The organism is Pseudomonas sp. S3_A03 (assembly GCF_054668275.1).
The window spans coordinates 3,617,243-3,727,745 of the sequence record NZ_CP162753.1 but is presented as its reverse complement, the minus strand read 5'-3'; the positions used below and the strand labels follow the sequence as shown (position 1 = coordinate 3,727,745).

Here is a 110,503-nt window from a genome sequence, read left to right as displayed (position 1 = left end):
CGGCGGCTGATGCGGATCACGGATATTGGTCAGGGCCGCAAATCGCCCTTCGGCATTGACCCCCAACCAGGTGCCGCCCGCTTCCAGATCGCGGCCGGCATAGACATGGGGCGCGTCCTCCCACTGGGCCAAGGGCAGGCTGGGGCGTGCATAAAACTCATCACGGTTGGCCGCGACGATCAGCGGTTGGGCGTGGCCCGGTCGCCAGGCGAAAACAATCAGGCACATCAGGCGATTTCCCTTTGTGTTTTTTTGCCACTCTACCCACTCAACCGCAGGCGTTCCATCGTATCCAGTTGGGTAGCACGCCTTCCATCCGTTAACATGCCGGACTTGATTCGGGGGCTCCCATGGAATTTCTGCTGTATTTGCTGCTGGGCGCCTGCGCGGGCGTGCTCGCGGGGCTGTTCGGCGTGGGCGGTGGGATTATCATTGTGCCGGTGCTGGTGTTCAGCTTCACCGCGCAGGGCTTCGACCCGCAGGTGCTGACCCATCTGGCCGTGGGCACGTCCCTGGCGACGATCATTTTTACTTCGGTCAATGCCGTGCGTGAGCACCACCGACGTGGCGCGGTGCGTTGGCCGATCTTCCTGTGGATGACGGTAGGCATTTTGATCGGCGCAGGCTTCGGCGCGCTGACGGCCGAGGCGATTTCCGGCCCGCACTTGCAGAAGATCATTGGCGTGTTCGCGCTGATCGTGGCCCTGCAATTGGGCCTGGATTTCAAACCCAAGGCCAGCCGCACGGTGCCGGGCAAGGTCGGGCTGACCCTGGCCGGTACGGTGATCGGCTGGGCCTCGGCGATTTTCGGCATCGGTGGCGGCTCGCTGACCGTACCGTTCCTGACCTGGCGCAGCGTGCCCATGCAACAGGCGGTGGCCACCTCGTCGGCCTGCGGCCTGCCGATCGCCCTGGCGAGTGCATTAAGTTTCATGATTCTGGGCTGGCACGACCCGCTGTTGCCCGCTCATAGTCTGGGGTTCGTGTATTTGCCGGCGCTGCTGGGCATTGCCTTGACCAGCATGGTGTTTGCGCGCTTTGGCGCACGCCTGGCGCACCGGTTGTCGCCACGCCTGTTGAAGCGGCTGTTCGCCGGCCTGCTGTTCTGCGTCGGTATAAACTTTCTGATTTAACGGCAATAGCTGTAACGCACGCTTAATCGCGCCCGGGCATGGTCCGGTCGCTATCACGAATGAGTTAACGAGGAGTCGCAATGCTGCCTTACCCGCAGATCGACCCGGTGGCCCTGGCCATCGGTCCGCTGAAAATCCACTGGTACGGGTTGATGTACCTGATCGGCATCGGCGGTGCCTGGCTGTTGGCGTCTCGGCGCCTGAACCGTTTCGACCCGACCTGGACCAAGGAGAAACTCTCCGACATGGTGTTCTGGCTGTCGATGGGGGTGATTGTCGGCGGGCGTCTGGGGTATGTGTTGTTCTACGATCTTCCGGCGTATATCGCCAACCCGATGCTGATCTTCGAAGTGTGGAAGGGCGGCATGGCGTTCCACGGTGGCTTCATCGGTGTGATGATCGCCGCCTGGTGGTTTGGCCGGCGCAACGGCAAATCGTTCTTCGAACTGATGGATTTCGTCGCGCCATTGGTGCCGATCGGCCTGGGCGCCGGGCGTATCGGTAACTTCATCAATGCCGAGCTGTGGGGCAAGCCGACCGACGTGCCGTGGGCCATGGTCTTCCCGCCGTTCAGCGACCCGGCGCAACTGCCGCGCCATCCGTCGCAGTTGTACCAGTTCGCCCTGGAAGGTGTGGCGCTGTTCCTGATCCTTTATCTGTTCTCGCGCAAGCCACGCCCGACCATGGCGGTGTCCGGTATGTTCGCGTTGTTCTACGGGATCTTCCGCTTTATCGTCGAGTTCGTGCGTGTGCCGGACGCACAGCTGGGCTACCTGGCGTGGGGCTGGTTGACCATGGGGCAGGTGCTCAGCATGCCGATGATTCTCGTGGGCCTGGGCCTGCTGTGGTGGGCGTACAATCGCCCGCAACCGTTGAAGAACACCGCGCTTTGAATTCGAACGCCGGGGCCTGCGAGGTCTCGGCTTCAACGATACAGGTAATGATATGAAGCAATATCTCGAGCTGCTGAACGACGTCGTGACCAATGGCCTGACCAAGGGCGATCGCACCGGCACCGGCACCAAGGCTGTGTTCGCCCGTCAGTATCGGCATAACCTGGCCGACGGTTTCCCGCTGCTGACCACCAAGAAGCTTCACTTCAAAAGCATCGCCAACGAGCTGATCTGGATGTTGAGCGGCAATACCAATATCAAGTGGCTAAACGAAAACGGCGTGCGCATCTGGGACGAATGGGCCACCGAAGACGGCGACCTGGGCCCGGTATACGGCGAACAGTGGACCGCCTGGCCGACCAAGGACGGCGGCACGATCAATCAGATCGACTATATGGTTCATACGCTCAAGACCAACCCTAACAGCCGCCGCATCCTGTTCCACGGCTGGAACGTCGAATATCTGCCGGACGAAACCAAGAGCCCCCAGGAAAACGCGCAAAACGGCAAGCAAGCCCTGCCGCCGTGCCATTTGCTGTACCAAGCATTCGTGCATGAGGGGCATCTGTCGATGCAGTTGTACATTCGCAGTTCCGATGTGTTCCTCGGCCTGCCGTACAACACGGCGGCCCTGGCCCTGCTCACCCATATGCTGGCCCAACAGTGCGACCTGATCCCCCACGAGATCATCGTCACCACCGGCGACACCCACGCCTACAGCAACCATATGGAACAGATCCGCACCCAGCTGGCGCGCACGCCGAAGAAGCTGCCGGAACTGGTGATCAAGCGTAAGCCTGCGTCTATCTACGATTACAAATTCGAAGATTTTGAGATCGTGGGCTACGACGCCGACCCAAGCATCAAGGCCGACGTCGCGATCTAAAGCCGGTCACGGCTCAAGTGTGGGAGCAAGCCCCCTCCCACATTTGAACTGCGTTCGCTTGAATTAATGGCCATGGCTTCTGCCCACATGCGAAGGCTCAGCCTCGCTGGCCTGCACACTTCCGCTGACCTCCAGCCGTTGCAAAATCCCGCACTGCTCCCCACCCCCACAGCGCTGGCGCAGGTCCAGCAGTTGCTCCTGCAACGCCAACAGCCCATCGATCCGCGCTTTTACGTGATGGATGTGTTCGTCGATCAACGCATTCACGCTTTCGCACTGGTCCTGAGGGCTGTCGCGCAGGCTGAGCAGGCTGCGGATTTCTTCCAGGGTCATGTCGAGGCTGCGGCAGTTACGGATAAAGACCAGCCGTTCGGTGTGCGCCTGGGTGTACACGCGGTAGTTGGCGTCAGTGCGTGCCGGGGGCGGCAGCAGGCTTTCTTTCTCGTAATAGCGGATGGTTTCCACCGGGCAATCGGTGAGTTTGGCCAGTTCGCCGATCTTCATCGCAGCAATCTCCAAATGGGTGCTTGACCCTATAGTGGCTACAGGGTCTTTACTTGGCAACAGGCACCTTTATGGACGCGACCTGATGAGCGATTCCCTGCACACCCCACACAAACACGACCATGACCACGGCGAGAAGAAGCTGACGCCCGTGCATAACCACGGCCACGGCGGCGCCTGTTGTTCCGGCACGCCGGTCCCTGCGGTGGTGCAACTGAGCGAAGCGCCTACCGCCGGCTCACGCCTGAGCACATTCCGTATCGAGGCCATGGACTGCCCCACCGAGCAAACGCTGATCCAGAACAAACTGGGCAAGCTGGCCGGCGTGCAGCAGTTGGAATTCAACCTGATCAACCGCATCCTCGGCGTCACCCATGACCTGCCGAGCACGGCGCCGATCATCGACGCGATCAAATCCCTCGGCATGCAGGCCGACCCGATTGAACAAGGCACACCGGCCGCCGAGCCGCCCGCCAAGAAACACTGGTGGCCGCTGGCGTTGTCCGGCGTAGGGGCGTTGGCGGCCGAAGTACTGCACTTCACCAACGCTGCGCCCACGTGGGTGATTGCCATCGTGGCGCTGGTGTCGATCCTCAGCGGCGGCCTCACCACCTACAAAAAGGGCTGGATTGCCCTGAAAAACCTCAACCTGAACATCAACGCGTTGATGAGCATCGCTGTCACCGGCGCGGTGCTGATCGGCCAATGGCCGGAAGCCGCCATGGTGATGTTCCTGTTCACCGTGGCCGAACTGATCGAAGCCAAGTCCCTGGACCGTGCGCGCAATGCCATCAGCGGCTTGATGCAGATGACGCCGGAGCAGGCGACGGTGCGACAGGCTGACGGCAGTTGGGCGGAACAGGAGGTCAAAAACGTCGAAATTGGGGCTATTGTGCGGGTAAAGCCAGGCGAGCGGATTGGCTTGGACGGGGAGGTCACGGCGGGTCAATCCACCATTGACCAAGCGCCGATTACCGGCGAAAGCCTGCCGATTGAAAAGACCGTGGGCGACAAAGTCTTCGCCGGCACCATCAACCAGGCCGGTTCCCTGGAATACGCCGTGACGGCAGCGGCCAACAACTCGACGCTGGCGCGGATCATCCACGCCGTTGAGCAGGCCCAAGGGGCCCGCGCACCGACTCAGCGCTTCGTTGACAGTTTTTCCAGGGTCTACACCCCGGCGGTGTTCCTGTTTGCCCTGGGTGTGGCGGTTATCCCGCCGCTGTTCATGGGCGGTATGTGGTTCGACTGGGTCTACCGCGCCCTGGTGCTGCTGGTGGTCGCATGCCCCTGCGCGCTGGTGATTTCCACCCCGGTGACCATCGTCAGCGGCCTGGCGGCGGCGGCGCGCAAAGGCATCCTGATCAAGGGCGGCGTGTACTTGGAAGGCGGTTACAAGCTCGACTACCTGGCGCTGGACAAGACCGGCACGATTACCCACGGCAAGCCGGTGCAAACCGATTACCTGGCACTGTTCCCCAACGTTGAAGACCACGCGCAGGCCTTGGCCGCGAGCCTGGCCGGGCGGTCGGACCACCCCGTGTCGCTGGCCATCGCCAACGCGGCTGTGGATAAACACCTGCCGACCCACACGGTGGATAACTTCGAAGCCCTGGCCGGTCGGGGTGTGCGCGGTGATATCAATGGCCAGACCTACCACTTGGGCAATCACCGTCTGGTGGAAGACCTTGGCCTGTGTTCATCGGCGCTGGAAGAAAAACTCTTCGCCCTGGAGAAACAAGGCAAGTCCGTGGTGCTGCTGCTCGACAAGTCCGGCCCGCTGGCACTGTTCGCCGTGGCCGACACGGTCAAGGACAGTAGCCGCGAAGCCATCCAGCAACTGCACGAGCTGGGCATCAAGACCCTGATGCTCACGGGCGACAACACCCATACCGCCCAGGCGATTGCGGCTCAGGTCGGCATCGACCAGGCCCAGGGCGACCTGTTGCCCACCGACAAATTGCACGCCATCGAAACCCTCTACAGCCACGGCAGCCGCGTGGGCATGGTGGGTGACGGCATCAACGACGCCCCGGCGCTGGCCCGCGCTGAAATTGGCTTTGCCATGGCCGCCGCCGGCACCGACACCGCCATCGAGACCGCCGACGTGGCGCTGATGGACGATGATTTGCGCAAGATCCCGGCTTTCATTCGGTTGTCGCGGCAAACGTCGAGTATCCTCAAGCAGAACATCGCCCTGGCGTTGGTGATCAAGGCCATCTTCCTGGCGGTCACGTTCCTGGGCATGGCCACCATGTGGATGGCCGTGTTCGCCGACATGGGCGTGAGCCTGCTGGTGGTGTTCAATGGCCTGCGCCTGTTGCGCAAATGAGGATGAGAGGGTGGTGTGCTGAGTGCTGAGCTGAAGGCGTTTTTCATGGTCGCCCGCCTGGGCAGCATCACCCAGGCGGCGAAAAAACTCGGCCTCAGCCAGCCCACGGTTACCACCCAGATACGCAACCTGGAAAGTCATTACGGCGTCGAGCTGTTCTACCGTGGCGGCCGCCGCCTTACCGTCAGCGACGAGGGCGCGCGGCTGTTGCCGATGGTCAAGGCGCTGTTGCAGCAGGAAGCGGATATCGAATTTTTCCTGCGCAACAACGGCCAGGTCCAGGGCGCCTTGCGCATTGCGGCAACGGCGCCGTATTACATTCTTGATCTGGTCAAAGCCTTTCGCGAGCGCCTGCCGCAAGTGGACGTGTCGGTAGAAATCGGCAACTCCCAACAAGTCCTCGAAGCGTTGGACGAATACCGCGTCGATGTCGCCGCCTCGTCGCAGTTGCTCGAAGACCCGCGCCTGATCCGCCGTGTGCTCGGTACCGACCCCCTGGTGCTGGCGGTGCACCGCACTCATCCCCTGGCCCAGCACGAGCATGTGCCGTTGACCGCACTGGCCGGGCACACGTTGTTGATGCGCGAAGCCGGTTCCACGACACGGCGCCTGACCGAAGAGATGTTGCAAGGGGCCGGCGTCAGCTGCGGCCCGCTGCTGGAAATCGGCAGCCGCGAATCGATCCGCGAGGCCGTGCTGCGCAATATCGGCATCAGCATCATTGCCCGCCAGGAAGTGCCTCATGACCCGCAACTGCGGGTGCTGACCTTGGAGAATGCGCCGCAGATCGCGGAGTATCTGTACTGCCTCAAAGAGCGCAAAGCCGCGCGGCTGCCGGCGGCGTTCCTCGGGTTGGCGCAGGAGATGTCGCCGCTCTGAAGCGTTGTGGTGGCCTTTGGGCCAATCGGGAGCAGGCCCCCTCCCACATTTGAAGGTATTCACACATCAAAATGTGGGAGGGGGCTTGCTCCCGATAGCGGCACACCAGGCAAGCCCTTCCACAAGTCCTACACAAATCCACCAATACCACTATTGCTCCCTTTTGCCTTCCTGCCACACGAGCGACGCATTGCCTGCCTAGCATGGCCTTCATCCGTTTGATGAGGTGCCACCATGAACACAGCCCTGAGCCAACCCGGCGCGCCGATGAAGGTGCGCGGTATCCAGAAACGCTTCGGCGCCTTTAACGCGCTGGACAACGTGTCTCTGGATGTCGCCGCCGGCGAGTTGGTGTGCCTGCTGGGGCCGTCCGGTTGCGGCAAGACCACGTTGCTGCGCTGCATCGCCGGCCTGGAGCGCCAGGACAGCGGTGAGCTTTACCTGGGCCACCGCGATGTTTCCCTGCTGCCGCCGCAGGCCCGGGACTACGGTATTTTGTTCCAGTCCTACGCGCTGTTTCCCAACCTCACCGTCGAAGCGAACATTGGCTACGGCCTTACCGGCAGCGGCCGCGATGAAGCGCGCAAGCGCGTCGGGCAGATGCTCGAACTGGTCGGCCTGCTGGGCAGCGAAAAGAAATACCCAGGCCAACTCTCCGGCGGCCAGCAGCAACGGGTGGCTCTGGCCCGCGCCTTGGCCCCGGCGCCGTCATTATTGTTGCTCGACGAGCCCATGTCGGCCCTCGATGCCCGCGTGCGTGAGCACCTGTGCACCGAGCTGCGCCAACTGCAGCGGCGCCTGGGCATCACCACCTTGATGGTCACCCATAATCAGGACGAGGCCATGTTGATGGCCGACCGCATCGCTGTGATGAACAACGGCAAGGTCGAGCAATACGCCACGCCCCAGGAGATTTACGACCGCCCGGCCACGCCGTTCGTGGCGGAGTTTGTCGGCCAGGGCAACTGGCTGCCATTCAGCCGCAGCAGCGCCAGCCATGCCCAAGTCGGCGGGATGAACATGCGCCTGGCCGATGATGCCGGCGGGGCCAGGTCCGGTCGTCTGTTCTGCCGCCCGGAAGCCATCAGCGTGAACCCCCCTGTGCATGAAGAAAACCTGTTCCCGGCCAAGGTGCGCGAGATCACCTTCCTCGGCAATCGCTGTCGCATGAGCTTTGAGCTGGAGCAATTGCCCGGTCACCCGCTGCTGGCCGAGCTGGCTCCCGAAGCCATGCCGCGCCTGGGCGCCCAGGACATTTGGGTGGCCCTGCCGCCACGCAGCCTGCAGGTGTTTGCCTGAGATGGCCGTTGATATGACATTGCCGATACCGCGTGAGGTGTCGCGCGCTGAAAGGGGCGATCGCCTGTTTGTGGTCGGCGGCAAGGTGCTGTGGCTGTGCCTGTTGGGCATCGCGGTGTTGATGCCATTGCTGGCGATTTTCTGGCGTGGTTTCAGCAGCGAGGCCGGGCAGGGCGGCGGCCTGATAGCGGCGCGGGAGCTGCTGAGCAGCGCGAATTTCCATTGGCTGTTGGGCAACAGCCTCAAAGTTTCCCTCAGCGTTGCGGCCATCGTCGTACCGTTGGCCTACCTGTTTGCCTACGCCCTGCAACGCACGATGATTCCCGGCAAGGCCATCTGGCGCGGCCTGTCCCTGCTGCCGTTGATGGCGCCATCGATGCTGCCGGGCATTGCGCTGGTGTACCTGTTCGGTAACCAGGGCCTGCTGCGCGGGCTGCTTGCAGAGAATGTCTACGGCTTCTGGGGGATTGTTCTGGGGGAGGTGATCTACACCTTCCCACATGCGCTGATGATCTTGCTGTCGGCGCTGTCGCTGGCGGATGCGCGGCTGTTCGATGCGGCCTCCAGCATGGGCGCCAGCCCGGCGCGGGCGTTTCGCAGCATCACCTGGCCGGCCACACGCCAGGCGGTGTTTGCCGCGTTTTGCCTGGTGTTCACCCTGACCATCACCGACTTCGGCGTGCCCGTGGTGGTGGGGGGCGACTACCAGGTGCTGGCGCTGGAAGCCTACAAGGCGGTGGTGGGCCAGCAGCAGTTCGGACGCGGCGCGTTGATCGGCATGGTGTTGCTGCTGCCGGCGCTGTTCAGCTTTGGTGTGGATGCGTGGTTACGCCGGCGGCATGGCGACGCCATGAGCGGCCGTGCCCAGGTCTTCCAGCCAGCGCCGTCGCGCCTCAGGGATGGCTGCTACCTGGCGATCGTCCTGCTGATTTGCGCGGTGTTGTTGCTGGTGTTCGGCATGGCGGTGTATTCCTCGCTGGTGAAATTCTGGCCGTACAATCTGTCGCTTTCGCTCAACCACTACCGGTTTGAAGACACGGCGGGCGGCGGTTGGCTGGCCTATCGCAACAGCCTGACCCTGGCGCTGTGTACCGCATTGGCCGGCAGCGTGCTGATTTTCACCGGCGCCTACCTGATGGAAAAGACCCAGGGCCAGAAGGGCCTGACCCTGGCGCTGCGCCTGCTCAGCTTTGTGCCGATGGCCGTGCCGGGGTTGGTGTTGGGGCTAGGCTACGTGTTTTTTTTCAACCTCAACGGCAACCCGCTGCATGTGTTCTACGGGACCATGACCCTGCTGGTGGCGTGCACCATTGCTCATTATTTGACCACCGCGCAGATGACCGCCACCACGGCGCTGCGCCAACTGGACGCTGAATTCGAAGCCGCCGCGCTGTCGCTCAAGGCGCCGCTGTACCGCCACTTTTTGCGCGTCACCGTGCCGATCTGCCTACCGGCGCTGCTGGATATCGTGCGCTACCTGTTTGTGTCGGCGATGACCACCGTGTCTGCCGCGATCTTCCTCTACAGCCCCAGCACCATCCTCGCCGCCGTCGCCGTGTTGAACATGGACGACGCCGGCAATGTGGGCGGTGCGGCGGCCATGTCGAGCCTGATCCTGTTCACTTCGGCCGGTGTCTCGCTGCTGCTGGCGTGGGCCTCACGTGGCGCGTTGCGCCGCTCCCAAGCCTGGCGCCAGAGCGCGCCGGGCCAATAAACATCCTGAAAGGAGATGCTCCATGTTCAAGCCATTGGCCCTGGTCGTTGCCGTGCTTAGCGCATTCAGCCTGAATGCCTTCGCCAAGACCGAACTCACTGTGTACACGGCCCTCGAAGCCGAGCAATTGAAGACCTACAAAAAGGCCTTCGAACAGGCCAACCCCGACGTCGAGATCAAATGGGTGCGCGACTCCACCGGCATCATCACCGCCAAACTGCTGGCCGAAAAAGACCGCTCGCAGGCTGACGTGGTGTGGGGCCTGGCTGCCTCCAGCCTTGCGATCCTCGACCAGCAGGGCATGCTCGACAACTACGCACCCAAGGACCTGGACAAGATCGGCAAAAACTACCGCGACGCCGCCAACCCACCGGCGTGGGTCGGCATGGACGTGTGGGCCGCGACCCTCTGTTTCAATACCGTCGAAGCCGAGAAGCAGGGCCTGACCAAGCCGGTGAGCTGGCAGGACCTGACCAAGCCTGAGTACAAGGGCAAGATCGTCATGCCTAACCCGGCGTCCTCGGGCACCGGCTTTCTGGACGTGAGTGCCTGGCTGCAGACCTTCGGCGAGAAGCAGGGCTGGCAGTACATGGACGACTTGCACCAGAACATCGGCCAGTACGTCCACTCCGGTTCCAAGCCGTGCAAGCTGGCGGCTTCCGGCGAGTTCCCGATTGGTATTTCGTTCGAATACCCGGCCGTACAGCTCAAGCGCCAGGGCGCACCGCTGGACATCATCCTGCCGAAGGAAGGCCTGGGTTGGGAGATCGAAGCCACGGCGGTGATCAAGGGCACCGCCCACGCCGAGGCCGCGAAAAAACTCGCCGACTTCTCCGCCAGCCCCGCAGCGATGGAGCTGTACAAGGACAACTTCGCCGTCCTCGCGCAGCCGGGTATCGCCAAGCCGCAAACCGAATTGCCGGCCGATTACGAGCAGCGGTTGATCAAGAACGACTTTGCCTGGGCCTCGAAGCATCGCGACAGCATCCTGGCTGAGTGGCGCAAGCGTTATGACGGCAAGTCGGAGAAGGTGGCCGGTCAGTAAGGTTTTCGTTAGGGCTGATGGCCTCATCGGGGGCTTGCCCCCGATGACGGCTTCGAATTCAGGACATCACTTCATGACACACCACAGCGACCTGCTGATAGTCGGCGCCGGCATCCTCGGCCTGTCCCACGCCTATGCCGCCGCCAAGCGCGGCCTAAAGGTCAAGGTGTTCGAGCGCAGCGCCACGCCGTTGGGCGCGTCAGTGCGCAACTTCGGCCAGGCATTGGTCACCGGCCAGCCGCCTGGGCCGATGCTCGACCTGGCACGGGAAAGCCGCGAAATCTGGGGCCATTGGGCGCAGGTGGCAGGCCTGCAACTCAAGCGCAAGGGCGCGTACCTGTTTGCCCGCACCGAAGCCGAAGAGCACCTGCTCGAAGCTTTCTGCGCCGGGCGCGCACGGCAGCACGGCTACAACGTCGAGCTGTTGCAAGGCGCGGCGCTGAGGGATCTGTATGGCGGCCAGTTTCGTCATCACCGCGCGGCGCTGCATGGCAAGGACGATCAGCAACTGTATTCGCGCGAAGCCATCCCGGCGCTGATCCACTACCTGAGCCAGCAGCTTGACGTGGAGTTTCATTTTTCCACCCTGGTGCGCGACGTCGAGCCGGGCCAGTTGCACAGCACGGCGGGGAGTTTTCGCGGCAAGCAGATCATCGTGTGCTCCGGCCACGATTACCAAACCCTGCTGGCCGAGGCGCTGGCCGAACTCAACCCGCACGTCTGCCGCCTGCAAATGCTGCGGGCCCGGCCGGCGCTTAACCTGAACCTGCAACATGCGTTGCTCACGGGCCTCAGTTGCGTGCATTACGGCGCCTTCGCCGACCTGCCGGAAGCCGCGCCGGTGCAGGCGCAGATCCTGCGTGAAGCCCCGCACCTGCAGGCGCACGGGATTCACCTGCTGATCAGCCCGACGCCCCATGGCGAACTGATCATCGGCGACTCCCACGACTACGGCAGCGATGCGTCGCCGTTCAATGCCGAGCAGGTCGATGACTGGATGATTGAACTGGCCGAGCAGACCTTGGGCTGCACGATCCAAGTGGTGGAGCGTTGGCAGGGTGTGTATGGCGCGCGCGGGCCGGGGCCGTTCTCGTTCGTGCGCGTGGCGCCAGGCGTGAGCGCGGCGTTGATGCACACCGGGGTGGGCATGAGCGTGGGGCCGGCGATGGCCGAGCGCAATATCCGCGCGTTATGGGGCGAGGCGTGATGCATCGGGAACAGGTGATGGCAGCCGATCAGGATTCGTCCAGGCGCTGAGCCAATGCTTCGATCTGTTCCTGACGCTCGGCCTGGCTCAGTCTGGCGTGAGGGTTGAGGGACGACCACTGCGGATGGGCGCGGGCCTTGTGCAGCGCGTCCGGCAACTTGCCTTCACGCCAGGTTTTGTCTTGGGGCGTGTCGACCTTGATGCTGTGCATCGCCGCGTGGCCGCGCAGATTCAGGGCTTTGAGCAATTGGCGTTGGCGCAGGGCGAGCAGGCGCAGCACGCTGTCGTCGACGGTCAGCTCGCGCTGGCCTTTGATTTTGCCCAGCAGGCGGCTGCCATAACCGCGCGCGGTTTGCAGCGCGCCCCCGGCGATGGCACCGGCTAAGGCGGCAGCGCCCAGCGTCAGGCCACCGACCAGCAGGTCTACGCCGGCACCGGCCGCCGCGCCGGCCGCGATCCCACCGCCCACGCGCACGCCGAGTTGCTTGAGGGTTTCCGGGTTGAACAGGTCATCGCCCCAGCGGCCGTCGAGCAGCGGTAGATCGCTGGCGGCAGCGTCCTGCGGGCGGAACCCGAACAGCTTGAGCAACGCCTCCACGCATTTTTGTTCGCGCTGGCGCACGGCTTTACGCAACTCGCTGATGGCTTGCGGCTCATCTTCAGTGACCACGCTGCGCCGGCACGCGGCGCAATCGATCAACAGCTCGGCAATCAACTGCGCGGCGCTTTGCTGGCGGGCCTGGCGTTGGGCTTCTTGATCCAGAATCAAGCGTTCCAATTGCGGCCGTGCGTTTTCCAGCAACAAGGCGAGGCTTTCATACAGGCGACGCTCGCCGTCTTGCGGCGGCGCCACGCTGTCAAACCGCACCAGTGCATGCAGGCCAAGGCGGGCCAGGGCTTCGCGCCACTCCGGTTCGCGGTGCCCGCTGCTGCTGACGAAATTGAGCACCGGCAGCAGCGGTTTGCCGCAACTGGCCAGTACTTGCAGCTCATCACGGTACTTGGCCAGCACCGGCTCGCGGGCGTCGATCACATACAGGCCGGCATCCGAGGCCAGCAGTTGGCGCAATACCTTGGCCTCTTGCTCGAAACGCTGGCGCGCTTCGCTGCCTTCGAGGAACCGTGAGAGGCGCGCCGGGCCATCCAGGCGTTCGCCGGGGCGGTCGAGGCGTTCCAGGTAGTCGAGCAGGGCGATGGCATCTTCCAGGCCGGGCGTGTCGTACAGCTCCAGCAGGGCTTGGCCCTCCACCGACAAGCGCGCGCCTTCCACATGCCGCGTGGTGCTGGGGCGATGGGAGACCTCGCCGAAGCCCACATCGCGGGTCAGCGTGCGCAGCAGCGAGGTCTTGCCCACATTGGTGTGGCCGACCACGGCGAGTTTCAGCGGTTTAGTCATGACCGGTCTCCAGCCAGTTCAGCGGCGCGCAGTCGGCAAACGGCAGCTGCAACTGTTGCAGCGCGGTGTGCCAATCGCCCAGGCGCTCGGCGTCCAGCGCCTGGCCCGGTGGCGCTTGCAGCAACCACACGCGGGTGGCCCCGGCACTGCGCGCCAGTTCGCCGATCAGCGCCAGGCTGCCGCGATCCGGCGAGCGACGAGGGTCGCAGGCAATGGCCAGGCGCGCGGGCGGGAAGCGCGTGAGTTGCTCCAGCAGTTTGTGACGCGATTCGCGGCTGTCGAGAATGCCGGCGTCTTTTACGTTGCCGGGCAATGTGGGCGGCCAGGGGCGTTGATCGTCCAGTTCGATCGCCACCACCAGCGCGCCGTCGCTTTGCAGTTCGCTCACGCCGCCGCTGACGGGGTGCAGGTGTTCCGGGGCGGCGTCGTTGACCCCGAGGCGTTCGCTGCTCGGCATCAAGCGTTCGCGCAATTGGCTGTAGCCGGGCAGGTTCAGGTCCAGGCGCAACGCGGCACGCCCGCGTTTCCAGCGCCATAGGCACAGCAGGGCGAGGATCAACCTTGGCAGCAGGCCATAGACCAGCAACACGCCCACCAGCCAGGCGGCCCAGGCTTGGCGGGCGTTTTCGATAGTCAGTGCCGAGTCGCCGCTGGCGCGGATCATCTCGACGGTCGGCACGTTGAAGCCGAGCCAGGCAGGCAGGGTGCCGAGGGCTTGGGTGACGGCGACAAAGGTGTCGGCGCCGAGGATGGTGGTTTCCCACACGAAGCCGTAGCGCCTTGTGGCAAGCAGCGTCAGCAGGATCACCAACGCACTGAGCAACGCCAGCAGCCATAGGCCGTTGACCAGCGCGCCGACGGCCCAGCGATTGAGCTTTTGGCGCTGCAACAACAGCACTAACGCCGGCGCCAGTTGCGCGGCCTTGGCGTCACGCGCCAGTTTTTCGCTGAGCCATAGCCACAGGCGGCCGAGACTGGCGCTGTGCTCGCCGGCAAACAGCAGGCCCAGGGCCCAACTGAGCAGCAGGATCAGGTTCAAGCCGAGCAGGCTGCCCAGGGCCCAGAACACGTTCACCGGGGCCTGGCCGTTGCCCAGCGCGGCAAAGGCCAGGCCGGCGCCGCTGACAACGGCAACGATCGCCAGCAACACCAGCGCCAGCCGCGCACCTTGCAGCCAGCGGGTGAGGGCGGCGCTGAGGCCATCGCGCTCGGCCAAGTGCAGGGCGCGGTGCTGGATGCGCGCCGGCAGGTCGCCGCCGGCCGTGCGGGCCAGTCGGTTGGCTTCCTGGTCTTCCAGGGGGCCGGCGTGTTCTTCACGCAGGCGCACGGTTTCTGTCAGCCAGAGTGTGTGCAGGGGAGTCAGTGCAGTCACGCGCCGTCCTGTTGAGCAAGTGAGGTTGGAGCATAACCGCTGGCTTGCAGCTCTGGTATTCTCGTCGCCATGAAAAAAACTCTCCCTTTAAGCCTGATCGCAGCCCTCGGTGAAAACCGTGTGATCGGCGTCGATAACCGCATGCCCTGGCATTTGCCGGGGGATTTCAAATATTTCAAGGCCACCACTCTGGGCAAGCCGATCATCATGGGGCGCAAGACCTGGGATTCCCTGGGCCGACCCTTGCCGGGGCGCTTGAACCTTGTGGTCAGCCGTCAGACCGACCTGGTGCTGGAAGGTGCGGAAGTTTTTCCGTCACTGGACGCGGCGGTCGAGCGGGCGCAAGCCTGGGCGCTGGAGCAGGGCGTGGATGAACTGATGCTGATCGGCGGTGCGCAGTTGTATGCGCAGGGGTTGGAACAGGCGGATCGCCTGTATCTGACGCGGGTGGCGCTGAGCCCTGAGGGCGATGCGTGGTTTCCGGCGTTTGATGCGAACCAGTGGACGCTGGTTTCCAACCTGCCGAACCCAGCTGAAGGTGATAAGCCGGCCTACAACTTTGAGGTTTGGAAGAGGGCCTAAAAGCATCGGGGGCAAGCCCTCCCACATTGAAATGCATTCCAAATGTGGGAGGGGGCTTGCCCCCGATAGCGGTCTATCAGGCCTGCGCTAACTCCGCATGCTCATCGGCCTCCAGCAACGCTTTATCCGTCTGCCCCATGATCTGGCTGGTGATCGCCCCGGCCGTCATCGAACCATTCACGTTCAAGGCCGTGCGGCCCATGTCGATCAGCGGCTCCACGGAAATCAGCAGCGCCACCAGTGACACCGGCAAGCCCATCGCCGGCAGCACGATCAGCGCGGCAAACGTCGCACCGCCGCCCACGCCCGCCACACCGGCCGAACTCAGGGTCACAATGGCCACCAGGGTCGCGATCCACAGCGGGTCCAGTGGGTTGATGCCCACGGTGGGCGCCACCATCACCGCCAACATCGCAGGATAAAGACCGGCGCAACCGTTCTGGCCGATGGTCGCGCCAAACGAGGCGGCGAAGCCGGCGATGGACTGCGGGATGCCCAGGCGACGGGTTTGCGCTTCGATGCTCAGCGGAATCGCCGCCGCACTGGAGCGGCTGGTGAAAGCAAAGGTCAGCACCGGCCAGACCTTACGGAAAAACCGCAGCGGGTTGACCCCGGCCAGCGACAGCAGCAGGCCATGCACCACGAACATCAGGCCCAAAGCCAGGTACGACACCAGCACAAAACTGCCGAGCTTGATGATGTCTTGCAGGTTGGAGCCGGCGACCACTTTGGTCATCAGCGCCAATACGCCGTACGGGGTCAGCTTCATCACCAGGCGCACCAGGCGCATCACCCAGGCTTGCAGGGTGTCGATGGCATTGAGCACCTTCTGGCCTTTTTCCACGTCGTCCTTGAGCAGTTGCAGCGCGGCAACCCCCAGGAACGCGGCGAAAATCACCACGCTGATGATCGACGTCGGCTTGGCCCGGGCCAGGTCGGCGAACGGGTTGGCCGGCACGAACGAGAGCAGCAACTGCGGGATATTCAGGTCGGCGACCTTGCCCGCGTAATCACTTTGGATTACTTGCAGGCGCGCCATTTCCTGGGTGCCGGCCACCAGGCCGTCGGCGGTGAGGCCGAACAGGTTGGTCAGGCCGATGCCGATCAAGGCCGCAATCGCGGTGGTGAACAGCAGCGTGCCGATGGTCAGGAAGCTGATCTTGCCCAGGGACGCCGCGTTATGCAGGCGTGCCACCGCGCTGAGGATCGAGGCAAATACCAGCGGGATCACGATCATTTGCAGCAATTGTACGTAGCCGTTACCGACCAGATCGAACCAGCCGATGGAGGCCTTGAGCACCGGGTTACCGTCGCCATAGATCGTGTGCAACGCCGCGCCGAACAGCACGCCCAGCACCAGGGCGAACAGCACCTTCTTGGCCAGGCTCCAGTTAGTACGGCGGGTTTGTGCCAGGCCCAGCAACAGGGCCACGAACACCAATAAATTGAGAATCAGGGGCAGATTCATTGAAGCTCCGTTGAGAAGGCAGCCAATCGCGTGAGCCTGCGATTGCGAACCGGGAAGCCTAACAGCTTGAAATATAATGATTTAATACCGATATGGAATGGCGACTGTCGTTTTTGGAATAAGTGGTTGGCGCTCAGGCGTATGCCGCTGGCGGGATCAGGACGCGTACTGTCGTGCTCGACACGGGAACTGTCACAGGGATTTGTTAGCGTCGATGTCTTTCACTTGAGGGAGACAACGCCTATGAAGCTCGCGCCGAAACTACTGGTATCCGCCGCACTTTGCCTGGGGCTCGCCGGCCAGGCGTTTGCCGCCACCGAGTTGAAACACTGGCCGGCACCCGCCGCCAAGCAACTGAATGAAATGATCGCCGCCAACGCCAACAAGGGTAACTTCGCGGTGTTCGACATGGACAACACCAGCTATCGCTACGACCTCGAAGAGTCCCTGCTGCCCTACATGGAAAACAAGGGCCTGATCACCCGCGACAGCCTTGACCCTTCGCTCAAGCTGATGCCGTTCAAAGACACCGCCGACCACAAAGAGAGCCTGTTCAGTTACTACTATCGCCTGTGCGAAGTGGACGACATGGTCTGCTACCCGTGGGTGGCCCAGGTGTTTTCTGGCTTCACCCTCAAGGAACTCAAGGTTCAGGTGGATGAGCTGATGGCCTCCGGCAAGCCGGTGCCGGTCAGTTATTTTGAAGGCGACGCGGTGAAGACATCCGAGGTGCAGCCGCCCAAAGTCTTCACCGGCCAGGCCGAGCTGTACAACAAGCTGATGGAAAACGGCATCGAGGTGTATGTGATGACGGCCGCTTCCGAGGAGCTGGTGCGCATGGTCGCCGCCGATCCGAAGTACGGCTACAACGTCAAACCCGAAAACGTCATCGGCGTGACCACCCTGCTCAAGGACCGCAAGACCGGCGAGCTGACCACCGCCCGCAAGCAGATCAGCGCCGGCAAGTATGACGAGAAGGCCAACCTCGGCCTGGAACTCACCCCCTACCTGTGGACCCCGGCAACCTGGATGGCCGGCAAACACGCAGCGATCCTCACCTACATCGACGAATGGAAAAAACCAGTGATTGTCGGCGGTGACACACCGACCAGCGACGGCTACATGCTGTTCCACGATGTGGACGTGGCCAAGGGCGGCGTCCACCTGTGGATCAACCGCAAAGACAAGTACATGACCCAACTCAACGGCATGATCGCCAAGCACGCGGCGGCGCAGGCCAAGGAAGGGCTGCCGGTGACGGCGGATAAAAACTGGGTGATCGTGAAGCCGGAAGATATCCAGTGACCATGGATGTAAGCCGGTAAATGTGGGAGCGGGCTTGCTCGCGAATGCGGCCGGTCAGTAACAGATGAGATGACTGACCCAACGCTTTCGCGAGCAAGCCCGCTCCCACATTTTGATCTTCAGCGTCCTGAGTTTTTCTCCAGGCAAAAAAAGCCCCGCACCTGGCGGGGCTTTTTTATGCGCGAAGCTTACAGGCCGTCGAGCATGGCTTTGTTGCGTACCGCACCCTTGTCGGCGCTGGTGGCCAACAATGCGTACGCCTTCAGCGCGGTAGTCACTTTGCGCGGACGCTTCTCAACCGGCTTCCAACCTTTTTTGTCCTGCTCGACCCGGCGTGCCGCCAGTTCTTCATCGCTGATCAACAGGTTGATCGAGCGGTTCGGAATGTCGATCAACACCTTGTCGCCATCCTGCACCAGGCCAATCGCGCCGCCGGCAGCGGCTTCCGGCGAAGCATGGCCGATCGACAGGCCCGAGGTGCCGCCGGAGAAGCGGCCGTCGGTGAGCAGGGCGCAAGCTTTGCCCAGGCCCTTGGACTTCAGGTACGACGTGGGGTACAGCATCTCCTGCATACCCGGGCCGCCTTTCGGGCCTTCGTAGCGGATGATCACGATGTCGCCTTCCTTCACTTCGTCAGCGAGGATGCCGCGGACCGAGCTGTCCTGGCTTTCGTAGATCTTGGCGCGGCCTTCGAAGACGTGGATGGACTCATCCACACCGGCGGTTTTGACCACGCAGCCGTCGAGGGCGATGTTGCCGTACAGCACGGCCAGGCCGCCTTCCTTGGAGTAGGCGTGTTCGACACTGCGGATGCAGCCGTTTTCACGGTCGGCGTCCAGGGTGTCCCAACGGGTCGACTGGCTGAACGCGGTCTGGGTCGGAATGCCGGCCGGGCCTGCCTTGAAGAAGGTGTGCACGGCTTCGTCGTCGGTCTGGGTGATGTCCCACTTGGCGATGCCTTCGGCCAGGGACGTGCTGTGCACGGTCGGCAGGTCGGTGTGCAGCAGGCCGCCACGGGCCAGGGAGCCGAGGATCGAGAAGATCCCGCCGGCGCGATGCACGTCTTCCATGTGGTACTTCTGGATATTCGGCGCGACCTTGCACAGTTGCGGCACGTGACGGGACAGGCGGTCGATGTCGCGCAGGTCGAAATCGATCTCGGCTTCCTGGGCCGCGGCCAGCAAGTGCAGGATGGTGTTGGTGGAACCGCCCATGGCGATGTCCAGGGTCATGGCGTTTTCGAACGCCTTGAAGTTGGCGATGTTGCGCGGCAACACCGACTCATCGTTCTCGCCGTAGTAGCGCTTGCACAGCTCGACGATGGTACGGCCGGCCTGCAGGAACAGCTGCTCGCGGTCGCTGTGGGTGGCCAGCGTGGAACCGTTGCCCGGCAAGGCCAGCCCTAAGGCTTCCACCAGGCAGTTCATCGAGTTGGCGGTGAACATGCCGGAGCACGAACCGCAGGTCGGGCAGGCGCTGCGCTCGTATTCCGCGACCTTCTCGTCAGATGCGCTGGAATCGGCGGCGATGACCATGGCGTCGACCAGATCGAGGCCGTGGCTGGCCAATTTGGTCTTGCCGGCTTCCATCGGGCCGCCGGAAACGAAGATCACCGGGATGTTCAGGCGCAGGGCGGCCATCAGCATGCCGGGGGTGATCTTGTCGCAGTTGGAGATGCACACGATGGCGTCGGCGCAGTGGGCGTTGACCATGTACTCCACGGAGTCGGCGATGATCTCGCGGCTCGGCAGGGAATACAGCATGCCGTCATGGCCCATGGCGATGCCGTCGTCCACGGCGATGGTGTTGAATTCCTTGGCCACGCCGCCGGCGCGTTCGATTTCGCGGGCGACCAGTTGGCCCAGGTCCTTGAGGTGGACGTGGCCCGGTACGAACTGGGTGAACGAGTTGGCAATCGCGATGATCGGCTTCTTGAAGTCGTCATCTTTCATCCCCGTGGCACGCCACAGTGCGCGCGCGCCGGCCATGTTGCGGCCGTGGGTGGATGTTTTCGAGCGGTAATCTGGCATGGAGCACTCCGGGCGGCTAATCGGTATCAAAGGGGAGTGAGCTTCTATTGACGTCTGGAACACCCGAAAAATGGCACTGGTGTCCGGAAGTTGCCGCAAACGTTACGGGATCGCCGTGCGCAGTGGCCTTGAGCTCATAAACCCGCCGGGGGATGACTGGCGATGAATAGGGCCGATTCTACACCGCTGGCGGCTGGAGGGAATGGGGCAATACTCAGCGCCGCCGGCTTTGTTTAGACTGGCGGCCCTTTGTCCTCACCTCGCTCCAAAGGAATTGGAATGCCCGTTATTCACCGTTTTCTAGGGTTCTACCTGCTGATCGGCCTGATCCAGGGAATCGTCTTCTATTACGCCGGCCAGTTGCATCGCCTGAGCGAGACGCTGTTTTTTGTCACCGGCACCGTGGTGCTGGTCGGCGGTACCGCGTTGCAGTTGCTCGGCGAGAAAGCCCGACATTGGCGTTCATTGCTGCCTACCCTGGCGTTCACCGTGCTGATGGGCGGTATGACGCTGTGGGTCTGCCAGGGCCTTGATCCTGAGGGCAATCCCCGCTGGGCGATCAACTCCTGGGTGATCAGCCTGCTGGTGTTGAGTTATGTCTGCGCCACCTTTCTATTCGTCTGGCCTGCCACCAAAGGCGAGCGCTGGCGCTATGAGGCGTTGTTCCTGCAGGCCTGGAGCAGCGTGTTTATTGTGCTGTACGCGCTGATTCTGGTGGCGGTGTTCATGCTGTTGCTCAAGCTCTGGGGCCAACTGTTCCTGATGCTGGGCATCGAGTTTTTCGAGCATCACTTCTGGAGCAAGCTATTCCTGTGCTTCAGCCTGCCGCTGGTGTTCGCCCTGGGGATGTACCTGGCGGCGCGCAGCGAGAAGGTTATCGGCCAGATGCGCGGCATGTTGTTGAGCGCTTGTGGTCTGTTGTTACCGTTGATCGCGCTGATCAGCGTGTTGTTTACCCTGACCTTGCCCTTCACCGGGCTGTCGCGGATTTGGGCGACGGGCTACTCCACCCCGATTCTGCTGGTGCTGGCCGGGGCGCAGTTGTTCCTGCTCAATGGGGTTTTCCAGGATGGCGTGCAACCCCGCCCGTATCCCAAATGGTTGACGCACTTTATCGAGTTGAGCCTGCTGTGCCTGCCGATACTCGCAGGGTTAGCGTTTTACTCAAGCTGGCTGCGGGTCGAGCAATATGCCTTGTCGCCACTGCGCTTCATCGCGCTGGCACTGGCCGTGCTGTGCGGCTTGTATGGCCTGGCGGCGGTGTGGGCGGTGGCCTTGCGCTCGCCGGTCTGGCTGGGCAACTTGCGGCTGACCAACCCGGCCCTGGCGTTGCTGTTCTGTGGGCTGCTGGTGCTGATCAACACGCCGCTCCTGGACCCGGTGCGCCTGAGCGTCGACGATCAGGTGCGGCGTTTGCTCGACGGACGCATCAAGGCTGAAGCGTTTGATGCGCATAACCTGCGATTCGGCTTGGAGAAGGCGGGCCAGGAGGCCTATGCGAAGTTGCAGGTCGACCTGGACCAGGAGCGCATCCTGAACCCGGAGTCACGCCGCGCCCTGCGCGAGCGCATGGACGACACCTCGCTGAGTTTCAGCGAACAGTACGAAAAAGAACGCGCCCAGCGGCCCAAGCCCAAACTGGAATGGATCGGGCCGCAGCCCAAAGACAGCGAACAGTTCGCCGAACTCAGCCTGGACACCGACTCACCCTGCGAGCCCGGCTGTGTACTGTGGGCAGTCGACCTCGATGAAGATGGCCGGCCGGAAGTGCTGGCGATACCCCGCACCAGCTACCGCCACGACTTCAAGCCACCGCGCATTTTTGTGCAGGACAGTAAGGGTGAATGGGACGATCGCGGCCCCTTGCTGTGGACGCAACTGCCGGACGGAGCCGTCGACACTGAAACGCTGATCCACGACATCCGCGCGGGGAAGGTCTCGTTGGCCAAGCCACGTTACCTGCAATTGGAGTCCAGCGACATGTTGCTCACCCCAGTGATTCGGGAGCGATAGTCGCGCCTGCTCGGCGATTGGTTACCAGCCCCCATAGGCTGAACCCGATGAAACTGAAGGCGATGGCCAGCAGCAGATGATTGTCCGCCTGGGCCAGTGCCGCGCTGCTGACGGCGGCGGTGAGGAACATAATGCTGTTTCCCGCCGAGGCCGCCGTACCCGCACGGCTGGAAAACAACAGCATTGCGGCAGAAATGGCGGCGGGCCGAACCAACGTGACGGCGAGGGCGCTGATCAGCATCGGGATCAGCAGGGTGACGGTGGTGATGGCATCCAGGCTTAGGATCAGCGTCAACAGTACGCCGGCGATGCAGAGTAAGCCGAGACCGATATTGATTTGCCGGGACAGCGAAATACGCTTCTGCCAATACGACGCCGCCACACCGCCGAACAGATAAGCCCCGCCGTACACCATCAGCACCAGCGCATATTGGTATGCCGATAGCTTGAGTGTGTCCATGAAGATCAGCGGCGTCACGCTGATCAGGGCGAAGTAGCAGGCGAACACCAGCGCGGCGATCCACCAATAGCGCAGGAAATCGCGATTGGCGGCCACCGCCTTGAGTGTGCTGGTGATCGATACCGACGGGTGGTTCGCACTGGCGGATCTGGACGGCAGGATGCAAAACGCATGGATCAACATGCCCAGCGCCATCAAGGCGAAGCCGTAGAAGCTGCCTTGCCAATCGAAGGTGGTTTGCAGCCAGGAGCCGATCAGCGGTGACAGGGCGACAAAGGAACCGCTGAAGGTCATGTAATAAAGGCGTACTCGGGCCCGGTCCTGTTCTTCGAACAGGTCTTCCACCAGTGCGTGTCCCAAGACGAAGAAACCGCAACCCATGGCCTGGACTGAGCGAAACAGCAGAAAACTCAGGTAGTCAGGCGCCATTGCGCAGCCTATAGCGCCCAAGATCGATAGCGTGATGCAGCCAAGCAAAACTTCCTTACGGCCCCATTTATCCGAGAGTGGGCCGGCGACCAGTTGCGAGATCGAAAACACCAACGTGAACAGGCTGATCGACAGCGCGATGTCTGCGCTGGGGGTGTCGAACCTGGCTGCCAGGGCGGGGAAGGAGGGTAGAAGGATATTGATCGGGAAGAAGCTGATCAGGGAAATGCAGGTGATGAGGGTGAAGCGGGAGAGGGTGGACCCAGACATTGTTTTTATTTTCCGGAGTAAAACCAGAAACCGATACTAGTCCGCGAAAAGTGGAATTCAATCAAAAGTGATGTGGGAAATTTCCGGAAATCACGCACTTTAAATGTGGGAGGGCTTGCCTCTCCCACATTTACATCTGCGCTTGATCTCAGCTGTTAGGCAACAACCGGCACGTAATGCTCTTGATGTACCGCGTCTCCACGATCGCCGGGTGCACCGGATGGTCCGGGCCCTGGCCGCCGCGTTCGAGCATCTGGATGTTGCGGTCCAGGTGGCGGGCGCTGGTCAGCAGGATGTTTTGCAGGTCGTCTTCCGGCAGGTGCATGGAGCACGAAGCGCTGACCAGGATGCCGTCCTTGCTGAGCAGGCGCATGGCTTGCTCGTTGAGGCGGCGGTAGGCGCCTTCGCCGTTTTTCATGTCTTTTTTGCGTTTGATGAAGGCCGGTGGGTCGGCGACGATCACGTCGAAGCGTTCTTCGCTGGCTTTGAGCTCTTTCAACGCTTCAAACACGTCACCTTCAATGCAGGTCATCTTCTCGGCGACGCCGTTCAGCGCGGCGTTGCGCTCCACGCCGTCGAGGGCGAAGGCGGAGGCGTCGACGCAGAACACTTCACTGGCGCCGAAGGCGGCGGCTTGCACGCCCCAGCCGCCGATGTAGCTGTACAGGTCGAGTACGCGTTTGCCTTTGGCATACGGGGCCAGGCGGGCGCGGTTCATGCGGTGGTCGTAGAACCAGCCGGTTTTCTGGCCCTGGATCACCGGGGCTTCGAATTTCACGCCGTTCTCTTCCAGCGCAACCCACTCCGGCACCAGGCCGAACACGGTTTCGACGTAGCGGTTGAGGCCTTCGGCGTCGCGCGCGGCGGAGTCGTTCTTGAACAGGATGCCGCTTGGCTTGAGCACTTGGGTCAGTGCGGCGATCACGTCTTCTTTATGCGCTTCCATGGTCGCCGAGGCGATCTGCACCACCAGGATGTCGCCGAAACGGTCGACCACCAGGCCCGGCAGCAGGTCGGAATCACCGTAGACCAGGCGGTAGAACGGCTTGTCGAACAGGCGGTCACGCAGGGACAGCGCGACGTTCAGGCGGTGCACCAGCAGCGACTTGTCCAGCGGCAACTTGATGTCGCGCGACAGCAGGCGCGCGCAGATCAGGTTGTTGGGGCTCATGGCCACGATGCCCAGGGTCTTGCCGCCGGCTGCTTCCAGGATAGCCTGGTCGCCTGCCTGGAAGCCGTGGAGTGGGGTGGCGGCCACGTCGATTTCGTTGCTGTAGACCCACAGGTGGCCGTTGCGCAAACGACGATCGGCGTTGGCTTTGAGACGCAGGCTTGGCAGGGACATGACGTCGCTCCGGAAAAAAGAGCGGGAGTATACCTGTTGCGGCACGGTTCATGTGGGAGCTGGCTTGCCTGCGATGCGGGCGCTGCGGTGTATCTGACGTACGGTGTCGATGCTATCGCGGGCAAGCCCGGCTCCCCCACTGGGTCTGCGTCCAATCCGGTATTTGAGGTGTCGGTCAGCTTTGCTTAGGGGTTAGAATCCTCGCCTAGCCCAGAGTGTGTACTTATGTCCCAAGAGCTTTCCGCCGAACAGATCCAGCAGGCCCTGCAGGGCATCAGCGTGCCCCCTCAGCCGCAAATCATGGTGGATTTGCAGATGGAGCAGTACATGCCCGACCCGGACCTGGAGGTGATCGCGCGGTTGATCTCCCAAGACCCGGGCCTCTCCGGCGCGCTGCTGAAAATCGTCAACTCGTCGTATTACGGGCTGAGCAACAAGATTGCTTCGATCCAGCGTGCGGTGAACCTGCTCGGCAGCCGTTCGATCATCAACCTGATCAACGCCCTGTCGATCAAGGGCGAGATGAGCGATGACACCATCGTCACCCTCAACCGCTTCTGGGATACCGCCCAGGATGTGGCCATGACCTGCCTGACCCTGGCCAAGCGCACCGGCGCCCAGGCAGTCGACGAGGCCTACGCCCTGGGGTTGTTCCACGATTGCGGCGTGCCGCTGATGCTCAAGCGTTTCCCCCAATACATGACCGTGCTTGAACAGGCTTATGCCAACGCGGGGCCCGAAAGCCGCATAGTCGATACCGAAAATACGGCGTTCAACACCAACCATGCGGTGGTCGGCTACTACACGGCCAAGTCTTGGCGGCTGCCGGAGCATGTGACCGACGCCATTGCCAACCACCACAACGCCCTGGCGATTTTCAGCGATGAGTCGACGCGCAATCCCCAACTGAAGAACCTGCTGGCGATCCTGAAGATGGCCGAGCACATTTGCTCGTCCTACCGGGTGCTGGGCAACCAGGCGGTCGATCATGAGTGGGCGGCCGTCGGCCCTCTGGTGCTGGACTACGTGGGCCTGTCGGAATACGACTTCGAGAGCATGAAGTTGTCGATCCGCGAGCTGGGCGCGCACTGACCCTTCCTTCAAGAGGTACACATGCCCGAGTTACCCGAAGTCGAAACCACCCGGCGCGGGATCGCGCCGCACCTGGAAGGCCAGCGCGTCAGCCGTGTGGTGGTGCGTGAGCGCCGCCTGCGCTGGCCGATCCCGGAAGACCTGGATGTGCGCCTGTCCGGGCAGCGCATCGTGCTGGTGGAGCGGCGCGCCAAGTACCTGCTGATCAACGCCGAAGTCGGCACCTTGATCAGCCACTTGGGGATGTCGGGCAACCTGCGCCTGGTGGAAATCGGCATGCCGGCGGCCAAGCATGAGCATGTGGACATCGAGCTGGAATCGGGCCTGGCCCTGCGCTACACCGACCCACGGCGCTTCGGCGCGATGCTCTGGAGCCAGGACCCACACAACCACGAGCTGCTGATCCGCCTGGGGCCGGAGCCGTTGACCGAGCTGTTTGATGGCGAGCGCCTGTTCCAGCTGTCCCGTGGGCGGTCGATGGCGGTGAAGCCGTTCATCATGGACAACGCGGTGGTGGTGGGCGTAGGCAATATCTATGCGACCGAAGCGCTGTTTGCGGCGGGGATCGATCCGCGTCGCGCGGCGGGCGGTATTTCGCGAGCGCGTTATTTGAAGCTGGCGATCGAGATCAAGCGCGTACTGGCTGCCGCCATCGAGCGTGGCGGGACCACATTGCGCGACTTTATCGGTGGTGACGGGCAGCCGGGGTATTTCCAGCAGGAGCTGTTCGTCTATGGCCGAGGAGGCGAGGCGTGCAAGGTCTGCGGGACAGAGCTGCGCAATGTGGTGCTGGGGCAGCGGGCGAGTGTGTTTTGCCCTAAGTGCCAGCGCTGATTGCTATGTGAAGGCTGATATAGCCATTGGGGGCAAGCCCCCTCCCACACTTGGAATGCGTTGCAAATGTGGGAGGGGGCTTGCCCCCGATGAGGCCCTTACAGGCACCAAAGAACCTCAAGCCTTACCGGTAATGTTCCGATACTTCTCCATCAACTGCTCTTGCGTCTCCGGATGGGCTTCATCCAGTGGAATGCAATCCACCGGGCACACCTGCTGGCACTGAGGTTCGTCATAGTGGCCGACACACTGGGTACACAGGTTGGGGTCGATCACGTAGATCTCCTCACCTTGGGAAATTGCAGCGTTCGGGCACTCGGGTTCGCAGACGTCGCAATTGATGCAATCGTCGGTGATGATCAGGGACATGGAAACTCCTGCCAGGGCACTCGGCCAAGGCATCTGAAAACGAATGCGCGCAATTGTGCCGCATTGGCGCGCGCAGTGCGAGCGGGTCTGACTTATGGCCTTCCGGCGAGCCCGCTCACTAGGGCAAACACTATTTCTTGAAGCGCAGCGTCAGCGCATCCGCCACGGCCGGGTGGACGAACTTGGTGATATCTCCGCCCAAAGCGGCGATTTCACGGACCAACGTCGAAGAAATGAACGAATAACGCTCAGACGGCGTGAGAAACAGGCTCTCAACCTCCGGCGCCAGTTGCCGGTTCATGTTGGCCAGCTGGAATTCATATTCGAAGTCCGACACCGCGCGCAGGCCACGCAGGAACACGTTGGCGTTCTGCTCCTTGGCGAAATGTGCCAGCAGTGTCGAAAAGCCCACCACTTCTACGTTGGGCAGGTGCTTGGTGACCTCTCGCGCCAGCTCCACGCGCTGCTCCAGGGGAAACAGCGGGTTTTTCTTGGGGCTGGCCGCGACCGCGATGATCACATGGTCGAACAAGCGAGAGGCGCGTTCGACCAGATCGCCATGGCCTTTGGTAATCGGGTCGAAGGTACCTGGGTACAACACTCGGTTCATCGCGTCGTCCTGGCGGAGTCCGTTGGGGAACCGGATGGTATCGCAGCCATCCCGGTCGGCCAAGTCGACTTATGTAGATAGAGGCCGCGAATCGAACGTTTTTTCACGCTGTTTTCAGACGTTCGGCCAATGCGCTGGCCAGTTGTGCGGTCAATCCGTAGACCGATAATTGCGGGTTGGCCCCAATACTGGTGGGGAACAGCGAGCCATCGTGGATCGATAGATTGCGTAATTGGTGATGACGACCGAGGCTGTCGGCCACCGCGTTTGTCGGGTCTTCACCCATGGCGCAACCGCCCATCACATGAGCGCTGCCCAGGCAGGTGCGGTGCAGTTCCAGGTTCAAGCCGTCGATCAAGGTACGCGCTTCGGCCAAGGTTTTTACGTAGCGCGCATCGTGGTGCAGCGGTTTGACGGACTTGGCGCCCGCCGCGAACTGGATCTCGGCCATGCTGTGAAACGCCCGGCGCAGGCCGTCCCACGCATAGGGCGACACCTGATAGTCGAGCACCGGCGTGCCGTCGCCGCGCAGTTCCACGTTGCCGCCGGGGCTGTCGGGGTGGAAGCCGTCGCGCAGCAGCGCGAGCATGGCGTGGGTGTTGGGCAGTTGGCTCATGTCCAGGGCGTTTTGCGTGCCGTAGCCCCCCAGCAAGGTGCTGGCCAAGGCCGGATGCAAGGGGGGCGCCTCAAGCTTGTAGGACATTTTGCCAGTGGTGCCATCCTGCCACTGGAAATGGTCGGAGTAGATGGACTGTGGCGCGCCGTAGAACGGGTTGATCACCTCGTCGAACAAGGCGGCGGAAAAATTCACCAAGTGCAAAAAGGTGCGCTTGCCCAGCCGCGAGTGCGGGTCGGGTGCGTCCGAGCGCATCAGCAGCGCCGGGCTGTTGATGCCGCCGCCCGACAGCACGTAGTGCTTGGCCTTCACGGTAATCTTGCGCCCGGTGGGGGCTACGCAGCGCGCGTCCATCGCCAGGCATTCCAGGCTGCTGATGCGGTCGCCGCTGTAGTTCAAGCGTTCGGCGCGAGCCAGGTACAGCAGCTCGCCGCCTTTTTCCAGGGTGGATGGGATGGTGGTCACCAGCATCGATTGCTTGGCGTTGACCGGGCAACCCATGCCGCAATAGCCCAGGTTGAAGCAGCCACGCACATTGCGCGGGATCACATGCCAGCTGTAGCCCAGTTGCTCGCAGCCCTTGCGGATCACGTCGTTGTTAGCGTTCGGTGGCACGGCCCAAGGCGCGATGCCCAGGCGTTGTTCCATCTTCTCGAACCACGGCGCCATCTCGGCACTGCTGTGGCCTTTGACCGCATATTCGCTGGCCCAGTGGGCGAGGGTGGCGTCCGGGGTGCGGAAGCTGGAGGTCCAGTTGATCAACGTAGTGCCGCCCACGGCTCGGCCCTGCAGGATAGTGATCGCGCCGTCCTTGCTCATGCGGCCGATACCCTCCTGGTACAGGCTGGTGTAGGCCTCGTCCTCGAGCAACTTGAAGTCGCTGCTGGTCTTGAGCGGACCTTCTTCGATCAGCAGCACCTTGTAGCCGGCGGCGCTGAGGATCTCGGCGGTGGTGCCACCACCTGCGCCGCTGCCGATGATGGCCACGTCGGCTTCCAGGGTCAGGTCGTTATCGAGGGCGGCGCCGTTGTGGGTTTTCCAGCCACGGGCAAGGCCTTCGCGGAACAGATCGGGTACGGGCATCAGGGTCGTCTCTTGTTTTTATTGTGGGGGATGCGAATCAGATCTTCGGCGGGCCGGGATAGCCGCAATGGGCCCACGCGGCCGGTTGGAAGTACCAGGCCATGATCACCAGTTTGAGCAGTGAGCCCTGGCCCATGCGCAGCAGGTTCAGGTAGCTGTTCTCCCAGCGGTGCAGGAAGTTGCGGATCTGTTCGCTGTCGGCGTTTTCCCAACTGCCCCAGATGCCGGTCAAAGGGCCGCGGGTGATGCCCATGCTCAATACGTCGAACAGTTGCTGCGTGAGCTTGAACATCTCGGGCGACAGGTGCTGCAGGCTGAAATCGAGTTTTTTCAGGGTGTCTTCGACGCCGCTGGCGATTTGCTGGGCACTGGCGACGCCCTCCAGCAACACCGGGATCACCGCGCGCAGAAACGGCAGATCGCTACTGCGCAGCAGGGCAAAGCCGCTGGCCGGTGTGCTGCTGGAGCAGCCGCTGAGGCTGGCGCCCAACCCGGCGGTGGCTAGGAAGGCGCTGGCGCACAGGCCGATTTTCAAGACGCCGCGCCGCGACAGCACGGGTGTTTCAGTCAGGCTAGGGTTCATTGTTATTGTTGTCCCGTGGGTGGCGGTATCAGCGAACGAATAACGTCTGGATCAACTTCTGGATGGATTTACCGTAGGGCGGGTAGATCAACTTGGCGGCGTTCAGGCGCTGTTTCACCAGCACACCCTTGGCCTTGCTGAAGGTCAGGAAACCTTCGTGGCCGTGGTAATGGCCCATGCCCGAAGGGCCGATGCCGCCGAATGGCATGTCGTCCTGGGCCACGTGCAGCAGCGTGTCGTTCAGGCAGACGCCGCCGGAATGGGTTTCGTGAAGGACGCGGTTCTGCTCGCCCTTGTTGTAGCCGAAGTAGTACAGCGCCAGTGGGCGAGGGCGCTGGTTGATGTAGGCAAACGCCTGGTCGATACCGCGATAGGGCACGATCGGCAGCACGGGGCCGAAGATTTCATCTTGCATCACCGTCATGTCGTCGCTGACATTCAGCAACAGGCTGTGGGCCATGCGCCGTGCCTGGCCTTGGTCGTACAGCGCAATCAGGGTGGCGCCTTTGTCGGTGGCGTCCTTGACGTAACTGTTGAGCCGCGCCAGTTGTCGCTCGTTGATGATGGCGGTGTAGTCCGGGTTGTCCGCCAGTGTCGGATAAAACCCGCGAACCGCTTTGCTGTAGGCCTCGATAAACCCATCGACGCGGTCTTCCGGCACCAGCACGTAGTCCGGCGCCACGCAGGTTTGTCCGGCATTCAAGGCTTTGCCGAAGGCAATGCGCTCGGCGGCGTCCTTGAGCGGCACATCGTCCGAGACGATGGCGGGCGACTTACCGCCCAGTTCCAGGGTGACCGGCGTGAGATGTTCGGCCGCCGCGCGCATCACATGCTTGCCGATGCTGGTGGCGCCGGTGAACAGCAGGTGATCGAAGCGCAGCCTGGAAAACGCCATGCCCACTTCGGCCTCGCCCAGCACCACGCACACCAGGTCTTCGGGGAAAATCTTCGCCAGCAGCGTTTTGAGCAGCTCACCGGTGGCCGGGGTGGATTCGCTGAGCTTGAGCATCACCCGGTTGCCTGCCGCCAACGCGCCGACCAGCGGCCCAATGGCCAGGTACAGCGGATAGTTCCACGGCACAATCACGCCAACCACGCCCAGCGGCTGATAAATGACTTTGGCTGACGCGGGTTGGAAGGCAATGCCTACAGAGCGGCGGGACGGTTTCATCCAGCCCTTGAGGTGTTTGCTGGCGTAGTGAATGCCGTGCAGGCTGGGCATCAATTCGGCGAACAGGGTTTCATCCGCGCTGCGGTGGCTGAAGTCCTGGCTGATGGCGTTGATCAGCGCCTGGCGCTCGTTGCTGAGCAGGTCACGCAGGGCCTTGAGCCATCGCTGACGCTGCCCGGCCGGTGGCATCGGGTTGGCCGCATAGGCGCGACGTTGTGCGTCGAACAGGGTCTGGAGTTGATCCAGCGCCTGGGAATCTTGCAGGTAGGCAACGTTGGCAGACATGGCGCGGCACCGATTGTTATTGGTCTGCCTGGATTTTTAGAGTCATTGCTCTAAATTGTCAAATAACATTGCAGCAACATGCAGATTTATCCTGGCAAGGATAGGCCGTAAGATGCTCTATCCCGTGTATAGAAGCTGATTCCCCTATGGCACCACGAGTAAAGACCAGCGAACGCATTGTGCAAACCAGCCTGGAGCTTTTTAACCAGCAGGGCGAGCGCAGTGTCAGCACCAACCATATCGCCGCCCATATGGAAATTTCCCCGGGCAACCTGTACTACCACTTCCCCAACAAGCAGGCGATTATCGCCGTGCTGTTCCGTGAATACGAAGCGCTGGTGGACAGTTTCCTACGCCCGCCCCAGGGGCGCGGTATGGTCGTGGAAGACAAGCGCTTTTACTTGCAGGCCGTACTGGCCGGTATGTGGCGCTACCGTTTTTTACATCGCGATCTTGAACACTTGCTGGAAAGCGACCCTGAACTGGCCACCGGCTACAGGCGGTTTTCCCAACGTTGCCTGACCCAGGGGGGCGCCATTTACCGAGGGTTTGTCGATGCCGGCATCCTCAATATGAACCCCGTGCAAACCGAAGCCCTGACCCTCAATGCCTGGATTATCCTCACCTCCTGGGTGCGGTTTTTGTGCACTACCAATGAAAACTCCGCGCACCTGAGTGCCGAAGCCATCAAGCGCGGGGTGTACCAGGTGTTGGTGTTGGAGGCGGGTTTTGTCACGCCCCAGGCCAAAGAGGCGGTGGATGCACTGTTCAAAGAGTTTTACGTGCCGTTGAACCAGGCACTGGAAGAAGTGAAGTAGCGCTTTCCCACATGCATTCGTAGGAGTTCGTCATGCCGCTTGCCCAACTGATCAGCCCCCAGCAATTGGCCGAACGCCGCGAGTGCGGCGCCTTGGTGATTCTTGATTGCCGCTTTGCCCTGGAAGATCCGGATTACGGTCGTTGCAGCTACGCCGAAGGGCATATCGAAGGCGCGCACTATGCCGACCTGGATCGCCATCTCAGCGGGCCGGTGACCAAGGGCGTGACCGGCCGTCACCCTCTGCCGGACGCGAACACATTCGCCGAGCAACTACGGGCCTGGGGTATCAGCGCCGACACCGATGTGGTGCTGTACGACGACGGCCCCGGCGCTTATGCCGCCCGCGCGTGGTGGCTGCTGGCCTGGCTGGGCAAGCGCGATGGCGTGTTTATTCTGGACGGTGGCCTCAAGGCCTGGCACAGCGCTGGTTTCCCATTGAGCCTGGACGCGCCGGTAATCGCGACGGGAAGCTTTGTCGGCAAGCCGGATAATCACCTGCTGCTGGACGCCGAGCACCTGCAAAAACGCCTGGGCCAGCCGGGCCTGACTTTGATCGACGCGCGCGCACCCGCGCGTTTTCGCGGTGACGTGGAGCCCATCGATCCGATTGCCGGGCATATCCCCGGTGCGCAATGCGCGGCGTTCAACGAAAACCTCGGCAGTGATGGCCGCTTTCTGCCGGCCGAGCACCTCAAGCAGCGCTTTGCCGCGCAATTGCAGGGGCGCTCGCCAGAGGACCTGGTGGCGTATTGCGGTTCCGGGGTGACGGCCTGCCATAACCTGTTTGCCCTGAGCCTGGCGGGATACCCGTTGGGCAAGTTATATGCGGGGTCGTGGAGTGAGTGGATTACTGATCCGGCGCGGGCAATTGCTACGGGCGACTGAGTTTTCAGCCGTGTAAACCCAATCCAAATGTGGGAGGGCAAGCCCCTTCCACATGTTCAACCGTGTTGTGCCCTAAGCCATTGGGGAATGCGCCGCTCAAGGTAGTAGCCGGGGCGTTTCAGTGAGCCATCGACGAAGCCCACGTGCCCACCTTTGGCCGTCAGTTCAAACTCGGTGCACGCCGACAGTTCGCTGGCTTGCGGCAGGCTGTGCGCAAACACGAACGGATCATCCGCCGCCTGGATAATCAGCGTCGGCGTACGGATGGCGCTCAGGTAATAGCGGCTCGACGCCTGGCGGTAATAGTCCTCGGCACTCAAAAAGCCGTGCAGCGGCGCGGTCACCCGGCCATCGAAATCCCAGAACGTGCGCATCTTCTCCAGTGAGCCCAGGGCGCCCAGGGTTTTCAGGCCTTCTTCCCGGCCATCCTGTAGAAACTGGTGCTGCTTGACGCGGATATATGCCAGCATCTCGCGCATGAAGTGCTTCTGATACACCCGCGAAAAGCCCAGCCCGATGCGGTCTGCGCACTGGTCCAGGCGAAACGGTACCGACACCGCCGCAGCGCCTTGCAGCCCGGACGTTTCGCCGGTTTCGCCCAAATGCTTGAGCAGCACATTACCGCCCAGGGAATAACCCACGGCATACAACGGTGCCAACGGCCGCTTGGCGCGCAGATGGGCAATCGTTGCCGCCAAGTCTTCGCTGGCACCCGAGTGATAGCTGCGGGCCAATAGGTTCGGCTCGCCGGAGCAGCCACGCCAGTTCAGCGCCACGCTGGCCCAGCCTTGAGCACCGAGGACTTTTTGCAGGCCGGCCACGTAGGGCGAGTTGGATGAACCGGTCAACCCATGCAGCACCAGCACCAACGGCGCTTGCACGTCATGGGGGCCATGCCAGTCGAGGTCGAGAAAGTCGCCATCGTCCAGCCACAGGCGTTCGCGTTGACGCTCGATAGGGGTGGAGGGACGCCACAGCGGCCCCCACAGGGTTTGCAGGTGGGGGTTGCCGAGGCCGAAGGCGGGTTTGAAGTGGTCAGACGGGTTCATGAACATCTCTTTGTGGCGGGCGAGCAAGCTCGCCACGACAGCCGGCTTGCCTGACAGCCCGCTCGCTGGCCTTTATTCGGCACTCTCGACCAAACGATGCCACAGCGCGTAATACACCCGCCCGGACTTCTGCTCCCGATGCAGGCGCCACGCACCCGGCAAGCCCAGGCTGGACGGCGCGGTCTCGCTTTCGGTGTAGACCCACGCATCCGGCGCCAGCCATTGGCGCTCTTCCAGCAGCGTGCACACGGTAGGCAACAGGTTCTGGTTGAACGGTGGGTCGAGGAACACCACGTCGTATTCGCTGGCCGCCTGGGTTTCCAGGTAGCGCAGCGCGTCGGCGGTTTGCACCTGGCCGTTGGTGCAACGCAAGGTGCCCAGGTGTTCCTTGAGGCTGGACACCGCCACATTGCTCGCATCCAGCGCCTGGGCCTGCGCCGCACCACGGGACAGCGCTTCCAGGAACAGCGCGCCACTGCCGGCAAACGGGTCCAGCACCTTGGCGCCCGCGATATATGGTGCGAGCCAGTTGAACAGGGTTTCACGCACGCGATCCGGCGTGGGGCGCAAGCCCACGACGTCAGGGAAGCTCAGCTTGCGGCTGCCCCATTCACCGCCAATGATGCGCAGTTGGCCCACACCGTTGTGTACGTTGTGGACAGGTTTTTTTCGGGCGAGATGAACTGGCCATTAATGCTCCGGAACCCCGAGCGGCTGCTCGGCGGGTTTGTCAGTGGGGGGCGGTAGTGGCTTTTGCGCAATCGTCGGGCCGGCGGTCACGATGACCATCTTGTCGGCGCTCAAGTGTTTGTTCAAGGCAGCCTTGACCTGCTCTACGGTCAGGGCCTGGGATTGTTTCATGAAATCTTCCAGATAGCTCAGCGGCAGGTTGTAGAAACCCATGACGCCCAACTGGCCGACGATATCGGCGTTGCTCGCGGTCGACAGCGGGAAACTGCCGGCCAGCTCGCGCTTGGCGTCATCCAGTTCTTTCTGCGTCGGGCCGGTCTTGAGGTAATCGGCCAGCACCTCCTCGACCAGGCGCAGGGTGCCGCCACTCATTTCGGCGCGGGTTTGCAGGTTGATCATGAACGGGCCGCGCACCTGCATCGGCGAGAAACTTGAGTACACGCCGTAGGTCAGGCCGCGCTTCTCGCGCACCTCGCTCATCAAGCGGGTGCCAAAGCCACCGCCGCCAAGGATCTGGTTGCCCAGGGACAAGGCTGCGTAGTCCGGGTCGGCGCGGTCGATGCCCAACTGGGCGAACAGTAGGTGGGTCTGCTTGGACGGGAATTCGATACGGCTCAGGCCTGCCTTGGGTTCGGTCGGCTGGGCGATTTTCGCCAGGGCCGGGCCTTTGGGCAGCGACGCGGAGACCTTGGCCGTCATGGCCTCGGCTTCGGCGCGGGTCAGGTCGCCCACCACTGCAATCACCGCATTGCCGGCGGCGTACGCCTTGGCATGGAACGCGTGCAGCTGCGCCTGGGTAATCTTCGGCACGCTTTCAGGCGTGCCTTCGCTCGGGTGCGCGTAAGGATGGTCGCCATACAAGCGCTTGAACAGCTCCAGGCTCGCCAGTTTGCCGGGGTTTTGCTTTTGGTATTCGAAGCCGGCGAGGATCTGGTTTTTGATGCGCGCCAGGGAGTCGGCGGGGAAGGTCGGCTGGCCGAGCACCTGGTCAAACAGCGCCAGGGCGGCTTCGCGCTTGTCGCTCGCGCTTAGGCTGCGCAGGGACACCAGCGCCATATCGCGGTAAGCGCCATTGCCGAAGTCGGCACCCAGGCCCTCGAAGCCACTGGCGATCTGGCTGACATCCTTGCCCGGCACGCCTTCGTTGAGCATGGCGTTGGTCATCAATGCCAGGCCCGGCACATCGCCGTCCTGGCTGCTGCCGGCGGCGAACAGGATGCGCACGTCGAACATTGGCAGCTCATGGGCTTCGACGAACAGCACCTTGGCGCCTTCGGCGGTGGTCCAGGTTTGCACGTCGAGCTTGCGGTTGGTCGGCGCCTTGCCGTCCAGCTCCGCCAGCGATTGCAGTTTTTCGGCTGATTGCGCCTTGTCCAGGGCCTGGCTGGCGACCGACTCGCTGGGGCGCAGGAGATACACGGCGCTGGCGGCGATCAATGTAACGGCGATCAGGCCGGGCAGGATCAGGCGGCTGCTTTTGCGATCACTCATGAGCGGTCTCCTCAGGCAGAACATGGGCGACGCTCAGACGTTCGCGGGTGAAATAGGTGCGTGCGGCCTTCTGGATATCTTCCGGGGTCACGCTTTGCAGGTCGGCCAACTCAGAATCCATCAGCTTCCAGGACAGGCCAACGGTTTCCAGGGAACCGATGGCCGTGGCCTGGCTGGTGATCGAATCGCGCTGGTACACCAGGCCGGCAATGACCTGGGCGCGGATACGCTCCAGTTCTTCGGCGGTCGGCGGCTTGGCCTTCAACTCTTCCAGCAGGCGCCACAGGCCGGCTTCGGCTTGGGCGACGGTTTTTTCTTTTGTTGATTGGGGGTGGCCGTCAGCATGAACAACGTGTCGCCACGGGTGTAGGCGTCGTAGTTGGTGGAAGCGGCGGAGACCAACTCTTCACCGCGTTCCAGCTGTTCGGAGATGCGCGCGCTGTAGCCGCCGTCCAACAGGGCTGAAATCAGGCGCAGGGCCTGCACCGAGCGCTTGTCTTCGGCAGTGGCCAGGCCGGGCACGTTGAAACCCAGGATCACGCTGGGCAGTTGGGTCTGCACATGCAGGGTCAGCAGGCGTTCGCCGGGTTCGGCCAGCTCCATCGGGATCTTGGCCGGAGGAACGTCACGCTTGGGGATCGGGCCGAAGTAGCGCTGGGCCAGGCTTTTTACTTCGTCCGGGGTCACGTCGCCGACCACCACCAGGGTGGCGTTGTTCGGCACATACCAGGACTGATACCAGTGGCGCAGCTCTTCGACTTTCATGCGGTCCAGGTCGGCCATCCAGCCGATGGTCGGCGTGTGGTAACCGCTGGCCGGGAAAGCCATGGCCTTGAAGCGCTCAAAGGCCTTGGACATCGGGTTATCGTCGGTGCGCAGGCGGCGCTCTTCTTTAATAACCTCGATTTCGCGGCTGAACTCGTCGGCCGGCAGGCGCAGGCTGGCCATGCGGTCGGCTTCGAGTTCAAAGGCCACGCCCAGGCGATCACGGGCCAATACCTGGTAGTAGGCGGTGTAGTCGTCGCTGGTGAACGCATTTTCTTCAGCGCCCAGGTCACGCAGGATCAGCGAAGCTTCGCCGGGACCGACTTTGGCGCTGCCCTTGAACATCATGTGCTCCAGGGCGTGGGACAAGCCGGTCTGGCCCGGGGTTTCGTAGCTCGAACCGACTTTGTACCAAACCTGGGAAACCACCACCGGGGCACGATGATCTTCGCGGACGACGACCTTGAGGCCGTTGTCCAGCGTGAATTCATGGGTGGGTTGTGGGTCGGCGGCCAAAGCTGAAAGGGGCAGACAAACTGTGCTGAGCAGCAGGCCTGCGGCGCGGCGGGCTAGAGCATTCATTCGTTTTTAAACCTGTTGGGCTGCCCGCTTGGTCTTAGCGTCGGCGGGCGAGGAGGTGCTAGGATACTGGTCCGACTTAAGGACGGCCACTGCGGCTGTCTTGTTAAGGCTCTATTTAGGCCTTACAAAATGTTGCGCATGAACGAGCTGGCTAAAAAACAGTCTGTTACGCATCGTATTTTATTTACCGACGCGCCCCTTGGCGCGTCGCTACCTTGAGATAGCCGTCTCCATGTTTGGTTCCAACGACGACAAGAAGACCCCAGCTGCGGCTGGCGAGAAGAAAGGCCTGTTCGGATGGCTGCGCAAAAAGCCGCAGGAAACCGTCGTCGAACAGCCGCAGGTTCAAGCTGAACCGACCCCTGAACCCGTAATCGATGCCGAACCGGTTGCCGAAGCGCCGGCGCCGGTGGTGTTGCCGATGGCTGAGCCGGTGTTGCAGCCGGTCGCCGAGGCCGCACCGGAGCCCGAGCATACGCCATGGCCGCAGTTGCCGGTGGCCGAAGAGCCGGTCGCTCTGGTTGAGGATGTGCAGGCCGAGCACGTGGTGCCGCCGATTCCAACGGTGATTGAACCGGAGCCGGTAGAACACGTCGTGGTTCAAGCGCCGCCGGTCGTTGAAGTCCCCGCGCCTCTGGTTGCCGCACCTGCTGTCGTCGAGCCTGCGCCCGTCGCGCCATCAACCGAAACCGGCAAGACCGGCTTCTTCGCCCGCCTCAAGCAAGGCCTGAGCAAAACCAGCGCCAGCATTGGCGAAGGCATGGCCAGCCTGTTCCTGGGCAAAAAGACCATCGATGACGAACTGCTGGAAGACATCGAAACCCGTCTGCTCACCGCCGACGTGGGTGTAGAAGCCACCGCCGTGATCATCCAGAGCCTCACGCAGAAGGTTGCGCGCAAGCAGTTGACCGATGCCGACGCACTGTACAAATCCTTGCAGGCCGAGCTGGCTGCGATGCTCAAGCCCGTTGAAGCACCGCTGGTGATCACCCCGAAAAAACCGTTTGTGATCCTGGTGGTGGGCGTCAACGGCGCCGGCAAGACCACCACCATCGGCAAATTGGCCAAGAAGCTGCAACTGGAAGGCAAGAAAGTCATGCTGGCCGCCGGCGACACCTTCCGCGCCGCTGCCGTCGAGCAGTTGCAAGTGTGGGGTGAGCGCAACAAGATCCCGGTGATCGCCCAGCACACCGGTGCCGACTCCGCTTCGGTGATCTTCGATGCCGTGCAAGCCGCCAAGGCGCGCAACATCGACGTGCTGATCGCCGACACCGCCGGGCGCCTGCACACCAAAGACAACCTGATGGAAGAGCTGAAGAAAGTGCGCCGCGTGATCGGCAAGCTTGACGCCGACGCGCCCCACGAAGTGCTGCTGGTGCTCGACGCCGGCACCGGCCAGAACGCCATCAGCCAGGCCAAGCAATTCAACCAGACGGTGCAACTGACCGGCCTGGCGTTGACCAAGCTCGACGGCACGGCCAAAGGCGGCGTGATCTTTGCCCTGGCCAAACAGTTCGGGTTGCCGATTCGTTATATCGGCGTCGGTGAAGGCATCGACGACCTGCGCACCTTTGAAGCCGAACCCTTTGTACAGGCACTGTTTGCCGAGCGGGAGCGTTCATGATTCGATTCGAACAGGTCGGTAAACGCTATGCCAACGGGCATGTGGGCTTGCATGAGCTGAGCTTTCGAGTGCGTCGCGGCGAGTTCTTGTTTGTGACCGGCCATTCCGGCGCCGGCAAAAGTACCCTGTTGCGCCTGCTGCTGGCCATGGAACGCCCCACCACTGGCAAACTGCTGCTGGCAGGCCAAGACCTGGCCACCATCAGCAATGCGCAGATTCCGTTCCTGCGCCGTCAGATCGGCGTGGTGTTCCAGAACCACCAGTTGCTGTTCGATCGCACCGTCTTCAACAACGTTGCGTTGCCGTTGCAGATCCTGGGGTTGTCCAAGGCCGAAATCATCAAGCGCGTGGATTCGGCCCTGGAGCGCGTGGCGCTGTCGGACAAGACCGACCTCTACCCTGGCGATCTGTCCACGGGCCAGCAACAGCGCGTCGGCATTGCCCGCGCCATTGTCCACCGCCCGGCCTTGCTGCTGGCCGACGAGCCCACCGGTAACCTCGACCCGCGCCTGGCGGCCGAGATCATGGGGGTGTTCGAAGACATCAACCGCCTGGGCACCAGCGTACTCATCGCCAGTCACGACTTGGCGCTGATCGCACGTATGCGCCACCGCATGCTGACCCTGCAACGCGGTCGCCTGATCGGTGACGGGGAGGCCGGCGTATGAGTGCCACACGCAGCCCTAAAGTATCCGAACGCGTGGCGCCCAAGCCGGCCGACCCGCAACCGAAAAAGAAAAAACACGACGACGATGACGGCCCGGACTTCAGCACCCTGCTGCGCGCCTGGATCGAAAGCCATCGCGCCAGCCTGATCGACAGCCTGCGCCGCCTGGGCAAACAGCCAATCGGTAGCTTTTTCACCTGCCTGGTGATGGCTGTGGCCTTGAGCCTGCCGATGGGCTTGTCGCTGTTGCTCAATAATGTGGAACGCCTGGGCGGCTCCTGGCAGCGTGCGGCGCAGATTTCGCTGTACCTGAACCTGGACGCCAGCACGCAGCAGGGCGAAGCGTTGCGCGACGACATCAAGAACATGCCCGGCGTGGCGGATGCCGAGTACGTCAGCCGCGATCAGGCGCTTGAAGAGTTCCAGCAACAGTCCGGCCTGGGCGAGGCGCTCAAGGAGCTGCCGCAGAACCCGCTGCCGGGCGTGGTGCTGGTGACGCCGAATGAAGTCGACAAACCGGCCCTGGAAGCCCTGCGACAAAAACTCGCAGAGCTGCCCAAGGTGCAACAGGCGCAACTTGATCTAGTCTGGGTAGAGCGTCTGGCCGCGATCCTCAAGCTGGGTGACCGTTTTGTGTTCGGCCTGACGGTGTTGTTGGTGTCTGCATTACTTTTGGTGATAGGTAATACCATTCGTCTTCATATTGAAAACCGTCGCACCGAGATAGAAGTGATTAAACTGGTCGGCGGCACGGACAGCTATGTGCGTCGGCCTTTTCTGTACATGGGCGCGCTATATGGCTTCGGTGCTGGGATTTTGTCCTGGGGAGTGCTGGCATTTGGCCTGAACTGGCTGAATGACGCGGTTGTCGGGCTTGCCGGCTTGTACGGCAGCGATTTTGCCCTGGCCGGCGTGCCGGTGGCCGATGGTCTGAGTCTCTTGCTTGGCGCGGTCTTGTTGGGGTATATCGGTGCGTGGATCGCGGTGGCGCGGCATTTACGCGAGCTGGCGCCGAAGTAGTTAATGTCAGATTAATGTGGTTTCGTTTGTATTGGCCGTATCAGCGGTTTAGGGAACTTGTCCTACGGTTCCCAGGTCAATTTTCGCAGTGCTGAACTGCACGAGTTATGTGAGTCGGAGGTTTTTTCGTATGACCACTTCTTTGCAACCTGCTTATGCCTTGGTCCCGGGTGCGAACCTTGAGGCCTATGTGCACACGGTCAACAGCATTCCCTTGCTGACGCCCGAGCAGGAGCGTGAACTGGCCGAGAGTCTCTACTATGAGCAGGATTTGGGGGCGGCTCGGCAGATGGTGCTCGCCCACCTGCGTTTTGTCGTACATATCGCCCGTAGCTACAGCGGCTACGGCCTGGCCCAGGCTGACCTGATCCAGGAAGGCAACGTTGGCCTGATGAAGGCGGTAAAGCGCTTCAACCCTGAAATGGGTGTGCGCCTGGTGTCGTTCGCCGTGCACTGGATCAAGGCGGAAATCCACGAGTTCATCCTGCGCAACTGGCGCATTGTGAAAGTCGCGACCACCAAGGCCCAGCGCAAATTGTTCTTCAACCTGCGCAGCCAGAAGAAACGCCTGGCGTGGCTGAACAACGAGGAAGTCCATCGCGTGGCTGAAAGCCTCGGTGTGGAGCCTCGCGAAGTGCGCGAGATGGAAAGCCGCCTGACCGGCCATGACATGGCCTTCGACCCGGCTGCCGAAGCGGACGACGACAGCGCCTTCCAATCGCCGGCCAACTACCTGGAAGACCACCGGTACGACCCGGCGCGTCAACTGGAAGACGCCGACTGGAGCGACAACTCCAACCACAACCTGCACGAAGCCCTGGAAGTGCTGGACGATCGCAGCCGTGACATCCTCTACCAGCGCTGGCTGGCGGAAGAAAAAGCCACGCTGCACGACCTGGCCCAGAAGTACAACGTGTCGGCCGAGCGGATTCGTCAGCTTGAGAAAAGCGCGATGAACAAGTTGAAACTGTCGATCGCCGCTTAACGGGCGACACGATCAAACGGTGGGAGGAGCTTGCTCCCGATAGCAGAGTGTCAGTCCACATCCACGTGGCTGACCTACTGCAATCGGGAGCAAGCCCCCTCCCACATTTGTTTTGTGTCGTGTCAGTCGGACCAGGGTGCTTTGCGAGCGTTGTTCAGTTCCGCGAGATAGCCGTCCCCACCTAACTGGCTCATCTGCTGGCGAATCCACGCCGCGCGCCGTGCCACGTACGCCGTTGGATGGCTGGCGCTCCACACCCGCGGATTAGGCAATACCGCCGCCAGGTAACTGGCTTGCTGCCGCGACAGCCCCTTGGCACTCACCCCAAAATGGTGCCGCGCCGCCGCTTCGGCACCAAACACCCCTTCATCCCATTCCACGCTGTTGAGGTACACCTCAAGAATCCGCTGCTTGGGCCACAACACCTCGATCAGTCCGGTGAACCACGCCTCCAGGCCTTTGCGCAAATAACTGCGACCGGCCCATAGGAACAGGTTTTTCGACACCTGTTGGCTCAACGTACTGGCGCCGCGAATCGATCCGCCACGCTCGTTGTGCAGGATCGCCGCCTGGATCGCGCCGAAATCGAAGCCCCAGTGCTGCGGGAAGCGCTGGTCTTCACCGGCCATCACCGCGACTTTGAGGTCATCGGAAATCTCGTCCCACGGCACCCAGGTGCGTTGCAGGTCGATAGGCTCACCGTCGAACCAGGATTCGACCTTGCGTTCCACCATCAGCGCAGTGAACGGTGGCGGGACGACACGCAACAGCAGCACCAGCAAGACACTGCCAATGGCAAACCATTTCATGACGTTGAGACAGCGTTTGAAGAGGAGACGCAGCATAGAGATGGCTTGGCCGAACCCGTTGAGCGGGCCATTATACAGACCCTGCCCGATGAGTCTGACTGGAGTTCCTCATGCTACGTAGCTTTCTGATGCTGGCTGCCTTTTTCGGCTTCACCGGTGTGGCCCTCGGCGCCTTTGCCGCCCACGGCCTGAAAAACCGCCTGAGCGCCGAATACCTGGCAATCTTCCACACCGGCGTGACGTACCAATTGGTGCACACCCTGGCCCTGTTCGGCGTTGCGTTGCTGGCGGCGCACCTGCCGGGCCGCCTGGTGACCTGGGCGGGCATCGCGTTCGTGGTCGGCATCCTGCTGTTCTCCGGCAGCCTGTACGTGCTGACCCTGACCGGCATCAGCAAACTCGGCATCATCACGCCGTTCGGCGGTCTGGCCTTCCTGCTCGGCTGGTTGCTGTTGGGGCTGGCCGCTTGGCGCTTGCAGCTGTGACCGCTTGACGCTTGGAGCTGACCTTCATGCCCCAATCGGGCTAGAATGCTGGCCCCTAAAAACGATGGCGGCCCGTGGCATGCGCATTCAGTTGAACGGCGAACCCTTTGAACTGCCCGACGGTGAAACCGTTGCGGCCCTGCTGACCCGCCTGGACCTGACCGGGCGTCGCGTCGCAGTGGAGCTCAACCTGGATATCGTCCCGCGTAGCCAGCACGCCGAGACCGCGCTGAAAGAAAACGATCAGGTCGAAGTGGTCCATGCCATTGGCGGCGGCTAGTCGCCTCCCCGGATTCTGCAGAACCTCACCCCATTACGAGGATTTCCCATGAGCATCGTTCGTAGCGACAAGCCTTTCGTCCTGGCCGGTCGTACCTACCAGTCCCGTTTGCTGGTCGGCACCGGCAAGTACCGCGACATGGAAGAGACCCGCCTGGCCATCGAAGCCTCGGGCGCCGAAATCGTCACCTTCGCCGTGCGTCGCACCAACCTCGGCCAGATCGAGGGCGAGCCGAACCTGCTCGAAGTGCTGTCACCGGACCGCTACACCTTTTTGCCGAACACCGCCGGTTGCTACGACGCCATCGAAGCCGTGCGCACCTGCCGCCTGGCCCGCGAGCTGCTCGACGGTCATAACCTGGTGAAGCTGGAAGTGCTGGCCGACCAGAAAACCCTGTTTCCCAACGTGATCGAAACCCTCAAGGCCGCCGAGACCCTGGTCAAGGAAGGCTTTGACGTGATGGTCTATACCAGCGATGACCCCATCATTGCACGTCAACTGGCCGAAATCGGCTGCATCGCAGTGATGCCGCTGGCCGGTCTGATCGGCTCCGGCCTGGGTATCTGCAACCCTTACAACCTGCAAATCATCCTCGAAGAAGCCAAGATCCCGGTGCTGGTGGATGCGGGCGTGGGCACTGCCTCCGACGCGACCATCGCCATGGAACTGGGCTGCGACGCGGTGCTGATGAACTCGGCCATCGCTCATGCCCAGCAACCGATCATGATGGCGCAAGCCATGAACCACGCCATCGTCGCGGGCCGCCTGGCCTACCTCGCCGGGCGCATGCCGAAAAAACTCTACGCCAGCGCCTCTTCGCCGCTGGATGGTCTGATCAAGTAAGAGCCATTGATGACTGAATCAAACGAAACGCCGAACACCCTGGAAGCAGGCGACGAGTCCAAGCACCGTCGCATCAAGAGCTTTGTGATGCGCGCCGGTCGCATGACCGAAGGCCAGCAAAAAGGCCTGGAGCAAGGCACGCCGCTGTTCGTATTGCCGCTTGCCGACGCGCCGGTGGATTACGACCAGGTGTTCGGCCGTTCGGCCCCGCGTTCCCTGGAAATCGGCTTCGGCATGGGCCATTCCCTGCTGGAAATGGCCGCCGCCGCGCCGGACCAGGACTTCATCGGCGTGGAAGTACACCGTCCGGGTGTCGGTGCTTTGCTCAACGGCGTGCTGACCCAGGGCCTGACCAACCTACGGGTTTACGACTGCGACGCGATCGAAGTGCTCAACCGCTGCATCGCCGACAACAGCCTCGATCGTCTGATGCTGTTCTTCCCCGACCCTTGGCACAAAGCCCGTCATCACAAGCGCCGCATCGTCCAGGCGTCCTTCGCCGAACTGGTGCGCAGCAAGCTGAAAGTGGGCGGCATTCTGCACATGGCCACCGACTGGGAGCCGTATGCCGAATACATGCTGGAAGTGATGAACGTCGCCCCTGGCTACCGCAACCTGGCAGAGGACGGCAAATGCGTGCCGCGCCCGGCTGAGCGTCCAATCACCAAGTTCGAGCGTCGCGGTGAGCGATTGGGGCATGGGGTTTGGGATTTGAAGTTCGAGAAGTTGGCTTAACTCGCCACTGACTTGTAATGCAATCAAATGTGGGAGGGGGCTTGCTCCCGATAGCGGTGTGTCAGCCAAAGATTTGGTGGCTGACACCCTGCAATCGGGGGCAAGCCCCCTCCCACATTTGTTATGTGTTGGGTTTGAGATCAGCGGCGGTCAGCCACTACCCCAATCAACACCAGCACCACCACCAGCACCGGCGCCAGGCTGTAGTTGTTGAACTGGCTCAACCCTCGCACAATCCACGGCGTGGCGTAGATCAGCGCGGCACCGCTGCCGATCATGCATAGCAGGGCCATCAGCGGCACGCGCAGGGCGCCGGCGATGCTGCCCAGGCGCGCTTCGACCCAGCCCTTGATGTCGGCGCCGAACAGCACCAGCAAGCAGCCGACGAGGGCCAGGGAGATTTCCGACAGGTTGCTACGGCTCCAGCGGGATACGGTGGCGAGCAGGTCGAGTACCAAATCCATTCGATTTCCTTAAGAGCGTCAGCTCAAAAACTTCTGCAGCAGGTCATTGAGAAAGAGTTGCCCGCGGTCGGTAGCCGCCAGGCGTGACGGTTCGACCTGCATTAAGCCACTTTGTTCTGCCTCGCGACGCGCCTCGTCAAGGCTGGCCAGGTCGAGGCCGGTACGTTCGGCATAAAGCCTGGCGTCGACGCCGTCGGTGAGGCGCAGCGCGTTCATCAGGAACTCGAAGGGCAGCTCGTCGTTGGTCAGTTCCTTCGCACCGGCCTGGAAGCTTTTGGCCGGGTTGAGGTAGTCCTTTGGTGCGCGGGTTTTCCAGGTGCGCACGATACGCCCGTCCGGATGGCTGAGCTTGCCATGGGCGCCGGCGCCGATGCCGATAAAGTCGCCGAAGCTCCAGTAATTCAGGTTGTGCCGTGCCGGGCGGCCCGGTTGGGCGTAGGCCGACACTTCGTATTGGGCGTAACCGTGCTCGGCCAGCAGTGCCTGGCCAGCTTCCTGAATGTCCCACAGGGTGTCGTCTTCCGGCAGCGCGGGCGGCTGGTTCCAGAACACGGTGTTGGGTTCCAGGGTCAACTGGTACCACGACAAATGTGTGGGCTTGAGTGCGATGGCCTGGCGCAGGTCGCTCAGGGCGTCGTCGAGGGACTGGTCGGGCAAGCCGTGCATCAGGTCCAGGTTGAAGTTATCGAACCCGGCCTGGCGCGCCATGCCGGCGGCGCGAACGGCCTCATCGCCGTTGTGGATGCGGCCCAGCGCCTCGAGTTTTGCCTGTTGGAAGCTCTGGATGCCGATGGACAGGCGATTGATCCCCAGTTTGCGATACGCCACGAACTTTTCTTGTTCGAAGGTGCCGGGGTTGGCTTCCAGGGTAATTTCGATATCGCCGGCAAACGGGATGCGCGCTTCCACGCCCTCGAGCAGGCGGCCCAGTGCCGCTGCGCTGAACAGGCTGGGCGTGCCGCCACCAAAGAAGATCGAGCTCAGCTCCCGCCCGTAAACGGCGTGCAGGTCCTGGTCCAGGTCAGCCAGCAAGGCGTCTACGTACTCTTCTTCCGGAAGCACTGCGCTTGCGGTATGGGAGTTGAAGTCGCAATAGGGGCATTTGCGCACGCACCACGGGATGTGGATATACAGCGCCAGGGGCGGCAGTACCGGCAAGGCCGCCCGAGGTGGTTGCGCGCCGCCATGGATCAGCGCCAGCGCCGGAGTGTCGTGGGTCATTTCAGGCCCAGGCGTTGGCGCAGCAGATCCATTGCACGGGCGCGGTGGCTGATCTGGTTCTTGTCGGCCGGGCTCAGTTCGGCGCTGGAGATATTGCGCTCCGGCACCCAGAACAGCGGGTCATAGCCAAAACCATGCTCGCCACTGGCCGCATGCAGGATGCGCCCGTGCCACAAGCCTTCGCAAAGGATCGGCAGTGGGTCGTCCGCATGGCGCACCAAGGCCAGCACACAGACGAACTGCGCGCCGCGCATCACGTCCGGCACGTCCTTGAGAGCGTCGAGCAGCTTGGCGTTGTTGGCGGCATCGCCTTTGCCGTCGGCGTAACGGGCCGAGTAGATGCCAGGGGCGCCGCCGAGGAAGTCCACGGCCAGGCCAGAGTCATCCGCCAACGCCGGCAGGCCGGAAATGCGCGCGGCATTGCGGGCCTTGAGGATGGCGTTCTCGACGAACGACAGGCCGGTCTCTTCGGGCTCCACCTGGCTGAACTCGCCAATTGAGCGCAGTTGCACGGACTCGCCGAGCATGGCCTGCAGTTCTTTGAGTTTGCCGGCGTTGTGGCTGGCCAGTACGAGTTGTGTGAGCGTCATCAGTTGGCCGGGAACAGTTCTTGGTTGAATTGGAAACCGTGGGCTTTGCCACCGGTTTCGACGTTGATGGTGAACGTCTTGTATTCGCGCTGCGTCACGGAGTAGGGCGCCAGGTAGCTGATCCCGCCTTTCTCTTCGATTTGCTTGAACGTCAGGATCTCGCTTTTACCACCCAAGTCCTTGATGGTCCCGGTCACCTGCGCGGCGACTGGGGTCACGCCCTTGATCACGGTCACATTGATCAAGCCCTTTTCCTTGCTGCGCACCACGCCGATTTTCTGTGCAGTCTCTGGCGGCAGGAAGCTTGAGGTAAAGGTGTTGTAGTGAACCGTGATGTCACCGAAGTCTTTCTTGCGATTCGCGTCGATAGTGTCCGCAGCCATGGCGTTGGCGCCCAGGCACGCAGTCAGTAGAAAAATAGCCAGACGACTCATGAGCGTCCCTCTTGAAATGATTAGACGGCAATCTTGTGGTCGGTCAGGCCAGGGCTGCTGACCCGGTAGATACCGATTTCGCCCAACAGGTTGGGCCATAGCTTACTCGCCCAGCCGTGGCGATGCTGTTGATCGACGGCCAGGCGGTTGATCACCTTGGCTTCACGCTCGCCACATAGCGCTTCGAAGTCTTCAAAGGTGCAGAAGTGGATGTTCGGCGTGTTGTACCAGGTGTAGGGCAGGAAATCCGATACCGGCATGCGGCCCTTGGTGGCCAGGTACCAGCGGCAGCGCCAGTGCCCGAAATTGGGGAAGGTGATGATGCACTGGCGGCCTACGCGCAGCATTTCGTCGAGGATCCGGTCCGGGTAATGCACCGCTTGCAGGGCCTGGGTCATCACCACGATGTCGAAGCTGTTGCTGGCAAAGTTGCCGAGGCCCTTGTCCAGATCCTGCTCAATGACGTTGATGCCCTTGGCCACGCACTGGGCGATGTTGTCCGGATCGTTTTCCAGGCCGTAGCCGGTGACTTGCTTGTGGTCGCGCAGCCAGCTCAGCAGTTCGCCGTCGCCGCAGCCCAGGTCGAGCACGCGGCTGCCGGCGGGGATCCAGTCTTGGATGATGTCCAGGTCGGCTCTCATGGCGTTCTCACAAGCGAAATACGGTTCATGTAGTTACTGAACGCCTGCAGGTAGCGTGGGATCGGAATCAGGAAGGCGTCGTGGCCTTGCGGTGCGTCGATCTCCAGGTAGCAGACGTCTTTCTTGGCGGCCATCAGGGCATCCACCAGCTCACGCGAGCGCGCCGGTGAGAAGCGCCAGTCGGTGGTGAATGACATCACGCAGAACTTGGCTGTGGCGTGCTCGAAGGTTTTCGCCAGGTCATCGTCGTGATTGGCCGCCGGGTCGAAATAGTCCAGGGCCTTGGTCATCAGCAGGTAGGTATTGGCGTCGAAACGCCCGGAAAACTCCTCGCCCTGATAGCGCAGGTAGCTTTCCACCTGGAATTCGACGCTGTGGAAGTCGTAGTTGAGCTTCTCGCTCTTGAGGCCACGGCCGAATTTCTCGCCCATGGAATCGTCGGACAGGTAAGTGATATGCCCGACCATCCGCGCCAGCATCAAGCCGCGCTTGGGGATCACACCCGCTTCCTGGAACGAGCCGCCGTGGAACTCGGGGTCGGTAAGGATTGCCTGGCGCGCCACTTCGTTGAAGGCGATGTTCTGTGCCGACAACTTGGGGGCCGAGGCGATGGCCAGGCAATGGCGCACGCGATCCGGGTAAGTGATGGTCCATTGCAATGCCTGCATGCCGCCCAGGCTGCCGCCGATCACCGCCGCCCACTGGTTGATGCCGAGCAGGTCGGCCAGGCGCGCCTGGCTGTGCACCCAGTCTTCCACGGTGAGCACGGGGAAGTCGGCGCCGAATGGCTTGCCGGTTTCCGGGTTGAGGCTGCTGGGGCCGGTGGAACCGTTGCAACCGCCGAGGTTGTTCAGGCTGACCACAAAGAACTTGGTGGTATCGATGGGCTTGCCGGGGCCGATGCAGCTGTCCCACCAGCCGGGCTTGCGCTCGTCGGCAGAGTGGAAACCGGCGGCGTGGTGATGGCCGGACAGGGCGTGGCAGATCAGCACGGCGTTGCTCGCCGTGGCATTCAATTGGCCGTAGGTTTCATAGATCAGGTCGTAGGCTGGCAGCGAGCGACCGCAGGCCAGGGCCAGGGGTTCGCTGAAGTGCGCCACTTGCGGCACGACCAGTCCAACAGAATCGGGGGGAAGGCAGCTGGCATCGACCCTGCTCTCGTTTAAATGAGGCGTAAGTCTAAAGAGCGGGAACCCCAGCGGCAAGCAAAGGCCCGCACGGAGCAAAATGTGGGAGCGCGGTGCGCGACTTGCTCCCACATTTGTTCCGCGTGTCAGATCAAGCCAAACAGCTCTTTAGGCATGAACGCATAGAATGCCAGGCGCGGAATCACCCAGCTCTGGATCAGTTGGATCGCGATAAACGCGAAGATCGGCGAGATATCCAGGCCGCCCAGGTTGGGGATCAGGCGACGGAACGGCGCCAGCACCGGCTCGGTGATCTGGTACACCAGTTCTGCCCCAGGGCTGCGGCTGCCGGGTGCGACCCAGGAGAGGATCACGCTGATGATCATCGACCAGAAGATGATCTTCAAAAACAGCGAGAAGATACCGATCAGCGCCCACGGCAACAGCAGCACCGTGAAGGCCTGGTAGCCATTTAGCATCAAGACCACCACAAACAGCAGGATCTGCAGCAGCAGTGCCAGCACCAGCGACGACATGTCCAGGCCGAACATGCTCGGCACTATGCGGCGCAGTGGCTTGAGCAGCGGCTGGGTGGCTTTCACCGCGAACTGGCACAGCGGGTTGTAGAAGTTCGCCCGCACCAGTTGCAGGATAAAACGCATCAGCACGATCAGCAGGTACAGGCTGCCCAAGGTCTGGATGATGAAGATCAGGGCGTCATTGAGTCCAAGCATCATGTATTCCTTCGTAGGGAGACGACTATTTGCCCAGCTGCTCGGCCATTTCGGCCGAACGATGCGCCGCGGCACCCAGTGCTTTTTCTACCAGGGCTTCAAAGCCCCCGGCCTGGAACGATTCGATCGCAGCTTGCGTGGTGCCGCCCGGTGACGTTACGCGACGGCGCAACTCGGCCGCGTCCACATCGCTTGTGACGGCCATCTTCGCCGCGCCCAGGGCGGTTTGCTCGGCCAGTTGCTCGGCAACTTCCTTGGAGAGCCCCAGCTTCACGCCGGCGGCGGTCATGGCCTCGATCAGCAGGAAGAAATAGGCCGGGCCGCTGCCGGACACGGCGGTGACCGCGTCCAGTTGCTGCTCCTGTTCCAGCCACAGGGCAATGCCCACGGCGGACAGCAACTCCTGGGCCTGCTCACGCTGTTCGGCGCTCACTTGGGCGGTGGCGTACAGGCCGCTTACACCCTGGCGCAGCAGCGCCGGGGTATTGGGCATGCAGCGCACGATCGGCTGGGCGCCGAGCCAATTGTTCATGCTGGCGCAGGTGATGCCGGCGGCAATGGACACCACCAGTTGGTGCGGCTGCAGGCTCGGGCGCAGGCTCTCGCACACGGCCTTCATGGCCTGCGGCTTGACCGCCAGCACGATCACGTCGACGCCCTGGATGGCCTCGGCATTGTCGGCGAAGGTGTTGATGCCATGTTCGGTGCTGATGCGGGCGCGGGTCTCTTCACCCGGATCGCTGGCGCGGATCTGCGTGGAGTCCAGGCCCTTGGCCCGCAGGCCGCCGATCAGGCTGGCCGCCATGTTTCCGGCGCCGATAAAGGCAATACGCGTGTTGCTCATGACAGGTCCTTACTCAGAGGGAAGTCAGCCATTTCATGGCTGGCCGTAGTCGCGGGCACCAAACAGGGCGGTACCGATCCGCACCCAGGTGGCACCCTGGGCGATAGCCGACTCAAGGTCGTGGCTCATGCCCATGGAAAGTGTGTCGAGCGGCAGGTTCAAACGGGCTTGCAGGTCGCGCACGGTGGCGAACGCCGCATCTTGCTCGGCCCGATCTTCTGTCGGCTCGGGAATCGCCATCAAACCGCGCAGCTTCAAGTGCGGCAGGGCGCTGATCGCGTTGGCCAGGGCCGGCAGGTCGGCGGGCGTGCAGCCGGACTTGCTGGCTTCGCCACTCACGTTGACCTGAATGCAAATGTTCAGCGGCGGCAGCTCGGCCGGGCGTTGTTCGGACAGGCGTTGGGCAATTTTGAGGCGGTCCACGGAATGCACCCAGTCGAAGTTCTCGGCGATGGCGCGAGTCTTATTCGATTGAATGGGGCCGATGAAGTGCCAACTCAAGGGCAGGTCGGTCAATTCGGCCTGTTTACCCAAGGCTTCCTGCAGATAGTTCTCGCCGAAGTCGCGCAGCCCGGCGGCATAGGCTTCGCGCACAGCTGGCGCGGGTTTGGTCTTGCTCACGGCCAGCAGGTGGATGCTGTTTGCGTCACGTTGCACGGCCTCGGCCGCGGCGCGGATGCGCCCGCTAACCTGGCCGATATTGTCTGCTATCGTCGACATTCAAGATGCGCCCGTGGATATGGAGTCCGCGGCATTCTACTGGAAATGGAAAGCCCTATGGATATCACTGAATTGCTTACGGTTGGGGTGCGCCGGGGCGCCTCCGACCTGCATCTGTCGGCTGGCCTGGTGCCCATGCTGAGAATCGATGGCGAGGTTTGGCCCCTGGATTGGCCGGTGCTTTCATCCCGGCAAGTTGCGGACTTGTTAAGCCCTTTGCTCAACGAGCACCAACAAAACGATTTCGAAACATCTCTTGAAACGGATTTTTCCTTCGAGCTGCCCGGCGTGGCGCGGTTCCGGGCAAACGTGTTCCAGCAGGATCGCGGCATGGGCGCAGTGTTTCGCGCCATCCCGGCCGAGGTCCAGAGTTTGGAGAACCTGGGCTTGGGCGATGTATTCCAGCGTATCGCCCGGTTGCCGCGCGGCCTGGTACTGGTGACCGGGCCTACCGGCTCCGGCAAGTCCACCACCCTGGCGGCGATGATCGATCATCTCAACCAGCACCGGCGCCAGCACATCCTCACGTTGGAAGACCCCATCGAATTTATCCACAGGCCGAAAACCGCGCTGATCAATCAGCGCCAGGTACACCGTGATACGCACAGCTTTGCGGCAGCGCTGCGCTCGGCACTGCGCGAAGACCCGGATGTGATCCTGGTGGGCGAGTTGCGCGACCTGGAAACCATTCGCCTGGCGTTGACGGCGGCAGAGACCGGGCACTTGGTGTTCGGCACCTTGCACACCACCTCGGCGGCAAAGACCGTAGACCGCCTGGTGGATGTGTTCCCTGCAGGTGAAAAAAGCCATGGTGCGTTCGATGCTGTCGGAGTCGCTGCAAGCCGTGGTGTCCCAGGTACTGGTGAAGAGGCTCGGCGGCGGGCGCGTGGCGGCCCATGAAATCATGCTGGGCACGCCAGCCATTCGTAACCTGATCCGCGAGGACAAGGCGGCGCAGATGGTCTCGGCGATCCAGACGGGCGGGGCGCTGGGGATGAAAACGCTGGATATGAGTTTGAAGGCGCTGGTCACGGAGGGAGTGATCAGCCGTGAAGAGGCGCGAGAGAAAGCGCGGGTGCCTGGGGATATCTGAGGGTTTGTGAACGACAAAAATCAAATGTGGGAGGGGCGGTGCGATGATTCGACTTGCTCCCGATAGCGGTGGATCAGTCAGCTTATTTGTAGCTGACTCACTGCCATCGGGAGCAACCCCCCCCCACATTTACGGCGTTTCAGCTTCGGATCAGCGCTGCACTACCCGCAAGCTGTTCTGCTCTTTGGGCAGAACCCGCTTGGCAATCACGTAGTTCTTGTCCCAGAACGGTTTTTTCAGGGTGTCGATGCTTACCGACTTGCCACGACGCGGTGCGTGAATGAAGCGGTCGTTGCCCAGGTAGATGGCAACGTGGTTCACCTGGCGGCTCTTGAGTTTGAAGAACAATAGGTCGCCGGGTTTCAGATCCTTGCGGTCAACCTTCTGCCCGTGGCCGGCGGCCATGGCATTGGAGGTGCGTGGCAAGTCCACGGCGGCGACGTCGTTAAACGCATATTTCACCAGGCCGCTGCAGTCGAACCCTTTACTTGGGCTGCTGCCGCCCCAACGATAAGGCGTACCGAGCACATTTACAGCGCGGCTGAGGACGTTGCTGCTTTGCTTGGTGTTGACTGCCATCAGGCCTGGGGCTGTTTTACCGTGGGCCTTGCTCAGTTGAGTCGGGCGGCTGACGGTCGGCTTTACCGATTTGGCAGTGCTTGGGGTGCTGTGGACTTTAGGGGTAAAACCGTTAACGTTCGGAAGTCGTTGCTCACGATTGGTGGCGTGGGCGGCCAGTGGCATTAATAGGCAAATGGTTAGCCATGTCTTGAAAAATGGTCGCATTAGGCGTGGCTCTTATGGGTTTGCGCGCAACTTTATAACAGCTTTTTGTGTCGTTCTCAGGCCGTTTGTCGACTGAACCTTGGGGTCAAAACCCGGAAAAACGCGACGATTCGCCGCAATTGTCCTACACAAGTCAGGTGGCATAAGGCTTTCAGGGCAGTGAAGATACCATTTGCCGTACGTCGGGCGCGCGTAAAAAAGTCACAAAGAAAGTGAAAAAATTTATCTATCGAAGCAAAAGAGGTACGCCATGAACACCTATCAACAGGTTGGTCCACAGCAAGACACCCACAGCAAGGTGATCGGTTACCTATTGTGGATTTTCGGTTTTACCGGGGCGCACCGCTTTTATTACGGTAAACCCGTTACCGGTACGATCTGGTTTTTCACCCTTGGCCTGTTGGGTATTGGCTGGTTGATCGACCTGTTCCTGATCCCGGCCATGGACCGTGAAGCCGACCTGCGTTTTACCGCCGGGCCCATCGAATACAACGTGGCCTGGATCCTGTTGGCGTTTCTTGGGGTGTTCGGTGTGCATCGCATGTACCAGGGCAAATGGATCTCCGGCCTGATCTACCTGCTGACCGGCGGCTTGTTCCTGGTGGGGGTGCTGTATGACTTCTGGACGCTGAATACGCAGATCTCGATTCGCAATGCCGAGCGCAATGGCGGACGTTGACTCCAGAAGCCTACACATAACCAACTGTGGGAGGGGGCTTGCTCCCGATTGCGGTGCATCAGTAAACAATTAAGTGACTGATACACCGCTATCGGGAGCAGGCCCCCTCCCACATGGTTACTGTGCTCGCTCTAGACTGATTTTAGACCTGGTAGCTGATGCGGCCGTCTACCAGCGTGTAACGCACCGTCGCCGGCAATGCATGGCCGATGAACGGGCAGTTCTCGCCCTTGGACAACCAGTGTTCGCCGGCAATCGTGGAGCTTGCCGGATCAAACAGCACCAGGTCCGCCGCCGCACCCACCGCCAGCTTACCCGCCGGCAGGCGCAAGGCTTCGGCCGGGCCGGCGCTCAGGCGCGCCAGCAATGTCGGCAAGTCCAGCAAGCCATCTTCCACCAGCGTCATCGCCAACGGCAGCAACAGCTCGACGCTGCTGATACCCGGTTCTGTCGCGCCAAACGGCGCCAGCTTGGCGTCGCGCTCGTGGGGTTGGTGGTGGCTGGAGATCGCCGAGACCACACCCGACTTCACCGCCGCGCGCAAACCGTCGCGGTCGGCCAGGGTGCGCAGCGGCGGCTGCACGTGGTACAGGCTGGAGAAGTCGATCAGCGCCTCATCCGTCAGGATCAACTGATACAACGCCACATCCGCCGTCACCGGCAGGCCACGGGCCTGGGCCTGGGCAATCAGGGCCACGCCTCGGGCGCTGGTCAGTTGGCTGAAGTGCGCACGCACGCCGCTTTGTTCCACCAGCAGCAGGTCGCGGGCCAGGGCCACGGTTTCGGCGGTTTCCGGAATGCCCGGCAGGCCGAGGAAGCTGGCCACGGCGCCTTCATGGGCCAGGCCGCCTTCGGCCAGGTCGCGGTCCTGGGAGTGGAAGATCACCGTTAGATCGAAGGTGGCCGCATATTCCAGGGCGCGGCACAGGGTGCGGGTGCTGCGAAAGCTCTCCAAACCGTTGCCGAAGGCCACGCAACCGGCGTCGCGCAGCGCAATGAGCTCTGCAAGCTGTTCGCCTTCCAGGCCTTTGCTCAGGGCGCCGATGGGGAACACTTTGCAATTGCCAGCTTCACGGGCACGGTCGAGGATCAGCTCGGTCACCGCCGAGGTGTCCAGGATTGGCTTGGTATGCGGCGGGCAGCACAGGCTGGTCACGCCACCGGCCGCGGCGGCGCGGGTTTCGCTGGCGATGCTGCCTTTGCGGCTGTAACCGGGCTCGCGCAGGGCGACGTTCAGGTCCACCAGGCCAGGCGCGGCGACCAGGCCTTTGGCGTCGATGGTCTGGCTGGCGCTGAAGCCGCTGGGGGCGGCACCGAGGGCAATGATCTTGCCGGCTTCCAGATGAAGATCGGTCACTTGATCCAGGCCACTGGCCGGGTCGATAACGCGAGCGCCAATAATGCTGAGCTTCACTGGGCGTTCTCCTGCTCGAATTGACGTTGCGCGGTTTGCCCGCTCATGGCCATGGACAACACTGCCATGCGCACGGCGATGCCGTAGGTGACCTGGTTGAGGATCACCGACTGGTTGCCGTCGGCCACTGCCGACTCAATCTCCACCCCTCGGTTGATCGGGCCCGGGTGCATCACGATGGCATCCGGCTTGGCCCCGGCCAGGCGTGCGGTGGTCAGGCCGAACAGGCGATAGAATTCACCTTCGCTCGGCAGCAGGCCACCGGCCATGCGCTCGCGTTGCAGGCGCAGCATGATCACCACGTCCACGCCCTTGAGGCCTTCGGCCATGTCGGTGTAGACCTTCACGCCGTATTGCTCGATACCGATCGGCAGCAGGGTCTTTGGCGCGATGACGCGGATGTCGGGGCAACCCAGGGTTTTCAGGGCCAGCATGTTCGAGCGCGCGACACGCGAATGCAGGATGTCGCCGACGATGGCCACCGAGAGGTTTTCAAAGCTGCCCTTGTGCCGACGAATGGTGAGCATGTCGAGCATGCCCTGGGTCGGGTGGGCGTGGCGGCCGTCGCCGCCGTTGATGATCGCCACTTGCGGGCACACGTGCTCGGCGATGAAATGCGCGGCGCCGGAGTCGCCATGGCGTACCACGAACATGTCGGCGGCCATGGCTTCCAGGTTGCGCAGGGTGTCGAGCAGTGTCTCGCCCTTGCTCGCCGACGAGGTGGACACGTTCAGCGTGATCACGTCGGCCGACAGCCGCTGGGCCGCCAGTTCAAAGGTGGTACGGGTGCGCGTGGAGTTCTCGAAGAACACGTTGCAGATGGTTTTGCCGCGCAGCAGTGGGACTTTCTTCACCGCCCGGCCACCGACTTCGAGAAACGAGTCGGCCGTGTCGAGGATTTCGGTGAGCAGTTCGCGGGGCAAACCGTCGAGGGACAAGAAGTGTTGCAACTGGCCCTGAGCATTGAGCTGCAGCGGGCGCTTGGCATCTAGAGGCGTCATCGCGGGGACTCTTTACAAGGCGGTTTAAAGGGCAAGGTCTTGCAGTTCGAGTTCGAGCGGCGTGGGACCGGACAATTTTACCCGTTGCCGGGCGGCAAGCGACAGCGTGGCGCCGACCACATCCGGGCTGATCGGCAGTTCGCCGGCGTCCAGGTCCAGCAGGCAGACCAGCGTGATGCTGGCCGGGCGGCCGTAGTCGAACAGCTCGTTCATGGCGGCGCGGATGGTGCGGCCGCTCATCAGCACGTCGTCGATCAACACCAGATGCTGGCCTTCGATTTCGAACGGCAGGGCGGACGGGCGCACCTGCGGGTGCAGGCCGTTCTGGCTGAAGTCGTCGCGGTAGAAGGATACGTCCAGGGTGCCCAGGGGCGAATCGCTGTCCAGTGCCTCCAGCAGCGCCTGCGCCACCCACACACCGCCGGTGCGAATGCCGATAAAGCGCGGCTCGCTGATGCTGCGGTGTTCCAGGTGCGCCTTGAGGCGTGTCGCCATCTGGGCGATCAGTTCGGTGGGATTCGGCAGGCTCATGGTGGCTCCTTCAAACGCCTTGCGCGGCGGGTGGCCTGCAAGGTCCGGGCTCAAACGTAAAAAGACGCGGCAAGCCGCGTCAGTCAGGATTCAAATAACGCCGTGTTTTCATCCAGCCAACCCTGCAACAGCAGCGCGGCCGCGATAGCGTCCACGGGGTTGTCGCGGTAGCTGCCCTTTTGCCCGCCACGGTCACGTCGCTCACCCTTGGCTTCGAAGGTGGTCAGGCGTTCGTCGTGGGTATAGAAGGGAATGTTGTAGCGGCCGTTGAGGCGGCGGGCGAACTTTTCGGCGCGCAGGCACATGTCGCTGGGGGTGCCGTCCATGTTCAGAGGCAGGCCGACCACCACCGCATCGGGTTTCCATTCTTTGATCAACGCTTCGACCTGATTCCAGTCCGGTATGCCGTTCTGGGCCTTAAGGGTGCACAGTTCGCGGGCCTGGCCGGTGATGACCTGGCCGACCGCAACGCCGATCTGTTTGGTGCCGTAGTCAAAACCCAGGATCAGACGCAAGGCCATCAGGCGTGCCCTGCCTGGCTGGTCAACAAACTAAGGTTGACTCGCAGCTTGGCGGCGGCCGCTTCAAGGCGCAGTTCGCTGGCGGTGTTGAACAGGATGTCGGCGTCGAACGGGCAGGTCAGCCAGGCATTACTGGCCAGTTCGGTTTCCAACTGCCCGGCTTCCCAGCCGGCGTAACCCAGGGTGATGACGCTTTGCTCGGGGCCCACGCCATCGGCAATCGCAAACAACACGTCCTGGGAGGTGGACAGCGACACACCGTCCAGGTCCACCGTGGCCTGGAACTTGGGCCCGGTGGGGTGCAGCACAAAACCTCGATCAGTCTGCACCGGCCCGCCGATGTAGATCGGCACATGCTGGCAACGGGCCGGCGGCTCTATCTCGGGGCGCAACTGCTCGAGGATATCGGCCAGGCTCAGCTCCTGCGGGCGGTTTACCACCAACCCCATGGCACCATTGGCCGTGTGCTCGACGATATAGGTCAAGGTCTGCGCAAAGTTCGGGTCGGCCATGTGGGGCATGGCAATCAGGAATTGGTGCTTGAGGTAAGTCGGGCTGACATTTTTCATGTCCGCTAGTGTGGCGTTGGAGGGGCGAACTGACAAGCTGGAGTTCTTGTGTTGTGCGCTCACTACACAGGCAGCGGTCAGTTGCTGGAGAGCCGATCGCCCTTGGCGAATTTCCAGGTGCGGATGATTTCCAGGCGGTCCACGTCGTTCAAGTCCCCGGTAAACGGGGCGAACGGCGCGGCCAGGCGCACGATGCGCTGGGCGGCCTGGTCCAACAGCGGCTGGCCGGAGGATTCCAGCACCTGTACCTCATAGAGCGAGCCATCGCGGTTGATCGACACCAATAGCCGCAAGTTGCCGTAAATCTGTTGGCGACGGGCCTCGTCCGGGTAATTGAGGTTGCCGATACGCTCGACCTTCTTGCGCCACTCGTCCTTATACCAGGCGCCTTTATCGCGCATGGTGGAGGCGGCGTTCAGGCGGTAGATGCGTGGGCGCTTGGCGTACAGCTGCTGTTCATTGGCCAGTTCGGCTTCCAGGCTGGAGATCTGGTCGGACAGCTGCGAGCTGTCAAACGTCGGCGCTGGCTTCACCGGTTCCGGCTGCGGCTCGGTCTTGGTTTTTTCGCGCTGGACCGGCGCTTTTTGCGGTTTGGGCGCGACGGTGGCCACCGCTGGCTTGGGCGTGGCCTGCTTGATTTCGGGCTTGGGCGCCGGAGGTGGCGTGACTTTGTTGACCTTGTTGTCCTGGAACGGCGCCACTTCAGTGGTCTTGGGGATGGCTTTCTTGTCCAGGGTGCCGCTGCCCTGCTGGTTGTCCTGGGCGAGAAAGTCTGCCTTCTCAGGCTTTTTTTCGCTTTTGAACGTGGCGAGGGTGATTTCCAGGGTCTTGGTGATCTGCTTGGGCTCGACCATGGTGAACCCCACGCCGAGGAGCACGGCCAGGTGAATCAGCGCGGCCAGAAACAGGGTAAAACCGAGCCGATCAGCCGGGCGCACGCCGCTATGGGAGAGTTCGGGAGGCAGATTGGACGGGAGTGTCATGACAAAAAAACCAACATCGCGCGTTTCACAGGTCGCGCATGATAACGCAATGTTGGTGCGTGTCCGGCTGTTCTATGTCACTTGGCTTGTAGCTTGCGCTCAATGGCGGCCATCAGCATTTCGCCGATGTTCGTGCCAAATGCATTGTCGATCTCACGGATACAGGTGGGGCTGGTGACGTTGATTTCGGTGAGGTTCTCACCAATTACGTCAAGGCCCACAAACAGCAAACCCTTTTCCCGCAGCGTCGGGCCAACCTGGCTGGCGATCCAGCGGTCCTTGTCCGACAACGGCCGCGCTTCGCCACGACCGCCGGCCGCCAGGTTGCCACGGGTCTCGCCCGCTGCCGGGATGCGCGCCAGGCAGTAATCCACCGGCTCGCCGTCGATCATCAGGATGCGCTTGTCGCCATCCTTGATTGCCGGCAGGTAGGCCTGGCCCATGATCTGCTGGGTGCCCAGGGCGGTCAGGGTTTCGAGGATCACCGACAGGTTCGGGTCGCCGGCGCGATGACGGAAAATCGAGGTGCCGCCCATGCCGTCCAGCGGCTTGAGGATCACATCGCCATGCTTGGCGGCAAATTCACGCAGCACATCGGCGCGGCGGCTGACCACGGTCGGCGGCGTGCACTGCGGGAACAACGTGGCGAACAGTTTTTCGTTGCAGTCGCGCAGGCTCTGCGGCTTGTTGACGATCAGCACGCCGGCGCGCTCGGCCTGCTCCAGCAGGTAGGTGGAGTAGACAAATTCCATGTCGAACGGCGGGTCCTTGCGCATCAGGATCACATCCAGATCGCTCAACGGGCTGTCGATCTCGTCTGAAAGCTCAAACCACTTCTCGGGGTTGGCAAACACCTGCAACGGGCGCATGCGTGCGCGGGCCTCGCCGTCGCCCTGGTACAAGTCGCGCTGTTCCATATAGAACAGGGTCCAGCCGCGGGCCTGGGCGGCCAGGAGCATGGCCAGCGAGCTGTCCTTTTTATAGGAGATGCTGGCGATAGGGTCCATGACAATGCCGACGCGAACGCTCATGGGGGATTTCCTCTAGCAAATTAGGGCGCATAAAAGTGGCGTCAGAGTGGCGCTGCAGTTGTTGTGGGTCAAGGAAAAACCACCGGGCGAGTGCCTCGATAGATTGCTCTTCGAGACTGTGCTAAAAAGGCTGCCACGGCGCAGCAGCCCTTGAATTCCAAGGCCTGCGGCGCTCATCCTGTGCAACATCAGGCAGTACGCACCGAAAACCGATTCGCTGTGGCGATGGTAGAGCAGATATGGAACAGCATTCCAACGCCTTGAGAGTGATGGTGATCGACGATTCGAAAACGATCCGCCGCACCGCCGAGACGCTGTTGAAGAACGTGGGCTGCGATGTCATCACGGCCATCGACGGTTTCGATGCCCTGGCCCGGATTGTTGATCATCACCCGCACATTATCTTTGTCGACATCATGATGCCGCGCCTGGATGGCTATCAGACCTGCGCCTTGGTGAAGAACAACCCGGCGTTCAAGTCGATCCCGGTGATCATGCTGTCCTCCAAGGACGGCCTGTTCGACAAGGCCAAGGGGCGCATCGTCGGTGTCGATCAGTTTTTGACCAAGCCTTTCAGCAAGGAAGAACTGCTGAGCGCGATCAAGGCCTACGTGCCGGGGTTCGCCGCAGTTGAACAAGCACACTGACGTCGCCTTACAAGGGCCGGCGCCGACCAATGTAATGGGGAAAACCATGGCACGTGTTCTGATCGTCGACGATTCGCCGACTGAAATGTACAAACTGACCGGCATGCTGGAAAAGCACGGCCACCAGGTCCTCAAGGCCGAAAACGGCGCCGATGGCGTAGCCCTGGCCCGCCAGGAAAAACCCGATGCGGTCCTGATGGACATCGTGATGCCGGGCCTCAATGGCTTCCAGGCCACCCGCCAATTGTCCAAGGAGCCGGAAACCAACGGCATCCCCATCATCATCATCACCACCAAAGACCAGGAAACCGACAAGATCTGGGGCGCGCGCCAGGGCGCCAAGGACTACCTGACCAAGCCGGTGGACGAAGAAACCCTGATCGCCACCTTGAACAAGGTACTGGCCGGCTGACGGCACGCCATCATGACCGAGTCGCAAACCGCCTTCGAGCTGTTGCTGGACATCGACCGCCGCTGCCGCCTGTTGGCCGCCGACCTGCCGTCCCAGGAAGCCCGCCTGCAGCGCTGGAGTGGTATCGGCTTTCGCCTGGGTGAGCATTGGTATGTGGCGCCGATGGGCGAAGTCGCCGAGGTGCTGCACGAGCCGCGCTGCACGTTGATGCCGGGCGTCAAGGCCTGGGTCAAAGGGGTGGCCAACCTGCGCGGGCGCCTGCTGCCGGTGATGGACCTGGGCGGTTTCCTTGGCCTTGCGCTGTCCAAGGTGCGCAAGCAACGCCGGGTGCTGGTGGTGGAATACAACGATCTGTTTGTCGGGCTGCTGGTGGACGAGGTGGTGGGGATGCAGCATTTCGCACAAGACGCCTTGCTGGCCAATGCCAGCCCCGGCGCGCCGTTTATCCAGGGCCGGTTTGACGGCGACCCGTCCTGGCAGGTCTTCAGCCCCTTCGCTCTGGCCCGGGCCCCGGGTTTCTTGGATGTCGCCGCATGACCACCGTTACCCCACCCAAACCCCAGGCCGGCTCGCGCAGCCGCTCACAGATCATCGTGCTGTTTATCGCGTTGATCGTGTTCATCATGCTGTTGTTCGCCAACTTCGCGTACCTCAACACCCAGTCCACCTACGACAAACAGTACATCGGCCACGCCGGTGAACTGCGTGTGCTGTCGCAACGTATTGCCAAAAACGCCACCGAGGCCGCCGCCGGCAAGGCTGCCGCCTTCAAACTGCTGGGCGATGCGCGCAACGACTTCGCCCAGCGTTGGGGCTACCTGAAAAAAGGCGACCCGGATACCGGCCTGCCGGCCGCGCCCGGTGCGGTACGCGCCGAAATGCGCGCGGTGCAGACCGACTGGGAAGCACTGCTGAAAAACACCGACGCGATCCTCGCCAGCGAACAGACCGTGTTGTCCCTGCACCAAGTGGCCGCGACCCTGGCCGAAACCGTGCCGCAATTGCAGATGGAGTCGGAAAAAGTCGTCGACATCCTGTTGCAACGCGGTGCACCGGCCAGCCAGGTGGCGGTTGCCCAGCGCCAGTCGCTGTTGGCCGAGCGTATTCTGGGCGCGGTCAATACGGTGCTGGCCGGTGACGAAACCGCCGTGCAGGCCGCCGATGCCTTTGGCCGTGATGCCGCGCGCTTCGGCCAGGTGCTCAATGGCATGCTCAACGGTAACCCGGGCCTGCGCATCACCCAGGTCGAAGACCGCGACGCCCGCGCGCGGCTGACGGAAATCGCCGAGCTGTTCGAGTTCGTCTCAGGCTCGGTGGATGAAATCCTCGAAACCTCGCCGCAGCTGTTCCAGGTGCGCGCCTCGGCGAGCAATATTTTCAACCTGTCGCAAACCCTGCTCGATGAAGCCTCGCACCTGGCCACCGGTTTCGAGAACCTGGCCAGCGGGCGCAGTTTCGACACCATCGGCGGCTATGTGCTGGGCCTGCTGGCGTTGACCTCGATTATCCTGATCGGCCTGGTGATGGTGCGCGAGACCAACCGCCAACTGCACGAGACCGCCGAGAAGAACGAGCGCAACCAGAACGCGATCATGCGCCTGCTCGATGAAATCGAAGACTTGGCCGACGGCGACCTCACCGTGACCGCCTCGGTGACCGAAGACTTCACCGGCACCATCGCCGACTCGATCAACTACTCCGTGGACCAGCTGCGTGACCTGGTCGCAACGATCAACCTCACCGCCGGGCAGGTGGCCGGCGCGGTGCAGGACACCCAGGCCACCGCCATGCACCTGGCCCAGGCCTCGGAGCATCAAGCCCAGCAGATCGCCGAAGCCTCCACGGCGATCAACCAGATGGCCCAATCCATCGACCAGGTATCGGCCAACGCCGCTGAGTCGTCGGCGGTGGCGGAGCGCTCGGTAGAAATCGCCAACAAGGGCAACGAGGTGGTGCACAACACCATCCACGGCATGGACAACATCCGCGAACAGATCCAGGACACCGCCAAGCGCATCAAGCGCCTGGGTGAATCGTCCCAAGAGATCGGCGACATCGTCAGCCTGATCGACGACATTGCCGAACAGACCAACATCCTCGCCCTCAACGCGGCGATCCAGGCGAGCATGGCCGGCGATGCCGGGCGCGGTTTCGCAGTGGTGGCCGATGAAGTGCAACGGCTGGCCGAACGCTCGTCGGCGGCCACCCGGCAGATCGAGACCCTGGTGCGGGCGATCCAGGCCGACACCAACGAAGCGGTCATCTCCATGGAGCAGACCACCACCGAAGTGGTACGCGGCGCCCGGCTGGCCCAGGACGCAGGCGTGGCGCTGGAAGAGATCGAAGGCGTGTCGAAAACCCTGGCGGCGTTGATCCAGAGTATTTCCAACGCGGCGCAACAACAGACCTCGTCGGCGGGGCAGATCTCCCTGACCATGAACGTGATCCAGCAGATCACCACCCAGACGTCGTCCGGATCCACCGCTACGGCGGAAAGCATCGGCAATTTGGCGAAGATGGCCAGCCAGTTGCGCCGGTCGGTGTCGGGTTTTACCCTGCCACCGCCCAAACAGGCTGATGATTGAAACGCGATCCAAAGACCACCACAGCCCAATGTGGGAGGGGGCTTGCCCCCGATAGCTGACTGTCAGTTGATATTTCTGTAGCTGACCCGCCGCCATCGGGAGCAAGCCCCCTCCCACACGGGTTCTCCACCAGCCTGGAGATCCAGGCAACCCACGAATTCCAAGCGGAGCAGTTATGGTTGACCGGCACGACTACGTGGCCCTCGAATGGGTCAAGGGCGACATTGCCGAAACCCTGAAACAGGCCCGTTCGGCGCTGGACGCGTTTGTCGAAACCCATGACGACGACGTGATCAGCCAGTGCCTGGCCGGTATCCACCAAGTGCACGGCGCGCTGCAAATGGTCGAGTTCTATGGCGCGGCGCTGCTGGCCGAAGAAATCGAAGCGCTGGCCCTGGCGCTTAAAGCCGGGCAGGTCGGCCAGCGCGACGAGAGCATCCGCCTGCTGCAACAGGCCCTGGGTCAACTGCCGCTGTACCTCGACCGCGTGCACAGCGCCCGCCGTGACTTGCCGCTGGTCGTCCTGCCGCTGCTCAACGACCTGCGCAGCGCCCGCGGTGAAAGCCTGTTGTCGGAAACCAGCCTGTTCAGCCCCCAACTGCTGTCGATTGCGCCATTGCCCGACGAAACCCTGGCCCAGCGCGCGGCGCCCAACCTGCATGAACAACTGCGCCAATGGCACCTGTTGTTGCAACAAGCCCTCGCCGGGTTGCTGCGTGAAGACCACGGCCCAAGCAACCTGGAAGACATGGCGCGGGTGTTCGCGCGTCTTGAAGCCCTGTGCCAGGGCGCGCCGTTGTTGCCTTTGTGGCAAGTCACCTCGGCGCTGGTCGAGGGCATGCTCACCGGTGTGGTCGCCAACAGCCCGGCGCTGCGCAGTTTGCTCAAGGCCAGCGGCAAGCAACTCAAGCGCTTGCTGGCTCAAGGCATTGGCGGTATCAACCAACCAGCGCCGGATGACCTGCTCAAAAGCCTGTTGTTCTACGTGGCCAAAGTCACCCGACCGACGCCGCGCATGCAAAGCCTCAAGGAACGCTACGGCCTCGATGAGGCATTACCCGACAGTGCCGTGGTTGACGCCGAGCGCGCCCGCCTGGCCGGGCCGGACCGCAATGCCATGGGCTCGGTGCTCGGTGCGCTGTGCGAGGAACTGGTGCGCGTCAAGGAACGCCTCGACCTATTCGTGCGCAGTGACCGCCAGCACACCGGCGACCTCGATGCGCTGCTGGCGCCGTTGCGGCAAATTGCCGACACCTTGGCCGTGCTGGGCTTCGGCCAGCCACGCAAAGTGATTATCGACCAGTTGGCGGTCGTGCTGAGCCTGGCCCAGGGGCAGCGCGCGCCCAACGACGCGATACTGATGGACGTGGCCGGCGCGCTGCTCTACGTGGAAGCCACGCTGGCCGGAATGGCCGGCACCGTCGAGCCGGAAAGCCGCGAAGAAAGCCGCCTGCCCACCACCGACCTGACTCAGATTCACCAGTTGGTGATCCGCGAGTCCTGCCAATGCCTGAGGCAGGCCAAAGAACTGGTGATCGACTGCATCGAGGCCGATTGGGACCGCCAGCGCCTGGAGTCCCTGCCGGAGCTGCTGAGCCAGGTGCGCGGTGCGCTGGCGATGATTCCGCTGCCGCGCGCGGCGAGCCTGATGCGTGGCTGCACCGACTACGTCGGCGAACAGTTGATGATCAACGAACGTCCGCCGTCCGAGGCGCAACTGGGGCATTTTGCTGACGTGATCAGCAGCCTGGAGTACTACCTCGAACGCATGCTCCAAGACCCCGACGCCGCCGGTGAGCGGGTGCTGGAGCTGGCCACCCAAAGCCTGGCGGCGCTGGGCTACCTGCCGGCGGAGAAACCCTGGCGCCAGGCACTGGTGGCGCCCGATGGCGCGTTGTCCAGCGAGATCACGCCCAGCCAGTCCCAGTTCGATGCACTGGCCAACCCCACGTCGCGCCTCAACCCGCCGGCCTTGCAGCGCCCCGGTAGCCTGCTGCCGCCGCCGGCCGATGAAGTGCCTGTCGACGATGAGCTGCGTGAAGTGTTCCTCGAAGAAACCGCCGAAGTCCTTGAGGTGCTGCACCGCCACCTGCCCAACAGCGCCGACAAAACCGCCCAGGGCGAAATGCGCCGTGCCTTCCACACCTTGAAAGGCAGCGGCCGCATGGTGCGCGCCCTGGTGCTGGCGGAGCTGGCCTGGGCCGTCGAAAACCTGCTCAACCGTGTGCTGGAACGCAGCGTGGCCCTTGGCCCGCAGGTACAACAGGTACTGGACGAAGCGGTGGCCCTGCTGCCGGCACTGATCGCTGACTTTGCCGGCGACGACCAACACCAGCGCAACGAAGTCGATGCCATGGCCGCCCGCGCCCACGCCTTGGCCAGCGGTGCCGCCGAACCCCACGACCCGATGCTGTTGGAGATCTTCCGCAACGAAGCGCAGAGCCACCTGGACAGCCTCAACCACTTCCTGCAACAGGCTGCCGAACACGTGCCGCTGCAAGTCAGCGATGAGTTGCAGCGTGCCCTGCATACCCTCAAGGGCAGCGCCTACATGGCCGGCGTGTTGCCGATCGCCGAACTGGTCCGCCCGCTGGATCACCTGACCCGTGAATACAAAGCCCATCGCCTGCCGCTGGACCTGGACGAAGTGGAATTGCTGCTTGAAGCCGAAGGCCTGTTCCAACGCAGCCTGCGCCAGCTGGACCGCGACCCGTTGGTGCCGATCAAGGGCGCGCAAGACCTGATCAACCGCACGCAAGCCTTGCTCGACCATCAACTGGCAGCGCTGCTCGACGCCCCCAACACCGGCCTGCGTATCAAGCGCGACCCACAACTGATCGCCAACTTCCTGGCCCAGGGCATGGACATTCTGCTCGACGCCGAAAGCCTGCTGCGCCGCTGGCAACAACACCCCGGCCAGCGCCAGGAACTCACCGCGCTGCTGGATGAATTGACCACGCTGGGGGAGGGCGCGCACATCGCCGATCTGCACCCTATCGATGAATTATGCGAAGCGTTGCTCGACCTCTACGGCGCCGTCGAAGAAAGCAGCCTGGCGGTCGGCGAGCGGTTTTTTCATGAGGCCGAACAGGCCCATGAAGCGCTGATCAACATGCTCGACCAACTGGCCGCCGGCCAGGAAATCAGCCCGGCGCCGGCTCGTGTGCAGGCCCTGCGCGAATTGCTGGACGGTGCCCTCGACCCGTCCGCCACCGGGTTGATAAAAAGCGACGGCAGCCGTGCGCTGAGTATCGCCGAGCTGGGCGCCGCCACCGCGCAGTTGAATCACCAAACCAAGCTGGACGACGAGATCGTCGAGATCTTCCTCGAAGAGGCGGTGGACATCCTCGACAGCGCCGGGCAGGCCCTCAAACGCTGGTTGCTGGAACCCGAAAACGCTGCGCCGTTGTCCTCGTTGCAGCGCGACCTGCACACCCTCAAGGGCGGTGCGCGTATGGCTGAAATCGGCCCGGTGGGCGATCTGGCCCATGAGTTGGAATGCCTTTACGAAGGCCTGGTGGACCGTCGCTACAGCTACTCCACCGAGCTGTCGCAAGTACTGATGGCCAGCCATGAACGCCTGGCCTTGCAATTGGAGGAACTGCACCGGCAGCAACCCCTGAGCGACAGCGCCGAACTGGTCGCCAAACTGCGCGCGATACGCCAGAGCAGCACGCCCATGGCCCAGGCCGAGGCGCCGCCTGCAACAGGCGCCGACCCTGAATTGCTGGAGATCTTCCTCGAAGAAGCCGCCGACATCCTCGACAGCTCAGGCAGCGCACTGCTGCGCTGGCAGGCCGAGCCTGCCAGCCGCCAGGAAGTCGAAACCCTGCTGCGCGACCTGCACACCCTCAAGGGGGGCGCGCGCATGGTCGAGATCGGGCCGATTGGCGACTTGGCCCATGAGCTGGAATTTCTCTACGAAGGGCTGTCCGCCGGCTCGCTTGCGCTGTCCCCGGATTTGTTTGCGTTGCTGCAGGGCTGCCATGACCGCCTGGCGCAAATGGTCGACGCCGTGACGGATGGCTTGCCGGTGGGCTCGGTGGACAAGCTGATCGAACGCATCAAAAGCCTGGTACACCCCAGTGATGAGCCGCCGGTGCCGGTAGCGTTGCCCGCAGGCAAGGCCGAAGCGGTGGTTGATCCGGCTGCCGATATGGTGAAAATCTCCGCCGAGCTGCTGGATGACTTGGTCAACCTGGCCGGCGAAACCTCGATTTTCCGGGGGCGTATCGAGCAGCAAGTGAACGATGCGCGCATCGCCCTGCATGAGGTCGAGACCACCATTGAGCGCATGCGCGACCAATTGCGCCGCCTCGATACCGAAACCCAGGGCCGTATCCTCAGCCGTCAGCAGGCCGAGGCCGAGCGCCTGTATGAAGAATTCGACCCGCTGGAAATGGACCGTCATTCCCAGTTGCAGCAACTGTCCCGCGCGCTGTCCGAATCGGCCTCTGACCTGCTCGACCTCAAGGACACTCTCGACCGGCGTAACGAGGACGCGCACGACCTGTTGCAGCAACAGGCGCGTATCAACACCGAGCTGCAAGAAGGCTTGATGCGCACGCGCATGGTGCCGTTCGAACGCATGCTGCCACGCCTCAAGCGCATCGTGCGCCAGGTGGCGGGCGAGTTGGGCAAAGACGTGGAGTTCATCGTCGGCAATGCCGAGGGCGAAATGGACCGTAACGTGCTGGAGCGCATGGCGGCGCCGCTGGAGCACATGCTGCGCAATGCCGTGGACCATGGCCTGGAGTCGCGCGACGTTCGGTTGGCGGCGGGTAAACCAGAGAAGGGTCGCATCACCCTGGACTTGACCCACGAAGGCGGCGATATCGTGTTCGACATGCGCGACGACGGAGCCGGCGTGCCTCTGGAAGCGGTGCGGCGCAAGGCGATCAAGCGCGGCCTGCTGGCGCCCCATCAAGAGATGAGCGACCGCGACGTGTTGCAGTTCATCCTGCAGCCGGGGTTTTCCACCGCCGAAAAAATCACCCAGATTTCCGGGCGTGGCGTGGGCATGGACGTAGTGCACGAAGAGGTGCGCCAACTCGGTGGCTCGATGGTGATCGACTCGACGCCGGGCGCTGGCGTGCACTTTCGCATTCGCCTGCCGTTTACCGTGTCGGTCAACCGTGCGCTGATGGTGCAATGCGCGGACGAGCAATACGCGATCCCGCTCAACACCATCGAAGGCCTGGTGCGGGTGCTGCCCCATGAATTGGCGGGGCACTATCAGCAGGACCCGCCGTGCTACGAATACGCCGGCCAGCCTTACGAGTTGTTCTACCTGGGCGACCTGCTGCACACCGGCGGCCGCCCGAAATTGCTGGGGCAATACCAGCCCGTGCCGGTGTTGCTGGTGCAGTGCAATGAGCGGCACGTGGCGGTGCATGTGGATGCCATGGCCGGTACCCGCGAAATCGTGGTCAAGGGCCTGGGCCCGCAGTTTTCCGGGGTGCAGGGGTTGTCTGGGGCGACCATCCTGGGCGACGGCCGCGTGGTGTTGATCATCGATTTGCTGGCGCATATTCGCGCGCGGCCACCGGCCTTGCCGGCGCAGGCGGTGGATGCGCCGCTGATCCTCAACGACCCGCTGAAAAAGCGCCCGCTGCTGGTGCTGGTGGTGGACGACTCGGTCACCGTGCGCAAAGTCACCAGCCGCCTGCTGGAGCGCAACGGCATGAACGTGCTCACCGCCAAGGACGGCATCGACGCCCTCGCCGTGCTTGAAGAACATACCCCGGACTTGATGCTGCTCGACATCGAAATGCCGCGCATGGACGGCTTCGAAGTGGCGATCCAGGTGCGCAACGACCCACGCCTGATGCGCCTGCCGATCATCATGATCACCTCGCGCACCGGCCAGAAACACCGCGACCGCGCCATGGCCATCGGTGTTAACGACTACCTCGGCAAGCCGTATCAAGAGTCGGTGCTGCTGGAAAGCATCGCCTACTGGAGCAAGTCACATGCTTGACCACCGCACCAGCCAACTCACCGGCCTGCTGCTGCCCCTGGCCGACCGGCACCTGGTACTGCCGAATGTCGCCGTGGCTGAGCTTATCGACTTTCAACGCGGCGAACCGGCCAGTGACGCACCGCCGTGGTACCTGCGCCAGGTCACCTGGCGGGATCGACAAATCCCGCTGATCAGCTTTGAAGCCGCATGCGGTGAGGCCAGCGTGACCGGCGAACGCTCGCGGATCGTGGTGTTGAACGCCTTGGGCGCGCGGCCGACGTTGAAGTTCATTGCGCTGGTGATCCAGGGGATTCCGCGCTCGTACAAGCTCGATAGCGAATTGAGCTACGTCGACGTGCCGTTGTGCCCACTGGAACTGGCGGCGGTGCAGGTGGGCGAACAAGTGGCGAAGGTGCCGGACCTTATGGGGTTGGAAGCGCTATTGGTCGAGTCCGGCTTGGCCTGACCCCTCATTCTCAATCCCAGTGAATATCAAAATGTGGGAGGGGGCTACCCCGATGGCTGACTGTCAGTTGATACTTCTATACCTGAACCACCGAAATCGGGGGCAAGCCCTGTCTTACATTTGATCCTCTGTGTTTGACAGGCCGTCGCGACCCTTGCCGCCCAAAAATGTCGGAACTGAATGTTATTTGTGTAAGTAATTTCTTTAACAGGATTGGGCCGGTTTTCTGGCCTGAGTGGGATGCTAGGTTCGGCGCTTCCCTATGCCAGTAAGGACACGCAAATGGCTGTGCCGTTAATGCCTCCCGGTGTTTCAATGTTTGAAATATGGCGATTGCCAAGTGCAAGCGCATCCATCTCAGGCCGGGTTCGGCGTTCGCCTATTCTTGGTTTTATTCGCAGGTCAGAGCTGCAGGGCCGTGGAACTACAAGAAGCAAGGGCGTCAATACGAGGCTTTTGGTAACTTCAATTACGGTGCTACAGGTACGGTACTGGGGATTCTCGAGCATGTTCTGTTGTGGGCGGCAGGCGTGGCTCAAACATTCGCAAAAACCACCAAGTCGGAGTTTGGATCATGGTGGGGCGATAACCCTTTTGGCGATGATCCTCGCGATCAATATTGGATAGGGAGGGGGGTTGGATATGCAGTTTCTCAGGGCTACTAAGAGCCTCTTACCTGTCCTGCGTAACTGCCTTCTGGTGGCCTGCCTGATATACATCGGAGCCAATTGGATCATGTCCTCCGGTACGCCGAAGCTGGACGAAGTGGTTTTGAAACGCTCCTTGGGCAACGGCGGCTCAATTTATGGCGCGCGTGACGGGCAGGGCGGGGCGACAGTGGGGTTTTCCTACAGGTACTACGTTCATAAGGACCTGGGCAGTGATCAAGAGATACTGACGGCACTGGTCTCGGCACATCCATTTCTAAAAACCAAGGAGCCTGATGTTCAAGTGACCCAGGCGGATGGAGCCATCCGCCTCAGTGTCCGTGGGGAGGTTTATGAGTACCGCAGCTACCCGCTTGAAGGCTTGGGGGCTGTGAGCATAGACATGAGGTTGTAGGCCTGCGCCTGCTGGCTTCGGATTTTTCCTGCAAGATTTTGGGCTGTGCGTGAACGTGGACGCCGGTAATGCCCAGTTGTCGTTCGCCAGCCGTTTCGACCTGGCTTACAACGCCACCCATGCTCTTGCACTCACCGCCTTGCGAAACGCTATCGGGTCTTTCAATGTCTGGTTCACACCACCGAAGTAAGTAAGGTGGCGGTAAGGTTGTTGGCCCTGTGTCATGAGCGTCGAAACCTGGCCCTGCTAGACCAGTTGATTGATAGTGCGACGGTGCTGCTGAATAACGTGAAGAATCTGTTGACTGGCCATGAGTGGAGATAGCGCGGTTCGTTCAGACACCGCCAGTACCACATGAAATGGTGTTCTTTTTTTGAGCTCAATCAATCCGCGAAAACCGCTCGCTCAATGCAGCGCCAGAAAATCGGCAATCAACATTCCTGCCAGGTAGACCATCAAAATTGCCACACCCGCATCCAATAGACGCCAGACCTTTGCCGAACGAAACAGCCCCGTCAACCGTTGACATCCCAACGCCAAAACCACAAACCACACCAGAGACGCGGTCATCGCTCCGCTGGCAAACGACGCTTGTTGGCTGACGGGCTTTGCGGCACCAATAGAGCCAATCAGCACGACGGTATCGAGCCAGGCATACGGATTGGCAAACCCAAGTATTACGGCCGTGCGTAGCAGTCCCCGTTGTGAGTTGAGTGCGCCCTGACTCTCTGGCGTCGACCGGTTACGAGCACACGCCAAAAACCTCTGCCAGCCGAACCACAACAGATAGGCCGCTCCCGATAACAGCAGAAGCGCCACCAGACCGGGCTGACTGTCGAGCAACGATCCCAACCCCAATACCCCGAGACCGATAAGAATGATATCGGCGAACACGCATACGGCTACCACCCCCCAGATAGGACCGCGACTGACACCCTGGCGAATGACCAGCGTGTCCTTTGGTCCAGGCGCGGCGAACAGTCCGATGCCCAATAGCAGACCTTCGAGATAAAGGGCGTTGAGGTCAGGAATCATTAAGTGCTCGGTCGCCTGGGTATCAGGTCAATTGAAGGGGGTGATTGCCGAAACCGGTATGGCGTGCATTGACGGTGGCTTTCAAGTCGATCGGCTGATGGCGGAAAAAACCTGTCAGTTCCTGCTCCGCATCAGGGTTGACGAAGTAAATAAGAGAGCTGCGTGCCGTTGATGTTCGAGGCGTCAGAACCGCGTGGTATGCAGCGGGAATCGCGTAGTCTGAGAGCTCGGTCAGTAAAGATCCGGCCAGGATTGCAATCTCGTTCTCTAGGAGGCGTACTGGCTCCAGTGAGCAGCCTCGAACCAGAACGAGGCCGTCACGAGTCGGCTTGATAAACGACAGCAAATGTCCATCTTCGTGAGGGTCCTGAGCAAACCGGCGCTCATCGGATCCGGTGTTGGCTCCATAGACACACAGTTGCAGGTAGGACGCTGCACGCAAGGAAGACAACGGAGTGGCCCCGAACTCCGCGCGAACTCCGTCCATCAGTTCCTGTGCTAGCTCGCTGATCTGACGTTCAAAAGCATCAACGGCAGCAAAAAACTCACTTCGTATGAACTCAAAAGCCTTTCGTTTTGATGAATGCGCAGGCCAGTAACAAAATCGCTCACACAGATCTGGCTGATCCTCAATGCTCGAGTACTCGGCGCCAAAGGGGAAAAATCCGTCGGTGTCTTTTGCGAAGGAAAACGAGGTCTTGGTGGCTGTCGATATTGCGGAGTATTCATCAACGATTTTTTTGTAATTCTGCAGCATGGCTTCTGATATTTGCAGGCTGCCGAAGCCTGTTCGAACAATGGATTCACAGCACGCTTTGATGTGGGTCATGGCTATATCCAAGGTAGATGTAAAGGAATGCAACAAACACTAGGTTCGCAAGCATGCGAGAAACTACGACACTGGATATGACCGATTAAAAGGGACCCATCCATGTCCTTCACAACATCGCCAGCAGATGGCGATTGTGCATGACTCAAAACACGTGGCGGCGGACAGGTTGTCTTTTTTGGCGGACAAAGACATCACGTTCACCCAAAGAGTGGGAACTGAAAACTGCGCATGAACATAAAAACGCGAGATACCCTCAAGTCACTGATTGCGCGGCGCGGCCGAGAGTTGGGCAAGCCCCTGACGAGGTTGGCCAAGGAGGCGGGGATCTCCAGGACCTACCTGTACGGTCTGGCGAATGGGGCGTCCAAAGACCCGTCGGTACGCACGCTGATCAAGCTGGCCAAGGCATTGCAAGTTTCTCCTCTGTTGCTGTTTCGCTACTTTGCTGACCTGACAGGTGCGCCCGCAAATGCTTGCTCGATGGCTATGACCAATCGAGCCATTGGTGTTCATGATCCGCAGGACGTCGCAGTGTTCAATGCCGATGTCACGATGCCTGATCAAACTGTCGTAATGCCAGGGGAGGTGTTTCAGAAAACCTGGGAGATTCAGAACCTGGGCACACGCCCATGGCGCGGGCGACGACTGGTGCGTGTGGACGGGGAATATGTGATTGCTCGCCGGGCTGATGCACAAGGTCAGTTGGAGGTCGTGCTGGACACTCACCTGCGTAGCTTGCACAGCGAACTCCCCATTGCCGATACGCTGCCGGGGCAGCCCGTGCATATCAGTGTGGAGTTTGCGGCCCCCAGGGAAACCTGCACGTTGGCTTCAATCTGGAGAATTGAGGATGCGCAGGGAAAACCTTGCTATGGGCCTGCGTTCATTTTGCATGTGTTGGTCAACGTTATGGCGCGTTGAACGTTGCGGACAGTGTTGGTGCATAGCGCTCTGGAGCAGGTCAGCCCTTCGCCGCAAAAGGTCCCGAACAGGGACTGATCAGTCCCTTTTTGGGACCGCTATCCCACCAACACCACTGAGCAAATGTGTGGGGCTTGCTCCCGATAACAGTGGATCAGCCACCAGATATAGTGACTGACTCACCGGCATCGGGAGCAAGCCCCCCTCCCACAATTCGATTTTCGTTACTCCAGGCGTAACGGTCTGCTACTGAGCTTGATTGATGGCTCCCTGAATCACTCCTAAGGTAAGCCCCACGACAGCAAACCCCGTGGAGCGACCATGACAACAACAATAACCCCCGACTCGCGCTGGACGCGGCGGCGCGACGAGAAGCAGCGGCGGCTCGGGCTGGTCAAACAATACGCAGAGGGCGCGGTGTTGCCCAGCGACAGGATCGTCGAAGCGCTTGAGGCGCTGATCCTGCCCGGCGACCGTGTGGTGCTGGAAGGCAACAACCAGAAGCAGGCCGACTTCCTCTCTCGCTCCCTGGCCAAGGCCGACCCCGCCAAGCTCCATGATTTGCACATGATCATGCCCAGCGTCGGGCGTTCCGAGCATCTGGACCTGTTTGAAAAGGGCATCGCGCGCAAGCTGGACTTTTCCTTCGCCGGCACCCAATCCCTGCGCATCAGCCAGTTGCTGGAAGACGGCCTGCTGGAAATCGGCGCGATCCATACCTACATCGAACTCTATGCCCGCCTGGTGGTGGACCTGATCCCCAACGTCGTACTTTCCGCCGGTTTCATGGCCGACCGCGCCGGCAATATCTACACCGGCGCCAGCACGGAAGATTCGCCCGCGCTGATCGAGCCGGCGGCCTTCAGCGATGGCATCGTCATCGTGCAGGTCAACCAGTTGGTGGACGACGTCAGCGACTTGCCGCGCGTCGACATCCCCGCCAGTTGGGTGGATTTTGTGGTGGTGGCCGACAAGCCGTTCTACATCGAGCCGCTGTTCACCCGTGACCCACGCCATATCAAACCGGTGCACGTGTTGATGGCGATGATGGCGATCCGTGGCATCTACGAAAAACACAATGTGCAATCGCTCAACCATGGCATCGGCTTCAACACTGCCGCCATTGAGTTGATCCTGCCCACCTACGGCGAGTCCCTGGGCCTGAAGGGCAAGATCTGCCGCAACTGGACCCTCAACCCGCACCCCACGCTGATCCCGGCGATTGAAAGCGGTTGGGTGCAAAGCGTGCATTGTTTCGGCACTGAACTGGGCATGGAAAACTACATCGCCGCCCGGCCGGATGTGTTCTTCACCGGTCGCGACGGCTCGATGCGCTCCAACCGCATGTTTTGCCAACTGGCCGGCCAGTACGCGGTGGACCTGTTTATCGGCGCCACCCTGCAAGTCGACGGCGACGGTCATTCCAGCACCGTGACCCGTGGCCGTCTTGCCGGTTTCGGGGGGGCGCCGAACATGGGCCACGACCCGCGCGGCCGTCGCCACGGCACCCCGGCCTGGCTGGACATGCGCCACGACGATGCGCCCGAAGCCCTGCTCGAACGCGGCAAAAAACTCGTGGTGCAGATGGTCGAAACCTTCCAGGAAGGCGGCAAACCCACCTTCGTCGACACTCTGGATGCGGTCGAAGTGGCGCGCAAAAGCGGCATGCCCCTGGCGCCGATCATGATCTACGGCGACGACGTGACCCACCTGCTGACCGAAGAAGGCATCGCTTACCTGTACAAGGCGCGCTCCCTGGAAGAGCGCCAGGCGATGATTGCCGCCGTTGCCGGAGTGACCGCCATCGGCCTGCGCCACAACCCCAAGGACACCGCACGCATGCGCCGCGAAGGCTTGATCGCCTTGCCCGAAGACCTCGGCATCCGCCGCACCGACGCCACCCGCGAGTTGCTGGCCGCCAAGAGCGTGGCCGACCTGGTGGAATGGTCCGGTGGCTTGTACAACCCGCCCGCCAAATTCAGGAGCTGGTAAATGCGCGCCCTCAAACTGCACTCACTGAGCCTCGCCGAGCGCCTGGCGGATATGGCCGTCGATGCACTGATTGACGAAGCCGACCTGTCGCCCAAACCCGCCCTGGTGGACCGTCGCGGCAACGGCGCCCACAGCGATTTGCACTTGGGCCTGATGCACGCCTCGGCGCTGTCGCTATGGCCGATGTTCAAGGAAATGGCCGAGGCGGCCATTGAATTCGGCGAGGTCGGTTTGCCGCTGCGCGAAGCCCTCGGCCGCATCGGTCGTGAAGGCGAGCAGGCGATGCTCACCACCACCCAAGGCGTGAACACCCATCGCGGCGCGATCTGGGCACTTGGCCTGCTGACCGCCGCGGCAGCCCTGCAACCGCGCGCCATAACGCTGAATGCCGCCAGATTAGCCCTGCTCAACGACCGGCACGCGCCCCAACCAATGAGCCACGGCGCCCAGGTCGCGCAACGCTACGGCGCACGCGGTGCCCGTGAAGAAGCGCAATTGGGATTCCCCGCCGTGACGCAACGCGGCCTGCCGCAACTGCACAAAAGCCGCCGCCAAAACGTCGGTGAACAGAACGCTCGCCTCGACGCCTTGCTGGCGATCATGACCGAGCTGGCCGACACCTGCGTGCTTTACCGCGCCGGCACCGACGGCCTGCGGGCGATGCAACACGGCGCTCAAGCGGTGCTCGACGCCGGCGGCAGCGCGACCCTGGCCGGTCGCCGCCAGTTGCACGAACTCGACAACCAACTCTTGGCCCTGAATGCCTCCCCCGGTGGCGCCGCCGACCTGTTGGCCGCCTGCCTGTTTATCGACCGCCTCGACGGAGCGTTGTGATGGAAACCTTGTCCTTTGAATTCCCCGCCGGGCAACCGCCCAAAGGCCGTGCGCTGGTGGGTTGCGTCGGCTCGGGCGACCTGGAAGTGCTGCTGGAGCCGGGCACGCCCGGCACGCTGACCATCCAGGTACAGACCTCGGTGAACGGCGCGCAGCAACGCTGGCAGCACCTGTTCGAACGAATTTTCCAGGAGCAGACGCCACCGGCATTGAACATTGATATCCACGATTTCGGCGCCACCCCCGGCGTGGTGCGCTTGCGCCTGGAGCAGGGTTTCGAGGAGATCGGCCATGACTGACTTGCTCGCCAAACACAGCTTTGTCGAACTCGGTGCGCGCCAGCGGGCCAAGGCCTTGCTGGACGCCGGTTCCTACCGTGAACTGCTCGACCCGTTCCAACGCGTCATGTCGCCCTGGCTCAGCCGCCAGGGCGTGGTGCCCCAGGCTGACGACGGGGTGATCATCGCCAAAGGCAACATCGACGGCTTGCCGGTGGTGGTGGCGGCCATCGAAGGTAACTTCCAGGGCGGCAGCCTGGGTGAGGTGGGTGGCGCCAAAATCGCCGGTGCACTGGAACTGGCGGCCGAAGACAACCGCAACGGTATCCCGACCCGCGCCGTGCTGCTGCTGGAAACCGGCGGCGTGCGCTTGCAGGAAGCCAACCTGGGCCTGGCCGCGATTGCCGATATTCATGCGGCGATTGTCGACCTGCGCCAGTACCAGCCGGTGATCGGCGTGGTGGCGGGCAGCGTTGGCTGCTTTGGCGGCATGTCCATCGCGGCCGGGTTATGCAGCTATCTGGTGGTGACCCGCGAAGCGCGCCTGGGCCTCAACGGCCCGCAAGTGATCGAGCAGGAAGCCGGGCTGCAAGAATACGACTCCCGTGACCGGCCGTTTATCTGGAGCCTTACCGGCGGCGAGCAGCGCTTCAACAGTGGCCTGGCCGACCGTTATGTGGCCGACGATGTGGCACAGATCCAACAGACCGTCACCGCGCTGCTGCACAAAGGCTTGCCTGCCCGGCAGCGCAGCCGGCAGGCCGACCTGTACCTCGCGCGCCTGGCCGAATTGGACGCCACGGCGCAAATCGATCCGGCGACGGTTCGCGACCTGTATCAGGGAGAACGCTCATGAGAGGTTTGCAGTGGTTCAACGCGTTGAGCGCTGGAGCGACGACTGTCGAAGGGTTGCCGGCTTCGCTGAGAGTCGCCGATGGCCAGGCAGGACGTTTTATCGCGGTGGTCACGGATGAGCACAATCGGTTCCCCCGCGCACGTAATGGCGAAGTCGGCTTGCTGGAAGGCTGGGGCCTGGCCAAAGCGGTGGATGAAGCCATTGCCCGTGGCGACAAGCGCCCGATCATCGCGATCGTCGATGTGCCGAGCCAAGCCTATGGCCGTCGCGAAGAAGCCCTCGGTATCCATCAAGCCCTGGCCGCCGCCGCCGATGCCTACGCTCGCGCGCGCTTGGCCGGGCACCCGGTGATTGCGCTGTTGGTGGGCAAGGCTATGTCCGGTGCGTTCCTCGCCCACGGCTACCAGGCCAACCGCCTGATTGCCCTGCGTGACCCCGGCGTGATGGTACACGCCATGGGCAAGGCCTCGGCCGCGCGGGTGACTTTGCGCAGTGTCGAAGAGTTGGAAACCCTGGCCGCCAGCGTGCCGCCGATGGCCTATGACATCGACAGCTATGCCAGCCTAGGTTTGTTGTGGGAGACCTTATCGGTGAGCCGGATTGAACAACCGACGCCGGAGGATGTGGCGCGGGTCCGCGAGTGCCTGGCGGCGGCGATCAAGGATATTACCGCTACCGATTTGAGCGGGCGCCTTGGCGCACCTCATCGCGCCGCCTCCAGCCACGTGCGCCAGCTGTTGCGGGAGCAATGGTGAACGCCCATGACCTGCTCTGGGGCATGACCCCGGCGCACCTGCCCGCCGATGCTCCGGCCTGGGCGGTGGACGCGATCAGCTCCGGGCAACCGGTGGTGGTGCGTCGCGCCCTCGCCGAGCCGGGCCAGGTGGCGGTGGGTGTGCGCGGGCGTTTGCGCGAGCAGCGGTTTGCCGCCCACATGCCGATTGCCGCCGTGTGTCGGCGTGTGGTGCCCGAAGCGCTGCGCGGCGTGATCTCGCCCCGTGTTTTGCCCGCATTGCAGGCGCTGGAGCAACTGCGGCCGGTTCTGGCGCAGGCCAACTGGGGTGTCAGCGGCAGCGCCGGTTTTGAGCTGGCCACCGGCATTGAAGCGCTGCATGCCTTGAGTGACCTGGATTTGATCCTGCGCGCCCCCGAGCCGCTGGCGCGCGACAGCGCCCGAGACCTGCTGGCGAGGTTGGACAAGGCGGTATGCGCGGTCGACCTGCAACTGCAAACCCCGTTTGGCGCGGTGGCCTTGCGTGAGTGGGCTGGCCCCTCGCGGCGGGTGCTGCTCAAGACCGCCGGCGGCGCGCACCTTGTGCTCGACCCCTGGCAGGCGGTGGCATGAGCAGCCTGCTGGTCTTCCCAGGGCAGGGCGCGCAACGGCCGGGCATGCTCCGGTCATTGCCTGCCCAGGTGTTGGATGAAGCCAGCCAGGCCTTGGGCGAGGACGTTCGCCGGCTCGATGACGCACAGGCCCTGGCGTCGACCCGCGCGGTTCAGCTGTGCCTGTTGATCGCCGGCGTCGCCCATGCGCGCCTGCTGCAACACACGCCGGACTATGTGGCGGGCCTGTCCATCGGCGCCTACCCGGCGGCGGTGATCGCCGGTGCGCTGGACTTCGTCGATGCGGTCAAACTGGTCAGCCTGCGCGGTGAACTGATGCAACAGGCTTATCCGCAGGGCTACGGCATGACCGCGCTTATCGGCCCGCAGTTATCCACGGTCGAACAGCTGCTCGCCGACGTCCACAGCGCGCAAACGCCGGTATACCTGGCCAATATCAATGCCGATAACCAGACCGTGATCGCCGGCAGCGACGCCGCCATGGCACGTGTCGCCCAGCGCATCAAGGGTAACGGCATCGCCAAGCGCCTGGCTGTCAGCGTGCCATCCCATTGCGCACTGTTGGAGCAACCGGCCCAGGCACTGGCCCGAGCGTTCGTCGCGCTCAAGACGCCGCGCATCACCTACCTGAGCAGTACCCGTGCGCGGCCGATCCACAACCCCGAGCAATTGCGCGACGACCTGGCCTTCAACATGTGCCGCATCGTCGACTGGCGCGGCACCGTGCAAAGCGCTTACGAGCGCGGCGTGCGCCTGCAAATCGAACTGCCCCCGGGCGCCGTGCTCACTGGTTTGTCACGGCGCGTATTTGAACAAGGTACGGTGATCGCCTGCGAAGGCGCGCGCCTGGACACCTTGCAGGCCCTGCTGCAAGAGGAGGAGCGCCGCCACCGATAAAGCATCACCCGAGGCTTTCGAAGCACAAAAACAACAATTTCGATCGAGCACTTTGAGGACAACAACAATGATTATTTACGGTGTGGCATTTTTGGCGCTTTGCACATTGTTCGGCCTGTTTATTGGTGAGCTGCTGGGTAAATGGATGGGCATTCCGGCCAACGTTGGCGGGGTAGGTATCGCCATGTTGCTGTTGATCGGGCTGGGCAGTTATCTGGCCAAACGGGGGCTGTTTACCGGTAAGTCGGAGCAAGGCGTGAGCTTCTGGGCCGCGATTTATATCCCGATTGTGGTGGCCATGGCTGCCCAGCAGAACGTGTATGGCGCCATCAGCGGCGGGCCCATGGCGATTCTGGCCGGTACGCTTGCGGTAGTGCTGGGCTTTGCCCTGGTGCCGGTGCTGTCGCGCATCGGCAATCGTGAGCCGAGTGCAGCTGTTCCCACCAAAGACGCCGGGTGATCGCCATGTACGAATCCATGATGAAAGTGATCACCGGCTACGGCCTGATCAGCGGTTTTGCGGTGATCGGCCTGACCATGTGGGTGTCCTACTGGATCTCCGACACCTTCACCAAAGGCCGCCTGCACGGTTCGGCCATCGCCATTCTGCTGGGCCTGGTGCTGTCGTATGTGGGCGGGGCCTTTACCGGTGGCTCCAAGGGTGTGGTGGATATTCCGTTGCTGTCGGGTATCGGCCTGTTGGGCGGCGCGATGCTGCGGGACTTCGCCATCGTCGCCACGGCGTTTGGGGTCAGTGTCGATGAGCTCAAGCGCGCGGGCTACGTGGGGGTGCTGGCGCTGTTCGTCGGCGTTGGCTCATCGTTTGTGGCGGGTGTCGGCGTGGCCATGGCGTTCGGTTACACCGATGCCGTGAGCCTCACCACCATTGGTGCGGGCGCCGTCACCTACATCGTCGGCCCGGTGACGGGCGCGGCGATTGGCGCCAGTTCCGAAGTGATGGCGTTGTCGATTGCGGCGGGGTTGATCAAGGCCATTCTGGTGATGGTGATGACCCCGTTCGTGGCGCCGCTGATTGGGCTCAACAACCCGCGCAGCGCGGTGATTTTCGGCGGGTTGATGGGCACCTCCAGCGGTGTGGCGGGCGGGCTGGCGGCGACCGATCCGAAGCTGGTGCCATATGGCTGTTTGACGGCGGCGTTTTATACGGCGCTGGGCTGTCTGCTGGGGCCGTCGTTGTTGTTTCTGCTGATGCGGGGGTTGGTGGGCTGACCTCGGGGTTTGCGGGGCTTGCTCCCGATGGCGGAGTCTCAGGCTGGCACCTGCCGATTGGCATACATCCGGCACTCCGCCAACAACGCCAGCAAGTTCGGGTCACGCTCCTTGGCCTTCAAGAACACCACGCCAATATGCTGCTGCAACCGATACCTGGCTTGCAGCGGTATCAGCTTTACGCGGTTCTCATACACCGCCGCAATCCGCCCCGGCAGCAGTGCATAACCCACCCCCGAACTGACCATGCTCAACAGCGTGAAGATGTCATTGACCTGCATCGCCACCTTCGGCTCGAACCCCGCTTGCTTGAACACCCGGTTGCCGTCCTGGTGGGTGGCGAAGCCTTGGGTGAGGGTAATGAAGGTGGCGTCGCGCACCTCGGCCAGATCGATTTCCTGGGTGCGGTCCAAGGGCGAGTCGGCCGGCGTGGCGAGGAAGATGTCATCGCTAAACAGTGCGATCTGCTCGCAATCGGGGTCGTTGGCATGTTCGTCAAGGGAGATGAGGATCGCGTCGACTTCCATGTTCTTGAGCTTATAGAGCAGGTCGAAATTGGAGCCCAGGATCAGGTCGATGTTGAGCTCGCTGCGGCGAATCTTCAGGCCCATGATCAGTTGCGGCACGGTCTTGACCGTCAGCGAATACAGCGAGCCGAGTTTGAAGCGTTCAGCCGAGAAACCAGCGGCTTCGCGAGTGAGGCGCACGCTGTCGACCACATCGGCCACCAGTTTCTGCGCGCGCTCTTCGAGCACGTAGGCGCTTTCGAGCGGGGTGAGGTTACGCCCTTCATGTTTGAACAGCGGGCAACGCAGGGCGTTTTCCAGCGAATGAATGGCGCGGTGCACGCTGACATTGCTGGTCTGCAGCTCGGCGGCGGCGCGGGCCAGGTTGCCGGTGCGCATGAACGCCAGGAAGATCTCGAGCTTTTTGAGGGTGAATTCTTCGTCGATCAGCATGGCCGTGGGCTCTTGTTCGAATGCGGTCGATTGTGCCCCTAAAACCCGTTCACTCCCAGCCATGCGCTGCCCATGCCCAGCCCCACACCGAAGATGATCAGCCAGATCGCGTTCAAGCGCGTGTAGTACACCACGGCGGCGCTGGCGAGGGTCAACACCAGGCGGGTGGTGTTGGTCCCCAGGCTGTTAACCAGGATGTAGCTGGCGGCGAGAATCAGCCCGATCGAGACCGGCAGCAGGCTGCGCTTGACCCGCTGCACCCACGCTGTGGCGGTGTGTTTTTCCAGCCAGCCGGCCCCCACGTAAGTGAGTATCGAGCAGGGCACCAGCTTGGCCAGCAGTGCGACGGCCGCCCCCGGCAACCCTGCTGCCTGCTGGCCGATAAACACCAGCAGCATGCCGTTGGGGCCGGGCAAGGCCTGGGACAGGGCAAAAAACGCAACGAACTGTGCGTCGGTCAGCCAGTTCATATCATTCACGGAGTAGCGGTGGATATCGCCAAGGGCGACCATGTTGCCGCCGATCGACATCAGCGACCACAGCGCGCATTGGAGCATCAGGTGCAGGAGGGTGCCTTGCATCAGGGGGCCACCTTGCGCGTATCGAACAAACCCAGGGCCAGTGAACCGGGGATGCAGATCAGCAGCACCGCCCACAAGGGCAACACCAGTATTGCCATCAGTACGAAGGTCAGCAGCAAGGTGAGGGTGTTGGCAACGGTCCTGGGCATAGCCTTGAGCAGGCGCAGGGTGGTGCCGAGAACCAGCCCGGTAGCGATGGGCATGACGGCGCCGAAAATCTGCTGCACCACCTCGTTCGTCCACCACGTCGCATAGGCGAAGCCGGCCAGCACGGTGATGATGGAAGGGAACAGGTACAGCCCGCACACGGTCGCAACCGCACCGGGAAAACCATGCTGGCGTCGGCCATAGATGATGGCTACATTGGCGATATTCGGGCCGGGGAAGAACTGGCCGGTGGCCAGCAACTCATTGAACGCTTGTTCGCTGACCCACTGCCGACGATCGACCATCATCTGCCGCGCCCAGGGCAGTACGCCACCGAATCCGCACAGGCCAACCGCTGCGAAGTTGCAAAACAGCTGCCACAAACTTGGGGCTGAGGCGAGGGAGGGGGCGGGTGAGGACATGATGGAATCCGCTGGCAAGGGTGATCAGGCAATCACTCCGTGAAGTTCGGCGAGTTGCTGCTGAAAGCAAAGAATCTGTGGCGTTGGCTGCCACCCGCGATAGCCCCCGCGCAGTGTTGCCGTACCCGTTCGTCCATAGGCTTGCCAGAATGATTGGGGCAACGGGCGGCTGAAGGGGGTGGCAAACCATTGACGAAACAAGTGACGTTTGTCATCCATTGGCCCTGAGTCGGTGAATGGGGTGCGGGCATGGCAAACGACGTGATTATTCAACAGGTGCAGATCGCCTGGTTGCAATTGAATTTCCAGACAGTTTTCCGGCGCCGAGGCCAACTGCTCGAAGGCCTCAATGGCGTCCAGCGTGGTGTTCGACAGCGTCGGCGCAACGGGCAAGTGGCGGCAGGCGAGTATACGTTTACGGTAGAAGCGCCCCGCAAAAATGCCGTGATGGACCGCGAACACCGGGCAACTGAAGAACCCCTCTCCAGCTAAATCCAGGAATGGTAGTGGTTGATAAAGAGCCTGTAGCCAGGCAGGGTTTTCTCGGGCTAGCTGATTATGGATGGTCAGCATATTGGCGACTTGGGTGTGCCCGCCGTAGGCGGCTTTGCGTCTGCAGAGCAGGGCCGTAAGGTCACAGGAATCTACGTGAAAACCCATCGTTGCGCGGGTGGCGTGATCACGTAACCTTTCGGCGCCGCCGCTGATGTCACGCACATCCACCAGCAACTGACCGGTATCGTTTTGGATAAGGGGTACTCCCAGGTGCAGACCGATACCCCACGCCAGCCACCATGCCTGTGTTTCGCTGAGATGAGAAATGGGCAGACCGCGGATCAAAAAGATGCCCAGTCGGGTCTCACAGGCGAGGACGGCCCTTTGCAGCATCGAATGCAGGTTTGGAAGAGGGAAGTCGTCAGGTCGACAGTGCAACGCGGACTTTGCGCAACGCTGGATATGGATCAGTGCTCGCTCTACCTCGTGGACTTGTTCGGTAGACAAGGTGTGGACCCATAGCCGATGTGCGTCACGCAAACCGGCGGAACTCCACGGCTCGTTGGATACGGGTTGGCAACCCTCTGGCACGGAAGGCTTGGTAGGCATATTGGTACTCCTGGCGCAGGGGCTCACATCACAGGGGTTTGAGCTAAATAATCCAAGTGGTGTGGGTCGTCAAACCATAGCGATTGGCAGGCGTGATCGTTGGCGTCTGTCGATAGGAAGACAGCTCAGCGGTTTGCAGGCTGTTTCTTTTTTCTTCGCATGAATGCTCTTGGTACCTTGAGCGAAACCGAGAAATCGCTATGCCGGATAAGCCAATGTGTTGCCGATGCGAAAACGGCTGTCATATAGGCGTCAGATAATCACGGCGCCCGTTTTTTCTTGAGTTGCACAAGACTGGTTTCGGTCTAGCGGCAGTAATCCAGAGGTGAGTGACACATGTATCACGGGGAACGCTTCAACGCCTGGAGCCATTTGCTCGGTGCAGTCGCGGCGTGCATTGGCGCTGTGTGGATGCTGGTGGTGGCGAGCCTGGATGGCAGCCCCTGGAAGATCGTCAGCGTGGCGATCTATGGCTTTACGCTGATGGTGCTGTACAGCGCGTCGACCGTGTACCACAGCGTGCGCGGGCGGCGAAAAGAGATTATGCAAAAGGTCGATCACTTTTCGATCTACCTGTTGATCGCCGGCAGTTACACACCGTTTTGCCTGGTGACGTTGCGCGGCCCGTGGGGCTGGACGTTGTTCGGCATTGTGTGGGGGCTGGCGGTGATCGGGATTTTGCAGGAGATCAAGCCGCGCTCCGAGGCGCGCATCTTGTCCATCGTGATTTACGCGGTGATGGGCTGGATCGTGCTGGTGGCGGTCAAGCCGCTGATCGCCGGGCTGGGTATGGCAGGGTTCACATGGCTGGCGGCGGGTGGTGTGCTGTACACCGTCGGTATCATTTTTTTTGCCTTGGAGGATCGCCTGCGGCATTCCCATGGGATCTGGCATTTGTTTGTGATCGGCGGCAGCCTGCTGCATTTTGTGGCGATCATGCATTACGTGCTTTAAGTGTGGGAGGAGCAAACCCCCTCCCACCGATCTACGGTGTCCTTAGAGGCGCTCCAATAACTCACACGCCCGCTTACCGAAGATTTCCAGCAACTTGGCCAACATATGCGGCGGCGGCTCGTTGGCGCGGGTCAGGGCATACAAGGTGATCGGCAGCGGCGGGGTGAGTGGGCGGATGCAGGTGGTGGCCGTCGAGGCGCCCAACGCGGTGAATGGGTCGATCACCGTTAAACCGGCACCGGACTCCACCATCGCCCGCGCCAACGAATAGGTTTGTACCGAGATCGTCACCCTCGGCGCCGGCTCAACACTTTCCAGGTAGCTGTCGAGTTTCGCCGCCAGCGGGTCGGCGCTGGACAGGCCTATCAGCGGCGCCCCCGCCAGGTCGGCCAATGGCAACGGCTGATGCAGCTCGGCGTCTGGCCAATAGCCTTTGGAGGCCAGCGCCACGAGCACGCCGTTGGCCAGTGTTTGGGTGGTAAGCCCCGGATGACCGGAAAAGTTGAGGGTCAGCGCCAGGTCGATCTCGCGCATCAACAACTTTTGCACCAACTCGCGGCTATGGTCGCTGGACAACTCGCAGGCCATGTCCGGGTAATCGCGTTTCCACTCCAGAATCGCCGGCGGCAGCAGCGACAGGGCCAACGCCGGGATTGCCCCAATGCGCACACTTTGCCCCGGTGCGCGGCGCAAGCTCTTGGCCAGGCGCCGCACGCCTTGCAGGCTCGCGGTGACTTTCTCCACTTCACCTTCCAGCGCCAGGGCTTCCGGGGTGGGCTGCAATTTGCCACGCACGCGCAAAAACAACGGGAAGCCCAGCTGCAGCTCGGCGTGTTGCAGCACCTTGGTCACCGCCGGTTGCGACACGTGCAACAACTGCGCGGCGGCGCTGATGGAGCCGGTCTGGCGTATGGCCTGGAAGATTTCGATATGACGCAAGCGCATGGCGAGTCCATAACCTTTGTTTATAGGTGGCCCATCTTTATTGATTGTCGGGGTCCTGTCACCTGGGCCTACGCTTGGCTTCTCTTCAATCAACGGCTGGGGGCTGGGATGGCCAGGCAGGTTTGCATCATCGGTGGTGGGGTTATCGGCTTGGCCAGTGCGTATGCGCTGGTGCGGGCCGGCCATGAGGTGACGGTGATCGACGCACGCGACACGCTGGGCAGCGAAACCAGCTTCGCCAATGGCGGGCAACTGTCCTACCGCTATGTCGCGCCGTTGGCGGATGCCGGCGTGCCGCTGCAAGCGCTTGGCTGGCTGCTGCGCGGTGACTCGCCATTGAAGCTGCGTCCACGGCTCGACCCGCAGCAATGGCGTTGGATGGCGGCCTTCATGGGTGCCTGCCGCAGTTCGGTGAACCAACGCAATGCGGGCCACCTGCTGCGCCTGGCGTCGCTGAGCCAAAGCACTTTGCAGCAATGGCGCGAGGACGACTGCCTGGACGGCTTCGACTGGCGCCGCAACGGCAAGTTGGTGACCTTTCGCAACGCCGGCAGCTTTAAACATGCACGCAGCAAAGTCACCGATATCCTGCAGCAGCAGGTGCTCTCGGCCGCCGATTGCACACGCCTGGAGCCGGCGTTGGCGGGCAGTGGGTTTGTCGGCGGGATTTATACGCCAAACGAGGAAGTCGCCGATTGCCATGCCTTCTGCCAGCGTTTGGCGGCGCGGCTGGAGGCGTCCGGGCGCTGTCGCTTTGTGTTGGCGCGCAAGGTCACCGGTGTTCGCCATGCAGGGGCTGGTACAGGCCATCGAGCTGGGCGACGAGGTGATGCCGGTCGAGCACCTGGTATTGGCGGCGGGGCATCGCAGCGCCGAACTGCGGCTGCCGGGCCTGGCGCTGCCGCTTTACCCGCTCAAGGGCTACAGCCTGAGCGTGCCGATCGGCGCGCGGCACCAGGCGCCGAGCGTGAGCATCACCGACTACGACCGCAAGGTCGTCTATGCGCGCATCGGTGAACAACTGCGGATCGCGGCCATGGTGGATATCGTCGGCTTCGACGCAGGCCTTGAGCCCAAGCGCCTGGCGCTGATCAAACGTCAGGCTCTAGAGACCTTTCCTACGGCTGGTGACTATGACCATGCGGTGGAATGGGCCGGTATGCGCCCGGCCACGCCAACCGGTGTGCCGCTGATCGGCGCCAGCCACTATCGCAACCTGTGGCTGAACCTCGGCCACGGCGCCTTGGGTTTTACCCTGGCCTGCGGCAGCGGCCAGTTGCTCGCCGAACTGATTGGCCAGCGCAATCCTTCCATTGATATGCAGGGCCTGACGCCCCGCGCCGCTTGAGGATGCCCCCATGAGCATTACCCGAATCAGCAGCAATGAACGTCTCAGCGGTGCCGTCACCTTCAAGGACCTGGTGTTCCTGTCGGGCCAAGTGCCGGGCGAGGGCCAGGACATGGCGACCCAGACCCGCGAAGTGCTGGCCAAGATCGATGCACTGCTGGCCGAGGCGGGCAGCGACAAGGATCACCTGCTCAATGCGACCATTTACCTGAAGGACATCGGCAGCGGTTTCGCGCCGATGAACGAAGCGTGGTCCGCATGGCTGACACCGGGGATGGCGCCCACACGGACCACCCTGCAAGCCGAGCTGGCGCGACCCAGCGTGCTGGTGGAAATCAGCGTGATTGCCGTACGTAAATAACTTCACATTGCCACGGAGAATAACAATGAAAAAGATCCTGTTGACCGGCTGCACCCTGGGGCTTTTGCTGGGCGCGCAGGCACATGCGAATGAACCGGCGCTGGACGGTACGTTGAGCAAGATAGCCAACACCCGGTCCATCACCCTGGGTTATCGCGATGCGTCGGTGCCGTTTTCCTATGTGGGCGATAGCAGCGGCAAACCCATGGGGTATTCGGTTGACCTGGCGAGCAGGATTATCGAGCGTATCCAGCAGAAAACCGGGGTCGCGAACCTTAAGGTGAACTACACCCTGGTGACCTCCCAGACCCGCATCCCGCTGGTGCAGAACGGCACCGTGGATCTGGAGTGCGGCTCTACCGGGGTGACCGCCGAGCGGCAGAAGCAGGTGGCGTTTTCCTACGGTTTTATTTACGTGAAGGGCCAATTGCTCACGGCCAGGGACAGCGGCATCAAGGGCTTTGCCGACCTGGTGGGCAAGAACGTGGTGACCACGGCGGGGACCACCAACGAACGTTTCCTCAAGAGCTACAACGCCGAGCACAAGGCCAATATGTTTGTGATCAGTGCCAAGGACCATGGCGAGGCGTTCAAGATGCTGGAGACGGGCCGCGCGGTGGCGTTCTATATGGACGACGCACTGCTCTACGGCGAGCGCGCCAAGGCCAGGGACCCGCACCACTGGGTGGTGGTGGGCGAGGAGCAATCGCGCGAGATCTACAGCTGCATGGTGCGCAAGGACGACCCGCAGTTTCTCGCGGTGGTCAACGAGACCCTCGGTGAGCTGTACCGCAGCGGTGAAATCAACGGGATTTACCAGCGCTGGTTTGAACAGCCGATTCCGCCCAAGGGCTTGAACCTGGAATTCCCGATGACCAGCGAGTTGAAGGCAATTATTGCCAAGCCGGTCAGTGATCCGGTGGAGTAAGAAGTGGTAACCCGATCAATGTGGGAGGGGGCCCCCTCCCACATTTGGATTGGGTTTACAGCGCGCGGTTAGAAGTCGCCCCACAGTTGTTGCGCGACTGCCAGCGCAACTACCGGCGCGGTCTCGGTGCGCAACACGCGCGGGCCGAGGCGAGCAGCATGGTAGCCGGCGTCTTGAGCGGTTTGGACTTCATTATCGGTCAGCCCACCCTCGGGACCGATCAGGAACGCCAGGCTCGAAGGCTTGGCATGGCTGACCATCGGCTCGGCCACCGGGTGCAGCACCAGCTTGAGGTCGGCCTCGGTCTGCTTCAGCCAGTCCGCCAGCAACAGCGGCGGGTGAATCACCGGCACCGTCGAACGCCCGCATTGTTCGCACGCGCTGATCGCCACCTGGCGCCAGTGCAGCAGGCGTTTGTCGGCGCGTTCGTCCTTGAGGCGCACTTCGCAGCGCTCGCTGAAAATCGGCGTGATCGCGTTGACGCCCAGTTCCGTGGCTTTCTGGATCGCCCAATCCATGCGCTCGCCCCTGGACAGGCCCTGGCCGAGGTGGATGTGCAGCGGCGATTCGGTCTGGCCTGCGAAGTGTTCCGTCAGTTGCACGGTGACGCGTTTTTTACCGACCTCCAGCAACGTGCCGCGAAACTCTTGCCCGGAGCCGTCAAACAATTGCACGGCGTCACCTTCGCCCATGCGCAGCACGCGGCTGATGTAATGCGCCTGGGCTTCGGGCAGTTCAACGTCGCCGAGGCTCAGCGGGGTGTCGGTGAAAAAACGGGACAGTCTCATTTCGGTTCTCTGCAAAATTCAGGTAGGAGCGATCAGCCTGGGTCGCGATAGCCCGGGTGGAAGTCTTTTGGCACGGCGACGCTGACCTTGCTGTTGGTCGCGATATCGATGCCTTCACTGGCAACTTGCGCCAAGAAGTCGATCTGCTCCGGCGTAATCACATACGGCGGCAGGAAATACACCACGCTGCCCAACGGGCGCAACAGGGCGCCGCGCTCCAAGGCATGCTCGAACACCTTGAGGCCACGGCGTTCCTGCCATGGGTAGGCGGCCTTGGTGGCCTTGTCCTGGACCATCTCGATGGCCAGCACCATGCCGGTCTGGCGCACTTCCGACACATGCGGATGATCGACCAGATGCGCGGTGGCCGTGGCCATGCGCTGGGCCAGGGCCTTGTTGTTTTCGATGACGTTGTCTTCTTCGAAAATATCCAGGGTCGCCAAAGCCGCCGCGCACGCCAGCGGGTTGCCGGTGTAGCTGTGGGAATGCAGGAAGGCGCGCAGGGTTGGGTAGTCGTCGTAGAACGCGTCGTAGACATCATCGGTGGTAACCACCGCCGCCAGTGGCAAGTAGCCGCCCGTCAGGGCCTTGGACAGGCACAGGAAGTCCGGACGAATACCGGCCTGTTCACAGGCGAACATGCTGCCGGTGCGGCCGAAGCCTACGGCGATTTCGTCGTGGATCAGGTGCACGCCGTAGCGGTCGCAGGCTTCGCGCAGCAGCTTGAGGTACACCGGGTGGTACATGCGCATGCCACCGGCGCCCTGGATCAGCGGTTCGACGATCACGGCGGCGACGCTGTCGTGGTTGTCCGCCAGGGTCTGTTCCATGGCCTGGAACAGGGTGCGCGAATGTTCTTCCCAGCTCACGCCTTCGGGGCGCAGGTAGCAATCGGGGCTCGGCACTTTAATGGTGTCGAGCAGCAGCGCCTTGTAGGTCTCGGTAAACAGCGGCACGTCACCCACCGACATCGCGGCGATGGTTTCGCCGTGGTAGCTGTTGGTTAACGTGACGAAGCGCTTTTTGTTCGGCAGGCCGCGGTTGAGCCAGTAGTGGAAGCTCATCTTCAGCGCGACTTCGATGCACGACGAGCCGTTATCGGCATAGAAGCAGCGGGTCAGGCCCTCGGGGGTCATCGCGACCAGGCGTTCGGACAACTCGATCACCGGTTGGTGGCTGAAGCCGGCGAGGATCACGTGTTCCAGTTGGTCGACCTGGTCCTTGATGCGCTGGTTGATGCGCGGGTTGGCATGCCCGAAGACGTTGACCCACCAGGAACTGACGGCATCGAGGTAGCGCTTGCCTTCGAAGTCTTCCAGCCAGACGCCTTCGCCGCGCTTGATCGGGATCAGCGGCAGTTGCTGGTGGTCTTTCATCTGGGTGCAGGGATGCCACAGCACCGCGAGGTCGCGTTGCATCCACTGGTTGTTCAAGCCCATCGGTGATCTCCTCGAAGCGGTCCTGCGGGCGGCGCAGGTGAAACAATCGCGCAAGCCTATGCAATGGACGGCTGTGTCACAACCCATTACGCATGAATTGGCAGTAAACACAGGACGGACTGTCACGTTTCTTCTGGATAGTCCTTAATCATTGGTTAATTTACTGTTCATACCCTCAAGATCACATTTCTCGATATTTCAAAGCGAAATTTTCCGCTTTAATTCGATAGGTAAACCGCTAGTCTTGGCGCAGCTCTTTCGGGATTAAGTTCATGCAGTTACGCAATTCACCGGCCCGCTATGGCTGGGTCAGTATGGTTTTGCACTGGGGCGTGGCCCTGGTGGTGGTTGGCCTGTTTGCCCTGGGCCTGTGGATGGTTGGCCTGGACTACTACAGCGCCTGGCGCAAAGACGCGCCGGACCTGCACAAGAGCATCGGCATTACGCTGTTTGCGATCATGCTGGTGCGCATTGTCTGGCGGCTGGTCAGCCCACCGCCGCCGCCATTGGCCAGCTACAGTCGCTTGACCCGGATCGGCGCGGCATTCGGCCATGGGTTCCTGTACCTCGGGCTGTTTGCAGTGATGATTGCCGGTTACCTGATTTCCACCGCAGACGGTGTCGGTATCCCGGTGTTTGGCTTGTTTGAAATTCCCGCCGTGGTTTCCGGTCTACCGGACCAGGCAGACACCGCCGGCGTGGTGCATTTGTATCTCGCCTGGGTGTTGGTGGTCTTCGCCGGCTTGCACGGCGTGGCTGCGTTGAAACACCACTTTATCGATCGCGATGCGACCCTTACGCGAATGCTGGGGCGCAAAGCCTGATGTTCAACCTCGACTCACAAGGAATAGAAAGCATGTTGAAAAAGACCCTCGCTGCTCTGGCAATCGGTACCGCGCTGCTGTCGGCAGGCCAGGTAATGGCCGCTGACTACAAGATCGACAAAGAAGGCCAGCACGCCTTCATCGACTGGAAAATCAGCCACCTGGGCTACAGCTACATCCACGGTACCTTCAAGGATTGGGATGGCACCTTCAGCTGGGATGCCGCCAAGCCTGAAGCCAGCAAAATCGCAGTCGACGTGAAAACCGCCAGCCTGTGGTCCAACCACGCAGAACGTGACAAGCACATCGCCAGCAAGGATTTCCTGGACGTTGCCAAGTTCGCTGACGCCAAGTTCGTATCCACCGCGGTTAAATCCACCGGTGAGAAAACTGCTGACGTGACCGGCGACCTGACCTTCCACGGCGTCACCAAGCCAGTGGTCTTCAAGGCCACCTTCAACGGTGAAGGCAAGGACCCATGGGGCGGCGAACGTGCCGGCTTCAATGCCAAGGCGACCGTTAACCTGAACGACTTCGGCATCAAAGGCCCAGGTCCGTCTTCGCAGACCGTTGACCTGGACATCTCGCTGGAAGGCGTGAAGCAGAAGTAATCAGCTTCTCTGCGTTACTGTCAAAGCGCCGACCTCAGGGTCGGCGTTTTGCTGTGTGCAGGCTGCCAGGCTGTCTTGATAGAGGGCGATCTGGTCCTTGAGCCAGTGATGCAGATCGCTCAGCGCTGCCGAAGGTTTGCGGCCGGTAGGCCACACCAGGTAGTAGCGTGAGGCGTGCGCCGGCTCGACCTCTGTCAGCTTGACCAACTCCCCGCGTTGAAGCAGCCCATGGGCAATCGAGCGTCGGGTCAGTGCGACGCCGTGCCCAAGCCTGACGGCTTCGAGCATTAACGTGGAGTCGGTGAACTCCAGCGAAGCGTGAGGGCGTACCCCTTCCACGCCAGCGGCGCCAAGCCAGATGGGCCAGCTTTCACTGGCGTGCAACAGCGGCAGCTCGAGGACGGCTTGCGCCGTGTCCGGCAGGACGCCGTGGTTGAAGTCGCGCGCGGCGACCACCAGCAACGAATCCCCCATCAAAGCCTCGCAATGCACATCCGGCCACTGGCCGTGGCCGAAGCGGATCGCGCCATCGAGTGGGCCTTGCCCGAAATGGCTGAACTCCATGCTTGAATCCAGTCTCAGGTGCAACTCGGGGTGAGCGGCCCTGAAGTCATGTAAACGCGGGAGTAACCAATGCATGGCATAGGAGGGCAATACTGAAACGGTTAACTGCGGGTGTTTGGTTTTCGCCAATAACTTTTCGGTTACCCCGGCGATCTCGCCCAGTGCCTGTCTGATCTGGTAGGCATACACGCGGCCCTCATCAGTCAGCGTCAGCGAGCGTTTGCTGCGAATGACCAGCGCCAGGCCCAAATACTCTTCAAGCGAGCGGATTTGATGGCTGACGGCACTGTGGGTGACGTGCAGTTCGAGCGCGGCCAGGTTCACCTTGCCCAGCCTGGCCAAGGCCTCGAAGGCACGTAACGCCGCGAGGGGGGGGAGTTTCAATAGGTGAATTCCTTTCACGTAAAAGCCTAATAATAGCCGCTATACCTGAAACGAGTGGGCTACCGATAATGGCGCGAAGTTATTTATTCAACTAACACCGTTCTCGGAGTTGTGCTCATGATTGAGGAAATTCAAGCGTTTCTGAAAGACTACTTTAATGTCTTACAAACCCAGGACTTGAAAAAGTTCGATCACGTATTCCATCGTGGCTGCGTGTTATACAGCGCGCAGAATTCAGTGGTGGTGGTTCGACCGTTCGAGGAATACCGGAGCATGGTTGAGGGGCGTGAATCGCCGCGGGCCGGCGGTTTTCCGCAACTTGATGAAGTGTTGATGATTGACGTGATGTCGCCGGAAATGGCCATGGTCAAAGTACGTTTGCGCTTGTTCAATAACCTGATGGTGGACTACTTGAACTTGATGAAAGTGGAGGGGCGCTGGATGATCTTTGCCAAACTCTTTCACAAGGCCGGTGAAGTAACGGCTTAATAAGCCAAGCGCCGCATACAAAAACGCCCCAAACAGTCGGGGCGTTTTTTGTATGGAAAAACTCAGCGGTTGCGGGTCAGCAGCGCTGGTTTTTCACCACGAGGACGGCCTGGCAACTGATCCAGTTGCTCGGGTGTCGGGAAGCGGTCGGCTTTCGACTCCTTGTGGATGATTTTGGGGGCTGGGCCGCCGCGCGGGTTCTGCACCGCTGGCTCGGACGAACGAGGCTGGTCGTCACGGGCCGGACGGCGGTTGTTGCTGCGCGAATCTTCGCGACGAGCCTGGCCGTCACGCGGTGCGCCGTTACGCGGGCCGCTGCGTTTGGCAGGTGGCGTACCGGTGGTGCCGCCGCTGCTGTTGCGTGGGCCGTTCTGACGAGCGCCCTGAGGCTGGCCGCTGCGTGGTGCCGCGGCGCCTGCGCCCTGTGCCGGGGCACCTGGGCGACGACCACGGCCCTGGGCCGGTTTGGCCTGGGGCACGTAGTCAACGCGGTTACCGAAGTTATCCACGTCGTCGTCGAGGAACTCGTCCGGCGCGCGGTCGGCGGCTGCGCGTGGCGGCTGGCTCGGCTGGCGCTGTTCGCGTGCCGGGGTGCCTTCGCGTGGTTTCTGCTCACGGGCTGGGCGTTCGCCACGGCCGTTGGTTGGCGCTTTGTCTTTGCCGCCCTTGTCTTTGCCCTTGTCGCGACGACCACCGCCACCACCGCCGCCGTTCGGGCCATCGCCCTTCGGACCGCGTGGGTTGCGTGGGTTACGCACATCGGGACGTTCGCGTACTTCAGGCTTCTCGGCCTCTACCGCGCTGGCATCGAAGCCCATCAGGTCGCCGTCGGCGATTTTCTGCTTGGTCATGCGCTCGATGCTTTTGAGCAGTTTTTCTTCGTCCGGGGCTACCAGGGAGATGGCTTCACCCGAACGACCGGCACGGCCGGTACGGCCGATACGGTGCACATAGTCTTCATCGACGTTCGGCAGCTCGAAGTTGACCACGTGCGGCAGCTGGTCGATATCCAGGCCGCGGGCGGCGATGTCGGTGGCCACCAGGATACGCACGGAACCGGCCTTGAAGTCGGCGAGGGCTTTGGTGCGTGCGTTCTGGCTCTTGTTGCCGTGGATGGCGACGGCGGTGAGGCCGTGTTTGTCCAGGTATTCGGCCAGGCGGTTGGCGCCGTGCTTGGTGCGGGTGAACACCAATACCTGCTCCCACGCGCCATGGGTAATCAGGTGGGCCAGCAACGAGCGCTTGTGGCTGGCGGCCAGGCGGAAGACGCGTTGTTCGATACGCTCGACCGTGGTGTTCGGCGGCGTGACTTCGATGCGTTCCGGGTTGTGCAGCAGCTTGCCGGCCAGGGCGGTGATGTCCTGGGAGAACGTTGCCGAGAACAGCAGGTTCTGACGTTTGGCCGGCAGGCGGGCGAGGACCTTTTTCACGTCATGGACAAAGCCCATGTCGAGCATGCGGTCGGCTTCGTCCAGCACGAGGATTTCCACGTGGGACAAATCGACGCTGCCTTGGCCGCACAGGTCGAGCAAACGACCGGGGCACGCTACCAGCACGTCAACACCACGGGACATGGCCTGAACCTGCGGGTTCATGCCGACGCCGCCGAAGATGCAGGCGCTGACGAACTTCAAGTCGCGGGCGTACAGCTTGAAGCTGTCATGCACCTGGGCGGCCAGTTCGCGGGTTGGGGTCAGGACCAGTACGCGCGGTTGGCGCGGGCCGTGACGCTGGGATTTGTCCGGGTGACCGTTGGGGAACAACCGCTCCAGGATCGGGAGGGCGAAACCGCCGGTTTTACCAGTACCTGTCTGAGCCGCAACCATGAGGTCGCGACCTTGCAACACGGCGGGAATGGCCCGCTGTTGCACCGGAGTAGGCTCGGTATAGCCCGCTGCCTCGATGGCGCGGACTAAAGCCTCGGAGAGACCGAGGGAAGCAAAGGACATGAGTAATCCTGTTTTAGTTAGGGCTTGGCCCAAAGGGATAATCTTGCCGGGCGTGAATGGCGCTTAGGGGAGCGCAACCCCGTCCGGTCCTGCTGCGCCTGGCGGGCACTCCACCGGCTCGCGCGGGCTGAAAGCTGCGCTGTAGCGGGGTTGGGTGCCTTTTTCAAGACCTCAGCGGCCGGGCGTGAGCCTGGCGGAAAGGCCGGAGTATAACAGAGCAATCACTGTGCGCTGCTTTCCTGCTGCTCAACGGTGTGTCCTGAGGCCGTAATATCGGGGATTGCGCCATATTTTTCACTCAAGATGGCGTAGGCCGGTTCCTGTTTAAAGCGTTTGAGTTCGGCGGCGAAGCGTTGCGCCAGCAGGTCCATGCCCGCGCCACGGCGCACGGCGAGGTATTGCTGCTGGCGGCTGATAACGATCGGCGCCTGGCTGACCATACCCTCCAGGCCCATGGCCTTGATCACATGCTGGCCGACCCGCCGGTCGGTAATGACCAGGTCAATGCGCCCCAGCAGCAATTTGCCGAAGTTCGCCTCGTGACTGGGTGCCGGTTCACGCTTGAACAATGTGGAATCGCTGAAAGGCGCGCCATACAGGTAGCCCGGCGAGGTGCCCACCGACAGGCCTTGCAAGTCGTCGAGGCGGCGGGCCAGGTGAGGGCGCGCGTTGGCATAGAACAGCACAAACTCGACCTCTGACAGCGGTTCGCTGGGGTACAGCAACAAGGCGTCGCGGTCGTGGCTGTGGAAAATATCCAGCGCGCCGTCGGCCTGGCCTTGCTCAAGCATGGCCAGGCAACGCTTCCAGGGAAGGAATTGCCATTGCACCTCTACGCCCAGGCGCTGGAACACGATCACCGTGGCTTCATAGTCCAGCCCATGCATGACGCCCTGCTCGTCATACACATACGGCGCCCAGGGCTCGGTGACAATGCGCAATTTCTCGCCATAAGCGGCCAGGCTCAGGCAAGTGAAAAGGGCAGCGGTCAATAACTTCAGGATGACGGGCATGCCTGAGGTTACGACGCCGCTGCGCTAAAGAGAAGCTCTGGCGCACGCCTGTGCGGGCGAGGGCGCGCAAATAAAAAGGCCCTCGTATTGACGAGGGCCCGGGTACCGCAGGGCAAGCCTCAGCGGGGCAGCTTGAGGTTGTTCCAGATAGCAAGGCTCGGCTCAGCCTGGTTCAGGGTATAAAAGTGCAACCCTGGCGCGCCGCCTTGCAGCAGGCGCTCGCACATTTCGCTGATGACCTGTTCGCCGAATGCCTGGATGCTCTTGACGTCGTCGCCGTAGGCTTCCAGTTGCTTGCGTACCCAGCGTGGGATTTCGGCGCCGCAGGCATCGGAAAAACGTGCCAGCTTGCTGTAGTTGGTGATTGGCATGATGCCCGGCACGATCGGGATATTCACACCCAGTGCCCGCACACGCTCGACGAAATAGAAGTAACTGTCGGCGTTGAAGAAGTACTGCGTGATCGCACTGTCGGCGCCGGCGTTGGCCTTGCGCACGAAATTCTTCAGGTCTTCTTCGAAGTTACGCGCCTGGGGATGCATCTCCGGATAGGCTGCTACTTCGATATGAAAGTGGTCGCCGCTTTCTTCGCGGATGAAGCTCACCAGGTCATTGGCGTAGCGCAACTCGCCGCTGGCCATGCCCATGCCGGACGGCAGGTCGCCACGCAGGGCGACGATGCGCTTGATGCCGGCTGCCTTGTATTGAGTCAGCAGGCCGCGCAGGTCGGCCTTGCTGTCGCCCACGCAGGATAAATGCGGAGCGGCGGGAACTTTGACTTCGCTTTCCAACTGCAACACGGTATTGATCGTGCGGTCACGGGTCGAACCGCCGGCGCCGTAGGTGCAGGAAAAGAAGTCGGGTTGGTAGCTGGCCAACTGCTTGGCAGTCGCCATCAGTTTTTCATGCCCAGCATCGGTCTTGGTCGGGAAGAACTCGAAGCTGTAGCGACGGTCTTGGGACATGGTCGTATCCTTGGAAACTCAAAAAACCGGAAAGTGTTCACCGTCAATGTGGGAGCGGGCTTGCTCGCGAAGGGTCGTGTCAGTCGACATAAATTATCAACTGACACTCCGCCTTCGCGAGCAAGCCCGCTCCCATACAAGCTCGCTCCGACAGGGAGAGAGCGGGCTACTTAGTAACGGTAAGCATGCGGCTTGAACGGGCCTTCAACCGTCACGCCGATGTAGTCGGCCTGGGTCTTGGTCAGTTGAGTCACCACGCCGCCGAAGCCGCGGACCATCTCCAGGGCCACTTCTTCGTCGAGTTTCTTCGGCAGGACTTCCACGGTCAGGCGCTCGGCTTTCTGGGCCGGCGACAGGTCGGCGTATTTCTGGCCGAACAGGAAGATCTGGGCCAGTACCTGGTTGGCGAACGAGCCATCCATGATGCGGCTTGGGTGGCCGGTGGCGTTGCCCAGGTTAACCAGACGGCCTTCAGCCAGCAGGATCAGGTAGTCGTCGTTCTGTGGGTCGAAAGCGCCGGCACCGGTACGGTGAACCTTGTGTACCTGTGGCTTCACTTCTTCCCATGCCCAGTTCTTGCGCATGAAAGCGGTGTCGATTTCGTTGTCAAAGTGACCGATGTTGCAGACAACGGCGCGCTTTTTCAGGGCCTTGAGCATGTTCGCGTCGCAAACATTCACGTTGCCGGTGGTGGTCACGATCAGATCGATCTTGCCCAGCAGAGCCTTGTCGATGCTCGCTTCGGTGCCGTCGTTGATACCGTCGATGAACGGCGAAACCACTTCGAAACCGTCCATGCAGGCCTGCATGGCGCAGATCGGGTCGACTTCGGAGACTTTAACGATCATGCCTTCCTGACGCAGGGACTGGGACGAACCCTTGCCCACGTCACCGTAGCCGATCACCAGGGCTTGCTTGCCCGACAGCAGGTGGTCGGTGCCGCGCTTGATGGCGTCGTTCAGGCTGTGACGGCAGCCGTACTTGTTGTCGTTCTTGCTCTTGGTCACCGAGTCGTTGACGTTGATGGCCGGGATTTTCAGCTCGCCCTTGGCCAGCATGTCCAACAGGCGGTGCACGCCGGTGGTGGTTTCTTCGGTCACGCCGTGGACGCGGTCGAGGATGGCTGGGTACTTCTTGTGCAGCAGCTCGGTCAGGTCGCCGCCGTCGTCGAGGATCATGTTGGCATCCCAAGGCGCGCCATCCTTGAGGATGGTTTGCTCCAGGCACCACTCGTACTCTTCTTCGGTCTCGCCTTTCCAGGCGAATACCGGGATACCGGCGGCAGCGATAGCGGCAGCGGCCTGGTCTTGAGTGGAGAAGATATTGCACGACGACCAACGCACTTCGGCACCCAGGGCAACCAGGGTTTCGATCAGCACGGCAGTCTGGATGGTCATGTGGATGCAGCCGAGAATCTTCGCGCCCTTGAGCGGTTGCTCTGCGGCGTACTTGCGACGCAGGCCCATCAGGGCAGGCATTTCGGATTCGGCGATAAAGGTTTCGCGACGGCCCCAGGCAGCGAGGGACATGTCGGCGACTTTGTAGTCGGTGAAATCTGCAGGCGTGATTACAGCGCTCATAGAGAGCCTCCATTCGTAGTGTGCGAATGGGCGCCGTTGTGCGTTTAGTATCCAGCTGGACGACCAGGCCGGACAACGCCCCATCCGAGCCTGACAGGCCAAGCCTGCTGCAGCGCCCCTCGGACAGGTGGCGGGAGAACGGTATCAATTGAAGATGACCGTTTTGAAGCGGTGGCGATTATAGCTGTGTGCGCCGGACTTCCCAAGCCTTTCTGTCGGCGGCATGAAGATCGCTCATGGGCTTGATAGGCAATGGCTCATAGAGCTTGGGCCTGGGCTCTGCCATGATGTTGCCCATCATTTCGCAAGACGCTTTGGAGTGACCATGAACTTCCACACCCGCAAATGGGTAAAACCTGAAGACCTCAACCCCAACGGCACCCTGTTCGGTGGCAGCCTGCTGCGCTGGATCGACGAAGAAGCGGCGATCTACGCCATTGTCCAGTTGGGCAACCAACGTGTGGTGACCAAGTACATCTCCGAAATCAACTTCGTCAGCGCCTCGCGCCAGGGCGACATCATCGAGTTGGGCATCACCGCCACCGAATTTGGTCGCACCTCCATCACGCTTACCTGTGAAGTGCGCAACAAGATCACCCGCAAAAGCATCCTGACGGTTGAGAAAATGGTCTTCGTCAACCTCGGCGAAGACGGTTTGCCGGCACCTCATGGGCGTACCGAAATCAAGTACGTCAAAGACCAGTTTCAGGAATAACCCCATCGCGCGTTGATTGTTTGCCGAATCATTGCGCATGGAAATTACCTGGCCACTGAACAGCCATCGCTGGGGCGTGTCGTAGCTACAGGCACCCCTTGGATTCTGGACCTCATGGCCACACACGAAGACGGCAACACCCCCAACCTGTCGCAGGAAGAGCAGCAGGACGTGGACAAGAACCAGCCGCCTCGGGCAGCGGTGCTGCATGAAATCATCCGTACCCAGGGCGACCAGGAGCTTGAGCGCAATGTCGCCGCCCTATGGTGGTCGGCATTGGCGGCGGGTCTTACCATGGGCCTGTCGTTGATGGCCATGGGGCTGCTCAACTCACGCCTGCCGGACGCGGAAGGCTTCAAGGTCATCGCCAGCTTTGGCTATTGCGCGGGCTTTTTGGCGGTGATCCTGGCGCGTCAGCAACTGTTTACCGAAAACACCCTCACCGCCGTGCTGCCCGTGATGAGCAAACCCACGCTGGCCAACTTCGGGCGCCTGTTGCGGCTATGGACGGTGGTCTTGGTGGGCAACCTGTGCGGCACACTGTTGGTCGCTTACGTGATGCTGCACCTGCCGATCTTCGATACCAAGACCGACCTGGCCTTCCTCGAGATCGGGCGCAAGGTCATGGAAAACCATCCTGGCCAGATGTTCGCCAAAGGCATCGTCTCCGGTTGGATGATCGCGACCATGGTGTGGATGATCCCGTCGATGGAAAGCGCCAAGATGTGGATCATCATTCTGATCACTTACCTGATGGCCTTGGGCGACTTCACCCATATCGTGGTGGGTTCAGCGGAAGTGTCCTACCTGGTGTTTGCCGGCGAACTGCCGTGGAAGGATTTCTGGCTGGTGTTTGCCGGCCCGACACTGGCGGGCAATATCATCGGCGGCAGCTTTATCTTTGCCCTGATCAGCCACGCGCAGATCCGCAGCGAAGGCAGCCTGCCGGGCAAGAAGGCTGCAGACCCGAGGCATCCGCAGCAGATTGACAAGAATCAGTGAACGTCAGGCGTGGCCTGGGGCGGTCCGGTTGTGCGCTTGACCCCCATGCGCGCGATCGAACCTTTCGGCGCGCCACGGCTCCTAGCGGGTAGGTGCGATGTCTGATGTTTAGTGCTAGAACTCTAATTGCTGCATAAAACTACATAAGGAATGAGTGATGACGGTTGCTTTCTGGTGTGTGTTGATCGCCATTTTTCTGCCTTACCTGTGTACAGGTGTGGCCAAGTTCAGTGACGGCAAATTCGGCGCGCGTGATAACCACGACCCTCGGGCTTTTCTGGACAACCTCGAAGGGGTTGCCAAACGTGCCCACAGCGCACAGCTCAACAGCTTTGAAGTGACGCCGGCGTTTGCGGCGGCGGTGATTATCGCCCACCTGGCCGGCACCGCCGAACTGGTGACCATCAACGTGTTGGCCGTGCTGTTTATCACCAGCCGCCTGCTGTACATCATTTGCTACCTGGCCGACTGGGCGATATTGCGTTCGCTGGTGTGGACGGTGGGCATGGCCTTGATTGCGAGTTTCTTCTTTGTCTCGATCTAAGGTCTGATGCAGGCCCAGTGTGGGAGCCCGCTCACCACACTGGGCCTGCTTCACATTTTGGCTTTCAGTGTCTGTTAGCTCCCGACAGGTGCATCCGGCACCTGCGGCAGCGCCGCGCCTTTAGGCCACAACATCCAGATTTGCCCCTGCTGCTTCATGTTCCCCGCCAGTTCACCCGCGGCTTCGCCGGTGCCCCAGAACAAATCCGCGCGTACTTCGCCGGTGATTGCACCGCCGGTATCTTGCGCGGCGACAGGGCGTGCCAGTGGCGTGCCGTCGGGCTTGGTAGTCGACAGCCACAACAGGCTGCCCAGCGGAATCACCTTGCGGTCCACCGCCACGCTGTAGCCGGCGGTGAGTGGCACGTTCAGCGAACCGCGCGGGCCTTCGTTGCTGTCAGGGCGAGCGCTGAAGAATACGTAGCTGGGGTTGCTGGCCAGCAACTGCGTAATTCGCTCCGGATGCGCCGTGGCCCAGGCGCTGATCGCGCCCATGGTCACGTCTTCTTTCTTCAGCTCGCCTTGTTCCACCAGCCAGCGGCCGATAGGACGATACGGGTAGCCGTTCTGGTCGCCATACCCGACGCGCAGTTGACGCCCACCCTTGAGCTGAATGCGGCCGGAACCCTGGATCTGCAGGAACTGCAGGTCCATCGGGTTGGTCAGCCAGGCGATCGGTTTGGCGGTGGAGCCTTGGCCGTTGATGGCGCCGGCGTCGTCATAAGGTTTGAGTACACGGCCCTCCAGGCGGCCACGCAGGCGTTTACCCTTGAGTTCGGGGTAGATGCTTTCCAGGTTGACGATGATCAGGTCGTCCGGCACGCCGTACACCGGCACATTTGCTGTGGCGGTCTTGGTCAGGCTGCCGGGATAGACCGGTTCGTAGTAGCCGGTGATCAAGCCGTTCGGGGTATCGTCGGCCGAGCGCAGGCCGAACACATCCAGGCGCTCCTTGAGAAAACCCCGCACGGCTGGCGCATTGCCCGGCACCGTGGCCGCCGCCGCGCAGGTCGCGCCCCATACAGGGTCGGCCTTGAGGCGCTGGCAGGCACTGCGCCAGGATTCAAAACCCGCTAGCAGGTCGCTGTCGGACACCGCCGGCAGGGCCTCCCATGCCGCGCTCACATAGGTGGCGACGGCGTGGGGTTTGGCGGGTTCAACAGAGGGGGTTTGTTTACCGCTATCCTTGCCCGCGTCGCAGCCGGCCAGCAGTGCGATCATCGGCAGAGCCCACGCCAGGCGGCGGCTCCAGGGGTTCAACGAGAGGTTCATGCAAGCGATTCCTGAAGTGGTTGCCCGCGCCGTAGCGCCGAGGGGCAACCCTTATTATTAATAGGGCTATTGGTGTTTACGGACGGGGCGGGGATACTGGCCACCGTTTCCCGTGACCCTGAGCCACCATGACTTGTAAAAAAATGACGGTTGTACTGCTGGCCTGCCTGGCATTGTCTGCCTGTGGCGGCGTTGATCCGAATTCGCCGCTGGGCCAGCGCAAGGCGATCTTCAAGCAAATGCTCAAGACCGCTGAAGACCTGGGCGGCATGCTGCGCGGGCGCATCCCGTTCGATGGCGCGAAATTCGCCGAAGGCGCGGTCAAGCTTGACGCGCTGTCCCATGAACCGTGGCAGCACTTCCCGAGCGTACGAGAAGAAGATCACACCAGCGCCAAGGACGACGTGTGGCAAAAACAGGCGCAGTTCCAGCAACTGGCCCGCGACCTGGAAGCGGCCACCGGTGAATTGGTGATCGCCAGCCAAGTTCAGCCCTACAAGGCCAGTAACCTTTCGCCTGCCATACAGAAAGTCGAAGATGCGTGCAGCGCTTGCCATAAACAATTTCGAGACCATTGACCGGGTTTACTGGTCGAGTTCTTCCACGGCGTCCTGCAGTGCTTTGCGGGACTCGGCGAGTTTGTCTTTGCGTTTGTTGATCTTGTCGGCATCGCCCTTTTTCATCGCCTTGTCGAGGTCGGCCTGGCGGCGGCTGACTTCATGCTTGGCGTCGAGCACCTTGTTTTCCCGCTCCTTTTTCAAGGAGGCGTCGGTGCAGTGGGCGGTGACTTCGCTCAGGGCTGTTTCCAGGCCTGCCTGTTGTTCGCTGTTGCCGTGAGCCTTGGCTTGTTCGATCTGGGTGGTGATGGCTTGGCGCTTGGCGGCACAGCCAGTGAGTGGGGAAGCTTCCTCGGCTGCCAGCAGAGGGGTGGCCATAAAGCTTGCGACGGTCAGTAGGGCAAAGGGGCTAGACATTTCATGTGGGGCTCCGGGGTCGTAAATGGCAGGGTGAATTCTGCCGTGGTTTGAAGGTGGCTGGGTGCGGTCAAAACCCGTCTATTCCGGCCACGTGTAATGTTTCGGCCAGCGCCTGTACCTGCGGGTCGCGAAAAAAGCGCTCAGTTGCGCTGCGCGACCTGGGCCTATGCCATCGATAGCCAGCCAGGCCTGGGTGTCTCTGGCGGCCAGCGCCTGCCAGTCGCCCTTGAGGTTGTTGCGTGCCGCAGGCGGTACGCCCATAGCTTTGAGCCATTGTGCAAAGGGCCGTTGTCGCGCGCTAGCGAGGCTGTCGAGCAGCCGCGCGCGGCTTTGATCGCCGAAGCCGTCAATGTTAGCAAGCTCTGCCGCATCCAGGGTCAACCAATCGAGAAAGCCTGCGATTAGACCCGCCTGGATCAAAGCGTTCCACGTTTCGCGGCCCAAGTAGGGCAAGGCCAGGCCCTGGTTGCCACTCAGCCAGGTGAGGCGCGCCAGCAACTGGTCTTCGCAGCCGGGGTCCAGTTGCCAGCAACTCAAGGCATGGAAGTCGCGAGGGTCGGGTACTGCAAGGTCGAGCCGGGTGGCATTGCGCAAAATTACCTGGTCCAGGCGAGGGATCACCTGCCCCGCGAGGCTGATGGACACCTGGTCGCCGGGGCGTATATCCAGCGCCTGCCAGCGTTTCAAAGAGCCGGCGCTGACCCGGCTGATCTGCCGGTCATCCAGCCGTACCGGCTCCAATTCCAGAATGGGTGTAATGCGCCCGGTTCGACCGATCTTGAACCGCACCTTGCGCACCAGGGCCAAGGCTTTGGAGGCCGGGTACTTCCAGGCTACAGCCCAGTAAGGCGCACTGGCCCGCCAGCGCTCGGCGGGCGCGCGCGATGCCTGGTGCAACACAACCCCGTCGCTGGCGAAAGGCAGTGGGTGGTTGTACCAATAAGTACGCCAGTGCGCGGCTTCGGTGATGTTCTGCACGGGGCGGCTGTAACGCTGACTGTCGGTGAAACCCCAGCGTGCCAGCGTGGCCAGACGCTCGCTGAACGCCGTAGGGCCTTCGGGCCAGGCCCAGACAAACAGGCCGATGCCGGCGGCGTCGGTATCGCTCAAATGTTTACGGTTCAGCAGCCCGGATACTTTGCTGCGAGCATTGCGCCCGCCCAGGGCCGATTGCACATGGTCGTTGAGGCGCCAATAGAGTTCGCCTTGCAGCACCAGGTCGATGGGTTCCGGCAGTTGCTGGACAATGCCCGGGATCTTGCGCGCGGAGGCGGACCAGTCTTGGCCGAGCACCCCATCGCCGCGACTGACCACCTGCTTCAAGCGGCCCTGGCGATACACCAGCGTCACCGCTACGCCGTCGACCTTGGGTTGAATCCATACGTCCTGGCGGGTGCCCAGCCAGGCGCCCGCCGCCTGTTCATTTGGCAGTTTTTCCAGGCCGGTATGCGCAATCGGGTGAGGCACGGTACCCCGTGAGCTGGCCAGCGGGTTGCCCGGCGCCGCGCTGGTCGGGGCGAAGCACTCGCGCCAATGGGCCAGGCGCTGGCGAGCCTGGTCGTAGAGTTCATCATGGACAGGCGATTGGCCGAGACGGTGATAACTGTCATCCCACAGGCGGATCTGTTCGGCCAGGGTGCTGACCTGTGTCCGGGCTTCGTCCGGGCAGGCTTCGGCCCAGACCCGGTAGGGTAACGCGATGAGTAAAAGGGCGATCAATAAGCGCATCGTGAGCATCCTTGCTCGGAAGGGGTGCCCAGCCTAAATGAACTCCTCAGGCATAAAAAAGCCCCGGCAGTGCGGGGCTTTTTGCGAGGTGTTTCTGCTTACTTGAACAGACCGCCCAGGGCTTTCACGGCATCCGGCTTATCAGCCTTGGCTTCCTGGGTTTGCTGCTTGGCGTCGGCCTTGGCCTGGGCTTCGGCGAGTTTGTCACAACCTTTGTTGATCTGGTCTTGCGCTGCTTTGAAGGCCTTCACTTTCAAGGTGTCTTTGCTGGCTTCGGCCGCATCGATCTTGGTTTGCAGGTCTGCGGATTGTTTCTGGCAGTCGCCGGAATTGCCGCCACCCAACTGGGAAGTCAGGGCGCCGCTCAGTGCGCTCAGGTCAGCGGCGTGGGCCGGCAGGGCGAACAGGCTGAGCAAAAGGGCGGCGGGGGCGAGCGTGGAGATGCGCATGAAAAACCTCAATGTTCGATTGCCTGCACGCTGATGAGTCCCGGGCGGGCGCAGCGCAATATCCAAATTAGGTTAAGGGGCCCGAGAGGGCGCGGATTCTAGTGGGCCATTATTTAGCCTGCAAGGTTTGGATCCAAAAAATGTGAACATCACCGCGAAACACCGGGCAATAAAAAGCCCCGCCGGGCGAACCCGGCGGGGCTTTGGGGTGCGGCGAGCGATTACAGGCCGGCTGCCGTGCGCAGGTCGTCGGCGCGGTCGGTTTTTTCCCAGGTGAAGGTGGTGAAGGTGTCGTCACCGACGGTTTTCTGCGCAGGGGTACGGCCGAAGTGGCCGTAGGCTGCGGTTTCCTGGTACATCGGGTGCAGCAGGTCGAGCATGGTGGTGATCGCATAAGGGCGCAGGTCGAAAACCTCGCGCACCAGTTTGACGATCTTGTCATCGCTGATCTTGCCGGTGCCGAAGGTATTCAGCGAGATCGATGTAGGCTGCGCTACGCCGATCGCGTAGGAAACCTGAATCTCGCAACGTTCGGCGAGGCCGGCCGCCACAATGTTCTTGGCCACGTAACGACCGGCATACGCTGCGGAACGGTCAACCTTGGACGGGTCTTTACCCGAGAACGCACCACCGCCGTGACGGGCCATGCCGCCGTAGCTGTCGACGATGATTTTGCGACCGGTCAGGCCGCAGTCACCCACTGGGCCACCGATGATGAACTGGCCGGTCGGGTTGATGTGGAACTGGGTGTCCTTGCTCAGCAGTTCGGCAGGCAGCACGTGCTTGACGATCAGCTCCATCACGCCTTCACGCAGGTCGGTGTAGGAAACGTCCGGGTTGTGTTGGGTCGAAAGAACCACAGCGTCGATACCGACGACTTTTCCGCCTTCATAACGGCAGGTTACCTGGGACTTGGCGTCCGGGCGCAGCCATGGCAGCAGGCCGGATTTACGCGCTTCGGCCTGACGCTGCACAAGCTGGTGCGAGAAGGTGATCGGCGCCGGCATCAGCACTTCGGTTTCGTTGCTGGCGTAGCCGAACATCAGGCCCTGGTCGCCGGCACCCTGGTCTTCCGGCTTGGCGCGGTCGACACCCTGGTTGATGTCCGGGGACTGCTTGCCGATGATGTTCATCACGCCGCAGGTCGCACCGTCGAAGCCGACGTCGGAGCTGTTGTAGCCGATGTCGGTGATCACGTCACGGACGATCTGCTCCAGATCAACCCAGGCCGTAGTGGTCACTTCACCCGCGATGATTGCTACACCGGTTTTCACCAGAGTCTCGCACGCCACCCGGGCGAACTTGTCTTGCGCAATGATGGCGTCCAGCACCGCATCAGAAATCTGGTCGGCGATTTTGTCCGGATGCCCTTCAGACACGGACTCGGAGGTGAAAAGGGAGTATTCGCTCATCTCGATGTTTTCCTGATATTACCGATGGTGAGTGTCGCCAGCCGGTCGCTGAAAGTGGCGGACCTGGATCTGGAAACCATTACGTAAGCCTATATAGAGGCTTTCCCCGGGAACGAGCCCCGCAGCGGTGGCCCAACGGGCCAGATCGTCCTGTTCAAATCCCAACCAGAGATCACCGCAGGCCTCCCTGGCCCAATTCTGGTTGTGGCTGCATAAATCCGTAACCAGCAGGCTACCGCCGGGGTGCAGCAACCCGGCCATTTGCTTGAGCGCCTCGGCAGGGGCGGCGAAATGGTGCAAGACCATGTTCAGCACCACGCAGTCGGCCTTGATCGTCGTGCTGTTGAGCGCGTCAGCCAACTGCAGGCTGACGTTGCCCAGTGCCTCGCGTTCGCACAGCTGGCGCGCCAGTTCGAGCATGGCCGGGCTGTTATCCAGCGCAGTGACCTGCTGGAAGCGGCGCGCCAGTTCCGGCAGAAAACCGCCATCCCCTGGGCCGACTTCCAAGGCAGTTGCCCCTTCACTGAAGCTCAGCTTGTCCAGCAGTGCCAGTACGCTGTCGCGGTATTGGGCAAGACCGGCAATCAGGTCTTGCTGGGCGCGAAATTTCTCGGCCACCCGTGCGAAAAAGTCTTGGCTCGCCGCTGCGCGCTGCCCATGGACCTGGCTGATGCGCGACTGTACGTCGCCGGGCAGGCTCAGGTTGTCGACTTCTTCAAGCAACGCGGCATGCAGCTTGCCGCCGAGCAAGTCGGTATGGGGCAGGGCGCGGCGGTAGAAAATTGCATTGCCCTCGCGGCGAGTGGCCACCAGGTCGGCCTGGGACAGCACCTTCAAATGGTGGCTCATGCCCGATTGGCCGATGGCGAAGATCTTCGCCAGTTCCAATACGCCGAAGGAGTCATTGGCCAGTGCGCGTAAAACGTTCAAGCGCAGCGGGTCTCCAGCGGCCTTGCACAGGGCTGCCAGTTCATCGCCGTCGTCTGGACGTAGTGAGGGCACGGGTAGGTTCATAAGGCCAGCAGTCTAGTGACGGGCGGGCATACCCGCAAGGTCAATATCAAAAAGTTTTGATATTGATCGATAAGTGGCGGTTATAAGCAGCCGCTATACCCTCTAGACGAACGGGTGTCCGGTTTCTGCAAGGGAATGCCGGGTAAACCGCAGGAAAAACACCCTCAAGTGACTATCTGTCATTGCCCGCAGGCGGTGGCTGAGGGAAAATGCCGGTCCTTTTTTCCGTTTCTTTATTCAAGCCCCCAGGAGATCAGCGATGCCCAGCCGTCGTGAGCGTGCCAACGCCATTCGTGCCCTCAGCATGGATGCCGTGCAAAAAGCCAACAGCGGCCATCCCGGTGCCCCGATGGGCATGGCGGATATCGCCGAGGTACTTTGGCGTGATTACCTGAAACACAACCCGAGCAATCCGTCGTTCGCCGACCGCGACCGCTTCGTGCTGTCCAACGGCCACGGTTCGATGCTGATCTACTCGCTGCTGCACCTGACCGGCTACGACGTCACCATCGACGACCTCAAGAGCTTCCGCCAGTTGCACAGCCGCACCCCGGGCCACCCGGAGTTCGGCTACACCCCAGGCGTCGAGACCACCACCGGTCCCCTGGGCCAAGGCCTGGCCAACGCGGTTGGCTTCGCGCTGGCGGAAAAAGTGCTGGGCGCGCAGTTCAACCGCCCTGGCCACGATATCGTCGACCACCACACCTACGTGTTCCTGGGTGATGGCTGCATGATGGAAGGCATCTCCCACGAAGTCGCCTCCCTGGCCGGTACCTTGGGCCTGGGCAAGCTGATCGCCTTCTACGATGACAACGGCATCTCCATTGATGGCGAAGTCGAAGGCTGGTTCACCGACGACACGCCAAAGCGTTTCGAAGCCTACAACTGGCAGGTGATCCGCAATGTCGACGGCCACGATCCGGAAGAGATCAAGACTGCCATCGACACCGCCCGCAAGAGCGCGCAGCCGACCCTGATCTGCTGCAAGACCACCATCGGTTTCGGTTCACCGAACAAGCAAGGCAAGGAAGACTGTCACGGCGCTCCACTGGGTGACGCGGAAATCGCCCTGACCCGCGAAGCGCTGAAGTGGAATCACGGCCCGTTCGAAATCCCGGCCGACATCTACGCCGAATGGGACGCCAAAGAAAAAGGCCTGGCCACCGAAGCCGAGTGGGACCAGCGTTTCGCGGCCTACTCCGCCGAATTCCCTGAGCTTGCCAACGAACTGGTCCGCCGCCTGGCGGGCGACCTGCCTGCCGACTTCTCGGAAAAAGCCTCGGCCTACATCGCCGAAGTCGCGGCCAAGGGCGAAACCATCGCCAGCCGTAAAGCCAGCCAGAACACCCTGAACGCTTTTGGCCC

At 61.9% G+C, this 110,503-nt stretch carries 105 protein-coding genes, 7 pseudogenes and 1 riboswitch (2 of these 113 cut by a window edge); of the genes and pseudogenes, 57 read left to right on the top strand and 55 right to left on the bottom strand.

Annotation, left to right across the window (positions count from 1 at the left end; genetic code table 11):
• Window positions 1-228: the 5' end (the start) of an NRDE family protein gene (locus AB4O25_RS17050; RefSeq protein ID WP_017530923.1), read on the bottom strand. It extends 519 nt beyond the left edge of the window; only the first 228 of its 747 coding nucleotides appear in the window; the start codon lies at window positions 226-228; its stop codon lies off the left edge, out of view.
• Window positions 229-350: 122 nt separating this feature from the next.
• Here AB4O25_RS17050 and AB4O25_RS17045 point away from each other — a divergent pair, with 122 nt between their 5' ends.
• The 3 genes from AB4O25_RS17045 (at window position 351) to AB4O25_RS17035 (ending at window position 2,912) form a co-directional block, all read left to right on the top strand.
• Window positions 351-1,133, top strand: a complete 783-nt coding sequence (locus AB4O25_RS17045; protein WP_017530924.1) for a sulfite exporter TauE/SafE family protein — start codon at window positions 351-353, stop codon at window positions 1,131-1,133.
• 80 nt (window positions 1,134-1,213) lie between these two features.
• A complete protein-coding gene (lgt, locus tag AB4O25_RS17040; protein WP_017530925.1) occupies window positions 1,214-2,026 on the top strand; it encodes a prolipoprotein diacylglyceryl transferase in 813 nt (270 codons plus the stop codon).
• Between the two features lie 52 nt (window positions 2,027-2,078).
• A complete protein-coding gene (locus AB4O25_RS17035) occupies window positions 2,079-2,912 on the top strand; it encodes a thymidylate synthase (protein ID WP_017530926.1) in 834 nt (277 codons plus the stop codon).
• Window positions 2,913-2,975: 63 nt separating this feature from the next.
• Here the strand turns inward: AB4O25_RS17035 and cadR are convergent, their stop codons facing one another.
• The gene (cadR, locus tag AB4O25_RS17030) at window positions 2,976-3,416 is read right to left on the bottom strand and encodes a Cd(II)/Pb(II)-responsive transcriptional regulator (RefSeq protein WP_017530927.1); all 441 of its coding nucleotides are present in this window, start codon (window positions 3,414-3,416) and stop codon (window positions 2,976-2,978) included.
• Window positions 3,417-3,501: 85 nt separating this feature from the next.
• On the opposite strand from cadR, the gene AB4O25_RS17025 reads away from it, so the two are divergent.
• From AB4O25_RS17025 to AB4O25_RS17000, 6 genes are all read left to right on the top strand, one after another.
• Window positions 3,502-5,748 carry a heavy metal translocating P-type ATPase gene (locus AB4O25_RS17025; protein ID WP_460149809.1) on the top strand — a complete coding sequence of 749 codons (2,247 nt, stop codon included), beginning with the start codon at window positions 3,502-3,504 and terminating at the stop codon, window positions 5,746-5,748.
• A 15-nt stretch (window positions 5,749-5,763) separates the two neighbouring features.
• Window positions 5,764-6,627, top strand: coding sequence for a LysR family transcriptional regulator (locus AB4O25_RS17020; protein WP_017530929.1), 864 nt, complete (start codon window positions 5,764-5,766; stop codon window positions 6,625-6,627).
• Between the two features lie 234 nt (window positions 6,628-6,861).
• The gene (locus tag AB4O25_RS17015) at window positions 6,862-7,926 is read left to right on the top strand and encodes a putative 2-aminoethylphosphonate ABC transporter ATP-binding protein (RefSeq protein ID WP_017530930.1); all 1,065 of its coding nucleotides are present in this window, start codon (window positions 6,862-6,864) and stop codon (window positions 7,924-7,926) included.
• 1 nt (window position 7,927) lies between these two features.
• Complete coding sequence (locus tag AB4O25_RS17010; protein ID WP_065879300.1) at window positions 7,928-9,640, top strand: putative 2-aminoethylphosphonate ABC transporter permease subunit; 1,713 nt, start codon at window positions 7,928-7,930, stop codon at window positions 9,638-9,640.
• Between the two features lie 22 nt (window positions 9,641-9,662).
• On the top strand, window positions 9,663-10,685 hold the full coding sequence (locus tag AB4O25_RS17005) for a putative 2-aminoethylphosphonate ABC transporter substrate-binding protein (protein ID WP_460149808.1): 1,023 nt from the start codon (window positions 9,663-9,665) through the stop codon (window positions 10,683-10,685).
• Window positions 10,686-10,758: 73 nt separating this feature from the next.
• Window positions 10,759-11,892 carry a TIGR03364 family FAD-dependent oxidoreductase gene (locus AB4O25_RS17000; protein ID WP_017530933.1) on the top strand — a complete coding sequence of 378 codons (1,134 nt, stop codon included), beginning with the start codon at window positions 10,759-10,761 and terminating at the stop codon, window positions 11,890-11,892.
• Window positions 11,893-11,920: 28 nt separating this feature from the next.
• On the opposite strand, the gene AB4O25_RS16995 is transcribed toward AB4O25_RS17000, so the two are convergent.
• Window positions 11,921-13,288 (bottom strand): GTPase/DUF3482 domain-containing protein, encoded by a 1,368-nt coding sequence (locus tag AB4O25_RS16995; RefSeq protein WP_017530934.1) that lies wholly within the window; start codon window positions 13,286-13,288, stop codon window positions 11,921-11,923.
• Window positions 13,281-14,660 carry a DUF2868 domain-containing protein gene (locus tag AB4O25_RS16990; RefSeq protein WP_017530935.1) on the bottom strand — a complete coding sequence of 460 codons (1,380 nt, stop codon included), beginning with the start codon at window positions 14,658-14,660 and terminating at the stop codon, window positions 13,281-13,283. The genes AB4O25_RS16995 and AB4O25_RS16990 overlap by 8 nt, the downstream gene beginning before the upstream one ends.
• 69 nt (window positions 14,661-14,729) lie before the next feature.
• Between AB4O25_RS16990 and AB4O25_RS16985 the strand changes: the two genes are divergently transcribed.
• Entirely contained in the window at window positions 14,730-15,242 is a 513-nt protein-coding gene (locus AB4O25_RS16985) for a dihydrofolate reductase (protein ID WP_017530936.1), read from the top strand.
• Window positions 15,243-15,318: 76 nt separating this feature from the next.
• Here AB4O25_RS16985 and AB4O25_RS16980 read toward each other — a convergent pair whose 3' ends face one another.
• Window positions 15,319-16,710, bottom strand: coding sequence for an L-cystine transporter (locus AB4O25_RS16980; RefSeq protein ID WP_017530937.1), 1,392 nt, complete (start codon window positions 16,708-16,710; stop codon window positions 15,319-15,321).
• A gap of 243 nt (window positions 16,711-16,953) precedes the next feature.
• Between AB4O25_RS16980 and AB4O25_RS16975 the strand changes: the two genes are divergently transcribed.
• Window positions 16,954-18,015 carry a haloacid dehalogenase-like hydrolase gene (locus tag AB4O25_RS16975; protein WP_460149807.1) on the top strand — a complete coding sequence of 354 codons (1,062 nt, stop codon included), beginning with the start codon at window positions 16,954-16,956 and terminating at the stop codon, window positions 18,013-18,015.
• Between the two features lie 188 nt (window positions 18,016-18,203).
• On the opposite strand, the gene ilvD is transcribed toward AB4O25_RS16975, so the two are convergent.
• A complete protein-coding gene (gene ilvD, locus AB4O25_RS16970) occupies window positions 18,204-20,045 on the bottom strand; it encodes a dihydroxy-acid dehydratase (protein ID WP_003176721.1) in 1,842 nt (613 codons plus the stop codon).
• Between the two features lie 279 nt (window positions 20,046-20,324).
• On the opposite strand from ilvD, the gene AB4O25_RS16965 reads away from it, so the two are divergent.
• Window positions 20,325-22,058 (top strand): DUF4153 domain-containing protein, encoded by a 1,734-nt coding sequence (locus AB4O25_RS16965; RefSeq protein ID WP_460149806.1) that lies wholly within the window; start codon window positions 20,325-20,327, stop codon window positions 22,056-22,058.
• On the opposite strand, the gene AB4O25_RS16960 is transcribed toward AB4O25_RS16965, so the two are convergent.
• Window positions 22,033-23,217, bottom strand: coding sequence for an MFS transporter (locus tag AB4O25_RS16960; protein ID WP_065879305.1), 1,185 nt, complete (start codon window positions 23,215-23,217; stop codon window positions 22,033-22,035). The genes AB4O25_RS16965 and AB4O25_RS16960 overlap by 26 nt on opposite strands.
• A gap of 148 nt (window positions 23,218-23,365) precedes the next feature.
• A complete protein-coding gene (locus AB4O25_RS16955) occupies window positions 23,366-24,562 on the bottom strand; it encodes a class I SAM-dependent rRNA methyltransferase (RefSeq protein WP_015886370.1) in 1,197 nt (398 codons plus the stop codon).
• Between the two features lie 279 nt (window positions 24,563-24,841).
• Between AB4O25_RS16955 and AB4O25_RS16950 the strand changes: the two genes are divergently transcribed.
• Together AB4O25_RS16950 and mutM are read left to right on the top strand one after the other, a co-directional pair.
• Entirely contained in the window at window positions 24,842-25,654 is an 813-nt protein-coding gene (locus AB4O25_RS16950) for an HDOD domain-containing protein (RefSeq protein ID WP_175404224.1), read from the top strand.
• Between the two features lie 21 nt (window positions 25,655-25,675).
• A complete protein-coding gene (gene mutM, locus AB4O25_RS16945) occupies window positions 25,676-26,488 on the top strand; it encodes a bifunctional DNA-formamidopyrimidine glycosylase/DNA-(apurinic or apyrimidinic site) lyase (RefSeq protein WP_017530943.1) in 813 nt (270 codons plus the stop codon).
• 117 nt (window positions 26,489-26,605) lie between these two features.
• Here mutM and AB4O25_RS16940 read toward each other — a convergent pair whose 3' ends face one another.
• The 5 genes from AB4O25_RS16940 to AB4O25_RS16920 all read right to left on the bottom strand — a co-directional run bounded on the left by AB4O25_RS16940 (window position 26,606) and on the right by AB4O25_RS16920 (window position 31,205).
• Window positions 26,606-26,857 carry a YfhL family 4Fe-4S dicluster ferredoxin gene (locus tag AB4O25_RS16940; protein ID WP_017530944.1) on the bottom strand — a complete coding sequence of 84 codons (252 nt, stop codon included), beginning with the start codon at window positions 26,855-26,857 and terminating at the stop codon, window positions 26,606-26,608.
• A gap of 130 nt (window positions 26,858-26,987) precedes the next feature.
• Window positions 26,988-27,467 (bottom strand): pantetheine-phosphate adenylyltransferase, encoded by a 480-nt coding sequence (gene coaD / locus AB4O25_RS16935; RefSeq protein WP_065879309.1) that lies wholly within the window; start codon window positions 27,465-27,467, stop codon window positions 26,988-26,990.
• A 103-nt stretch (window positions 27,468-27,570) separates the two neighbouring features.
• Window positions 27,571-29,166: a GMC family oxidoreductase gene (locus tag AB4O25_RS16930; protein ID WP_017530946.1), complete on the bottom strand. Its 1,596-nt coding sequence runs from the start codon at window positions 29,164-29,166 to the stop codon at window positions 27,571-27,573.
• A gap of 37 nt (window positions 29,167-29,203) precedes the next feature.
• A complete protein-coding gene (locus AB4O25_RS16925; RefSeq protein ID WP_017530947.1) occupies window positions 29,204-29,749 on the bottom strand; it encodes a hypothetical protein in 546 nt (181 codons plus the stop codon).
• 28 nt (window positions 29,750-29,777) lie between these two features.
• Complete coding sequence (locus tag AB4O25_RS16920) at window positions 29,778-31,205, bottom strand: coniferyl aldehyde dehydrogenase (RefSeq protein WP_065879311.1); 1,428 nt, start codon at window positions 31,203-31,205, stop codon at window positions 29,778-29,780.
• Between the two features lie 146 nt (window positions 31,206-31,351).
• Between AB4O25_RS16920 and AB4O25_RS16915 the strand changes: the two genes are divergently transcribed.
• A complete protein-coding gene (locus AB4O25_RS16915; RefSeq protein WP_017530949.1) occupies window positions 31,352-32,023 on the top strand; it encodes a TetR/AcrR family transcriptional regulator in 672 nt (223 codons plus the stop codon).
• A gap of 32 nt (window positions 32,024-32,055) precedes the next feature.
• Window positions 32,056-32,910 carry a sulfurtransferase gene (locus AB4O25_RS16910; RefSeq protein WP_460149804.1) on the top strand — a complete coding sequence of 285 codons (855 nt, stop codon included), beginning with the start codon at window positions 32,056-32,058 and terminating at the stop codon, window positions 32,908-32,910.
• 56 nt (window positions 32,911-32,966) lie between these two features.
• Here the strand turns inward: AB4O25_RS16910 and AB4O25_RS16905 are convergent, their stop codons facing one another.
• The 4 genes and pseudogenes from AB4O25_RS16905 to AB4O25_RS16890 form a co-directional block, all read right to left on the bottom strand.
• Entirely contained in the window at window positions 32,967-33,959 is a 993-nt protein-coding gene (locus AB4O25_RS16905; RefSeq protein ID WP_460149803.1) for a hydrolase, read from the bottom strand.
• 72 nt (window positions 33,960-34,031) lie between these two features.
• Window positions 34,032-34,650 (bottom strand): annotated as a pseudogene (gene rsmD, locus AB4O25_RS16900) (16S rRNA (guanine(966)-N(2))-methyltransferase RsmD).
• Complete coding sequence (locus AB4O25_RS16895; RefSeq protein WP_017530953.1) at window positions 34,650-36,140, bottom strand: M16 family metallopeptidase; 1,491 nt, start codon at window positions 36,138-36,140, stop codon at window positions 34,650-34,652. Before AB4O25_RS16895 ends, rsmD begins: the two are co-directional and overlap by 1 nt.
• Window positions 36,133-37,487 (bottom strand): annotated as a pseudogene (locus AB4O25_RS16890) (M16 family metallopeptidase). Before AB4O25_RS16890 ends, AB4O25_RS16895 begins: the two are co-directional and overlap by 8 nt.
• A gap of 232 nt (window positions 37,488-37,719) precedes the next feature.
• On the opposite strand from AB4O25_RS16890, the gene ftsY reads away from it, so the two are divergent.
• The 4 genes from ftsY to rpoH all read left to right on the top strand — a co-directional run bounded on the left by ftsY (window position 37,720) and on the right by rpoH (window position 41,783).
• Complete coding sequence (ftsY, locus tag AB4O25_RS16885; protein WP_017530955.1) at window positions 37,720-39,111, top strand: signal recognition particle-docking protein FtsY; 1,392 nt, start codon at window positions 37,720-37,722, stop codon at window positions 39,109-39,111.
• Entirely contained in the window at window positions 39,108-39,779 is a 672-nt protein-coding gene (ftsE, locus tag AB4O25_RS16880) for a cell division ATP-binding protein FtsE (RefSeq protein ID WP_003176700.1), read from the top strand. Before ftsY ends, ftsE begins: the two co-directional genes overlap by 4 nt.
• Window positions 39,776-40,798, top strand: coding sequence for a permease-like cell division protein FtsX (ftsX, locus tag AB4O25_RS16875; protein WP_017530956.1), 1,023 nt, complete (start codon window positions 39,776-39,778; stop codon window positions 40,796-40,798). Before ftsE ends, ftsX begins: the two co-directional genes overlap by 4 nt.
• A 130-nt stretch (window positions 40,799-40,928) precedes the next feature.
• Entirely contained in the window at window positions 40,929-41,783 is an 855-nt protein-coding gene (gene rpoH, locus AB4O25_RS16870) for an RNA polymerase sigma factor RpoH (protein WP_003176698.1), read from the top strand.
• A gap of 122 nt (window positions 41,784-41,905) precedes the next feature.
• Here rpoH and mtgA read toward each other — a convergent pair whose 3' ends face one another.
• Complete coding sequence (gene mtgA / locus AB4O25_RS16865) at window positions 41,906-42,628, bottom strand: monofunctional biosynthetic peptidoglycan transglycosylase (protein ID WP_017530957.1); 723 nt, start codon at window positions 42,626-42,628, stop codon at window positions 41,906-41,908.
• A 74-nt stretch (window positions 42,629-42,702) separates the two neighbouring features.
• On the opposite strand from mtgA, the gene AB4O25_RS16860 reads away from it, so the two are divergent.
• From AB4O25_RS16860 to trmB, 4 genes are all read left to right on the top strand, one after another.
• Window positions 42,703-43,077, top strand: coding sequence for a DUF423 domain-containing protein (locus AB4O25_RS16860; protein WP_017530958.1), 375 nt, complete (start codon window positions 42,703-42,705; stop codon window positions 43,075-43,077).
• A 79-nt stretch (window positions 43,078-43,156) separates the two neighbouring features.
• Window positions 43,157-43,357: a sulfur carrier protein ThiS gene (gene thiS / locus AB4O25_RS16855; protein ID WP_017530959.1), complete on the top strand. Its 201-nt coding sequence runs from the start codon at window positions 43,157-43,159 to the stop codon at window positions 43,355-43,357.
• 48 nt (window positions 43,358-43,405) lie between these two features.
• Complete coding sequence (locus AB4O25_RS16850; protein ID WP_017530960.1) at window positions 43,406-44,200, top strand: thiazole synthase; 795 nt, start codon at window positions 43,406-43,408, stop codon at window positions 44,198-44,200.
• 9 nt (window positions 44,201-44,209) lie between these two features.
• Entirely contained in the window at window positions 44,210-44,935 is a 726-nt protein-coding gene (trmB, locus tag AB4O25_RS16845) for a tRNA (guanosine(46)-N7)-methyltransferase TrmB (RefSeq protein WP_058426548.1), read from the top strand.
• Window positions 44,936-45,075: 140 nt separating this feature from the next.
• Here trmB and AB4O25_RS16840 read toward each other — a convergent pair whose 3' ends face one another.
• The 9 genes and pseudogenes from AB4O25_RS16840 to AB4O25_RS16800 form a co-directional block, all read right to left on the bottom strand.
• Complete coding sequence (locus AB4O25_RS16840; protein WP_003176691.1) at window positions 45,076-45,399, bottom strand: DUF3392 domain-containing protein; 324 nt, start codon at window positions 45,397-45,399, stop codon at window positions 45,076-45,078.
• Window positions 45,400-45,417: 18 nt separating this feature from the next.
• Window positions 45,418-46,620, bottom strand: a complete 1,203-nt coding sequence (hemW, locus tag AB4O25_RS16835; protein WP_017530961.1) for a radical SAM family heme chaperone HemW — start codon at window positions 46,618-46,620, stop codon at window positions 45,418-45,420.
• Window positions 46,617-47,213, bottom strand: a complete 597-nt coding sequence (rdgB, locus tag AB4O25_RS16830; RefSeq protein WP_460150977.1) for an RdgB/HAM1 family non-canonical purine NTP pyrophosphatase — start codon at window positions 47,211-47,213, stop codon at window positions 46,617-46,619. Before rdgB ends, hemW begins: the two co-directional genes overlap by 4 nt.
• Window positions 47,210-47,644: a DUF4426 domain-containing protein gene (locus tag AB4O25_RS16825; protein ID WP_017530963.1), complete on the bottom strand. Its 435-nt coding sequence runs from the start codon at window positions 47,642-47,644 to the stop codon at window positions 47,210-47,212. Before AB4O25_RS16825 ends, rdgB begins: the two co-directional genes overlap by 4 nt.
• Before the next feature lie 20 nt (window positions 47,645-47,664).
• Window positions 47,665-48,285, bottom strand: a complete 621-nt coding sequence (metW, locus tag AB4O25_RS16820) for a methionine biosynthesis protein MetW (protein ID WP_003234603.1) — start codon at window positions 48,283-48,285, stop codon at window positions 47,665-47,667.
• A pseudogene (gene metX / locus AB4O25_RS16815) lies at window positions 48,282-49,432 on the bottom strand (homoserine O-succinyltransferase MetX). Before metX ends, metW begins: the two are co-directional and overlap by 4 nt.
• A gap of 126 nt (window positions 49,433-49,558) precedes the next feature.
• Window positions 49,559-50,146: a YggT family protein gene (locus AB4O25_RS16810; protein WP_460149802.1), complete on the bottom strand. Its 588-nt coding sequence runs from the start codon at window positions 50,144-50,146 to the stop codon at window positions 49,559-49,561.
• Between the two features lie 25 nt (window positions 50,147-50,171).
• Window positions 50,172-50,990, bottom strand: a complete 819-nt coding sequence (proC, locus tag AB4O25_RS16805; RefSeq protein ID WP_065879315.1) for a pyrroline-5-carboxylate reductase — start codon at window positions 50,988-50,990, stop codon at window positions 50,172-50,174.
• A gap of 33 nt (window positions 50,991-51,023) precedes the next feature.
• Window positions 51,024-51,710, bottom strand: a complete 687-nt coding sequence (locus AB4O25_RS16800; RefSeq protein ID WP_017530967.1) for a YggS family pyridoxal phosphate-dependent enzyme — start codon at window positions 51,708-51,710, stop codon at window positions 51,024-51,026.
• Between the two features lie 57 nt (window positions 51,711-51,767).
• On the opposite strand from AB4O25_RS16800, the pseudogene AB4O25_RS16795 reads away from it, so the two are divergent.
• Window positions 51,768-52,803: pseudogene (locus tag AB4O25_RS16795) on the top strand (type IV pilus twitching motility protein PilT).
• Between the two features lie 150 nt (window positions 52,804-52,953).
• Here AB4O25_RS16795 and AB4O25_RS16790 read toward each other — a convergent pair.
• Window positions 52,954-53,589, bottom strand: a complete 636-nt coding sequence (locus AB4O25_RS16790; RefSeq protein WP_017530969.1) for a C40 family peptidase — start codon at window positions 53,587-53,589, stop codon at window positions 52,954-52,956.
• 250 nt (window positions 53,590-53,839) lie between these two features.
• Here AB4O25_RS16790 and AB4O25_RS16785 point away from each other — a divergent pair, with 250 nt between their 5' ends.
• On the top strand, window positions 53,840-54,268 hold the full coding sequence (locus AB4O25_RS16785) for an NINE protein (RefSeq protein WP_017530970.1): 429 nt from the start codon (window positions 53,840-53,842) through the stop codon (window positions 54,266-54,268).
• A 142-nt stretch (window positions 54,269-54,410) separates the two neighbouring features.
• On the opposite strand, the gene AB4O25_RS16780 is transcribed toward AB4O25_RS16785, so the two are convergent.
• From AB4O25_RS16780 to gshB, 7 genes are all read right to left on the bottom strand, one after another.
• Window positions 54,411-55,682 carry a dihydroorotase gene (locus AB4O25_RS16780; RefSeq protein ID WP_460149801.1) on the bottom strand — a complete coding sequence of 424 codons (1,272 nt, stop codon included), beginning with the start codon at window positions 55,680-55,682 and terminating at the stop codon, window positions 54,411-54,413.
• Window positions 55,679-56,683: an aspartate carbamoyltransferase catalytic subunit gene (locus tag AB4O25_RS16775; RefSeq protein ID WP_017530972.1), complete on the bottom strand. Its 1,005-nt coding sequence runs from the start codon at window positions 56,681-56,683 to the stop codon at window positions 55,679-55,681. The genes AB4O25_RS16780 and AB4O25_RS16775 overlap by 4 nt, the downstream gene beginning before the upstream one ends.
• A gap of 24 nt (window positions 56,684-56,707) precedes the next feature.
• Window positions 56,708-57,214, bottom strand: coding sequence for a bifunctional pyr operon transcriptional regulator/uracil phosphoribosyltransferase PyrR (gene pyrR / locus AB4O25_RS16770; protein WP_065879317.1), 507 nt, complete (start codon window positions 57,212-57,214; stop codon window positions 56,708-56,710).
• 83 nt (window positions 57,215-57,297) lie between these two features.
• Window positions 57,298-57,735 carry a Holliday junction resolvase RuvX gene (ruvX, locus tag AB4O25_RS16765; RefSeq protein ID WP_003176676.1) on the bottom strand — a complete coding sequence of 146 codons (438 nt, stop codon included), beginning with the start codon at window positions 57,733-57,735 and terminating at the stop codon, window positions 57,298-57,300.
• Window positions 57,735-58,304, bottom strand: a complete 570-nt coding sequence (locus tag AB4O25_RS16760) for a YqgE/AlgH family protein (protein WP_017530975.1) — start codon at window positions 58,302-58,304, stop codon at window positions 57,735-57,737. Before AB4O25_RS16760 ends, ruvX begins: the two co-directional genes overlap by 1 nt.
• Before the next feature lie 77 nt (window positions 58,305-58,381).
• Window positions 58,382-59,287, bottom strand: coding sequence for an energy transducer TonB (locus tag AB4O25_RS16755; RefSeq protein WP_017530976.1), 906 nt, complete (start codon window positions 59,285-59,287; stop codon window positions 58,382-58,384).
• Between the two features lie 77 nt (window positions 59,288-59,364).
• Window positions 59,365-60,318: a glutathione synthase gene (gene gshB / locus AB4O25_RS16750; protein ID WP_065879318.1), complete on the bottom strand. Its 954-nt coding sequence runs from the start codon at window positions 60,316-60,318 to the stop codon at window positions 59,365-59,367.
• A gap of 239 nt (window positions 60,319-60,557) precedes the next feature.
• Here gshB and pilG point away from each other — a divergent pair, with 239 nt between their 5' ends.
• From pilG to AB4O25_RS16705, 9 genes and pseudogenes are all read left to right on the top strand, one after another.
• Complete coding sequence (gene pilG / locus AB4O25_RS16745) at window positions 60,558-60,965, top strand: twitching motility response regulator PilG (RefSeq protein ID WP_003176671.1); 408 nt, start codon at window positions 60,558-60,560, stop codon at window positions 60,963-60,965.
• 46 nt (window positions 60,966-61,011) lie between these two features.
• A complete protein-coding gene (gene pilH, locus AB4O25_RS16740; RefSeq protein ID WP_014720320.1) occupies window positions 61,012-61,377 on the top strand; it encodes a twitching motility response regulator PilH in 366 nt (121 codons plus the stop codon).
• Between the two features lie 12 nt (window positions 61,378-61,389).
• On the top strand, window positions 61,390-61,914 hold the full coding sequence (locus AB4O25_RS16735; RefSeq protein ID WP_116078164.1) for a chemotaxis protein CheW: 525 nt from the start codon (window positions 61,390-61,392) through the stop codon (window positions 61,912-61,914).
• A complete protein-coding gene (locus tag AB4O25_RS16730) occupies window positions 61,911-63,962 on the top strand; it encodes a methyl-accepting chemotaxis protein (protein ID WP_017530979.1) in 2,052 nt (683 codons plus the stop codon). Before AB4O25_RS16735 ends, AB4O25_RS16730 begins: the two co-directional genes overlap by 4 nt.
• A 175-nt stretch (window positions 63,963-64,137) precedes the next feature.
• A complete protein-coding gene (locus AB4O25_RS16725) occupies window positions 64,138-69,942 on the top strand; it encodes a hybrid sensor histidine kinase/response regulator (protein WP_460149800.1) in 5,805 nt (1,934 codons plus the stop codon).
• Window positions 69,935-70,390, top strand: a complete 456-nt coding sequence (locus tag AB4O25_RS16720) for a chemotaxis protein CheW (RefSeq protein WP_017530981.1) — start codon at window positions 69,935-69,937, stop codon at window positions 70,388-70,390. The genes AB4O25_RS16725 and AB4O25_RS16720 overlap by 8 nt, the downstream gene beginning before the upstream one ends.
• A 326-nt stretch (window positions 70,391-70,716) precedes the next feature.
• Window positions 70,717-71,055: a polymorphic toxin type 44 domain-containing protein gene (locus tag AB4O25_RS16715; RefSeq protein WP_080598202.1), complete on the top strand. Its 339-nt coding sequence runs from the start codon at window positions 70,717-70,719 to the stop codon at window positions 71,053-71,055.
• Window positions 71,033-71,452, top strand: a complete 420-nt coding sequence (locus AB4O25_RS16710; RefSeq protein ID WP_460150975.1) for a hypothetical protein — start codon at window positions 71,033-71,035, stop codon at window positions 71,450-71,452. Before AB4O25_RS16715 ends, AB4O25_RS16710 begins: the two co-directional genes overlap by 23 nt.
• 58 nt (window positions 71,453-71,510) lie before the next feature.
• Window positions 71,511-71,776: pseudogene (locus AB4O25_RS16705) on the top strand (hypothetical protein); the annotation flags it as partial.
• 81 nt (window positions 71,777-71,857) lie between these two features.
• On the opposite strand, the gene AB4O25_RS16700 reads toward AB4O25_RS16705, so the two are convergent.
• Window positions 71,858-72,487, bottom strand: coding sequence for a LysE/ArgO family amino acid transporter (locus tag AB4O25_RS16700; RefSeq protein ID WP_017530983.1), 630 nt, complete (start codon window positions 72,485-72,487; stop codon window positions 71,858-71,860).
• Between the two features lie 22 nt (window positions 72,488-72,509).
• Window positions 72,510-73,316: an isopenicillin N synthase family oxygenase gene (locus tag AB4O25_RS16695; protein ID WP_460149799.1), complete on the bottom strand. Its 807-nt coding sequence runs from the start codon at window positions 73,314-73,316 to the stop codon at window positions 72,510-72,512.
• A 231-nt stretch (window positions 73,317-73,547) separates the two neighbouring features.
• On the opposite strand from AB4O25_RS16695, the gene AB4O25_RS16690 reads away from it, so the two are divergent.
• From AB4O25_RS16690 to madM, 10 genes are all read left to right on the top strand, one after another.
• The gene (locus tag AB4O25_RS16690; RefSeq protein WP_017530985.1) at window positions 73,548-74,240 is read left to right on the top strand and encodes an NBR1-Ig-like domain-containing protein; all 693 of its coding nucleotides are present in this window, start codon (window positions 73,548-73,550) and stop codon (window positions 74,238-74,240) included.
• 321 nt (window positions 74,241-74,561) lie between these two features.
• The gene (gene mdcA, locus AB4O25_RS16685; RefSeq protein WP_017530986.1) at window positions 74,562-76,232 is read left to right on the top strand and encodes a malonate decarboxylase subunit alpha; all 1,671 of its coding nucleotides are present in this window, start codon (window positions 74,562-74,564) and stop codon (window positions 76,230-76,232) included.
• Entirely contained in the window at window positions 76,233-77,066 is an 834-nt protein-coding gene (locus AB4O25_RS16680) for a triphosphoribosyl-dephospho-CoA synthase (protein WP_017530987.1), read from the top strand. It abuts the gene before it with no gap.
• Complete coding sequence (locus tag AB4O25_RS16675) at window positions 77,066-77,365, top strand: malonate decarboxylase subunit delta (protein ID WP_014720312.1); 300 nt, start codon at window positions 77,066-77,068, stop codon at window positions 77,363-77,365. The genes AB4O25_RS16680 and AB4O25_RS16675 overlap by 1 nt, the downstream gene beginning before the upstream one ends.
• Window positions 77,358-78,200 (top strand): biotin-independent malonate decarboxylase subunit beta, encoded by an 843-nt coding sequence (locus AB4O25_RS16670; protein ID WP_223496520.1) that lies wholly within the window; start codon window positions 77,358-77,360, stop codon window positions 78,198-78,200. Before AB4O25_RS16675 ends, AB4O25_RS16670 begins: the two co-directional genes overlap by 8 nt.
• Window positions 78,197-78,955, top strand: a complete 759-nt coding sequence (mdcE, locus tag AB4O25_RS16665; protein WP_116078174.1) for a biotin-independent malonate decarboxylase subunit gamma — start codon at window positions 78,197-78,199, stop codon at window positions 78,953-78,955. Before AB4O25_RS16670 ends, mdcE begins: the two co-directional genes overlap by 4 nt.
• Window positions 78,949-79,545, top strand: coding sequence for a malonate decarboxylase holo-ACP synthase (locus AB4O25_RS16660; RefSeq protein ID WP_460149797.1), 597 nt, complete (start codon window positions 78,949-78,951; stop codon window positions 79,543-79,545). The genes mdcE and AB4O25_RS16660 overlap by 7 nt, the downstream gene beginning before the upstream one ends.
• The gene (gene mdcH / locus AB4O25_RS16655; protein ID WP_017530991.1) at window positions 79,542-80,441 is read left to right on the top strand and encodes a malonate decarboxylase subunit epsilon; all 900 of its coding nucleotides are present in this window, start codon (window positions 79,542-79,544) and stop codon (window positions 80,439-80,441) included. The genes AB4O25_RS16660 and mdcH overlap by 4 nt, the downstream gene beginning before the upstream one ends.
• A 67-nt stretch (window positions 80,442-80,508) precedes the next feature.
• The gene (gene madL, locus AB4O25_RS16650) at window positions 80,509-80,901 is read left to right on the top strand and encodes a malonate transporter subunit MadL (RefSeq protein ID WP_065879327.1); all 393 of its coding nucleotides are present in this window, start codon (window positions 80,509-80,511) and stop codon (window positions 80,899-80,901) included.
• A gap of 5 nt (window positions 80,902-80,906) precedes the next feature.
• On the top strand, window positions 80,907-81,671 hold the full coding sequence (gene madM / locus AB4O25_RS16645) for a malonate transporter subunit MadM (protein ID WP_026067508.1): 765 nt from the start codon (window positions 80,907-80,909) through the stop codon (window positions 81,669-81,671).
• A gap of 38 nt (window positions 81,672-81,709) precedes the next feature.
• Here the strand turns inward: madM and AB4O25_RS16640 are convergent, their stop codons facing one another.
• From AB4O25_RS16640 to AB4O25_RS16625, 4 genes are read right to left on the bottom strand one after another with little or no spacing between them, the layout of a single operon-like run.
• On the bottom strand, window positions 81,710-82,630 hold the full coding sequence (locus AB4O25_RS16640) for a LysR family transcriptional regulator (RefSeq protein WP_017530994.1): 921 nt from the start codon (window positions 82,628-82,630) through the stop codon (window positions 81,710-81,712).
• Window positions 82,631-82,668: 38 nt separating this feature from the next.
• A complete protein-coding gene (locus AB4O25_RS16635; RefSeq protein ID WP_460149796.1) occupies window positions 82,669-83,211 on the bottom strand; it encodes a chromate transporter in 543 nt (180 codons plus the stop codon).
• Complete coding sequence (locus AB4O25_RS16630) at window positions 83,211-83,780, bottom strand: chromate transporter (protein WP_460149795.1); 570 nt, start codon at window positions 83,778-83,780, stop codon at window positions 83,211-83,213. The genes AB4O25_RS16635 and AB4O25_RS16630 overlap by 1 nt, the downstream gene beginning before the upstream one ends.
• Before the next feature lie 24 nt (window positions 83,781-83,804).
• On the bottom strand, window positions 83,805-84,884 hold the full coding sequence (locus AB4O25_RS16625) for a TauD/TfdA family dioxygenase (protein ID WP_460149793.1): 1,080 nt from the start codon (window positions 84,882-84,884) through the stop codon (window positions 83,805-83,807).
• 336 nt (window positions 84,885-85,220) lie between these two features.
• Between AB4O25_RS16625 and trhA the strand changes: the two genes are divergently transcribed.
• Window positions 85,221-85,838: a PAQR family membrane homeostasis protein TrhA gene (trhA, locus tag AB4O25_RS16620; RefSeq protein ID WP_017530995.1), complete on the top strand. Its 618-nt coding sequence runs from the start codon at window positions 85,221-85,223 to the stop codon at window positions 85,836-85,838.
• A gap of 42 nt (window positions 85,839-85,880) precedes the next feature.
• On the opposite strand, the gene AB4O25_RS16615 is transcribed toward trhA, so the two are convergent.
• A complete protein-coding gene (locus AB4O25_RS16615) occupies window positions 85,881-86,783 on the bottom strand; it encodes a LysR family transcriptional regulator (RefSeq protein ID WP_460149792.1) in 903 nt (300 codons plus the stop codon).
• Between AB4O25_RS16615 and AB4O25_RS16610 the strand changes: the two are divergent.
• The 3 genes and pseudogenes from AB4O25_RS16610 to AB4O25_RS16600 all read left to right on the top strand — a co-directional run bounded on the left by AB4O25_RS16610 (window position 86,769) and on the right by AB4O25_RS16600 (window position 89,420).
• Window positions 86,769-88,131: pseudogene (locus tag AB4O25_RS16610) on the top strand (D-amino acid dehydrogenase). The gene AB4O25_RS16615 and the pseudogene AB4O25_RS16610 overlap by 15 nt on opposite strands.
• A gap of 10 nt (window positions 88,132-88,141) precedes the next feature.
• Window positions 88,142-88,492, top strand: a complete 351-nt coding sequence (locus AB4O25_RS16605) for a RidA family protein (RefSeq protein ID WP_017530998.1) — start codon at window positions 88,142-88,144, stop codon at window positions 88,490-88,492.
• Window positions 88,493-88,517: 25 nt separating this feature from the next.
• The gene (locus AB4O25_RS16600) at window positions 88,518-89,420 is read left to right on the top strand and encodes a transporter substrate-binding domain-containing protein (RefSeq protein ID WP_460149790.1); all 903 of its coding nucleotides are present in this window, start codon (window positions 88,518-88,520) and stop codon (window positions 89,418-89,420) included.
• Window positions 89,421-89,488: 68 nt separating this feature from the next.
• Here AB4O25_RS16600 and AB4O25_RS16595 read toward each other — a convergent pair whose 3' ends face one another.
• Together AB4O25_RS16595 and AB4O25_RS16590 are read right to left on the bottom strand one after the other, a co-directional pair.
• A complete protein-coding gene (locus AB4O25_RS16595; protein WP_017531000.1) occupies window positions 89,489-90,208 on the bottom strand; it encodes a 16S rRNA (uracil(1498)-N(3))-methyltransferase in 720 nt (239 codons plus the stop codon).
• 32 nt (window positions 90,209-90,240) lie between these two features.
• On the bottom strand, window positions 90,241-91,647 hold the full coding sequence (locus tag AB4O25_RS16590) for an adenosylmethionine--8-amino-7-oxononanoate transaminase (protein WP_065879332.1): 1,407 nt from the start codon (window positions 91,645-91,647) through the stop codon (window positions 90,241-90,243).
• Between the two features lie 272 nt (window positions 91,648-91,919).
• On the opposite strand from AB4O25_RS16590, the gene AB4O25_RS16585 reads away from it, so the two are divergent.
• Complete coding sequence (locus AB4O25_RS16585) at window positions 91,920-92,471, top strand: cytochrome b (protein WP_017531002.1); 552 nt, start codon at window positions 91,920-91,922, stop codon at window positions 92,469-92,471.
• A 32-nt stretch (window positions 92,472-92,503) separates the two neighbouring features.
• Window positions 92,504-93,082, top strand: coding sequence for a YceI family protein (locus AB4O25_RS16580; protein ID WP_017531003.1), 579 nt, complete (start codon window positions 92,504-92,506; stop codon window positions 93,080-93,082).
• Here the strand turns inward: AB4O25_RS16580 and AB4O25_RS16575 are convergent, their stop codons facing one another.
• The gene (locus tag AB4O25_RS16575) at window positions 93,083-94,030 is read right to left on the bottom strand and encodes a LysR substrate-binding domain-containing protein (RefSeq protein WP_223496521.1); all 948 of its coding nucleotides are present in this window, start codon (window positions 94,028-94,030) and stop codon (window positions 93,083-93,085) included.
• Between the two features lie 117 nt (window positions 94,031-94,147).
• On the opposite strand from AB4O25_RS16575, the gene AB4O25_RS16570 reads away from it, so the two are divergent.
• Entirely contained in the window at window positions 94,148-94,519 is a 372-nt protein-coding gene (locus AB4O25_RS16570; protein WP_017531005.1) for a nuclear transport factor 2 family protein, read from the top strand.
• A 62-nt stretch (window positions 94,520-94,581) separates the two neighbouring features.
• Here AB4O25_RS16570 and AB4O25_RS16565 read toward each other — a convergent pair whose 3' ends face one another.
• The 4 genes from AB4O25_RS16565 to ahcY all read right to left on the bottom strand — a co-directional run bounded on the left by AB4O25_RS16565 (window position 94,582) and on the right by ahcY (window position 100,026).
• Window positions 94,582-96,468: a DEAD/DEAH box helicase gene (locus AB4O25_RS16565; protein WP_017531006.1), complete on the bottom strand. Its 1,887-nt coding sequence runs from the start codon at window positions 96,466-96,468 to the stop codon at window positions 94,582-94,584.
• Between the two features lie 221 nt (window positions 96,469-96,689).
• Window positions 96,690-97,481 (bottom strand): substrate-binding periplasmic protein, encoded by a 792-nt coding sequence (locus AB4O25_RS16560; RefSeq protein ID WP_017531007.1) that lies wholly within the window; start codon window positions 97,479-97,481, stop codon window positions 96,690-96,692.
• A gap of 119 nt (window positions 97,482-97,600) precedes the next feature.
• A complete protein-coding gene (gene metF / locus AB4O25_RS16555) occupies window positions 97,601-98,446 on the bottom strand; it encodes a methylenetetrahydrofolate reductase [NAD(P)H] (protein WP_017531008.1) in 846 nt (281 codons plus the stop codon).
• A gap of 170 nt (window positions 98,447-98,616) precedes the next feature.
• Window positions 98,617-100,026 carry an adenosylhomocysteinase gene (gene ahcY / locus AB4O25_RS16550; RefSeq protein ID WP_017531009.1) on the bottom strand — a complete coding sequence of 470 codons (1,410 nt, stop codon included), beginning with the start codon at window positions 100,024-100,026 and terminating at the stop codon, window positions 98,617-98,619.
• A gap of 21 nt (window positions 100,027-100,047) precedes the next feature.
• Window positions 100,048-100,153, bottom strand: a riboswitch (S-adenosyl-L-homocysteine riboswitch).
• A gap of 198 nt (window positions 100,154-100,351) precedes the next feature.
• Here ahcY and AB4O25_RS16545 point away from each other — a divergent pair.
• The 3 genes from AB4O25_RS16545 to AB4O25_RS16535 all read left to right on the top strand — a co-directional run bounded on the left by AB4O25_RS16545 (window position 100,352) and on the right by AB4O25_RS16535 (window position 102,287).
• Window positions 100,352-100,741: an acyl-CoA thioesterase gene (locus tag AB4O25_RS16545; RefSeq protein ID WP_017531011.1), complete on the top strand. Its 390-nt coding sequence runs from the start codon at window positions 100,352-100,354 to the stop codon at window positions 100,739-100,741.
• 114 nt (window positions 100,742-100,855) lie between these two features.
• Window positions 100,856-101,743, top strand: coding sequence for a formate/nitrite transporter family protein (locus AB4O25_RS16540; protein WP_017531012.1), 888 nt, complete (start codon window positions 100,856-100,858; stop codon window positions 101,741-101,743).
• 157 nt (window positions 101,744-101,900) lie between these two features.
• Complete coding sequence (locus AB4O25_RS16535; protein WP_116078186.1) at window positions 101,901-102,287, top strand: MAPEG family protein; 387 nt, start codon at window positions 101,901-101,903, stop codon at window positions 102,285-102,287.
• Between the two features lie 74 nt (window positions 102,288-102,361).
• On the opposite strand, the gene mltA is transcribed toward AB4O25_RS16535, so the two are convergent.
• A complete protein-coding gene (gene mltA / locus AB4O25_RS16530) occupies window positions 102,362-103,558 on the bottom strand; it encodes a murein transglycosylase A (RefSeq protein WP_460149788.1) in 1,197 nt (398 codons plus the stop codon).
• 128 nt (window positions 103,559-103,686) lie between these two features.
• Between mltA and AB4O25_RS16525 the strand changes: the two genes are divergently transcribed.
• Window positions 103,687-104,136: a c-type cytochrome gene (locus AB4O25_RS16525; protein ID WP_017531015.1), complete on the top strand. Its 450-nt coding sequence runs from the start codon at window positions 103,687-103,689 to the stop codon at window positions 104,134-104,136.
• Between the two features lie 6 nt (window positions 104,137-104,142).
• On the opposite strand, the gene AB4O25_RS16520 is transcribed toward AB4O25_RS16525, so the two are convergent.
• From AB4O25_RS16520 to AB4O25_RS16500, 5 genes and pseudogenes are all read right to left on the bottom strand, one after another.
• Complete coding sequence (locus tag AB4O25_RS16520) at window positions 104,143-104,532, bottom strand: DUF1090 domain-containing protein (RefSeq protein WP_460149786.1); 390 nt, start codon at window positions 104,530-104,532, stop codon at window positions 104,143-104,145.
• A gap of 70 nt (window positions 104,533-104,602) precedes the next feature.
• Window positions 104,603-106,263: pseudogene (ligB, locus tag AB4O25_RS16515) on the bottom strand (NAD-dependent DNA ligase LigB).
• Between the two features lie 98 nt (window positions 106,264-106,361).
• Window positions 106,362-106,712: a hypothetical protein gene (locus tag AB4O25_RS16510; RefSeq protein ID WP_017531018.1), complete on the bottom strand. Its 351-nt coding sequence runs from the start codon at window positions 106,710-106,712 to the stop codon at window positions 106,362-106,364.
• A gap of 221 nt (window positions 106,713-106,933) precedes the next feature.
• A complete protein-coding gene (gene metK, locus AB4O25_RS16505; RefSeq protein WP_017531019.1) occupies window positions 106,934-108,124 on the bottom strand; it encodes a methionine adenosyltransferase in 1,191 nt (396 codons plus the stop codon).
• Window positions 108,125-108,142: 18 nt separating this feature from the next.
• Complete coding sequence (locus tag AB4O25_RS16500) at window positions 108,143-109,138, bottom strand: ArsR/SmtB family transcription factor (protein WP_460149785.1); 996 nt, start codon at window positions 109,136-109,138, stop codon at window positions 108,143-108,145.
• Window positions 109,139-109,397: 259 nt separating this feature from the next.
• Between AB4O25_RS16500 and tkt the strand changes: the two genes are divergently transcribed.
• Window positions 109,398-110,503, top strand: the 5' portion of a protein-coding gene (gene tkt / locus AB4O25_RS16495) for a transketolase (RefSeq protein ID WP_017531021.1). It continues 892 nt past the right edge of the window; the window shows 1,106 of its 1,998 coding nt (coding positions 1-1,106); it begins with the start codon at window positions 109,398-109,400; its stop codon lies off the right edge, out of view.

What these genes read in the sequence shown, in the direction of transcription:
- AB4O25_RS17045 (WP_017530924.1), top strand. Translation starts at nt 351, where the DNA reads ATGGAATTTCTGCTGTATTTGCTGCTGGGCGCCTGCGCGGGCGTGCTC.
- lgt (WP_017530925.1), top strand. Translation starts at nt 1,214, where the DNA reads ATGCTGCCTTACCCGCAGATCGACCCGGTGGCCCTGGCCATCGGTCCG.
- AB4O25_RS17035 (WP_017530926.1), top strand. Translation starts at nt 2,079, where the DNA reads ATGAAGCAATATCTCGAGCTGCTGAACGACGTCGTGACCAATGGCCTG.
- cadR (WP_017530927.1), bottom strand. Translation starts at nt 3,416, where the DNA reads ATGAAGATCGGCGAACTGGCCAAACTCACCGATTGCCCGGTGGAAACC.
- AB4O25_RS17025 (WP_460149809.1), top strand. Translation starts at nt 3,502, where the DNA reads ATGAGCGATTCCCTGCACACCCCACACAAACACGACCATGACCACGGC.
- AB4O25_RS17015 (WP_017530930.1), top strand. Translation starts at nt 6,862, where the DNA reads ATGAACACAGCCCTGAGCCAACCCGGCGCGCCGATGAAGGTGCGCGGT.
- AB4O25_RS17010 (WP_065879300.1), top strand. Translation starts at nt 7,928, where the DNA reads ATGGCCGTTGATATGACATTGCCGATACCGCGTGAGGTGTCGCGCGCT.
- AB4O25_RS17005 (WP_460149808.1), top strand. Translation starts at nt 9,663, where the DNA reads ATGTTCAAGCCATTGGCCCTGGTCGTTGCCGTGCTTAGCGCATTCAGC.
- AB4O25_RS17000 (WP_017530933.1), top strand. Translation starts at nt 10,759, where the DNA reads ATGACACACCACAGCGACCTGCTGATAGTCGGCGCCGGCATCCTCGGC.
- AB4O25_RS16995 (WP_017530934.1), bottom strand. Translation starts at nt 13,288, where the DNA reads ATGACTAAACCGCTGAAACTCGCCGTGGTCGGCCACACCAATGTGGGC.
- AB4O25_RS16985 (WP_017530936.1), top strand. Translation starts at nt 14,730, where the DNA reads ATGAAAAAAACTCTCCCTTTAAGCCTGATCGCAGCCCTCGGTGAAAAC.
- AB4O25_RS16980 (WP_017530937.1), bottom strand. Translation starts at nt 16,710, where the DNA reads ATGAATCTGCCCCTGATTCTCAATTTATTGGTGTTCGTGGCCCTGTTG.
- AB4O25_RS16975 (WP_460149807.1), top strand. Translation starts at nt 16,954, where the DNA reads ATGAAGCTCGCGCCGAAACTACTGGTATCCGCCGCACTTTGCCTGGGG.
- ilvD (WP_003176721.1), bottom strand. Translation starts at nt 20,045, where the DNA reads ATGCCAGATTACCGCTCGAAAACATCCACCCACGGCCGCAACATGGCC.
- AB4O25_RS16965 (WP_460149806.1), top strand. Translation starts at nt 20,325, where the DNA reads ATGCCCGTTATTCACCGTTTTCTAGGGTTCTACCTGCTGATCGGCCTG.
- AB4O25_RS16960 (WP_065879305.1), bottom strand. Translation starts at nt 23,217, where the DNA reads ATGTCTGGGTCCACCCTCTCCCGCTTCACCCTCATCACCTGCATTTCC.
- AB4O25_RS16955 (WP_015886370.1), bottom strand. Translation starts at nt 24,562, where the DNA reads ATGTCCCTGCCAAGCCTGCGTCTCAAAGCCAACGCCGATCGTCGTTTG.
- mutM (WP_017530943.1), top strand. Translation starts at nt 25,676, where the DNA reads ATGCCCGAGTTACCCGAAGTCGAAACCACCCGGCGCGGGATCGCGCCG.
- AB4O25_RS16940 (WP_017530944.1), bottom strand. Translation starts at nt 26,857, where the DNA reads ATGTCCCTGATCATCACCGACGATTGCATCAATTGCGACGTCTGCGAA.
- coaD (WP_065879309.1), bottom strand. Translation starts at nt 27,467, where the DNA reads ATGAACCGAGTGTTGTACCCAGGTACCTTCGACCCGATTACCAAAGGC.
- AB4O25_RS16930 (WP_017530946.1), bottom strand. Translation starts at nt 29,166, where the DNA reads ATGCCCGTACCCGATCTGTTCCGCGAAGGCCTTGCCCGTGGCTGGAAA.
- AB4O25_RS16925 (WP_017530947.1), bottom strand. Translation starts at nt 29,749, where the DNA reads ATGAACCCTAGCCTGACTGAAACACCCGTGCTGTCGCGGCGCGGCGTC.
- AB4O25_RS16920 (WP_065879311.1), bottom strand. Translation starts at nt 31,205, where the DNA reads ATGTCTGCCAACGTTGCCTACCTGCAAGATTCCCAGGCGCTGGATCAA.
- AB4O25_RS16915 (WP_017530949.1), top strand. Translation starts at nt 31,352, where the DNA reads ATGGCACCACGAGTAAAGACCAGCGAACGCATTGTGCAAACCAGCCTG.
- AB4O25_RS16910 (WP_460149804.1), top strand. Translation starts at nt 32,056, where the DNA reads ATGCCGCTTGCCCAACTGATCAGCCCCCAGCAATTGGCCGAACGCCGC.
- AB4O25_RS16905 (WP_460149803.1), bottom strand. Translation starts at nt 33,959, where the DNA reads ATGAACCCGTCTGACCACTTCAAACCCGCCTTCGGCCTCGGCAACCCC.
- AB4O25_RS16895 (WP_017530953.1), bottom strand. Translation starts at nt 36,140, where the DNA reads ATGAGTGATCGCAAAAGCAGCCGCCTGATCCTGCCCGGCCTGATCGCC.
- ftsY (WP_017530955.1), top strand. Translation starts at nt 37,720, where the DNA reads ATGTTTGGTTCCAACGACGACAAGAAGACCCCAGCTGCGGCTGGCGAG.
- ftsE (WP_003176700.1), top strand. Translation starts at nt 39,108, where the DNA reads ATGATTCGATTCGAACAGGTCGGTAAACGCTATGCCAACGGGCATGTG.
- ftsX (WP_017530956.1), top strand. Translation starts at nt 39,776, where the DNA reads ATGAGTGCCACACGCAGCCCTAAAGTATCCGAACGCGTGGCGCCCAAG.
- rpoH (WP_003176698.1), top strand. Translation starts at nt 40,929, where the DNA reads ATGACCACTTCTTTGCAACCTGCTTATGCCTTGGTCCCGGGTGCGAAC.
- mtgA (WP_017530957.1), bottom strand. Translation starts at nt 42,628, where the DNA reads ATGCTGCGTCTCCTCTTCAAACGCTGTCTCAACGTCATGAAATGGTTT.
- AB4O25_RS16860 (WP_017530958.1), top strand. Translation starts at nt 42,703, where the DNA reads ATGCTACGTAGCTTTCTGATGCTGGCTGCCTTTTTCGGCTTCACCGGT.
- thiS (WP_017530959.1), top strand. Translation starts at nt 43,157, where the DNA reads ATGCGCATTCAGTTGAACGGCGAACCCTTTGAACTGCCCGACGGTGAA.
- AB4O25_RS16850 (WP_017530960.1), top strand. Translation starts at nt 43,406, where the DNA reads ATGAGCATCGTTCGTAGCGACAAGCCTTTCGTCCTGGCCGGTCGTACC.
- trmB (WP_058426548.1), top strand. Translation starts at nt 44,210, where the DNA reads ATGACTGAATCAAACGAAACGCCGAACACCCTGGAAGCAGGCGACGAG.
- AB4O25_RS16840 (WP_003176691.1), bottom strand. Translation starts at nt 45,399, where the DNA reads ATGGATTTGGTACTCGACCTGCTCGCCACCGTATCCCGCTGGAGCCGT.
- hemW (WP_017530961.1), bottom strand. Translation starts at nt 46,620, where the DNA reads ATGACCCACGACACTCCGGCGCTGGCGCTGATCCATGGCGGCGCGCAA.
- AB4O25_RS16825 (WP_017530963.1), bottom strand. Translation starts at nt 47,644, where the DNA reads ATGAGTCGTCTGGCTATTTTTCTACTGACTGCGTGCCTGGGCGCCAAC.
- metW (WP_003234603.1), bottom strand. Translation starts at nt 48,285, where the DNA reads ATGAGAGCCGACCTGGACATCATCCAAGACTGGATCCCCGCCGGCAGC.
- AB4O25_RS16810 (WP_460149802.1), bottom strand. Translation starts at nt 50,146, where the DNA reads ATGCTTGGACTCAATGACGCCCTGATCTTCATCATCCAGACCTTGGGC.
- proC (WP_065879315.1), bottom strand. Translation starts at nt 50,990, where the DNA reads ATGAGCAACACGCGTATTGCCTTTATCGGCGCCGGAAACATGGCGGCC.
- AB4O25_RS16800 (WP_017530967.1), bottom strand. Translation starts at nt 51,710, where the DNA reads ATGTCGACGATAGCAGACAATATCGGCCAGGTTAGCGGGCGCATCCGC.
- AB4O25_RS16790 (WP_017530969.1), bottom strand. Translation starts at nt 53,589, where the DNA reads ATGCGACCATTTTTCAAGACATGGCTAACCATTTGCCTATTAATGCCA.
- AB4O25_RS16785 (WP_017530970.1), top strand. Translation starts at nt 53,840, where the DNA reads ATGAACACCTATCAACAGGTTGGTCCACAGCAAGACACCCACAGCAAG.
- AB4O25_RS16775 (WP_017530972.1), bottom strand. Translation starts at nt 56,683, where the DNA reads ATGACGCCTCTAGATGCCAAGCGCCCGCTGCAGCTCAATGCTCAGGGC.
- pyrR (WP_065879317.1), bottom strand. Translation starts at nt 57,214, where the DNA reads ATGAGCCTGCCGAATCCCACCGAACTGATCGCCCAGATGGCGACACGC.
- ruvX (WP_003176676.1), bottom strand. Translation starts at nt 57,735, where the DNA reads ATGGCCTTGCGTCTGATCCTGGGTTTTGACTACGGCACCAAACAGATC.
- AB4O25_RS16760 (WP_017530975.1), bottom strand. Translation starts at nt 58,304, where the DNA reads ATGAAAAATGTCAGCCCGACTTACCTCAAGCACCAATTCCTGATTGCC.
- AB4O25_RS16755 (WP_017530976.1), bottom strand. Translation starts at nt 59,287, where the DNA reads ATGACACTCCCGTCCAATCTGCCTCCCGAACTCTCCCATAGCGGCGTG.
- gshB (WP_065879318.1), bottom strand. Translation starts at nt 60,318, where the DNA reads ATGAGCGTTCGCGTCGGCATTGTCATGGACCCTATCGCCAGCATCTCC.
- pilG (WP_003176671.1), top strand. Translation starts at nt 60,558, where the DNA reads ATGGAACAGCATTCCAACGCCTTGAGAGTGATGGTGATCGACGATTCG.
- pilH (WP_014720320.1), top strand. Translation starts at nt 61,012, where the DNA reads ATGGCACGTGTTCTGATCGTCGACGATTCGCCGACTGAAATGTACAAA.
- AB4O25_RS16735 (WP_116078164.1), top strand. Translation starts at nt 61,390, where the DNA reads ATGACCGAGTCGCAAACCGCCTTCGAGCTGTTGCTGGACATCGACCGC.
- AB4O25_RS16730 (WP_017530979.1), top strand. Translation starts at nt 61,911, where the DNA reads ATGACCACCGTTACCCCACCCAAACCCCAGGCCGGCTCGCGCAGCCGC.
- AB4O25_RS16725 (WP_460149800.1), top strand. Translation starts at nt 64,138, where the DNA reads ATGGTTGACCGGCACGACTACGTGGCCCTCGAATGGGTCAAGGGCGAC.
- AB4O25_RS16720 (WP_017530981.1), top strand. Translation starts at nt 69,935, where the DNA reads ATGCTTGACCACCGCACCAGCCAACTCACCGGCCTGCTGCTGCCCCTG.
- AB4O25_RS16715 (WP_080598202.1), top strand. Translation starts at nt 70,717, where the DNA reads ATGGCGATTGCCAAGTGCAAGCGCATCCATCTCAGGCCGGGTTCGGCG.
- AB4O25_RS16710 (WP_460150975.1), top strand. Translation starts at nt 71,033, where the DNA reads ATGCAGTTTCTCAGGGCTACTAAGAGCCTCTTACCTGTCCTGCGTAAC.
- AB4O25_RS16700 (WP_017530983.1), bottom strand. Translation starts at nt 72,487, where the DNA reads ATGATTCCTGACCTCAACGCCCTTTATCTCGAAGGTCTGCTATTGGGC.
- AB4O25_RS16695 (WP_460149799.1), bottom strand. Translation starts at nt 73,316, where the DNA reads ATGACCCACATCAAAGCGTGCTGTGAATCCATTGTTCGAACAGGCTTC.
- AB4O25_RS16690 (WP_017530985.1), top strand. Translation starts at nt 73,548, where the DNA reads ATGAACATAAAAACGCGAGATACCCTCAAGTCACTGATTGCGCGGCGC.
- mdcA (WP_017530986.1), top strand. Translation starts at nt 74,562, where the DNA reads ATGACAACAACAATAACCCCCGACTCGCGCTGGACGCGGCGGCGCGAC.
- AB4O25_RS16680 (WP_017530987.1), top strand. Translation starts at nt 76,233, where the DNA reads ATGCGCGCCCTCAAACTGCACTCACTGAGCCTCGCCGAGCGCCTGGCG.
- AB4O25_RS16675 (WP_014720312.1), top strand. Translation starts at nt 77,066, where the DNA reads ATGGAAACCTTGTCCTTTGAATTCCCCGCCGGGCAACCGCCCAAAGGC.
- AB4O25_RS16670 (WP_223496520.1), top strand. Translation starts at nt 77,358, where the DNA reads ATGACTGACTTGCTCGCCAAACACAGCTTTGTCGAACTCGGTGCGCGC.
- mdcE (WP_116078174.1), top strand. Translation starts at nt 78,197, where the DNA reads ATGAGAGGTTTGCAGTGGTTCAACGCGTTGAGCGCTGGAGCGACGACT.
- AB4O25_RS16660 (WP_460149797.1), top strand. Translation starts at nt 78,949, where the DNA reads ATGGTGAACGCCCATGACCTGCTCTGGGGCATGACCCCGGCGCACCTG.
- mdcH (WP_017530991.1), top strand. Translation starts at nt 79,542, where the DNA reads ATGAGCAGCCTGCTGGTCTTCCCAGGGCAGGGCGCGCAACGGCCGGGC.
- madL (WP_065879327.1), top strand. Translation starts at nt 80,509, where the DNA reads ATGATTATTTACGGTGTGGCATTTTTGGCGCTTTGCACATTGTTCGGC.
- madM (WP_026067508.1), top strand. Translation starts at nt 80,907, where the DNA reads ATGTACGAATCCATGATGAAAGTGATCACCGGCTACGGCCTGATCAGC.
- AB4O25_RS16640 (WP_017530994.1), bottom strand. Translation starts at nt 82,630, where the DNA reads ATGCTGATCGACGAAGAATTCACCCTCAAAAAGCTCGAGATCTTCCTG.
- AB4O25_RS16635 (WP_460149796.1), bottom strand. Translation starts at nt 83,211, where the DNA reads ATGCAAGGCACCCTCCTGCACCTGATGCTCCAATGCGCGCTGTGGTCG.
- AB4O25_RS16630 (WP_460149795.1), bottom strand. Translation starts at nt 83,780, where the DNA reads ATGTCCTCACCCGCCCCCTCCCTCGCCTCAGCCCCAAGTTTGTGGCAG.
- AB4O25_RS16625 (WP_460149793.1), bottom strand. Translation starts at nt 84,884, where the DNA reads ATGCCTACCAAGCCTTCCGTGCCAGAGGGTTGCCAACCCGTATCCAAC.
- trhA (WP_017530995.1), top strand. Translation starts at nt 85,221, where the DNA reads ATGTATCACGGGGAACGCTTCAACGCCTGGAGCCATTTGCTCGGTGCA.
- AB4O25_RS16615 (WP_460149792.1), bottom strand. Translation starts at nt 86,783, where the DNA reads ATGCGCTTGCGTCATATCGAAATCTTCCAGGCCATACGCCAGACCGGC.
- AB4O25_RS16605 (WP_017530998.1), top strand. Translation starts at nt 88,142, where the DNA reads ATGAGCATTACCCGAATCAGCAGCAATGAACGTCTCAGCGGTGCCGTC.
- AB4O25_RS16600 (WP_460149790.1), top strand. Translation starts at nt 88,518, where the DNA reads ATGAAAAAGATCCTGTTGACCGGCTGCACCCTGGGGCTTTTGCTGGGC.
- AB4O25_RS16595 (WP_017531000.1), bottom strand. Translation starts at nt 90,208, where the DNA reads ATGAGACTGTCCCGTTTTTTCACCGACACCCCGCTGAGCCTCGGCGAC.
- AB4O25_RS16590 (WP_065879332.1), bottom strand. Translation starts at nt 91,647, where the DNA reads ATGGGCTTGAACAACCAGTGGATGCAACGCGACCTCGCGGTGCTGTGG.
- AB4O25_RS16585 (WP_017531002.1), top strand. Translation starts at nt 91,920, where the DNA reads ATGCAGTTACGCAATTCACCGGCCCGCTATGGCTGGGTCAGTATGGTT.
- AB4O25_RS16580 (WP_017531003.1), top strand. Translation starts at nt 92,504, where the DNA reads ATGTTGAAAAAGACCCTCGCTGCTCTGGCAATCGGTACCGCGCTGCTG.
- AB4O25_RS16570 (WP_017531005.1), top strand. Translation starts at nt 94,148, where the DNA reads ATGATTGAGGAAATTCAAGCGTTTCTGAAAGACTACTTTAATGTCTTA.
- AB4O25_RS16565 (WP_017531006.1), bottom strand. Translation starts at nt 96,468, where the DNA reads ATGTCCTTTGCTTCCCTCGGTCTCTCCGAGGCTTTAGTCCGCGCCATC.
- AB4O25_RS16560 (WP_017531007.1), bottom strand. Translation starts at nt 97,481, where the DNA reads ATGCCCGTCATCCTGAAGTTATTGACCGCTGCCCTTTTCACTTGCCTG.
- metF (WP_017531008.1), bottom strand. Translation starts at nt 98,446, where the DNA reads ATGTCCCAAGACCGTCGCTACAGCTTCGAGTTCTTCCCGACCAAGACC.
- ahcY (WP_017531009.1), bottom strand. Translation starts at nt 100,026, where the DNA reads ATGAGCGCTGTAATCACGCCTGCAGATTTCACCGACTACAAAGTCGCC.
- AB4O25_RS16545 (WP_017531011.1), top strand. Translation starts at nt 100,352, where the DNA reads ATGAACTTCCACACCCGCAAATGGGTAAAACCTGAAGACCTCAACCCC.
- AB4O25_RS16540 (WP_017531012.1), top strand. Translation starts at nt 100,856, where the DNA reads ATGGCCACACACGAAGACGGCAACACCCCCAACCTGTCGCAGGAAGAG.
- AB4O25_RS16535 (WP_116078186.1), top strand. Translation starts at nt 101,901, where the DNA reads ATGACGGTTGCTTTCTGGTGTGTGTTGATCGCCATTTTTCTGCCTTAC.
- mltA (WP_460149788.1), bottom strand. Translation starts at nt 103,558, where the DNA reads ATGAACCTCTCGTTGAACCCCTGGAGCCGCCGCCTGGCGTGGGCTCTG.
- AB4O25_RS16525 (WP_017531015.1), top strand. Translation starts at nt 103,687, where the DNA reads ATGACTTGTAAAAAAATGACGGTTGTACTGCTGGCCTGCCTGGCATTG.
- AB4O25_RS16520 (WP_460149786.1), bottom strand. Translation starts at nt 104,532, where the DNA reads ATGTCTAGCCCCTTTGCCCTACTGACCGTCGCAAGCTTTATGGCCACC.
- AB4O25_RS16510 (WP_017531018.1), bottom strand. Translation starts at nt 106,712, where the DNA reads ATGCGCATCTCCACGCTCGCCCCCGCCGCCCTTTTGCTCAGCCTGTTC.
- metK (WP_017531019.1), bottom strand. Translation starts at nt 108,124, where the DNA reads ATGAGCGAATACTCCCTTTTCACCTCCGAGTCCGTGTCTGAAGGGCAT.
- AB4O25_RS16500 (WP_460149785.1), bottom strand. Translation starts at nt 109,138, where the DNA reads ATGAACCTACCCGTGCCCTCACTACGTCCAGACGACGGCGATGAACTG.